The 115,343-nt window shown below is 63.1% G+C and carries 98 protein-coding genes, 1 tRNA gene and 1 pseudogene (1 of these 100 only partly in view); 53 read left to right on the top strand and 47 right to left on the bottom strand.

Annotated elements, in window-relative coordinates:
* Nucleotides 1-294: 294 nt before the first annotated feature.
* Nucleotides 295-627, top strand: a complete 333-nt coding sequence (fliE, locus tag R6258_RS02130) for a flagellar hook-basal body complex protein FliE (RefSeq protein ID WP_318446776.1) — start codon at nucleotides 295-297, stop codon at nucleotides 625-627.
* Nucleotides 628-713: 86 nt separating this feature from the next.
* Here fliE and R6258_RS02125 read toward each other — a convergent pair whose 3' ends face one another.
* The 6 genes from R6258_RS02125 to R6258_RS02100 all read right to left on the bottom strand — a co-directional run bounded on the left by R6258_RS02125 (nucleotide 714) and on the right by R6258_RS02100 (nucleotide 10,516).
* On the bottom strand, nucleotides 714-3,038 hold the full coding sequence (locus R6258_RS02125; protein WP_318446773.1) for an EAL domain-containing protein: 2,325 nt from the start codon (nucleotides 3,036-3,038) through the stop codon (nucleotides 714-716).
* Between the two features lie 95 nt (nucleotides 3,039-3,133).
* On the bottom strand, nucleotides 3,134-3,526 hold the full coding sequence (locus R6258_RS02120; protein ID WP_318446770.1) for a flagellar protein FlaG: 393 nt from the start codon (nucleotides 3,524-3,526) through the stop codon (nucleotides 3,134-3,136).
* A 136-nt stretch (nucleotides 3,527-3,662) separates the two neighbouring features.
* Nucleotides 3,663-4,223 (bottom strand): FlgO family outer membrane protein, encoded by a 561-nt coding sequence (locus R6258_RS02115; protein WP_318446769.1) that lies wholly within the window; start codon nucleotides 4,221-4,223, stop codon nucleotides 3,663-3,665.
* 10 nt (nucleotides 4,224-4,233) lie between these two features.
* Nucleotides 4,234-4,899: a hypothetical protein gene (locus R6258_RS02110; protein WP_318446767.1), complete on the bottom strand. Its 666-nt coding sequence runs from the start codon at nucleotides 4,897-4,899 to the stop codon at nucleotides 4,234-4,236.
* Nucleotides 4,900-5,232: 333 nt separating this feature from the next.
* Entirely contained in the window at nucleotides 5,233-9,474 is a 4,242-nt protein-coding gene (locus R6258_RS02105) for an FkbM family methyltransferase (protein ID WP_318446765.1), read from the bottom strand.
* 178 nt (nucleotides 9,475-9,652) lie between these two features.
* Complete coding sequence (locus tag R6258_RS02100) at nucleotides 9,653-10,516, bottom strand: flagellin (RefSeq protein WP_318446763.1); 864 nt, start codon at nucleotides 10,514-10,516, stop codon at nucleotides 9,653-9,655.
* A 380-nt stretch (nucleotides 10,517-10,896) separates the two neighbouring features.
* Between R6258_RS02100 and R6258_RS02095 the strand changes: the two genes are divergently transcribed.
* Nucleotides 10,897-11,124 carry a DUF2835 family protein gene (locus R6258_RS02095; RefSeq protein ID WP_318446760.1) on the top strand — a complete coding sequence of 76 codons (228 nt, stop codon included), beginning with the start codon at nucleotides 10,897-10,899 and terminating at the stop codon, nucleotides 11,122-11,124.
* A gap of 74 nt (nucleotides 11,125-11,198) precedes the next feature.
* Here the strand turns inward: R6258_RS02095 and R6258_RS02090 are convergent, their stop codons facing one another.
* The 4 genes from R6258_RS02090 to R6258_RS02075 form a co-directional block, all read right to left on the bottom strand.
* Nucleotides 11,199-12,257 carry an asparaginase gene (locus tag R6258_RS02090; protein ID WP_318446758.1) on the bottom strand — a complete coding sequence of 353 codons (1,059 nt, stop codon included), beginning with the start codon at nucleotides 12,255-12,257 and terminating at the stop codon, nucleotides 11,199-11,201.
* A gap of 88 nt (nucleotides 12,258-12,345) precedes the next feature.
* Complete coding sequence (locus R6258_RS02085; RefSeq protein WP_318446755.1) at nucleotides 12,346-13,644, bottom strand: TRAP transporter large permease subunit; 1,299 nt, start codon at nucleotides 13,642-13,644, stop codon at nucleotides 12,346-12,348.
* A 15-nt stretch (nucleotides 13,645-13,659) separates the two neighbouring features.
* Complete coding sequence (locus tag R6258_RS02080) at nucleotides 13,660-14,211, bottom strand: TRAP transporter small permease (RefSeq protein WP_318446753.1); 552 nt, start codon at nucleotides 14,209-14,211, stop codon at nucleotides 13,660-13,662.
* A 96-nt stretch (nucleotides 14,212-14,307) separates the two neighbouring features.
* Nucleotides 14,308-15,333 carry a TRAP transporter substrate-binding protein gene (locus R6258_RS02075; protein ID WP_318446751.1) on the bottom strand — a complete coding sequence of 342 codons (1,026 nt, stop codon included), beginning with the start codon at nucleotides 15,331-15,333 and terminating at the stop codon, nucleotides 14,308-14,310.
* Nucleotides 15,334-15,559: 226 nt separating this feature from the next.
* On the opposite strand from R6258_RS02075, the gene R6258_RS02070 reads away from it, so the two are divergent.
* From R6258_RS02070 to R6258_RS02060, 3 genes are read left to right on the top strand one after another with little or no spacing between them, the layout of a single operon-like run.
* On the top strand, nucleotides 15,560-16,312 hold the full coding sequence (locus R6258_RS02070; RefSeq protein ID WP_318446748.1) for a 5-oxoprolinase subunit PxpA: 753 nt from the start codon (nucleotides 15,560-15,562) through the stop codon (nucleotides 16,310-16,312).
* Nucleotides 16,313-16,370: 58 nt separating this feature from the next.
* Entirely contained in the window at nucleotides 16,371-17,096 is a 726-nt protein-coding gene (gene pxpB, locus R6258_RS02065) for a 5-oxoprolinase subunit PxpB (protein WP_318446746.1), read from the top strand.
* Nucleotides 17,097-17,104: 8 nt separating this feature from the next.
* On the top strand, nucleotides 17,105-18,052 hold the full coding sequence (locus tag R6258_RS02060; RefSeq protein ID WP_412176347.1) for a biotin-dependent carboxyltransferase family protein: 948 nt from the start codon (nucleotides 17,105-17,107) through the stop codon (nucleotides 18,050-18,052).
* On the opposite strand, the gene R6258_RS02055 is transcribed toward R6258_RS02060, so the two are convergent.
* The 4 genes from R6258_RS02055 to R6258_RS02040 form a co-directional block, all read right to left on the bottom strand.
* Complete coding sequence (locus R6258_RS02055; protein WP_318446742.1) at nucleotides 18,036-19,250, bottom strand: MFS transporter; 1,215 nt, start codon at nucleotides 19,248-19,250, stop codon at nucleotides 18,036-18,038. The two genes, R6258_RS02060 and R6258_RS02055, sit on opposite strands and share 17 nt — an antisense overlap.
* 9 nt (nucleotides 19,251-19,259) lie before the next feature.
* Nucleotides 19,260-19,826 (bottom strand): hypothetical protein, encoded by a 567-nt coding sequence (locus R6258_RS02050; protein ID WP_318446740.1) that lies wholly within the window; start codon nucleotides 19,824-19,826, stop codon nucleotides 19,260-19,262.
* 140 nt (nucleotides 19,827-19,966) lie between these two features.
* Complete coding sequence (locus R6258_RS02045; protein WP_318446738.1) at nucleotides 19,967-20,581, bottom strand: CBS domain-containing protein; 615 nt, start codon at nucleotides 20,579-20,581, stop codon at nucleotides 19,967-19,969.
* A gap of 115 nt (nucleotides 20,582-20,696) precedes the next feature.
* Entirely contained in the window at nucleotides 20,697-21,203 is a 507-nt protein-coding gene (locus tag R6258_RS02040) for a hypothetical protein (RefSeq protein ID WP_318446737.1), read from the bottom strand.
* Nucleotides 21,204-21,496: 293 nt separating this feature from the next.
* Here R6258_RS02040 and fliD point away from each other — a divergent pair, with 293 nt between their 5' ends.
* From fliD to R6258_RS01915, 25 genes are all read left to right on the top strand, one after another.
* Nucleotides 21,497-22,858, top strand: coding sequence for a flagellar filament capping protein FliD (fliD, locus tag R6258_RS02035; protein ID WP_318446733.1), 1,362 nt, complete (start codon nucleotides 21,497-21,499; stop codon nucleotides 22,856-22,858).
* A 22-nt stretch (nucleotides 22,859-22,880) separates the two neighbouring features.
* The gene (gene fliS / locus R6258_RS02030) at nucleotides 22,881-23,276 is read left to right on the top strand and encodes a flagellar export chaperone FliS (RefSeq protein WP_318446731.1); all 396 of its coding nucleotides are present in this window, start codon (nucleotides 22,881-22,883) and stop codon (nucleotides 23,274-23,276) included.
* A gap of 6 nt (nucleotides 23,277-23,282) precedes the next feature.
* Nucleotides 23,283-23,648 (top strand): flagellar protein FliT, encoded by a 366-nt coding sequence (gene fliT, locus R6258_RS02025; RefSeq protein ID WP_318446730.1) that lies wholly within the window; start codon nucleotides 23,283-23,285, stop codon nucleotides 23,646-23,648.
* Nucleotides 23,645-24,823, top strand: a complete 1,179-nt coding sequence (locus R6258_RS02020) for a flagellar hook-length control protein FliK (protein ID WP_318446729.1) — start codon at nucleotides 23,645-23,647, stop codon at nucleotides 24,821-24,823. The genes fliT and R6258_RS02020 overlap by 4 nt, the downstream gene beginning before the upstream one ends.
* Entirely contained in the window at nucleotides 24,820-25,116 is a 297-nt protein-coding gene (locus tag R6258_RS02015) for an EscU/YscU/HrcU family type III secretion system export apparatus switch protein (RefSeq protein ID WP_318446727.1), read from the top strand. The genes R6258_RS02020 and R6258_RS02015 overlap by 4 nt, the downstream gene beginning before the upstream one ends.
* A 308-nt stretch (nucleotides 25,117-25,424) precedes the next feature.
* Entirely contained in the window at nucleotides 25,425-25,766 is a 342-nt protein-coding gene (gene flhD / locus R6258_RS02010) for a flagellar transcriptional regulator FlhD (protein ID WP_318446907.1), read from the top strand.
* 3 nt (nucleotides 25,767-25,769) lie between these two features.
* Complete coding sequence (gene flhC / locus R6258_RS02005) at nucleotides 25,770-26,384, top strand: flagellar transcriptional regulator FlhC (protein WP_318446724.1); 615 nt, start codon at nucleotides 25,770-25,772, stop codon at nucleotides 26,382-26,384.
* A 92-nt stretch (nucleotides 26,385-26,476) separates the two neighbouring features.
* On the top strand, nucleotides 26,477-27,349 hold the full coding sequence (gene motA / locus R6258_RS02000) for a flagellar motor stator protein MotA (protein WP_318446721.1): 873 nt from the start codon (nucleotides 26,477-26,479) through the stop codon (nucleotides 27,347-27,349).
* On the top strand, nucleotides 27,346-28,305 hold the full coding sequence (gene motB / locus R6258_RS01995) for a flagellar motor protein MotB (RefSeq protein ID WP_318446719.1): 960 nt from the start codon (nucleotides 27,346-27,348) through the stop codon (nucleotides 28,303-28,305). The genes motA and motB overlap by 4 nt, the downstream gene beginning before the upstream one ends.
* Nucleotides 28,306-28,308: 3 nt before the next feature.
* Nucleotides 28,309-30,414: a chemotaxis protein CheA gene (gene cheA, locus R6258_RS01990; RefSeq protein ID WP_318446718.1), complete on the top strand. Its 2,106-nt coding sequence runs from the start codon at nucleotides 28,309-28,311 to the stop codon at nucleotides 30,412-30,414.
* Entirely contained in the window at nucleotides 30,411-30,923 is a 513-nt protein-coding gene (gene cheW / locus R6258_RS01985) for a chemotaxis protein CheW (protein WP_318446716.1), read from the top strand. Before cheA ends, cheW begins: the two co-directional genes overlap by 4 nt.
* A gap of 371 nt (nucleotides 30,924-31,294) precedes the next feature.
* On the top strand, nucleotides 31,295-32,995 hold the full coding sequence (locus R6258_RS01980; protein ID WP_318446715.1) for a methyl-accepting chemotaxis protein: 1,701 nt from the start codon (nucleotides 31,295-31,297) through the stop codon (nucleotides 32,993-32,995).
* Between the two features lie 66 nt (nucleotides 32,996-33,061).
* Nucleotides 33,062-35,233 carry a methyl-accepting chemotaxis protein gene (locus R6258_RS01975; RefSeq protein WP_318446712.1) on the top strand — a complete coding sequence of 724 codons (2,172 nt, stop codon included), beginning with the start codon at nucleotides 33,062-33,064 and terminating at the stop codon, nucleotides 35,231-35,233.
* Between the two features lie 65 nt (nucleotides 35,234-35,298).
* Nucleotides 35,299-37,470, top strand: coding sequence for a methyl-accepting chemotaxis protein (locus R6258_RS01970; protein ID WP_318446710.1), 2,172 nt, complete (start codon nucleotides 35,299-35,301; stop codon nucleotides 37,468-37,470).
* An 83-nt stretch (nucleotides 37,471-37,553) separates the two neighbouring features.
* Nucleotides 37,554-38,378: a CheR family methyltransferase gene (locus R6258_RS01965; RefSeq protein ID WP_318446904.1), complete on the top strand. Its 825-nt coding sequence runs from the start codon at nucleotides 37,554-37,556 to the stop codon at nucleotides 38,376-38,378.
* Nucleotides 38,379-38,441: 63 nt separating this feature from the next.
* Nucleotides 38,442-39,503 carry a chemotaxis response regulator protein-glutamate methylesterase gene (locus R6258_RS01960; RefSeq protein ID WP_318446706.1) on the top strand — a complete coding sequence of 354 codons (1,062 nt, stop codon included), beginning with the start codon at nucleotides 38,442-38,444 and terminating at the stop codon, nucleotides 39,501-39,503.
* Nucleotides 39,504-39,556: 53 nt separating this feature from the next.
* A complete protein-coding gene (locus R6258_RS01955; protein WP_318446704.1) occupies nucleotides 39,557-41,260 on the top strand; it encodes a methyl-accepting chemotaxis protein in 1,704 nt (567 codons plus the stop codon).
* Nucleotides 41,261-41,295: 35 nt separating this feature from the next.
* Nucleotides 41,296-41,685 (top strand): chemotaxis response regulator CheY, encoded by a 390-nt coding sequence (gene cheY, locus R6258_RS01950; protein ID WP_031383213.1) that lies wholly within the window; start codon nucleotides 41,296-41,298, stop codon nucleotides 41,683-41,685.
* 27 nt (nucleotides 41,686-41,712) lie between these two features.
* Nucleotides 41,713-42,375 carry a protein phosphatase CheZ gene (gene cheZ, locus R6258_RS01945; protein WP_318446701.1) on the top strand — a complete coding sequence of 221 codons (663 nt, stop codon included), beginning with the start codon at nucleotides 41,713-41,715 and terminating at the stop codon, nucleotides 42,373-42,375.
* 188 nt (nucleotides 42,376-42,563) lie between these two features.
* Nucleotides 42,564-43,730 (top strand): flagellar biosynthesis protein FlhB, encoded by a 1,167-nt coding sequence (flhB, locus tag R6258_RS01940; protein ID WP_318446699.1) that lies wholly within the window; start codon nucleotides 42,564-42,566, stop codon nucleotides 43,728-43,730.
* On the top strand, nucleotides 43,727-45,802 hold the full coding sequence (gene flhA / locus R6258_RS01935; protein ID WP_318446697.1) for a flagellar biosynthesis protein FlhA: 2,076 nt from the start codon (nucleotides 43,727-43,729) through the stop codon (nucleotides 45,800-45,802). The genes flhB and flhA overlap by 4 nt, the downstream gene beginning before the upstream one ends.
* Nucleotides 45,802-48,153, top strand: a complete 2,352-nt coding sequence (flhF, locus tag R6258_RS01930; protein WP_318446695.1) for a flagellar biosynthesis protein FlhF — start codon at nucleotides 45,802-45,804, stop codon at nucleotides 48,151-48,153. The genes flhA and flhF overlap by 1 nt, the downstream gene beginning before the upstream one ends.
* A complete protein-coding gene (locus R6258_RS01925; RefSeq protein ID WP_318446693.1) occupies nucleotides 48,150-48,689 on the top strand; it encodes a hypothetical protein in 540 nt (179 codons plus the stop codon). Before flhF ends, R6258_RS01925 begins: the two co-directional genes overlap by 4 nt.
* Entirely contained in the window at nucleotides 48,686-49,132 is a 447-nt protein-coding gene (locus tag R6258_RS01920; protein WP_318446691.1) for a flagellar protein FlhE, read from the top strand. Before R6258_RS01925 ends, R6258_RS01920 begins: the two co-directional genes overlap by 4 nt.
* Before the next feature lie 159 nt (nucleotides 49,133-49,291).
* Complete coding sequence (locus R6258_RS01915) at nucleotides 49,292-49,999, top strand: RNA polymerase sigma factor FliA (RefSeq protein WP_318446689.1); 708 nt, start codon at nucleotides 49,292-49,294, stop codon at nucleotides 49,997-49,999.
* Between the two features lie 20 nt (nucleotides 50,000-50,019).
* Here the strand turns inward: R6258_RS01915 and R6258_RS01910 are convergent, their stop codons facing one another.
* From R6258_RS01910 to R6258_RS01900, 3 genes are read right to left on the bottom strand one after another with little or no spacing between them, the layout of a single operon-like run.
* Nucleotides 50,020-50,643, bottom strand: coding sequence for a membrane integrity-associated transporter subunit PqiC (locus R6258_RS01910; RefSeq protein ID WP_318446687.1), 624 nt, complete (start codon nucleotides 50,641-50,643; stop codon nucleotides 50,020-50,022).
* 29 nt (nucleotides 50,644-50,672) lie between these two features.
* Entirely contained in the window at nucleotides 50,673-52,316 is a 1,644-nt protein-coding gene (pqiB, locus tag R6258_RS01905) for an intermembrane transport protein PqiB (protein ID WP_318446685.1), read from the bottom strand.
* A complete protein-coding gene (locus tag R6258_RS01900) occupies nucleotides 52,309-53,628 on the bottom strand; it encodes a PqiA/YebS family transporter subunit (RefSeq protein ID WP_412176342.1) in 1,320 nt (439 codons plus the stop codon). The genes pqiB and R6258_RS01900 overlap by 8 nt, the downstream gene beginning before the upstream one ends.
* A 240-nt stretch (nucleotides 53,629-53,868) precedes the next feature.
* On the opposite strand from R6258_RS01900, the gene R6258_RS01895 reads away from it, so the two are divergent.
* From R6258_RS01895 to R6258_RS01870, 6 genes are all read left to right on the top strand, one after another.
* Nucleotides 53,869-54,840 carry a calcium/sodium antiporter gene (locus tag R6258_RS01895; protein WP_318446682.1) on the top strand — a complete coding sequence of 324 codons (972 nt, stop codon included), beginning with the start codon at nucleotides 53,869-53,871 and terminating at the stop codon, nucleotides 54,838-54,840.
* A 367-nt stretch (nucleotides 54,841-55,207) separates the two neighbouring features.
* Nucleotides 55,208-56,623: a cytochrome ubiquinol oxidase subunit I gene (locus R6258_RS01890; RefSeq protein ID WP_318446681.1), complete on the top strand. Its 1,416-nt coding sequence runs from the start codon at nucleotides 55,208-55,210 to the stop codon at nucleotides 56,621-56,623.
* A gap of 4 nt (nucleotides 56,624-56,627) precedes the next feature.
* Nucleotides 56,628-57,629 (top strand): cytochrome d ubiquinol oxidase subunit II, encoded by a 1,002-nt coding sequence (gene cydB / locus R6258_RS01885; RefSeq protein WP_318446679.1) that lies wholly within the window; start codon nucleotides 56,628-56,630, stop codon nucleotides 57,627-57,629.
* Nucleotides 57,626-59,383 (top strand): thiol reductant ABC exporter subunit CydD, encoded by a 1,758-nt coding sequence (cydD, locus tag R6258_RS01880; RefSeq protein ID WP_318446677.1) that lies wholly within the window; start codon nucleotides 57,626-57,628, stop codon nucleotides 59,381-59,383. Before cydB ends, cydD begins: the two co-directional genes overlap by 4 nt.
* Nucleotides 59,373-61,079 carry a thiol reductant ABC exporter subunit CydC gene (gene cydC / locus R6258_RS01875; RefSeq protein ID WP_318446675.1) on the top strand — a complete coding sequence of 569 codons (1,707 nt, stop codon included), beginning with the start codon at nucleotides 59,373-59,375 and terminating at the stop codon, nucleotides 61,077-61,079. The genes cydD and cydC overlap by 11 nt, the downstream gene beginning before the upstream one ends.
* A gap of 57 nt (nucleotides 61,080-61,136) precedes the next feature.
* A complete protein-coding gene (locus R6258_RS01870; protein ID WP_318446673.1) occupies nucleotides 61,137-62,129 on the top strand; it encodes an adenosine deaminase in 993 nt (330 codons plus the stop codon).
* Nucleotides 62,130-62,221: 92 nt separating this feature from the next.
* Here R6258_RS01870 and guaD read toward each other — a convergent pair whose 3' ends face one another.
* The 4 genes from guaD to xdhA are packed head-to-tail and all read right to left on the bottom strand — an operon-like array spanning nucleotide 62,222 to nucleotide 68,298.
* Nucleotides 62,222-63,535, bottom strand: coding sequence for a guanine deaminase (guaD, locus tag R6258_RS01865; RefSeq protein ID WP_318446672.1), 1,314 nt, complete (start codon nucleotides 63,533-63,535; stop codon nucleotides 62,222-62,224).
* Nucleotides 63,532-64,398 (bottom strand): xanthine dehydrogenase accessory protein XdhC, encoded by an 867-nt coding sequence (gene xdhC / locus R6258_RS01860; RefSeq protein WP_318446670.1) that lies wholly within the window; start codon nucleotides 64,396-64,398, stop codon nucleotides 63,532-63,534. The genes guaD and xdhC overlap by 4 nt, the downstream gene beginning before the upstream one ends.
* Nucleotides 64,395-66,860, bottom strand: a complete 2,466-nt coding sequence (gene xdhB / locus R6258_RS01855; RefSeq protein WP_318446668.1) for a xanthine dehydrogenase molybdopterin binding subunit — start codon at nucleotides 66,858-66,860, stop codon at nucleotides 64,395-64,397. Before xdhB ends, xdhC begins: the two co-directional genes overlap by 4 nt.
* The gene (gene xdhA, locus R6258_RS01850) at nucleotides 66,844-68,298 is read right to left on the bottom strand and encodes a xanthine dehydrogenase small subunit (RefSeq protein ID WP_318446664.1); all 1,455 of its coding nucleotides are present in this window, start codon (nucleotides 68,296-68,298) and stop codon (nucleotides 66,844-66,846) included. Before xdhA ends, xdhB begins: the two co-directional genes overlap by 17 nt.
* A gap of 226 nt (nucleotides 68,299-68,524) precedes the next feature.
* Between xdhA and R6258_RS01845 the strand changes: the two genes are divergently transcribed.
* Nucleotides 68,525-69,172: a TetR/AcrR family transcriptional regulator gene (locus tag R6258_RS01845; RefSeq protein ID WP_318446662.1), complete on the top strand. Its 648-nt coding sequence runs from the start codon at nucleotides 68,525-68,527 to the stop codon at nucleotides 69,170-69,172.
* A gap of 381 nt (nucleotides 69,173-69,553) precedes the next feature.
* Nucleotides 69,554-69,814: a hypothetical protein gene (locus R6258_RS01840; protein ID WP_318446660.1), complete on the top strand. Its 261-nt coding sequence runs from the start codon at nucleotides 69,554-69,556 to the stop codon at nucleotides 69,812-69,814.
* 79 nt (nucleotides 69,815-69,893) lie between these two features.
* Here R6258_RS01840 and R6258_RS01835 read toward each other — a convergent pair whose 3' ends face one another.
* From R6258_RS01835 to R6258_RS01820, 4 genes are all read right to left on the bottom strand, one after another.
* Nucleotides 69,894-71,189: a cytochrome P450 gene (locus R6258_RS01835; protein WP_318446658.1), complete on the bottom strand. Its 1,296-nt coding sequence runs from the start codon at nucleotides 71,187-71,189 to the stop codon at nucleotides 69,894-69,896.
* A 51-nt stretch (nucleotides 71,190-71,240) separates the two neighbouring features.
* Nucleotides 71,241-73,898 carry a DNA ligase D gene (ligD, locus tag R6258_RS01830; protein ID WP_318446656.1) on the bottom strand — a complete coding sequence of 886 codons (2,658 nt, stop codon included), beginning with the start codon at nucleotides 73,896-73,898 and terminating at the stop codon, nucleotides 71,241-71,243.
* 374 nt (nucleotides 73,899-74,272) lie between these two features.
* Entirely contained in the window at nucleotides 74,273-74,761 is a 489-nt protein-coding gene (locus tag R6258_RS01825) for a cupin domain-containing protein (protein WP_318446654.1), read from the bottom strand.
* 252 nt (nucleotides 74,762-75,013) lie between these two features.
* Complete coding sequence (locus R6258_RS01820; RefSeq protein WP_318446652.1) at nucleotides 75,014-75,997, bottom strand: AraC family transcriptional regulator; 984 nt, start codon at nucleotides 75,995-75,997, stop codon at nucleotides 75,014-75,016.
* A gap of 108 nt (nucleotides 75,998-76,105) precedes the next feature.
* Here R6258_RS01820 and R6258_RS01815 point away from each other — a divergent pair, with 108 nt between their 5' ends.
* Nucleotides 76,106-77,284, top strand: coding sequence for an MFS transporter (locus R6258_RS01815; protein WP_318446650.1), 1,179 nt, complete (start codon nucleotides 76,106-76,108; stop codon nucleotides 77,282-77,284).
* A 6-nt stretch (nucleotides 77,285-77,290) separates the two neighbouring features.
* Here R6258_RS01815 and moaA read toward each other — a convergent pair whose 3' ends face one another.
* From moaA to R6258_RS01770, 9 genes are all read right to left on the bottom strand, one after another.
* Nucleotides 77,291-78,280 (bottom strand): GTP 3',8-cyclase MoaA, encoded by a 990-nt coding sequence (moaA, locus tag R6258_RS01810; protein WP_318446648.1) that lies wholly within the window; start codon nucleotides 78,278-78,280, stop codon nucleotides 77,291-77,293.
* A 123-nt stretch (nucleotides 78,281-78,403) separates the two neighbouring features.
* The gene (gene glp / locus R6258_RS01805; protein WP_318446646.1) at nucleotides 78,404-79,648 is read right to left on the bottom strand and encodes a gephyrin-like molybdotransferase Glp; all 1,245 of its coding nucleotides are present in this window, start codon (nucleotides 79,646-79,648) and stop codon (nucleotides 78,404-78,406) included.
* Complete coding sequence (gene moaB, locus R6258_RS01800; protein ID WP_318446644.1) at nucleotides 79,645-80,250, bottom strand: molybdenum cofactor biosynthesis protein B; 606 nt, start codon at nucleotides 80,248-80,250, stop codon at nucleotides 79,645-79,647. Before moaB ends, glp begins: the two co-directional genes overlap by 4 nt.
* Nucleotides 80,251-80,313: 63 nt before the next feature.
* Nucleotides 80,314-81,129: a peptidylprolyl isomerase gene (locus R6258_RS01795; RefSeq protein WP_318446642.1), complete on the bottom strand. Its 816-nt coding sequence runs from the start codon at nucleotides 81,127-81,129 to the stop codon at nucleotides 80,314-80,316.
* Between the two features lie 67 nt (nucleotides 81,130-81,196).
* Nucleotides 81,197-81,874 (bottom strand): respiratory nitrate reductase subunit gamma, encoded by a 678-nt coding sequence (gene narI / locus R6258_RS01790; protein WP_318446639.1) that lies wholly within the window; start codon nucleotides 81,872-81,874, stop codon nucleotides 81,197-81,199.
* Nucleotides 81,875-81,891: 17 nt separating this feature from the next.
* A complete protein-coding gene (gene narJ, locus R6258_RS01785) occupies nucleotides 81,892-82,629 on the bottom strand; it encodes a nitrate reductase molybdenum cofactor assembly chaperone (RefSeq protein WP_318446637.1) in 738 nt (245 codons plus the stop codon).
* Nucleotides 82,622-84,253 (bottom strand): nitrate reductase subunit beta, encoded by a 1,632-nt coding sequence (gene narH / locus R6258_RS01780; RefSeq protein WP_318446635.1) that lies wholly within the window; start codon nucleotides 84,251-84,253, stop codon nucleotides 82,622-82,624. Before narH ends, narJ begins: the two co-directional genes overlap by 8 nt.
* 422 nt (nucleotides 84,254-84,675) lie before the next feature.
* Entirely contained in the window at nucleotides 84,676-86,091 is a 1,416-nt protein-coding gene (locus tag R6258_RS01775; protein ID WP_318446633.1) for a NarK family nitrate/nitrite MFS transporter, read from the bottom strand.
* A 27-nt stretch (nucleotides 86,092-86,118) separates the two neighbouring features.
* Entirely contained in the window at nucleotides 86,119-87,402 is a 1,284-nt protein-coding gene (locus R6258_RS01770; RefSeq protein ID WP_318446631.1) for a nitrate/nitrite transporter, read from the bottom strand.
* Between the two features lie 239 nt (nucleotides 87,403-87,641).
* Between R6258_RS01770 and R6258_RS01765 the strand changes: the two genes are divergently transcribed.
* Nucleotides 87,642-89,474, top strand: a complete 1,833-nt coding sequence (locus R6258_RS01765; RefSeq protein ID WP_318446629.1) for a type IV pili methyl-accepting chemotaxis transducer N-terminal domain-containing protein — start codon at nucleotides 87,642-87,644, stop codon at nucleotides 89,472-89,474.
* The gene (narL, locus tag R6258_RS01760; protein WP_318446627.1) at nucleotides 89,474-90,112 is read left to right on the top strand and encodes a two-component system response regulator NarL; all 639 of its coding nucleotides are present in this window, start codon (nucleotides 89,474-89,476) and stop codon (nucleotides 90,110-90,112) included. Before R6258_RS01765 ends, narL begins: the two co-directional genes overlap by 1 nt.
* 20 nt (nucleotides 90,113-90,132) lie before the next feature.
* On the opposite strand, the gene R6258_RS01755 is transcribed toward narL, so the two are convergent.
* The 3 genes from R6258_RS01755 to R6258_RS01745 form a co-directional block, all read right to left on the bottom strand.
* Entirely contained in the window at nucleotides 90,133-90,348 is a 216-nt protein-coding gene (locus R6258_RS01755; protein ID WP_318446625.1) for a DUF2945 domain-containing protein, read from the bottom strand.
* A 94-nt stretch (nucleotides 90,349-90,442) separates the two neighbouring features.
* Nucleotides 90,443-90,847: a ribonucleotide reductase subunit alpha gene (locus R6258_RS01750; protein ID WP_318446622.1), complete on the bottom strand. Its 405-nt coding sequence runs from the start codon at nucleotides 90,845-90,847 to the stop codon at nucleotides 90,443-90,445.
* Nucleotides 90,848-90,959: 112 nt separating this feature from the next.
* Nucleotides 90,960-91,277 carry a carboxymuconolactone decarboxylase family protein gene (locus R6258_RS01745; protein ID WP_318446620.1) on the bottom strand — a complete coding sequence of 106 codons (318 nt, stop codon included), beginning with the start codon at nucleotides 91,275-91,277 and terminating at the stop codon, nucleotides 90,960-90,962.
* 374 nt (nucleotides 91,278-91,651) lie between these two features.
* On the opposite strand from R6258_RS01745, the gene R6258_RS01740 reads away from it, so the two are divergent.
* Complete coding sequence (locus R6258_RS01740) at nucleotides 91,652-93,271, top strand: Na+/H+ antiporter (RefSeq protein WP_318446618.1); 1,620 nt, start codon at nucleotides 91,652-91,654, stop codon at nucleotides 93,269-93,271.
* Between the two features lie 84 nt (nucleotides 93,272-93,355).
* On the opposite strand, the gene hmpA is transcribed toward R6258_RS01740, so the two are convergent.
* Together hmpA and R6258_RS01730 are read right to left on the bottom strand one after the other, a co-directional pair.
* The gene (gene hmpA, locus R6258_RS01735) at nucleotides 93,356-94,540 is read right to left on the bottom strand and encodes an NO-inducible flavohemoprotein (protein ID WP_318446617.1); all 1,185 of its coding nucleotides are present in this window, start codon (nucleotides 94,538-94,540) and stop codon (nucleotides 93,356-93,358) included.
* Between the two features lie 183 nt (nucleotides 94,541-94,723).
* Nucleotides 94,724-98,491 (bottom strand): nitrate reductase subunit alpha, encoded by a 3,768-nt coding sequence (locus R6258_RS01730; protein WP_318446615.1) that lies wholly within the window; start codon nucleotides 98,489-98,491, stop codon nucleotides 94,724-94,726.
* A gap of 523 nt (nucleotides 98,492-99,014) precedes the next feature.
* Here R6258_RS01730 and fnr point away from each other — a divergent pair.
* Complete coding sequence (gene fnr / locus R6258_RS01725) at nucleotides 99,015-99,761, top strand: fumarate/nitrate reduction transcriptional regulator Fnr (RefSeq protein ID WP_318446613.1); 747 nt, start codon at nucleotides 99,015-99,017, stop codon at nucleotides 99,759-99,761.
* A gap of 101 nt (nucleotides 99,762-99,862) precedes the next feature.
* Complete coding sequence (locus tag R6258_RS01720) at nucleotides 99,863-101,203, top strand: hypothetical protein (protein WP_318446611.1); 1,341 nt, start codon at nucleotides 99,863-99,865, stop codon at nucleotides 101,201-101,203.
* A 33-nt stretch (nucleotides 101,204-101,236) separates the two neighbouring features.
* On the opposite strand, the gene nirK is transcribed toward R6258_RS01720, so the two are convergent.
* The 3 genes from nirK to ytfE all read right to left on the bottom strand — a co-directional run bounded on the left by nirK (nucleotide 101,237) and on the right by ytfE (nucleotide 103,861).
* Nucleotides 101,237-102,625 carry a copper-containing nitrite reductase gene (nirK, locus tag R6258_RS01715; protein ID WP_318446609.1) on the bottom strand — a complete coding sequence of 463 codons (1,389 nt, stop codon included), beginning with the start codon at nucleotides 102,623-102,625 and terminating at the stop codon, nucleotides 101,237-101,239.
* 137 nt (nucleotides 102,626-102,762) lie between these two features.
* The gene (locus tag R6258_RS01710) at nucleotides 102,763-103,110 is read right to left on the bottom strand and encodes a SirB2 family protein (protein WP_318446900.1); all 348 of its coding nucleotides are present in this window, start codon (nucleotides 103,108-103,110) and stop codon (nucleotides 102,763-102,765) included.
* Nucleotides 103,111-103,144: 34 nt separating this feature from the next.
* Entirely contained in the window at nucleotides 103,145-103,861 is a 717-nt protein-coding gene (ytfE, locus tag R6258_RS01705; RefSeq protein ID WP_318446607.1) for an iron-sulfur cluster repair protein YtfE, read from the bottom strand.
* Between the two features lie 188 nt (nucleotides 103,862-104,049).
* Between ytfE and norR the strand changes: the two genes are divergently transcribed.
* The 5 genes and pseudogenes from norR to R6258_RS01680 all read left to right on the top strand — a co-directional run bounded on the left by norR (nucleotide 104,050) and on the right by R6258_RS01680 (nucleotide 108,827).
* Nucleotides 104,050-105,567: a nitric oxide reductase transcriptional regulator NorR gene (gene norR / locus R6258_RS01700; RefSeq protein ID WP_318446605.1), complete on the top strand. Its 1,518-nt coding sequence runs from the start codon at nucleotides 104,050-104,052 to the stop codon at nucleotides 105,565-105,567.
* 22 nt (nucleotides 105,568-105,589) lie between these two features.
* Nucleotides 105,590-105,988, top strand: a pseudogene (locus tag R6258_RS01695) (ribonucleoside-diphosphate reductase); the annotation flags it as partial.
* 94 nt (nucleotides 105,989-106,082) lie between these two features.
* On the top strand, nucleotides 106,083-106,394 hold the full coding sequence (locus R6258_RS01690; protein WP_318446603.1) for a cytochrome P450: 312 nt from the start codon (nucleotides 106,083-106,085) through the stop codon (nucleotides 106,392-106,394).
* Between the two features lie 248 nt (nucleotides 106,395-106,642).
* The gene (locus tag R6258_RS01685) at nucleotides 106,643-107,350 is read left to right on the top strand and encodes a succinate dehydrogenase iron-sulfur subunit (RefSeq protein WP_318446601.1); all 708 of its coding nucleotides are present in this window, start codon (nucleotides 106,643-106,645) and stop codon (nucleotides 107,348-107,350) included.
* A gap of 277 nt (nucleotides 107,351-107,627) precedes the next feature.
* A complete protein-coding gene (locus R6258_RS01680) occupies nucleotides 107,628-108,827 on the top strand; it encodes an NnrS family protein (RefSeq protein ID WP_318446599.1) in 1,200 nt (399 codons plus the stop codon).
* A gap of 282 nt (nucleotides 108,828-109,109) precedes the next feature.
* Here R6258_RS01680 and R6258_RS01675 read toward each other — a convergent pair whose 3' ends face one another.
* The 3 genes from R6258_RS01675 to R6258_RS01665 form a co-directional block, all read right to left on the bottom strand.
* Nucleotides 109,110-109,583 carry a hypothetical protein gene (locus R6258_RS01675; RefSeq protein ID WP_318446597.1) on the bottom strand — a complete coding sequence of 158 codons (474 nt, stop codon included), beginning with the start codon at nucleotides 109,581-109,583 and terminating at the stop codon, nucleotides 109,110-109,112.
* A 4-nt stretch (nucleotides 109,584-109,587) separates the two neighbouring features.
* On the bottom strand, nucleotides 109,588-110,976 hold the full coding sequence (hemN, locus tag R6258_RS01670) for an oxygen-independent coproporphyrinogen III oxidase (RefSeq protein WP_318446595.1): 1,389 nt from the start codon (nucleotides 110,974-110,976) through the stop codon (nucleotides 109,588-109,590).
* Between the two features lie 177 nt (nucleotides 110,977-111,153).
* A tRNA-Pro gene (locus tag R6258_RS01665) sits at nucleotides 111,154-111,230 on the bottom strand.
* 205 nt (nucleotides 111,231-111,435) lie between these two features.
* Between R6258_RS01665 and R6258_RS01660 the strand changes: the two genes are divergently transcribed.
* On the top strand, nucleotides 111,436-111,801 hold the full coding sequence (locus R6258_RS01660) for a CidA/LrgA family protein (protein WP_318446593.1): 366 nt from the start codon (nucleotides 111,436-111,438) through the stop codon (nucleotides 111,799-111,801).
* A gap of 2 nt (nucleotides 111,802-111,803) precedes the next feature.
* Entirely contained in the window at nucleotides 111,804-112,526 is a 723-nt protein-coding gene (locus tag R6258_RS01655; protein ID WP_318446592.1) for an LrgB family protein, read from the top strand.
* An 11-nt stretch (nucleotides 112,527-112,537) separates the two neighbouring features.
* Here R6258_RS01655 and R6258_RS01650 read toward each other — a convergent pair whose 3' ends face one another.
* Nucleotides 112,538-112,924, bottom strand: a complete 387-nt coding sequence (locus R6258_RS01650) for a hypothetical protein (RefSeq protein ID WP_318446590.1) — start codon at nucleotides 112,922-112,924, stop codon at nucleotides 112,538-112,540.
* Between the two features lie 178 nt (nucleotides 112,925-113,102).
* Complete coding sequence (locus tag R6258_RS01645) at nucleotides 113,103-114,563, bottom strand: DASS family sodium-coupled anion symporter (protein WP_318446589.1); 1,461 nt, start codon at nucleotides 114,561-114,563, stop codon at nucleotides 113,103-113,105.
* A 187-nt stretch (nucleotides 114,564-114,750) separates the two neighbouring features.
* Here R6258_RS01645 and R6258_RS01640 point away from each other — a divergent pair, with 187 nt between their 5' ends.
* A complete protein-coding gene (locus R6258_RS01640) occupies nucleotides 114,751-115,218 on the top strand; it encodes a DUF2489 domain-containing protein (protein ID WP_318446587.1) in 468 nt (155 codons plus the stop codon).
* A 41-nt stretch (nucleotides 115,219-115,259) separates the two neighbouring features.
* Nucleotides 115,260-115,343 carry the 5' end (the start) of an amidohydrolase gene (locus R6258_RS01635; protein ID WP_318446898.1) on the top strand. It continues 1,062 nt past the right edge of the window, so only the first 84 of its 1,146 coding nucleotides appear in the window; its start codon is at nucleotides 115,260-115,262; the stop codon falls past the right edge of the window.

Below are 115,343 nucleotides of genomic sequence, written 5' to 3'. Positions count from 1 at the left end.
GTGTTAGCGTCGGCCCGTGCATATCGGGTCGGTGCAGATAGCATTTTAATATCCGGCTCCAGCATCCATCGATTCCAAGTCCCGGGTTGCGCTTGTCGTGGCGGTCGGTAGGCGATATGCCAGCCGGGCTGGGCGCGTTGTCAAGGGGACGGTCGTGTGATGGAGGCCATTATCCGCAGGTGCTGTCGCCCTAAAGGCAAGAAAAGCCCCATTTTTAAAGCTCATTTGCGGCCATGATCGGCCGCCGCCGATGCTAGGCTTGCCTTCATCCACCAATGGGGCAGGAGAACCGCCATGAGCGCACCCGCCATTCAAGCGGCCTTACAACAGATGCAGAGTCTGGCCAATCAGGCCAGCGCCACCCAGGCCGGCCGCGGCCAGCAGCTGGCGACGTCAGTGGGGCAGGGCGGCTTTGCCGATGCGCTACAGTCGTCGGTTCAGAAAATCAATCAGTTGCAGAAGAAATCCGACGCCAGCTTGAAGGCCTTCCAGGCCGGCGAGCCGGGTGTGGCGCTAAACGACGTGATGGTCGACATGCAGAAGGCCAGCATCGGCTTTCAGATGGGCGTACAAGTACGCAGCCGCCTGGTGACGGCCTACAAGGACATCATGAATATGCAGGTCTAAACGGCGCTGCCGTCGAGTCCATTGCATACTTCCTCCCGACGGATAGCCTGAACGGCGCTTCCTCGGGAGCGCTTGCGTTTCTCGCCTCACTTCCCGTCATACGCCAGTAGATCGCGATCGGGGCGAGCCAGCAGGTAACCCTGGGCGCGATTGCAACCCAGCCGGCGCAGGTAGTCGAGCTGGGCCGGCGTTTCGATGCCTTCGGCGCAGACATTCCGGCCGAACCCGCGGCACAGCGTCAGCAGCGATTCGACGATCGCCCGGTCCTCGGGCGAGCCAGGCAGCCCGGCGATGAACGACTTGTCGATCTTGACGGTATCGAACGGGAACTGCTTGAGATGCGATAGCGACGAGAAGCCGGTACCGAAATCGTCCAGCGCAATGGCGATCGACTGCTTGTGAAGCGCCTCGAGTTGCTGGCCGACCCAGTACGGCGACTGGATCAGTGCCGTTTCGGTGATTTCCAGTTCCAGCGCCGAGGCGGGCAAGCGTCGGCGCTGCAACGCCTCGATCAGGTAGACGGCCAGTTGGGTATCGTCCATCAGTTGAATGGCGCTGATGTTGATGCTGACGAAGAAGTTTGCGGGTAGCCGCTGGCGGTTCGATGCCAAGGTGTCGAGCGCCTGGTCGATGATCCAGCGCCCCACCTCCACCATCAGCCCGCTCTGTTCGAGAATCGGCACGAAGACATCGGGACCGACCCTTGATTGATCGGGCGCCTGCCAGCGCAGCAACGCCTCGGCACCGCACGGCCGGTCGAGCGCCTTGAGCGACCACTGCGGCTGAAAATCGAGGTGAAATTCGCGACGCTCGAAAGCGCCGGCGAGACGCCTCTCGATGGCCTCGTGACGACTGGCTTCGTCGAGCATGCCGCTCAGGTACTGGCGCACGCGGTTGCGCCCATGCTGTTTGGCGCGCACCAGCGCCGCATTGGCACGTCTCAACAGTTCTTCGGGGGCCGTCTGATGGAGGCTATGCGCCGTCAGGCCGACACTGACGGTCAGTTGCAGCCCCTCGATGGCGCGAAAGCGATGGCTCTCGACGGCCTCGCGCAGACGCTCGGCAAGCGGCGGCGCATCACAGGTCTGGGCGAGCGGTACGCTGATGGCGAACTCGTCGCCACCCAACCGGCCCAGTTGAGCCTCGCCATGGGGCGCCAGAAGACTGCTCAAGTGCTGGGCCAGTTCGCAGAGAATGGCATCGGCCTGAGCAGTGCCGTGGGCATCGTTGATTCGCTTGAAACGATCGATGCCTAACACGGCGACCAACTGCACTTTGCACTGATCGGCGGTGTGGTCGCCGCGAGCCAGCGCGCGCAGGAAGCCGGTGCGATTGAGCTGATGGGTGAGGCCGTCGTGATGGGTGATCCATTCGATTTCGCGCTGTGCTTCCAGCGTTTCGCGAAGATCGCGCGCGACGATGATCAATTGGGTCCGTTCGAGACAGTTCGAGGGCGTGCGTTGAATCTGCGCCTGCACCGGCAGCATTTCGCCGTTACGACACGCCAAGCTGGCATTCAGACGCAGCGCACGCTGGCCATCGAGCGCCGCCAAGCGCTCGCCGAGTGCGCTAACCGACAATGAATCATCGAGCGTATCGGGCGAGAGCGCCAGCAACTCGTCGCGTGAATAACCCAGTCGCTCGATGGCGCCCTGGTTGCAATACGTGAAGCGCTGGGTCTGTTCATCGGCGATCAGGATCAGATCGAGAGTGGCGTCCAGCGTGACGCGAAATTTCTCGAGCTGCGCCTGCAGGGCGGTGTCGTCGTGAGCCGGATTCTTGGCGGCGTAGGGCACTTGCCAACAATCCTTGACGCCGAATGACGTGCTTGGCAGCCCGGCATCTCGTTCGCTCTGGTAGGCGCCGAGCGGATGGCCCTGCCTCTCTGCGCGGCGAGCGGAGCGTCGCCCGATCTCGATCGTGGTCAGGCGTGCCAAGCCCTCAAGCGTCTCGCGTTCGCGGGCATCGAATGCACGAGGCGAGTCGCTGACGATGCAGAAGGTGCCCAGCGGCATCCGGTCGGGGCCATAAATGGGCGCGCCGGCATAGAAGCGAATGTAGGGTTCGCCCCGTACGTAAGGATTGTCGGCGAAGCGTGGGTCAGCCTGCGCATCCTCGATCACCACGACCGTATCGGCTTCCAGAACGTAAGTGCAGAAGGCGTGTTCGATGGGTATTTCGCGCAAGCTCAGGCCGCAGGTCGACTTGAACCATTGGCGATGCGCATCGAGCAGGCTGATCCAGGCGATCGGCGCATCGAAGAGGCCACAGGCCAGATGCGTCAGGCCGTCGAAGGGTATCTCGGCGGGCGTGTCGAGCAATCGCGTCGCACGTAGCGCGGCAAGCCGGCGAGGCTCCATGAGCAGGGTCTTGCGCATTCGACGGTTGGAGGCTGCGCGCTGAAGTGTCATCGGTGACCTGTCTCCTTGTCTTCCCTGCTGTCTACGCCTCCGACGCGGGATCTTGCGGGTTGCCTCTCCATCGGCTTATCCCATCGCTGAATGAATCAGGCCTGCAGTTCGATCAAGCGTCCCTGCATCTGGGCGAGGCTTTCGGCAATGCGCAGGACCTCTTCGCTGGGAATTTGGCGAATCACATCGCCGCTTTCCCGATCCACGACGCGTGTCACCACACGGCTATCGTATGACTGCAGATCGAATTCCAGGCCGTAACTGCGCATCACCGCATTGATTCGCTGGAGAGGCTCGACCAGCTCGCTCTGAGTGGTGCCTGGCTCACCCGCCGGGGAAGTCTGCTCGCTTTCTGCAGCGCCGGGTGGCGCCACGATATGGGCAAGGGCACGCTCGAGCCTTTGTTGTGGCGTTATCGCGCCATTGCCTGGTGGGCTAGCCACGCCGGCGGCAGTGCCGGTGACGGGATCGATGGAATAGGAGCTCATGGGCAAGCCTCGCGGTACACGCCGAAGGATTCTTGTTGGTCATTAGCAGGCACGACGAGCGAGCCCACTAATGATCTATCGGCTGAGTGGGGCCGGACTTGAACGTACCCGCAGGGGCGCCGCCAGCGAGAGGCGTTCATTGCCAGCGATTGGGCAGCATCGCGCGGGTATTGCGATCCAGCGGAATCTGCACGCTCGAAGCGCCGAGCACCACGTTGTCGCGGGTACGTACCAGACGCACGTTGACGTAGGCCATGTTCTGGCCTTGGGCGTAGGTGCCCAGCAGGATCGCCTGAGCGTTATGCGAGGCGGAAAGCCGGCGAATGTCCCGCGACAGGATCAGCTCGCCGGTCTGTTCCTCGATGAACAGGCTGTCGCGCATCTTGACCTCGATCAGGGTCAGCCCGGCACGGCTCAGCGACGAAGCGAACATCTCGGATAGCGTGCGGCCGAAGGTCGAAGACTCGCTCAAGTCGTCGATGTTGACGAAGCTCGCCGCAACGACCGGCTTGGCAGGGTCCAACTCGCGGGTGTTGGCAAGCAGGTCGGCAGCGGTTTCGCGCACCAGCGCGAGCATATCGACCGTGGCGTTGCTGGTTACGATGTAGCTGTCGCTACCGTTGGAAGCACAGCCGGCTCCCAGTGCCATGACCGCGGCCAGGGCTATGGGCAGCAGAAAGGATTTGATCGGTTTCATGGTGGCTTCCTTACCAGGCATCGGTCACGGGCAGCAGGCGCGAGGCGTCGTTACGGTAATGGTCGGCGTCGCCGGCATTGATGTAATAAATGTTGGACGACGAATAAAGGATGCGATTGTTCTCGCTGACCTGAGTGGTGATGATCACTTCCTGGGGGCTGACGCTCTCCCAACTGCCGCTGAAGGCATCGACTAGCGCCGCGGCGGGAATCAACGCCAGGGCTGGTTCGCTCCAGTGATTGACTGGCCACGTGGCCACGGCAATGCCGGCACTCAGGGCCGTCCAGGTACCCATCGGCTCACGGATGAAATCACGACCCTTGTGCTCAACGACCTGGACACGGTAGTCGATCTGGGCGGCATTGATCGGGTCGGTGCGCACCAACGCACCGTTCGACACTAGCTGGCTTGTCAGCAGATCGTCGAAGCTGCGGGCGAACGGTGATTCGCCATGTGTGGGATTCAGAAACAGCGAACGACCGCGCAAAGCGCTGCTACGCAGGATGCCGGCAGCCTCGTACTCGGCGAGTACATCCCAATGATGCGCCGCCTGCATCTTCTGCTGCTCGCTGTACGGATAGGTCTTCGCCATCGGCGCCTGAGACGTATTGGCGGCGAAGCAACCGCTTAGCAGCAGCGAGCTGCTCAGGCCGGTGAGAAGGAGTTTGCGTACCATGAAGGGTCCCTGGTTTGGATTTTATCGAGCCGGCTTAGCGCTTTCGGCATGAGGCGCGACCTATTTAGGCAGTACCATGCACACGACACAGCTATATGAACCCTATCGGCCGGTTGGAAGCAAACTTTACCGAGTAACTGGGTGATCAAGCTATAATGTTGAAGCTTGCTTTGTGATAGGGGTTGCATGTGACGTTTTGTAATGGCTGCGCAGATTTCACAAATAGCGGATAATAAGTTGAGCTTAGCATTGGTTTATGTTCGCAGGTTAAAGTAAAAAGGCTCCCATGGGGAGCCTTTGTTTCATACTATTTAGTTTGCTATTACTTCTCTATCATTTGATCGTTTTTTCGAACCTGTAGGTCGCAGTAGCATTAAACCTTTCATAGGGATGGTAGTCGAAATGGCGAAGAAAGTTTTTTATTTTTGCATAGTGGTCATCGGTGCCGGCTTCTATATAAATCACAGGTGATTGGTTTGTTAAAATATTTTTCGCGCCTTCCAAGGCCTTTAATTCCATGCCTTCAATATCCATTTTGATAATGTCTACCTGTCGCCCTTCTTTTTCAATTATCGTGTCTAAGGTTGTTATTTCAATATCTCCATCATGCTCTAAGCTCAATTTTGACATGCCTGTATTTTTCTCATCGTAGTGAGAAATCATGGCCTTGCTTTCTTTGTTGCCTGCACCTGCTTGGAAACATTTTATTTTTTCACTGAGATTGTTGATTGATATATTTTTTATCAGCGTGCTAAATGTTTTTGGGTGGGGCTCCAAACATAGTACGTGATTGGCCTTGCAAAGCAGGCCAAAAAAAACTGCATGATTCCCAATGTTGGCGCCAACATCAAGTATTACGCCTCCAGGCTTGGAAATACGTTGGATATCTAAAAGCATTTTTTCTTCATAAAATGTTTTTTCAGTTCTGATTATTTTTTGTATATGGTCTTGACTGTTAGGTAAGAAAAAGCGTACAGCCTGAGCGCCATAGTAGAAAGTTAAAATATTCATTTGCGTTTGGTCCTCTATAACGTTAAGAGGCCAAGGTTTTCCATATTCTTTAAGTAGAGCGCCTATTTGTTTATCATTGCCACCCTGTTTAATATTTTTGTGCCAGAGTGGTGTAGCGTTATCATGTGGCCATTCAATAAGTTTGTAGTTATGATCGGATAGTTTGGCTTTGCCGCCATTAAGAGAAAACATCCAATAAAGCCAGATGTCGTCGGCATCTGGACAAAGCTTTGTGAATTTTTCACGATTGCTTATGTCTCGATGAAAGATGCCTGGGGGAAATAACACCCCTGCACCACTGGTGGGGAAGATCAAGCCATCAGCTATCTCTTCTTTTCCGATTGTCCAAGTCCAATTGGTATAATTAGTGGGAGCACCTTTTGCATCTAGCTTTATCTTGTGGGCTCGATGTGCAACTACCGTTTTGTAGTTATTATCCCAAGACCTCGTTAGCGACCCTAGCCAGTCTTCGCTATAATAAATATCATCGTCAGCAGTAACGATAAACCAGTCAGAGTGATATTTTAATGTCGGAATTATTTTCTTGTAGGATTTTAGGTTTTCACAAAAACGAATTCTTAACCCAAAATCTTCCAATCTTGTAACTTTTTCAGGTAATAAGTTTTTATCTTCATATGCGATCCATAGCACGAGTTCATCGGGTGTGACGGATTGGCACAGCAGGGTTCTTAAGGTCAGGTGAAGAGTGCTGAATCGGTCTTTATAAGACGTCAATGATACAACAAGCTTGCTGGGCAAGCCATGATTCGGTGACTTTCTTGTTAGGCGACAGTTTTCGTAATATTGGATTGCATCATGTATGTTACGTATTTTCGTGGGGAGTTGAGGTGGGCTTTTTTTGGAGTTTTCGCCTATTGCAGAATAAAGTTCTGCCTTTTTGGCGTCGACATCATAAATTAGCCGATGGGCTACGTCTTTAATTCCATAAAGGGTATGTAGCGCGCAGGCGAGCTTCATTCGTTGACTGTTTGATAACGCAGTGAAGCGCTCGACGGTGGGTATATATATAGCATCTGCGCTAACCAATTCGCTAGCTTGATGATAGTTCCGTAAATCACTCTCCGGCATATGACTATGGTATTCAGCGTTATGCAGCCGATGAAAGCGGAAGCCATGCTCACCGGCCCACTGGGTCAGTGAGCCCAGATTCGTGCGGGCATCATTCTCCGGATTGAATTTGACTCGGGCCTGAATCAATAGCGTCTGGCTCAAGGCTCGTTCGCCATGTTCGAGAATCGTCAGGCTGTCAGGCCCATCATCCAAGACAAGCATGTCGATGCCTTTCAGGCCCTCAATGCTATCCAAGGCAATGCTGGGTATAGTCGTTGTTTCTGCGAGTTCATCATTATCGTCCGATACGATAGGCTGGCCATCGCCTAGGGTAACGCCCGGATAGTATTGGAATTCGCCGCATTGCCCCAAATGGTTCGCTATCGGCAGACTCGCGCTGGGGTCCAGCGTTAGCAAGGCAATATGACCCTCGCCCAATAAGCGTTCCATGGCTTCATGGGTCGCGAGTTGTGCACCATTATCGATTGCCATAATCGGACCATCGAGGTCCCAGTCGATGCCTTCTTCGTGTACTCGCAGGGCGGCGGGTAAGCGATACGATTTGTCTTCATCTTCGAAGCGCGCTGAACCCCCTTTATTGAAGGTAAGTGCAGCCGGGGCCTTGCCTTCGCAATGGCGCTGCCAGATGGCGCGTAATGCTTTATGCAGATGGCGACCGAAGCGTCGATCATCGCACACTGGCGATTGCTGGAGATAAGTACGCAGGGACGCACGAATAACGGCAAGGCTTGGGAGGTCCGTTGCGAGTTCGATCACGCGCTGGCGGTATTCATCCCAATTAGCCACCACAAGTTCTGGCATGCCGGCATTGATCAAATGCGTCGCGCTGTGGCGACCTGCGAAGGTAGGCCCCGGCAGGGTGACTACGGGCACACCCATCAACAGAGCCTCGCAGGTCGTCAAGCCGCCTGAGTAAGGCCAAGGATCCAAGGCGATGTCGACTCGCCGATAGGCTTCGAGTAATTCTTGATGCTTGACCGGGCCTTCCAGTATCAGGCGGTCCGGGGCAATGCCGGCGGCAGCCATGGTGCGGTAAATGCGTTTGCAGACCAGTTCACTAGTGTATTGGGAACCTTTGAGCAGCAAGCGACAGTTCGGCAATTCCTGCATCAACCGTGCCCACTCTTTAAGTACAACGTCGTTGACTTTGGCCGGGTTGTTGAAACAGCCGAGAGTGATGTAGCCATTCTTAATGGACGGCAACGCGGTAACGGCCGGCTTGTAATAAGGCGGCTGGTAGCAAATGTAATCGTCCGGCAAGCGGATCAGCTTTTCAGTATATTCTGCATCGCATCCGGGTGGCGTTTCGATAGCATCGCTAAGGAAGTAATCGAAAGCGGGAATCCCCATGCTACTGATTTGGATGCCGACCCACTTGATAAGTAGTGGGGCCGGGCGCATGGCCATAGTACGTAGCCGGGAGCCGGACCCATGGCCGGCTAGATCGATGAGTATGTCGATTTGGTCATCGCGTATGCGCTCGGCCAATTGGGTGTCGTCAAGATGATAAACCGGTTGCCAGTGGGTAAGGGACTGTCGAATCCGTTGGGTGATGAAATCCTGAGCATCGCTGTCGCTATAGGCGTAGAGCTTAATGTCGCCGGGCAGGGCGGCCAAGGCACTGGTCACCATCCAACCGACGGGGTGCATGCGCAGGCTGGCGGAGACAAGGCCTACTCGAATTGGGCGGCTCCCATCCCTATCGGTTTCCGTTAGCGCCATCGCTGACTCGGGGCCGAAACGCTGCTGCCACGCTTTGGCCAGTTCAAGAACGCGCTCCACCGTAGCATCGGGATCGTAATGCAGGGACATCAATTCATTTGAATAGGCCGAGACGTAATTCGGTGCCAGTTCCTGCGCCTTCGTATAATGAAGTGCGGCATTCTCGAAGTCGGCCATGTCTTTATAATAGTTGCCAAGACTGTTGTGGACCGTCGGCTCGTTGGGTTTCAAGGCATAAAGGCGCTGCAGTTGCTCCCATCCTTCTTGGAATTTAAAACTCAGGGAAAGAATAGCACTTTTCAGCGTTAATATTTCTACAGTGTCATGACCTAGGCGCTCAGCGCTAACAAGATATGGCAGGGCCCTGTCGCCGACGCCAGCCTTGTAAAGCATATTGGCCATTTGGAAATGGTACTTGGGGTTTTCGGCGTCCAGGCTGAGGCAGGTGCGCTGTAACTCGATCGCGCGATCCTGCTCGCCCAGCATGAAACAAGCACGAGCCAGGGCATTGAGTGTTAGCGGGTCGTCGGCACCTAGGCTGCGGGCCGTCTCCAATGCCGATTGAGCCGGAAGAAAGTCTCCGGTCTGGAGTAGGCAACTGCCTAGCACCTTCCAGGCGAAATCGTCTTGGGGGTAGCGTTGCGTTAAGGCCTGGGCTTCGCGCATCGCTTTGGTGACTTTGCCTTTGCGATAGAGGTCGATGACCGATTTCTGAGTGTGGCGGGGGATTTGAGCGCTGGAGTGACCCATGGTGTTACCTGTTGTCCATACGAGAGTGACTTGCCATCAATCGTGTCATAGAGCTAACGGGTCAAAAGCGTTAAATAGGAGCGTTTTTTGTGAGCATACTCCTCCATCGTATGAGAAAAACAAAAAGGCCGGCATCAATGCCGGCCTTGAGTTCATGCTGCCAGAGTTGCGGTGGGGATTAACCCAGCAGAGAGAGTACGCTCTGCGGCAGCTGGTTGGCCTGGGCGAGTACCGATGTGCCGGCCTGCTGCAGAATGCCTGCGCGAGTCATATTGGAGACTTCCTCTGCATAGTCGGCATCTTCGATGCGCGAGCGAGCTGAAGTCAGGTTGGTGGCGGTGGTCTCGATATTGTCGATGGCCGTTTCGAAACGGTTCTGCACCGCACCCAGGTTGCTGCGCTCGTTGTCGACGGAGCTGACCAACGCATCGAGGTCTGCGAGGGACGTGCTGGACATGACGTCAAAGCCCTGAGCATCGACGTTACGGCTTACGCCATTGACAGAAGCAACGTTGTTGGTGCCGGCTGAATCGTATTTGTTCCAGCTAGAAGCGGAACCGACAGAAATATCGATTTGTTCGCCGTCGTTGGCGCCAACCTGGATAGAGAAGGTGCCTGTACCAGACTGCGAGAACAGCGAAGTGCCGTTGAAGGAGGTCTGGCTGGTAACGCGGTCGATCTCTTCCAGGCGCTGGTTGACTTCCTTCTGGATGGAGTCGATGTCAGCGGCTGAGTTGGTGCCGTTCTGAGCCTGTACGGACAGCTCACGAATGCGCTGCAGGTTGTCGTTGATCTGGTCCAGCGAGCCTTCGGCGGTCTGGGCAAGAGAGATACCGTCGTTGGCGTTACGGCTGGCCTGGTTGAGACCAGTGATCTGCGAGCTCATGCGGTTGGCGATGGCCTGGCCGGCGGCATCGTCCTTGGCGCTGTTAATGCGCAGACCGGATGACAGACGCTCCATGGCGGTGGCCTGAGAATCCTGCGCGCGGCTCAGGTTCTGCTGGCCGATAAGAGCGGTGATGTTGGTATTGATTACGGACATTTGGTGTTTCCTTTTTCTTTAGGGGCTCGAGCGGTGAGCCGGGATTCCGGTCTTTCCACCGCAACGGCACCGTGGCCGTTACCCTGTTTATCGACGCTACCGGCATTTGCTTTAGGACTATCTGCAAATTTTTTACTGAGATAGCGACATCGTGGGCGGTAGGGCACATGTCCGGCTGCTGAAGCCTCACTCAGAGGCCCAGCGGCTACCGCTGCCGTGAAGGTTATCGGCGGACCTATTCAGTGCTTGAATCGAAAGATGGGGGTGTGATCACGGGGTAGCTCCGCGCTTCTCGCCAGTCTTCACGGGCTTTGCTAGGCTCCGCATACTGCCGCTCTGTGCTGCTCTCCTTAAGCACTGCGCTGACCGAACCGTAAGCCATGCCCAGTATCGATGTGGTGATCGACCTTTCCGCCGAGCAATGCCTAGCGCACTATGCGGGCGGTGCTCAGCATGTATACGCCCGCAGCCGGGACGGACGGCGGGTGGTCTTCCCCGCCCAGGCGTTGCGACGCATAGTCGGCCGCGATGGTGTGCATGGCCTTTATCGTCTGACGTTCACGGACACGGGCAAGTTCGAGTCACTGATCGCCTTGTCGGCGCAGTGAGCATTTTCGCTAATGAATTCGATCCCACGAAGCCGCTGCGGTGAGTCGGTCAGCTCAACGCTCACTGGGCTCTGTCAGCGCTCGCCGACCAGCGGCGTGAGAAATCGCTGCCGGCGTTCGGTGTCGCTCAGTGGCTGGGCGAGCAAGTGAACGAGTTTGGTGATGGACGCCTCCGGTGTCATGGCGTCGGCAGGCAGCACGCCGGCGTCGATCAGCCCCCGGCCGGCGGCATAGGTATCCATGGATACCGGTCCGTGCGGGCACTGGCTGATGGCGGCGATCAGCTTGCCTTCACCGCTGGCCTGGGCGAGCAGGCCGGTCAGCGCCGGATCGTCGGGAATATTGCCGCTCCCCCAGACTTCAAGCAACGCGCCTTGAACGCGATCGTCGAGCAGCCAGGCTTCCAGCAGGCGCGTCGAAAGCCCGGGCCAGAGCGCGATACGCACCACGGGCGACTCCTCGAAGGCCGAATAGTCGGCGAGTTCGAAGCGCGGCAGACCCCGCTGCTGTGCGTCCAGACCGCGGGTGGGATAGAGCACGGGCTGGCCGTCGACGAGTTCACCGAGTAGCGGATAGTTGGGACTGGCGAAGCCGTCGAAATCGTGGGTATCCCACTTGCGGGTACGTGCCCCGCGCATCAGCTTGCCGGCAAAGCACACGGCGACTTCCTGAAAGTCCTGGCAGACGGCGAAGCGCAGCGCCGCTTCGATATTGCCCGGCGCGTCGCTGCCAGCGGTTTCCAGGGGTAACTGCGCGCCCGTTACTACTACCGGACGGTCGATGCCCTGCAGTTGATAGGCCAGGCTCGACGCTGTCCAAGCCAACGTGTCGGTGCCGTGGAGCACCACGAAGCCGCTATAGCGTGGCGCACTCGCTTCCACCGCTGAATAGCCGTCGATGATATCCCGCGCCAGGCGCTGCCAGTCGGCGGGGGTAGCGGCACTCGAGTCGATCGGCTCGGCGTACTGCAGCACATCGAAGGTGGGTAGCGATGCCTGGCGAGCCGGAGGCAACGCGGCAAATGCCTGGTGCAGGCGGGTCTCGATGTCATGCCCGGGAACGAGGCCGCGTGGGCTTTCCTGCATGCCCAAGGTGCCGCCCGTGTAGATGATCAGAATGGATGCGTCGTGCATTGCAATACAGCCTTGAGAAGTGCTCGGTCGGTGCCGATTCTATCATCGCCTTTAACTGGAGTTGGCAAACGTGTAGGCATCCCGCCCCTTACCGTCCGCTCATCGCCTGCGGTAGGTAGGTGGCGATGGCCGGGAAGATCGTGATCAGCGCGACACCGAGCGCCATCAAGAAGAAAAACGGCAGCGCGGCGCGGGCGATGCTGAGAATGTTCTTGCCGGTCATGCCCTGCAGCACGAACAGGTTGAAGCCGACCGGTGGCGTGATCTGCGACATCTCGACGACGATCACCAGGTAGATGCCGAACCAGATCAGGTCGATGCCGGCGGCCTCGACCATCGGCAGCAAAACCGAAGTGGTCAGCACCACCAGTGAAATGCCGTCGAGGAAACAGCCGAGCACGATGAAGAATAGCGTCAGTGCGGACAGTAGCATGTAGGGCGAGAGGTTCTGCGCGGCGATCCAGGATGCCAGATCGCTTGGCAGGCCGGTGAAGCCCATTGCCGCGGTGAGAAACGACGCTCCGGCGAGAATGAAGGCGATCATCGTGGCGGTACGCACCGTGCCCAGGGTGGCCTCGACGAACGTCGCCCAAGGCATCTGGCCCTGTACGCGCGCGAGTACCAGCGAGAGCATGACGCCTACTGCGGCGGCTTCGGTGGGCGAGGCCAGGCCGGCATAGATCGAGCCGATGACGCCGACGATCAACGCCAGCATGGGGATCAGGCGCCGCGAGCGGCGGAGCTTCTCGCCCAAAGTGGTAGGCGCTTCGGCGGCCGGGATGCGTTCGGGAAAGCGCCACGCCCAGAGCATAAGGTAGCCCGCAAACAACGTGATCAGCATTACACCGGGCAGGATACCGGCAATGAACAGGCGGGCGATCGATTGATCGGTGGCCACGGCGTAGACGATCAGGATAATCGATGGCGGAATCAGCAAGCCGAGCGTTGCCGAGCCGGCCAGGGTGCCGATCACCAGGCGCTCGTCGTAGCCGCGACGGGTCAGCTCGGGGAGCGACATCTTGCCCATGGTCGCACAGGTTGCCGCCGACGAGCCCGAGACCGCGGCGAATAGCCCGCAGCCCACTACATTGGTGTGCAGCAGCCGGCCGGGAATACGCGTCATCCACGGCGCCAGGCCGTTGAACATGTCCTCGGCGAGTCGCGAGCGAAACAGGATCTCGCCCATCCAGATGAACATCGGTAGCGCGGTCAGTTCCCAGCTGTAGCTAGCGCTCCAGATATCCGAGGCCATCACGTCGCCGGCGGGGATCGAGGTGAATTGGCTGATGCCCAGCCAGCCCAGCGCCATCAACGAGAAGGCGACCCAGACGCCGCTGCCCAGCAGCACGATCAGGGCGATCAGCAGTACCATCACGAGCGTCAGCATGGGCGGGTGTCCCTATCATTCATGGCCGCGGTCATCGATGCGAAACGCCGATGGGCGGGTGACCGCGGTGTGTGCGGTGCTTAGCCAGGCCTCGAGCAACGCCAGCGTGAGCAGCGCGATGCCTACCAGCATGGCGCTCTGTGGGATCCACAGCGGCACCGGCACCATGCCGTAGGAAACCTCGCCGAAGGCGATGCTGTCCTGCACCAGCACGATGACGTACCAGCCCCAATAGAGGCACAGCGCGAGGGCGACGGTCAGGCACCAGAGCTCTACGAAGACGCGTACACGGGGTGGCAGTTGCCCGGTCACCAGGGTGACACGGATATGCCCGCCGTGAACGTAGGTGTAGGCAAGCCCCAGGAAGCTGGCGCCGACCAGCAGAAAGCCGGAAACCTCCGAGAGTCCGGGAATCGACAGGCTGAGCCCACCAATGCCGAGCGCCGCGAGCAGCTTGTCGAGCAGGCGGCCGATCACCTGAAAGGCGATCATCGTGCCGATCACGCCCAAGCAGAGCGCCGCGGCGTAGCCGCCCAGGGTATAGAGCCGGGTCAGTCGAAAGCGCATGAAGTCACTCTTCAGACAAAGCGTAAACGTAGGCGCGAGCGAGGCGTCGGCCACCCCGGCGCGTCTAGCAGTAGCCGCGACGGGGTGACTATCCCGCTATTGCTGCATTTGCCGGTAGCGCTCGAGGATCTGCGCGCCCTGCTCACCGGCGCGGTCCTTCCATTCCTGCGCCATGGTCTCGCCGACGTCCTGCAGCGTGGCGGCCAATTCCTCGCTGGGCTCGCTGACGGTGATGCCGTTGTCGCGCAGCACCTGAAGGGCTTTGTCGGTTTCTTCGCGACTCATCTGCCAGCCGCGGGTCTCGGCGGCTTTGGCGGCGTCGAGTACCGCCTGCTGGGTGGCCTCGTCGAGCCGCGAGAAGGCCTTGTCGCTGACGATCACCATGTTCTTGGGTAGCCACAGTTGGGCGTGATTGAAATGGCTGAGGTAATCCCAGGCCTTGGTGTCGGCGCCGGTCGCCGGCGAGGTGACCATGGCATCGACGCGCCCGGTACTGAAGGCGGTGGGAATGTCCGGCACCTCGATCTGGGTGGGCACGGCGCCGACCAACTGAGCGAGACGCTCGCTGGATTTGTTGTAGGCACGCATCTTGAGGTTCTTGAGATCGTCGGCGGTCTCGACCTTTTCCTGGGTATAGATGCCCTGAGGTGGCCACGGTACCGCAAACAGCAGGCGCAGTTGCTGCTTGGCCAGCTCGTCGGCGATGATCTCGCGCGAAGCCTCCCAGAGCGTTTGGGCATCTTCATAGCTCGACGCCAGATAGGGCACCGAATCGACTTCGAAGATCGGGTTCTCGTTGGCCAGCCGCGACATGATCAGCTCGCCGATGGGCACGATGCCTCGACGCACCGAGTTCTTGATTTCCGGATGTTCGATCAGCGAGCCGTTGGGGTGCACGGTGATGTCGAGTTCGCCATCGGTTCGCTCGCGGACATCATCGGCGAACTCGCGAATGTTGACGGTATGAAAGGTCCGATCGCCGTAGGGCGTGGGCATGTCCCATTCGGTGGCTGCCTGGGCGTTGCCGGCCAGGCCCAGCGTGGTCGTCGCGGCGGCAATCAGACCCGCGAGGGCAAGCGGGGCGGGGGCAAGGAAAGTCTGCAGGGAGAGTCTGACTGTCATGTGGGCGTCCTATTGTCGATTGTTGTGCACTACGGAGTCTGCCACGTGAATTCGATCGATTGTTGAACCGGTTCCTGCGATGAGTCTGAATGAGCATAGTCGCTTGTCGTGCCGTACGGCGTGCTAGCGAATTCTGCGGCCAGTCAACGCAATGTCAGCCGACATTCGTATTTTGCCAATCGGTTATCGATAATATGAAGATGCCATTCGCTAGGGGAGGTTTGCCATGCCAGCGCTGCGACTCAATGCCGATATGGGCGAAAGCTACGGTGCCTGGACGATGGGCGCCGACGATCAGGTCATGCCCTATGTCGATCTGGCCAACGTCGCCTGCGGCTTCCATGCCTCGGACCCCGATGTGATGCGCCGCACGGTCAGGTTGGCGGTGGCCAATCACGTTGCGGTGGGCGCGCATCCGGCTTATCCGGACCTGCAGGGCTTCGGTCGTCGTTCGCTGGCTTGCTCGCCTGCGGAGATCGAGAACCTGATGCTCTACCAACTGGGAGCGCTGGCGGCTATCTGCCGGGCCGAGGGTACGCGGTTGCACTACGTCAAACCCCACGGCGCGCTCTATAACGACATGATGCGCGACGAGGCTCGGCTGGAAGCGGTGCTGCGCGGCGTGGCGGCCTTTGATCCAGGCTTGCCGGTGATGGTGATGGCGACTCGCGACCCCGAGCCCGCCAAGGCACTGGCCGAGCCGCTGGGCGTTACGCTGTGGTTCGAGGCGTTCGCCGATCGTGCCTACGATGACCAGGGGCGGCTGGTGTCGCGCCGCGAATCGGGCGCGGTGCATCACGACCCCGGAACGATCGTCGACCAGGCGCTGCGCATCGCGCGGGGTCAGCCGCTGACTGCCAGCGACGGCAGCGAGCTGGTGCTCGAGGCGCAGACGCTGTGCGTGCACGGCGACAATCCCGAGTCGATCGCCGCCGTGCGGGCGATTCGCGATGCGCTCGGCGAGCGCGAGCCGCTATGAGGGGCGGGCAGCTATGGGCGAAGCTATGCCGAGTACGAGCTATGACCGAGTACGGGCTATGACAGAGCGCTTGCCACGACTGGAGTCGGCCGGCCTGGATGCCTGGTTGGTGCGCCTGTTCGATACCATCGACGAAACCAACATGCCCTGGATTACGGCGTTGATGGACGCCTGCGAAAGGGCGTTCGGTACGGCGCTGATCGATCTGGTGCCGTCCTACACCAGCGTGCTGGTGCATTACGATGTAATGCGCCTGGATTCCGGTGAGGCGCGCGATGACTTGGGACGTATTCTCGCCGAGCTGGTGCCCGACGACGACAACGCAAGCGGTGAGATCAAGGAACTGCCGGTATGGTACGACGAGTCGGTCGGTCCCGAGCTTGCCCGCCTGCAAGCGGCGAGTGGATTGAGTCGCGAGGGGATCATCGCCGCGCATAGCGGGCCGGAATACCGGGTCTTTGCCCTGGGCTTCGCGCCCGGTTTCGCGTTCATGGGCCGGCTCGCCGATGAACTGGTATTGCCGCGGCTGGAAACGCCGCGTCAACGCGTGCCGGCCGGTAGCGTGGGGGTCGCCAATCGGCAGACCTCGGCCTATCCACGCATCTCGCCGGGTGGCTGGAACCTGATCGGGCGTACCGCGGCGCGCTTGTTCGACCGTGAGCGCGAGGGCTTCAGCCTGTTGCGGGTCGGCGATCGGGTGCGCTTCGTCGCCGTCGATCGCGACGAATTCGAACGCCTGGGCGGCGATACTTCGCCGCTCGAAGTACGGGATGCAAAGCCCTGATGAGCGAGATGACGGCACTGCGCGTCGAGCGCGCCGGCCCGCTGGCGCTGTTGCAGGATGCCGGGCGGTTCGGCGTGCGTCGGCTGGGTGTGACCCAGGGTGGGCCGCTCGATTTGCACGGCTGGGCCTGGGCCAACGCCCTGCTGGGCAATCCCTGGGGCACACCGGCGCTGGAGATCGCCCTGGGCGGCGGGCTGACCCTGGTCGCCGAGAGCGACACCACGCTGGCGCTGGCCGGCGCCGATCTGTCGGCGACGCTCGATGACGAACCGCTGGCGCCGTGGCAGAGTTTTTCGGTACGCGCCGGTCAACGCCTGGCATTTGCCGCGCCGAAGGCGGGGTTGCGCGCCTATCTGGCCGCGCCGGGCGGTTTCCAGGCCGAGCCGGTACTGGGCAGCGTGGCGAGCGTGGTGCGTGAGGAACTTGGCGGGTTCGACGGCTACGGGCGTACGCTCGAGGTAGGCGACCGTCTAGGCTTCTTCGCCGATTCGCGCGCCTTGAAAGAGCTGCCCCTCGAGCAACGTCCCGATTACACGCGCACGCCGCAGCTGGCGTTGATCCCCGGTGCGCAGATCAATGAGTTCAGCGGTGTGAGTCTGTATCGCGCCTTCAACCAGGACTGGTTGGTCGATGAACGCGCCGACCGCATGGGTGTAAGACTTATCGGCACGCCACTGGACTGCGCGCTCGACAGCATGATTTCGGAAGGGATCGCGCTGGGCGCGGTGCAGGTGCCGCCCGATGGCCAGCCGATCGTGTTGCTCAATGACCGGCAGACCATCGGCGGTTACCCTCGCCTGGGGGCATTGACGCCGCTGGCCTGCGCGCGGCTGGCGCAGTGCGCGCCGGGGCAGTCGATCCGTTTCGTCGCGCAATCCTTGGGGCGGGCGCAGCGGGAGCACCGCCGCTTTATGGCCGGCTTCGAGAACGGCTCGCCGTTCAGCCACACCGGGTGATCAGCCGCCCCTGGTCGTCGATGGCCAACTGGCGCTGGCGCCCGGCGAGCAGAGCGCAGAGCGCCGCCGCGCCGATGAAGCCCATCAACACGAACGTCAGCAGGCTCATGCTGTCGCTGAACTCGATCAGAATGCCGACCAGCAGCGGGCCGGTGGCGGCGATGCTGTAGCCGATGCCCTGGGCCATGCTGGAGAGCTGCCCGGCCAGCTGGGAATTGGCGCTGCGCAGCACGATCAGTGTCAACGCCATGCTGAAACTGCCCCCCTGGCCGAGCCCGAGCAACATTGCCCCCCACCAGCGCCATGCCAGCGGCGCCTGCAGAAGAATCACCACACCCGCCGCGGTAAGCGCCAGCAATGCCAGGATCGTCGGACGTTGATCGCGGCCCAGGCGCGCCAGCCAGGGGGCGCCGAGTGCGGTGACCAACTGGGCGATTACCGAAGCGGCGAGCAGCCAGCCGGCAGCGGCTTCGTCCATGCCGCGACGCTGCAACAGGGTGGGTAGCCAGCCGAAGACGATATAGGCCAATGCCGACTGACTGCCCATGTAGCCGGTGACCTGCCAGGCGAGCGCTTGCCGGGTGACGCGCAGTGAAGGGCCTCGGCGGGGCAGTGCTGAATGCGTCGGCTGGGGATGCGGCATGCGTAGCCGCCAGGCCAGCAGCGCCGCGAAGGCCAGCGCGGCCCAACTGCCCAGCGCCAACTGCCAGCTGCCGAGCAGCTCGGCCAATGGCACGCTGAAACCGGCGCCCAGCGCGCCGCCCAGACACAACGCCATGGTATAGACGCCGGTCACCAGATCGGCCCCTTGGGCGAGTTCGCGCTTGACCAAGGCCGGCAATAGCGTACCGGCGATGCCGATCGCCGCGCCGACCGCCAGCGTGCCCAGATACAATGGTACTGGGTGAGCGTTGGCACGCAGGACCAGCGCCCCGCCAAGCAGCAGTAGCGCGAGGCTGAGGGTACGCTCGGCGCCCAGCAGACGCGTCAGCCAGGGCGCCAACGGTGCGAACAGGCCCAGGCAAAGCACCGGCAGGGTGGTGAGCACGCCGATCGACAATCCCGACAGGCCCAGATCCTGCTGGATTCGCACCAGCATCGGCGCCATCGATGACAATGCCGGGCGCAGATTGAGCGCGACCAGGATCATCAACCCGAGAAAGGGCATCAGCCCTCGCCAGGCGATTCTTTGAGGCATGGCCGTTCCTTAGCGTGAGCGGTCGTCGTGGCGGTTGGGCACCGTCGCATCGTCCTGATGTGCAGTCTCGCGCGATTCGAGCGAAAAAAAGGGGGCTTGTAGTGGCTGTGGCGCTCCCGTCTTGGCACGTATCTCGCTGACATCTTCGCTGCTGACCAGGCAGGGATGACCGTCGACCTGGCTGGGTTGGGCGACCAAACGGCCTTCGTGAAGCCAGCAGCGCTGTGGCGTCCAGGCGATCTGCCAGTGGCGGCCGCGCCAGTTGGCGTCGCGATCACTGTAGAGCTGGAAGTCGTCCTGGGGTATCAGCGCGGCGAATTGTCCGGCGTTGAGCAATGCACCGTTTTCCTTCATGCGTACGGCGCCCTGAAAGTTACCGTCACGCAGCCGCTTCAACAGCTGTGGAGCGCTGCCTTTGGCTTCGACGGCGGCTTCACCACACAGGTGCAATAGTGTTGCATCGACTTGCTTGATAACCCAGATCTTTTGCCATGTCTTGTGTCGGCGTTTCAGCCAATTGCCAAAACCCACGGGCAGTTCCCATATCGGTTGCACATGCCAAGTCGCATCGTGCATGAATAACGGTACGGACCGAGTAGCTCTCTCGGTCCGGCGTTTGTCAGGGATTCTCGCGCGCTTACGCGTCTTATTAGCGAAACGTCATTCTACTCGGCTTTGGTGGCTTTGCCACTGCCTGGTCTTGAAATGCACGGACATTACAGCTCGTGTCCCAGGATCACCTTGCAGATGGTGGAAAAGTTGCGCGCTTCGGGCGGGCGGTCGAGGGTAATGCCCAGTGCACGGCCGACATCGGCTGCCGAGATCAAGCCGCGCACGCATTGGCCGCCCTGACCGTCGTTTTCGGTAACCAGCAAGTGCTGATCGCCAAAGGCCTTGAGGGCCTCGACCAGTTCGCCGACGGTGATACGCTCCAATTGGGCAAGCGGCAGTCCGTGAAGTTCCTGGCGTGGAGTTTGAACCATTTCGACCGTCACGTCGGGGCGATCGACCTGATGTTGTTGCATCGCCATGGTCACCCGCCGACCACCGATCAACTCACGAGCGGTGACCACGCCGGTCAGATTGTTACTGGTATCGATCACGAACAGCAGACGCACGCCGCCCTGTTTCATCAGGTCCAGCGCATGGGATATCGAACTCGAAGCACTGATCGTGAAGGCGCCGGTCTGCGAGAAGTCGGTCAGCAGGGCGCGGGCCGGGCTATCGACATCGAGACTGGTGACTGCCGTGGGACGGCGTATGCTGACTTTCTTATCGAGGGGTTCCAGGTTCAATATCGGGCCGGCAAGGTGTGATGATGCGATAGTCATGGTCTGGCTCCTTATTTGAGCGACGTTCATGTGAGCCTTGGAAAGGCACCCGGGGCGATGAAAAAGCTCAAGTTCTGGCCCGCGGTGCCGATTGGCTCAAGGTTGCTTCCTAGAGCTACTTCATATACTTGGCCAGATCGCCACGCACGCTGTCCAGGAAGGTCACGAAGTGCGTGTCGTGCTGGTCGTCATGCCGATCGATGCGACAACCTAGCGTCATGTCGCGCTGGACCAGGATCTCGTCGAATATTTCCAGGGTGATCTTGTTCGGCGAGTGTTGCGCGGGATCGACGAAGCCGGCCTCGAGAGTAAAGCCTTCCAGGAGCGTGGCGCGAACGCGGGTCGTCCCACCTTCGGCGAGCACCCGGCGCACGAACAGCCAGCCTTCGCATGCCAGTGCCGTGCCGTCTTCTCGTTGGCGACGAAACAGCGTGCGATAGCAGGCGCCTTCCTGGGCGCCCTTGTCGGCCATGCTGCGATAACCCTGCGTTACCCGGGACGCCATCGCGCCCGAGTCGGCTAGCTTGCGCAAGGCCGCCGCATGTTCGCGCTCCAGTTGATCCTGACGCTGAAAACGCTGCCAGCGGCGGTAGTCGGCGATAGTAGAGGTCGCGTCGTCCATCGGGTGTCCTTGGCTATGGTTGACTTGGGGCGAAATCGGCTTCACGGGGCAGCGCGGTTGCCGTTTCTTGCCGGTTGTTCCTGGCCGGTGGCAGGCAGAGCAAGCAGGTGATCATGATGAACCAGCTCGTAAGCCATGGCCAGCCGGAAGGATCCGACTGCTACATAGCGAACAGACCCTAAAGTCCCGGCGTGGTTCGCCGATACTTCGAATAGATTGCCGAAAACCTGCCTTTTCGATGCGTCGCAAGACGCGAGCGGCTGGTTAAATGGCGCAGACTTCAGGGGACTACCATGGCGAGCATTTCTTCACTGGGTATCGGTTCGGGTTTGGATCTCAACGGCCTGCTTGATCAGCTCGAGTCCGCAGAGCGGCAGAAGCTATCGCCGATCGTCGCCCAGCAGTCCAGTTACAAGGCCAAGATTTCCGCCTTCGGAAAGATCGAATCGGCGTTGGATAGCTTCCAGCAGGCCGCGGCCAAGCTGACCAAGGCGGAAACATTTCAAGCCGTCACTAGTAAGGTCAGCGGTAGTGAGGGACTGACAGCGACGACGGATGCTACCGCTGTGCCCGGTACTTATCAGGTGGCGGTCGACAAGTTGGCGCAAGCCCATTCCGTGGCCGGTGGGGGAGTTGCAAGCAAGAGCGAGTCGCTAGGTTCGGGTACGCTTGATATTTCCCTGGATTCGGGTGAGTCGATGAGTATCGACTTGAGCGATAGCTCGCTCGAGGATATCCGAGACGCCATAAACACCGAAAACAAGGGTGTATCCGCCTCCATCATCAATGATGGCTCTACAAACGGTTATCGCCTGGTATTGACGTCGCAGAAAACCGGACAGTCATCGAACATGACGGTTGGTCTCAGTAATGTCACTGGAGACGCTGGTTTGACTACGGCGCTGACGACCACCGAACAGGTGGCCGCTCAGGATGCCTCGCTAACGGTCAATAATATAACCATTACCAGCGCTTCGAATCAGATCGAAGAAGCCATCCAGGGCGTTACATTGGATCTGACTCAGGAAAGTGTCGGTGCCAGTTCGACGGTCACGGTCTCCCGCGATGAAGAAACGATCCAGGGTGACATACAAGCCTTTGTCGACGCCTATAACGCTTTGCAAACGACGATCGACTCAGCCACCGCCTATAACGGCGAAGGCTCGGCTTCCGGTCATTTGATAGGCGACAACCGAGTCAGGACCATCGAAAGCCGGCTTCGCCAGACCGTCATGGATGTTGGAGGTGGAAACGATTTCAATAGGCTCGCTGATATCGGGATCAACCTGACGAGCGACGGTAAGCTCGAAGTCGATAGCGATAAGCTTGGACAGGTGGTGAGCGATAACCCCAATGGAGTCAAGCAGTTCTTTGCCGGTGTTGCAGAGGAAGGCGGCCTGGCTAGCAAGCTGGACGAATCCTTGTCGGCAATGCTGGAAGATCAGGGGCTTGTGGGGCGCGCGATCACAGGTTTCGAGGATCGCATCGATGCGTTGGGCGAGCGCTATACGCGTACCGAAGAGAGCATCAATAATACTGTCGAGCGCTACCGCAAGCAGTTTGCTCAGATGGATGCCATGGTGTCGCAGATGAACTCCACCATGAGTTATTTGGGCCAGCAGTTCGAAGCCATGAATGCGCAGTTGTCGCAATAAAGTGGACAGGGACAAGAAAACGATGAGTACTATGCGCGGAGCAAGTGCCTATGCCCGAGTGGGTGTAGAAACTGGCGTCATGTCGGCTAGCCCGCACCAGTTGATCGTATTGCTGTTCGACGGGGCCCAGGCGTCGCTGCGAGCGGCAAGATTGCATTTGCAACAAGGTAATATGGCCGAGAAGGGCAAGGCGCTTTCCAAGGCGATTGACATTGTCAACAATGGTCTGGCGGCGTCGCTGGATCATGACAAGGGCGGCGAGATTGCCGGTCGACTGGCGTCGCTCTACGACTATGTGGTGCGCTTGCTATTGCAGGCCAACTTGCATAACGATTTACAGCGAATCGATGAAGCCGCACGGCTGCTCGACGATATCGGCACTGCCTGGCGCGAAATAGCGCCTGCAGTAAGGAGCTAGGGACGCATGACGGCGGCAAGAGACGTAATCGCGGAATACGAGCAATTGTTGTTGCGTTCGACGCAGATGCTTGGGTTGGCACGCGAAGGCGACTGGGCGCGTCTGGTTGAGGAGGAGTCGGCCTATGTCGTGGCCGTGGAGACCCTCAAGCACTACGAGGCCGATGGCTCGCTCGACGCTATGGGAATGTCGCGCAAGTCGGAGCTGCTCGAGCGGATCCTCGAGCAGGACGTGGAGACACGCCGCCGGCTCGAAGCGCGCCGTGAGGAACTCAGCGAATTGATTGGCAGCAATCGCCGCCAGTTCAATGCCAACCGTGCCTATCGTGCAGGCAGTGCCACGGCGGTGCCGATCGGCCAAGGGCGTAAGTGAGCGGCGTCGTCACGCCGCTTATTGATACTCTGCTCCATCAGGTGCTGGGTAAGCGTAGTGACGTGCCCAGCAATCTGAATGTTCTCGAGCCGGTAAAGCCGATGACACCCGGCAGCGCCCTACAGGCGTTGAAGAGCGACTCGCGGCTGGAATCCGGTCGCGCCGGCTCTACCCTATTGCAGCCCGGCTTTAAGGAAGGGGAGTCCTCGACGCCGCGGCAGTTGCCCGCAGCTCCCTCATCCACTGCGACGCACTTCAGTCCTGCAGCGCGCACCATCGCCGATATCCTGGTCAAATTCCCTGCGCCGCCTTCGGTCATTTCACCGGCAACGCCGCTACTGGCCAAGCCGGATGTCGCCAACGTGCCGTTGGTGGCGGCAGGCCTGCAAAACAGCATCGAAGGTAGTGGCTTGTTCTATGAATCGCATCTTGCCCGCTGGTTTCGTGGCGAGCTTCCACGCGCCATTCTGATGCGCGAGCCGCAGATGCGGGTACAGCTGCAGAGAGGTGTCCTACCGGGAGGGAGCGAGCGCACGTCACGGGGCGACATGTCAGCCTTGGCGCAAGCGCGCCTGATGCCAATGACGGCCCCGCGGGGCGAGGGGCAAGCGCCCGCGCCCCTGGCGCCGCCAGCGACAAGCGCGGTTGGAGGTAGAGGGGCAAGCGGTGCGGCGGACGAAGCAATGCGTATGACGGCCGACGCCGGTTTGGCCCGTGACGTGGCGGACAATATGCGCCCCCATGAATCCGCCGATGACGCGCTTCAGCGCGTGGTACGCCACCAGCTCGAGCTGTTGGTAACGCCAACCTTGCGCTGGGAAGGCGATGTCTGGGCGGGGCTGTTCATGGCGCTGACGCTACAGCTGCCGGCTGGTCTGCAGGAACGCGATGCCCAAGGCGAGCAGGGCGGTGAGGATGAGCTGCCCTGGCATAGCCGAATCAGCCTGCGGCTCGCCAACCTGGGTGAGCTCGACGTTCAATTGCAGCTGTACAACCGTTCTTTGACGTTGGCCATTCATACCGATCAGGCGGCTTCCATGGCTGCCTTGAAGCGTTCTCAAGCGACTTTCGAAGAGCGCCTGTACCAGTGTGGCTTCGAGAGTGTGCGGGTCAGTGTCCTGCCTGGAGCGAGCGACTCCACCGGTGCCGTAAGTGCCGAGGGGCCCTTGTCATGAGCCACAGGCGAGATGCCGATGGTCGCCGTCAGGCCGTGGCGCTGGCTTACCGGGACGGGGACCAGGCGCCGCATGTCATCGCCAAGGGCTATGGCGAGCTGGCGGAGCGCATCGTTGCCGAAGCCAGCCGCCAGGGTATCTTCGTGCATGATGCGCCAGAGCTGGTCGGTCTGCTTATGCAGATCGACCTCGATGAGCGCATCCCGCCGATGCTCTATCAAGTCATCGCCGAGTTGCTGGTCTGGGTCTATGAACTCGATCAGGATGTCGCAGAACCGCGACGGCTTCGTTGAAAGCGTTACACGATTTCAACGAAGCGCTACGTCGAGACGCTTTTTGTATCTTCCTTATCCCAAATAAATCGCATTTACCCGCCAAATCGCTTGCTAGAGCAAGTAGTTAACATTCGGTTACTTAAGTAATTACTTACGCTGCTTACAGGCTTAAGTTTCTACTCACAGATGTTGAAGTTCGTCATAAAAACGCCTCACAATATGTTTACGATAAATGACGAATCGGACGGCATGTCCGAACCGATTCGATAAAAAGTCGGTGGCCTAGCCCCATCGGCACTACGCAACGCAGGGAATGTATTATGACGATGCCGATCGACAGCCTCCTGAGCGACATTCAGGACACCAACCTCTCTTACTTGCTGCTTGTCCAGCGACTGCTCAACGAGGACCGGGCCACCGCCATGTTCCGGCTCAAGCTCGACGAGCCGATGGCCGATCTGCTGGCCTCGCTGTCGGTCAAGCAGCTTAGTCAGCTTGCACGCTCCAACCAGCTGCTGTGTCGGCTGTGCTTCGACGAGCCCGAACAGCTCACCCGTCTCATCGAGGATCCGCGCGACCAAGGATTGGGTCAGATCCATGCTGCTCTGCTGATGGCGTCGTCATCGCGGCAGCAGGGTGTCCCCCCCGTTCGCATGAGCCGGAGGTGAGTCATGGCTGACAAGAGCCTGGTTACAGAGATGCATCAGGTGCAGATGGCCATCGAGTTGATCGAACTCGGCGCTCGCCTGCAAGTACTGGAAACCGAGACCGACCTGAGTCGTGCCCGACTGATCAAATTGTATAAAGAAGTTCGCGGCATGTCGCCGCCCAAGGGCATGCTGCCGTTTTCCACCGACTGGTTTATTACCTGGTTGCCGAATATTCATTCATCGCTATTCTTTAATATATACCAGCGCTTGATTGAAGATCACGACTGCGAGCGCATGGGCGCTTTCGTGCGCGCTTTCCGCCTCTACCTCGAACAGCTCTCCCTGGAAAACGCCGAACCGGTACTCGGCCTGACCCGTGCCTGGACATTGGTGCGCTTCTTCGAAAGCGATCTGCTCGAATTGTGCGAGTGCACCAGTTGCGAGGCGAATTTCGTCGTGCATGCGCATACGCCTGCACAATCGTTTGTCTGTGGTATCTGTCAGCCGCCGTCGCGCGCCGGCAAGACGCGCAAGCGCCGTGAAGCGGCTAGCCACGCCATGGCCAGGCAGTCAGACAGGCTGACCATAACGGCGCTGGTCGAGCTCGAAGACGCAGCCGATAGACGAAGCGCCTGACAGCGGATTTTCTCGCCATCCGTTCAAGCTACCGGGGCCTCTGCCGATAATAGGTTAGAGGCCCCGGTTCTTTTCAGGCGAAGGAAGTTAATGTGTTAATCCCCCTTGGTTATCTTATTGTTGTTGGCTCCGTATTCGGTGGCTACTTGCTGCTGGGCGGACACCTGGGTGCACTGTACCAGCCGGCCGAAATCCTCATGATCGCCGGCGCCGCCGCGGGGGCCTTCGTGGCTGCCAACAACGGCAAGGCGATCAAGGCGACCCTGCGAACTTTCTCGAAGCTCAAGCGCACCAATAAGTACAACAAGGCCATGTACATGGAGTTGCTGGCCTTGCAGTACAAGCTGCTCTCCAAGGCGCGTCGCGACGGTATGCTGGCCATCGAGCGCGATATCGACGATCCCCAGAACAGTGCCTTGTTCGGTGAATACCCCAAACTGCTCAGCGATCCCATGCTTATGGCTTTTCTGACCGATTACCTGCGCTTGATGGTCAGCGGCAACATGGACCCGTTCGAGATCGATGCGCTCATGGAGCACGAGATCGAAACCTTCCAGCACGAGGCGGAGATTCCTTCGCATGCCCTGCATGCGGTGGGGGACGGCCTGCCGGCGTTCGGTATCGTCGCCGCGGTCATGGGCGTGGTGCATGCGCTGGGCTCCGCCGATCAGGGCGCTGCCGAGATGGGTATCCTGATCGCCCACGCGCTGGTCGGCACCTTCCTGGGCATCCTGCTGGCCTATGGCTTCGTCAACCCGGTGGCCGGGCGGATCCTGCATCAGGTCACCGAGGCGGTGAAGATGTTGCAGTGTATCCGCGTCACGCTGATGGCGAGTCTCAACGGCTATGCACCGCAGTTGGCGGTCGAGTTCGGACGCAAGGCGCTGTTCACCGCCGAGCGGCCGACCTTCACTGAACTGGAAGATCATGTTCGCTCGACCAAGAGCTCCGTGGGTGGCCCATGAGCGATCATCGCCCGATTATCGTCAAGCGCAAGAAAGCAGCGCGGCAGCGCCATCATGGGGGCAACTGGAAGATCGCCTATGCCGACTTCATGACCGCCCTGATGGCACTGTTCCTGGTGCTATGGATTCTTTCCACGGCGAGTGCGGATGAACTCAAGAGCATCGCCGAGTATTTTCGCACGCCCCTGCCGGTGGCAATGGCGGGGGGCGACAAGTCGACGGCCAGTACCAGCGCCATTCCCGGCGGCGGCCCCGACCCGACGCACAGCGACGGCGAACGCCAGCGCATCGACGAGCGGGTTCAGACTCGCCCAAGCGACGAGCAACGCCGTCTGCTGGGGTTGGAGCGGCGTATCGAATCGGTGATCCAGAGTAAGCCGCAGTTGCGCGACCTGCGCTCGCAGCTGCGCATGGAGCTGACTCCCGAGGGGCTGCGCATCCAGATAGTCGATACCGAGAAGCGGCCGATGTTCAAGCTGGGCAGCGATCAGGTGGAGGACTACATGCACGATATCCTGCAGGCGATCGCCCCGGTGCTCAACGAGCTGCCCAACCGCATCAGTCTTAGCGGGCACACCGACAGCTTGCCGTATTACGGCGGCGAGCAAGGCTACAGCAACTGGGAGTTGTCCGCCGATCGCGCCAATGCTTCTCGGCGCGAACTGGTAGCGGGCGGCCTGGACGCCGGCAAGCTATTGCGGGTGGCCGGCATGGGATCGCGGGTGCCATTGAACGCGGTAGACACCACGGATCCGATCAATCGGCGCATCAGCATCGTGGTGCTCGATCGCAAGACCGCCAATGCCATCGAATTCCAGAGCGGCGCTCCCGCTGCGTCGCTACCCAGTACCGGGGAATCCATTCTGCCCGAAGCGCTGAATGTCGAGCCCGCCTTGAACCCGGCGTTGCCTGTCGCTGAACAAGCGTCCAATGCCCCCTTGACCCGAGTGGATTAGAGCATGGATATCACTGATTTCTATGACACCTTTTTCGAAGAGGCCGAGGAGCTCCTGAGCGATATGGAGCGCCACCTCCTGGATTTGGATGTCGATGACCCGGACCCGGAACTGCTCAACGCGATCTTCCGCGCCGCGCATTCCATCAAGGGTGGGGCGGGAACCTTCGGCTTCGTCGTGCTGCAGGAAACCACCCATATCCTCGAGAACCTGCTTGACCATACCCGGCGGGGCGAACTGACCCTGCGTCGGGACATCGTCGATACCTTTCTGGAAGCGAAGGATATGTTGCATGAACAGATGGACGCCTATCGCAACGGCGCCGAGCCCGACCCGGTGGCCTTCGAGCGTATCTGCAATACGCTGAAGCAACTGGCACTCGACGAGCTGGGCAAGTCGATGGGCGAGCCCACCGGGCAAGCCGCAGCGGCGCCGAAGCCCGCACCAAAACCCGAGCCGGCCGCTGAAACCGCCAGCGCCGAAGAGACGCCTGTGGACGCCGGCGAGGGCGATGTGCTGCGTGTCTCGTTGATCGAGGTCGGCGAAAAGGATCGACAGCTGTTGGTCGAGGAGCTCGGTCAGCTGGGGGAGATCCTCTCACAACAGGGCGACGACAAGCGCTACGAGGTCGAGCTGACCGCCAGCATCAGCGCCGAGGACATCGAGGCGGTGATGTGTTTCATCGTCGAGCCCGAACAGCTGGCCATCGAACGTGTCGCCAAGTCGGCTTCCAGCGAGGCGGTGGGCACGCAGGCTTCAGCGCAGCCCGAGCCGGCCGTACAGGCCGTCGCCAAGCAGCCCGAGGAAAAACCGACGGCAGAAACTCCGGCCGCCAAGCCCGCCAAACCGGCCGAAAGCAAGGTGCCCGCGGCCAAGAACAAGGCCAGCGAATCGAGCTCCATCCGTGTTCCGGTCGACAAGGTCGACCAGATCATCAACCTGGTCGGTGAGCTGATCATCACCCAGGCGATGCTCGATCAGACCGCCAGTGAAATCGATGGCGTGACGCATAGCTCTCTGCACAATGGGCTCAATCTACTGCAGCGCAACGCCCGTGACCTGCAGGAAGCGGTCATGTCGATTCGCATGATGCCCATGGATTATGTGTTCAGTCGTTTCCCGCGGCTGGTGCGCGACCTTGCCGCCAAGCTCGGCAAGGACATCGAGCTGATCACCGAAGGCAAATCCACCGAACTCGACAAGAGCCTGATCGAGCGCATCATCGACCCGCTCACGCACCTGGTGCGCAACAGCCTCGATCACGGCATCGAAATGCCGGATGCCCGTGAGGCAGCGGGCAAGCCGCGCGGCGGTAAGTTGACGCTCTCGGCACAGCATCAGGGTGGCAATATCCTGATCGAAGTCATCGATGATGGCGCCGGGCTGTCGCGTAAGAAGATCCTTGCCAAGGCGGAAAAGAACGGCATCGCCGTCTCCGACAGCATGAGCGACGACGACGTCTGGCAGTTGATCTTCGCGCCGGGATTCTCGACCGCCGAACAGGTCAGCGACGTTTCCGGACGTGGCGTGGGCATGGACGTGGTCAAGCGAAACATCCAGGCGATGGGTGGGCATGTCGAGATCATGTCGCGCGAAGGCCATGGCACCACGACGCGTATCGTGCTGCCGCTGACCCTGGCGATCCTCGACGGCATGTCGATCAAGGTCGGCGGCGAAGTCTTCATCCTGCCGCTGGGTGCGGTGCTCGAATCGCTGCAGCCATCACGCGATGAACTCTACTCGATGGCCGGCGACGATCTGCTGCTCAAGGTGCGCGATGAGTACCTGCCGGTGATCGCCTTGCATCACGTGCTCGACGTGGCCGAGGCGCGTACCGACATCACCGAAAGCATCGTGGTGATCGTGCAGGGCGAGGGGCGCCGTTATGCTCTGGTCGTCGACGACCTGGTTGGCCAACAGCAGGTCGTGGTCAAGAATCTGGAAACCAATTACCGCAAGGTGCCGGGGATTTCCGCGGCGACCATTCTCGGCGATGGCAGCGTCGCGTTGATCCTGGACATCGCCGATCTCCACCGTCTCAGCCGGCGCAAGAGCACACCGCGCTCTGCCGTCACCAACACGCCTATCCAAGAGGTGATTCCGTCATGACCACCGTTACCCAAACAGTCTCGCCGACCGACAAGGCGCAGAACGCTGACGCCCATAGCCGCGAATTCCTGGTTTTCTCGCTGGGCAGCGAAGAATACGCCGTGGACATTCTCAAGGTTCAGGAAATCCGCGGTTACGAGAACGTCACGCGTATCGCCAACGCCCCCGATTTCATCAAGGGTGTAACCAACCTGCGTGGTGTGATCGTGCCGATCGTCGACCTGCGCATCAAGTTCCACCTCGATAACGTCGAGTACGGCGGCCAGACCGTGGTCATCGTGGTCAATGTCGGCGAGCGCATCGTCGGCATCGTGGTCGACGGCGTTTCCGACGTCATGACCCTGACTCCCGAACAGATCAAGCCGGCCCCCGAGTTCGGCGTGACGCTCTCCTCGGATTACCTGAGCGGGCTCGGCAGCCTCGAAGATCGCATGCTGGTGCTGGTCGATATCGACAAGCTGCTCACCAGCGAAGAAATGGCACTGGTCGATACCGTCAAGACCAAGTAAGCAGCCTTCGGTTGCCTCGGGGCCAGTGATCGTCGGCGAAAGCCTGGCTCATCGGGACTATGAAGTGCCTATGCTTGCTGGCTTCAGCCCCCGTTCGCTATAAGCGACGGGGGCTTTTCCTTGAATGGTGCGCGCTATCATAGCTAGTGCCAACGCTCAGCCCCCCCGCCGATACGCAATAACCCGCCCGTACTATCAAGGATCTGCCGCGCCTGCCGATAGCTTTCTATACGAAGGTCTGTCGGTGGGCGCGGTGTCGATCAGCCTGCTCACCCATACAAGAAGACGCTGGCGCCGGCCGAGTGCCGGCCAAGTCTCAACGTTGCCATTCAAGTCGATCGCTTGATTAAAACGACGGAAACAGAGGAACCATGAAGCTACTCGATAACATGACCGTCAAGGTCAGCTGGCTGCTTGTACTGGTGGTATTCAGCACACTGCTGGTCGGCGTCAGTGCACTGGGCTGGTACGCCGTGCAGTACAGTCAGCAGGCCCTGGGCACGCTCAATCGTGTCAATGTCGAGCAGCAGGCGACGCTCAACCAGGTCAACAGTCAACTACTCAACCTGCGCCTGACGATACAGAACGAGTACGCGCGGATGACCGGTTCGACCTGGGGATCGCAGGCTTCTCAGCTCGAGTCGCTGCCGACCAGGCTCGACGAGGTGCGCGACACCTTCGCCACCTTCAAGGCCATCCCGGTCCAGCCCGAGCATCGGGCGCTGGTCGAAAAGATTGAGACCGATTTCCACGCCCTGGTCGACAAGGCGCTGGCACCGCAAGTGGCGGCCCTGACCGACATGGATCTCGCCGCCTACAGTGAGTTCGCCGGTCCCCTGCAGGAACTCAGTAATGTTTTCTATGACAGCGCCGTGGCCTTTTTCGGGACCGCAGAAGCCGAAGGCCGCTCGCTCTATGGTGAGTTCCACAGCATGGCGATGGCCCTGAAAATTGCCATTGGCGTGGCGCTGGGCGCTGCGCTCGTGATGATCCTGGGCGTGTTGTGGGGCATCACCAAGAACGTGATTCGCCCGCTGGAGCGTATCGTCGATCATTTCGAGCGCATGGCCGAGGGCGACTTGTCCGCACCGATCGAACGCTGCGGCGACAACGAGATCGGCAAGCTGTTCTCGGCCCTGGCGCGCATGCAGGACGGCCTGTCGCGCACCGTCGGCAACGTGCGGCGTAGCAGCCAGTCGATCTACCGCGACTCGCAGAGCATCGCCAACGGCAACAATGACCTGTCGGCACGTACCGAACAGCAGGCCGCGTCGCTGGCCGAGACCGCGTCGAGCATGGAGCAGTTGACCTCGACCGTCGATCAGAATGCCGACAATGCACGTCAGGCAAGCCAGCTTGCCGAGAGCGCCTCACGGACCGCCGAGCGCGGTGGCAGCGTGGTCGGCCAGGTGGTCGACACCATGCGCGATATCAGCAGCAGCTCGCACAAGGTCGTCGACATCATCGATGTGATCGATTCGATCGCCTTCCAGACCAACATCCTGGCGCTCAACGCCTCGGTCGAGGCGGCGCGTGCCGGCGAGCAGGGGCGTGGCTTCGCGGTGGTCGCCGATGAAGTGCGCAACCTGGCCAGCCGTAGCGCCAGCGCCGCCAAGGAGATTCGCGGGCTGATCGAGGATTCGGTGTCGCGGGTCGATACCGGCTCCCAACTGGTCGATCAGGCCGGCAACACCATGAGCGATATCGTGACCGCCGTGCAGCGCGTCAACGACATCATGGAAGAGATTGCTGCGGCCTCGCAGGAACAGAGCAATGGCATCGGCCAGACCAATCAGGCGATCAGCCAGATGGATCAGGTCACCCAGCAGAATGCCTCGCTGGTGCAGGAATCGGCGCTCGCCGCCACGACCCTCGCCCAGGAGGCCGAACGGCTACGCGAATCCGTGGCCCAGTTCCAGCTCGCCCAGGATCAGGCCAGCCTCGAATCCGCTCCCCAGCCCGGCCGCACGCCAATCACGGCAGCCGCGAGCCAGGCCGCCTTGCCGGCGCGTCGTCAGGGCGCGTCAGTGCCCGCAGTCAAGGGCGAGGAACTCGACTGGGAGTCGTTCTGAGAGCCTGGAGCAATAACGATAAGCGGCCTCGTATGCCGCAATAACAAACCTAAAAGGGAAGTACGCATGCGCAACAATCAGCCCGTCAGCCAACGCGAATACGTGCTCGACGACGAGCACTATCTGATCTCGCGAACCGATCTCAAGGGTCGCATTACCTATGCCAACCCGGCCTTCGTCGAGGTCAGCGGCTTTACCCGCGATGAACTGATCGGTGCACCGCACAACCTGGTGCGCCACCCGGACATGCCCGAAGCGGCGTTTGCCAATCTCTGGCAGACGCTCGAGGCCGGCGAGTCCTGGGAAGGGCTGGTCAAGAATCGACGCAAGGACGGTGACTATTACTGGGTCAATGCCAGTGTCACTCCGATCTACGAGCACGGCGAGCTGCAGGGGTATGCCTCGGTGCGCGTCAAGGCCGAGCCCGAGGCCTGCGCCTACGCCGAACGGATCTATGCTCAGTTGCGTGCCGGCAAGAGTGGGGGCGTCAAGCTGGTACGCGGCCAGTTTGTAAGGCGTGGTCTGTGGGGACGGCTGAAGCGCATCCAGTTGCGCTCGTTGCAGGGGCGCATGGCCAGCATCGTCGTACTGGCATTGCTGCTGCTGGCGGCGAGTGGTGGGCTGGGCCTGTATGGCGTCGACAAGGCGGGCGAACGTACGCAATTGCTGCAGCGGGATGGGCTCGAGGATGTCGCGCGGCTGCAGCAGATCGATCAGCTCACGACCCATGGGTATCAGCTGCTCTCCAATACCGACCGCATGGCCCTGATGGAGGCGCGCCAGGAATACGCCAACAAGCTCGAACAGATCACCACTCGTGTCGAGACTCTCTGGGCCGAGTTCACGGCGCGTGACGTCAATGCCACCGAGCAGGCCACCGCCTTCGGCGATCTGCTCGACAGCTACCTGCAGCAGGGGCTGATGGAGATGGTGACGGCGTTCAGCGGCGCGGAGGCATTCGATGCCTTCGTGGCGCTGCGCGACAACCTCGAAAGCCTGCAGGCTCAGGGCGGCGAGCTGTCGACGAAGGTGAACGCGCTGATTCAGTCGAAGCAGGCCGCCGCCCTCGAGATTGCCCAGCAGGCCCAGGCCGAAAGGCGCGGCATGCTGCTCTTCCAGGGAGCGTTGCTCGCAGCAGGCATGTTGCTGCTGGTGATCATGGGCGCGCTGAGCGTGCGGGCGATCCGTCGTCCGCTCAAGGAGTCGATGCAGTTCACCCAGCAGATTTCCGCCGGCAACCTCGGCGCCACTCTGCCGGAAAAGCGTAGCGGCGAGATGGGTCGTCTGATGGGTGCGCTGGACATCATGCGCAGGAGTCTGGCGAGCATCGTTAAGGACGTCGATCGCAGCGTGGGCATCGTGCGCCCGGCCTCGCGGGACATCGCCGACGGCAACGAGGACCTGTCGTCGCGCACCGAGCAGCAGGCCGCGTCGCTGCAGGAAACCGCCTCGAGCATGGAACAGATGACCGCCACGGTGAAGCAGAACGCCTCCAACGCCCGCGAGGCCAGCGGCCTGTCGAGCAACGCCGCGAGTTCGGTGCGCGAGAGCGGCGAGGTGATGGGCGACGTGGTCGACACCATGGGCCGGATCACCGACAGCTCGCGCAAGGTCTCCGAGATCATCGAGGTGATCGACTCGATCGCCTTCCAGACCAACATCCTGGCGCTCAATGCCTCGGTCGAGGCGGCGCGTGCCGGCGAGCAGGGCCGCGGCTTCGCGGTGGTCGCCAGCGAAGTGCGCAATCTCGCCGGACGCAGCGCCGACGCCGCCCGCGAGATTCGCGCGCTGATCGACGGCTCCGCCCAGGAGATCGACAGCGGCGCGGCGCTGGTCAAGCGCGCCGAGAGTTCGATCGAGAGCGTGGTCGGCGCGGTGCTCAAGGTCAACGACATCATGGGCGAGATCGCCTCGGCCTCCGACGAGCAGACCGGCGGCATCGACCAGATCAACCAAGCGATCGCCCAGATGGACGAGGTAACCCAGCAGAACGCCGAGCGTGTGCAGAGTTCGGCACGCGCGGCGCAAAGCCTCGATGAGCAAGTGAGCAAGCTAGCCGATGCGGTGGCGGTATTGCGCCTGGCGGGTAGTGGCAAGGAGAGCGTCGATCGGGCGACCCGTTTCAAGGCGGCACAGGCGCGCCGTCAGGTCGGCCAGTCGACGCTGTCCGCGCCGGCTGCTTCCAAGCAGCATACGTCACCCACCGTCAATGATCAGCAGGAATGGGCGGCCTTCTAGGCAAGGCGATAACAATAATCGGCTCGCCCCGACGGTAACAACACTTAGCAGGGAATATCCAGACCATGCGCAACAACGAACCCGTAACCCAACGTGAATACGTGCTCGACGACGAGCACTATCTGATCTCGCGGACCGATCTCAAGGGGCGTATCACCTATGTAAATCCGGCCTTCGTCGAGGTCAGCGGCTTCACCCGGGAGGAGCTGATCGGCTCGCCCCATAACATGGTGCGTCATCCGGACATGCCCGCAGCCGCCTTCGCCAACCTCTGGGAAACGCTGGAAGCCGGCGAATCCTGGCAGGGACTGATCAAGAACCGGCGCAAGGATGGCGATCATTACTGGGTTCGTGCCAACGTCACTCCGATCTACGAGGCGGGCGAGGTTCAGGGGTACGCCTCGGTGCGCATCAAGCCCGAGCCCGAGGCCTGCGCCTACGCCGAGCGGATCTATGCGCAGCTGCGTGCCGGCAAGGTCCGCGGCGTCAAGCTGGTGCGTGGGCAGATCGTGCGCCGTGGGGTGATCGGCTGGCTGAGCCGGGTACGCTTGCGTTCGTTGCAGGGGCGTATGGCGACGATGATCGCGCTGTCGATGCTGCTGCTGGCCTCCAGTGGCGCGCTGGGTCTCTATGGTTTGCAGACCGAGGCGGCGCGACTCGATGCGGTCAACAACAATGGCCTCAAGGACGTCGCCCGGTTGCAGAAAGTCGATCAGTTGATGAACCGCGGTCGGTCGATGCTGGCCGATCCGGTAGGCAACCCGATGGCCGGTGGCTACGAGGAGGCGATCGCCAAGGTCGAGTCAATGGCGGCGGAGCTTCGCACCGTGTGGGGCAACTACATGGCCCGTGAAATCAACCATACGGAAGAGGCGGCGGCTTTCTCCGAAGGACTCGAGAACTACATCGAGGCGGGGTTGCTGGCCACCACCCAGAGTCTGGCGAATGACGAATCCTATCAGGCTTTCGTCGCCTTCAACGATGTGCTCGAACCGGAAGGCGAGCGCCTGAGCGGTATCATCAGTGGCCTGGTCTCGGCCAAGCAGGAGACGGCCCAGGCGCTGGTCGAGCAGGCTCGGGACACCAAGAACCAGATCATTACCGCCCAGGTGATCCTGGGCCTGGTGGGGGTGTTGCTGCTGATCGTCATGGGGGGCATGAGCATGCGGGCGATACGCCGTCCGCTCAATGAATCCAAGCGTTTCACCCTGCAGATTTCCGCCGGCAACCTGGCGGCGACCATGCCCAGTAACCGCAACGACGAGATCGGCGAGCTGATGTCCTCGCTGAACATCATGCGCTTGAGCCTGGCGAGCATCGTCAAGGACGTCAATTACAGCGTGGGCATCGTGCGCCCGGCCTCGCGGGACATCGCCGACGGCAACGAGGACCTGTCGTCGCGCACCGAGCAGCAGGCCGCGTCGCTGCAGGAAACCGCCTCGAGCATGGAACAGATGACCGCCACGGTGAAGCAGAACGCCTCCAACGCCCGCGAGGCCAGCGGCCTGTCGAGCAACGCCGCGAGTTCGGTGCGCGAGAGCGGCGAGGTGATGGGCGACGTGGTCGACACCATGGGCCGGATCACCGACAGCTCGCGCAAGGTCTCCGAGATCATCGAGGTGATCGACTCGATCGCCTTCCAGACCAACATCCTGGCGCTCAATGCCTCGGTCGAGGCGGCGCGTGCCGGCGAGCAGGGCCGCGGCTTCGCGGTGGTCGCCAGCGAAGTGCGCAATCTCGCCGGACGCAGCGCCGACGCCGCCCGCGAGATTCGCGCGCTGATCGACGGCTCCGCCCAGGAGATCGACAGCGGCGCGGCGCTGGTCAAGCGCGCCGAGAGTTCGATCGAGAGCGTGGTCGGCGCGGTGCTCAAGGTCAACGACATCATGGGCGAGATCGCCTCGGCCTCCGACGAGCAGACCGGCGGCATCGACCAGATCAACCAAGCGATCGCCCAGATGGACGAGGTAACCCAGCAGAACGCCGAGCGTGTGCAGAGTTCGGCACGCGCGGCTCAGAGTCTCGATGCACAGGTCGCTCGCCTGGCCGACGCCGTGGCGGTATTGCGTCTGGCGGGTAGCGGCAAGGAGAGCGTCGATCGGGCGACCCGTTTCAAGGCGGCCGAACGCCGTCGCGAACTCAGCCATGCGACTTCGGAAACCGCTGCGTCGTCAGCGAAGCCGGCAAAGGCTCCAGCGCGAGTCGCCGGCAGTGAATCCGAATGGGAGGCCTTTTGAACACCCGAGTGGACTATTCCGACAAGTTGGGTGCCATCCTCACGGGGGGCGCCACGGGCGCTTCCCTGGAGCGCGATCTGACCATGACCGATACGGACTTCGATCGCGTGCGCAAGCTGATCTACCAGCGTGCCGGCATCGTATTGGCGGAGCACAAGCGCGAGATGGTCTACAGCCGCCTCGCGCGGCGCTTGCGCCATCACAAGTTGACGCTGTTCTCGGAGTACCTGGCCCGGCTCGAGCGCCAGGCCGACTCCAAGGAGTGGGAGGCTTTCACCAATGCGCTGACCACCAACCTGACGGCATTCTTTCGCGAGGCGCATCATTTTCCGCTGCTCGCCAACCATGTGGCGGCCAGCACGGCGCCGGTGCGTATCTGGTGCGCGGCGGCGTCGACCGGCGAGGAACCGTATTCCATCGCCATGACGCTGCACGAGACGTTGGGGGCGCGTGCCCGCGAGGCGCGCATCATCGCCACCGACATCGATACCGAGGCGCTGGCCAAGGCCCGTGAGGCGGTCTATCCCCTCGAGCAGGTGCTCAAGCTGAGCGAGACGCGGCGCAAGCAGTTCTTCCTGCGCGGCGGCGGCGCTCGCGCCGGCCTGGCGCGGATACGCCCCGAACTGACCGCCATGGTCGAGCTGCGCCAGCTCAACCTGTTGGCCCAGAACTGGAGCCTGGATGGCGGCTTCGATGCAATTTTCTGTCGCAACATCATGATCTATTTCGACAAGCAGACCCAGGCGAAAATACTCGAGCGCTTCGTGCCGCTGCTCAAGCCCAACGGACTGCTGTTCGCCGGCCATTCAGAGAATTTTTCCTACATCAGCCAGGCGTTCCGCCTGCGCGGCCAGACCGTCTACGAGTTGGCCTCGCAACCCTCAAGTCGCCCATCGGCGAGCCGATAACATCAAGACTATCGTAATCTCCCGAGCGGTGAGCCCGCTCGGGGGAAGGAAAGGAGAGAGCCCTTGAGCGCCTCTAAGATCAAGGTACTTTGTGTCGATGACTCGGCGCTGATCCGTGACCTGATGAGCGAGATCATCAACTCGCAATCGGACATGGAGGTCGTGGCGACGGCGCCCGACCCGCTGGTGGCACGTGACCTGATCAAACGCACCAATCCCGACGTGCTGACGCTGGACGTCGAGATGCCGCGCATGGATGGACTCGACTTCCTCGAGCGCCTGATGCGTCTGCGTCCGATGCCGGTATTGATGGTGTCGTCGCTCACTCAGGCGGGCTCGGAGATCACCCTGCGGGCGCTGGAACTTGGAGCAGTGGATTTCGTCTCCAAGCCGCAACTGGGCATCCGCAGCGGCATGCTCGACTACAGCGAGATGATCGCCGACAAGATTCGCGCTGCCGCCCGCTCGCGTCCGCGCGCCGCGCGCCGCAAGGAAGACGCGCCTGCCGAGCCGATCAAGGCGCCGTTCATTTCCAGCGAGAAGCTGATCATCATCGGCGCCTCGACCGGCGGTACCGAGGCGATCCGCCATGTCCTCGAGCCGCTGCCGGCCAACACCCCGGCGATCCTGATCACCCAGCACATGCCCGGCGGCTTTACGAAATCCTTCGCCGAGCGCCTCGACCGGCTGTGCCGCATCACCGTCAAGGAAGCCGAGGACGGCGAACGGGTGCTGCCCGGCCACGCCTATATCGCCCCTGGCGATCGCCACCTCAAGCTGGCGCGCAGCGGCGCCAACTATGTCGTGGCCCTCGACGACGGCGAGCCGGTCAATCGTCACCGCCCCTCGGTGGACGTGCTGTTCAAGTCGGCTGCCAAGAACGCCGGGCGCAATGCAATCGGCGTGATCCTCACCGGCATGGGCAAGGACGGTGCCGTGGGGCTGCTGGAAATGCGCAAGGCCGGCGCGCATACGCTGGCCCAGAACGAAGCGAGCTGCGTGGTTTACGGTATGCCCCGCGAAGCGGTCGCGGTGGGCGGGGCCGTCGAGGTCATCGATCTGGAGCAGATGGCGAGCAAGATCATGCAGCAGGTGGCGTCCTCGGGACGTGCCCAACGCGTCTGACGCCGAGCGCAGCAACCTGCAACGACAATAACGCCGAGAACTAAGAGAGAGCCATGAAACGTCTGTTCGCCAACCTGTCCATAAGTTCGCTGTTGAGTATCGCCGTGGTGGTTTTCGGCATCCTGATCCTGGTCATCGCCGCGCTGGGATACCGGACCGACCGCATCAGCGAACAGTCGATCGGCACGCTCAACCGGATCAACGTCTCACAGCTCAACGAAATCGGCCGTGCCGAATCGCTGATGCTCTACAGCCGCATGCGCACCAACGATGTCGTCTCCGAGCGCATGATGGGCCGTTTCGCCGAGGCCAAGGGCTTTCTCGGCGAGGCCAGGGGCTATCTCGACCGCGCGCGGGGGCGTTTCGCCAACTTCCAGGCGGTGCCCAAGACCGAAGCCGGAAAGCCGTATACCGTACCGCTCGAAGCCAACATGTCGGCACTGTTCGACAACCTCGACCAGCAGATGGTCGCGCTCGAACAGCTCGATATGGGGACCTTCGATGCGCTCAAGGCGGAAGAAAGCACCATCAGTGCGGCTTTCGACCGGTCGATGACCGAGTTCGTCCATTACGCCGGCGAGCGTGGCAACCAGATCATCGGCAATTATCACGCCGAGACACGGCGCAGCGAACTGATCGGCCTGGGTGTGGTGGTCTTTGCGCTGTTATTGCTCGCCGCGCTGCGCCTGGGCCTGGCGCGTCTGGTGGTCGGGCCGCTGCGCGAGGCGGTCGAGCACTTCCAGCGCATCGCCCAGGCGGATCTCTCCCACGAGATCCAATCGACGACGCGCAACGAGATCGGCAAGCTGTTCGCGGCGATGCGCGACATGCAGCAGGGACTGTCGAAGACCGTACGCACGGTACGTGACAGCAGTGGTTCGATCCATCTGGGCACCCGCGAGATCGTCGGTGGCAATACCGACCTGTCCTCGCGCACCGATCAGCAGGCGGCCTCGATCGCCGAGACTGCGGCGAGCATGGAAGAGTTGACCGCCACCGTTAAGCAGAACGCCGACAATGCGCGGCAGGCCAGTACGCTGGCCAACGAGGCGTCGTCGACGGCCGGCCGCGGCGGCGAGGTGGTCGACCAGGTGATCACCACCATGCAGGGGATTTCCGCAAGTTCCAAGCAGATCGCCGATATTACCGGGGTGATCGACTCGATCGCCTTCCAGACCAACATCCTGGCGCTCAATGCCTCGGTCGAGGCGGCACGTGCCGGCGAGCAGGGTCGCGGCTTCGCGGTGGTCGCCGGTGAAGTGCGCAACCTGGCGAGCCGCTCCGCGTCGGCGGCGAAGGAGATCCGCGAACTGATCGACGGCTCGGTCACCCAGGTCAAGCAGGGCTCGACGCTGGTCGAGGAAGCCGGCACCACCATGCGCGACGTCGTCTCTGCGGTGCGCCGGGTGACCGACATCATGGACGAGATCTCGGCGGCCTCGCAGGAACAGAGCGATGGCATCAGCCAGGTCGGGACCGCCGTCTCGCAGATGGACGAGGTCACGCAGCAGAACGCGGCGCTGGTTCAACAGGCCGCGGCAGCCGCCGCCTCGCTGGAAGAGCAGGCCGACCGGCTGGAGCAGGCGGTGGCGCTGTTCCAACTGGCCGACGACCCTCGATCGACCCAAGGCGTCGCTACCGCCACGCCGGCGCTGCCGCCGGCTAGTGCCGCGGCGCCCAATCCGACGCGAACCGCCCGCCGTCCCGCCAAGCCCGAGCCGCTGCTCGAGGGCGAGGGCGACTGGGAAGAATTCTGACAACGCTTTTCAACCGATTGAAACGAGGAAGCAAGATGGCCGACAAGAACATGAGCATTTTGGTGGTGGACGACTTTCCCACCATGCGTCGCATCGTCCGTAGTCTGCTCAAGGAACTGGGCTACACCAACGTCGAGGAGGCCGAGGACGGTCAGGACGCGCTGGGTAAGCTGCGCGCCGGCGGTTTCGAATTCGTGGTCTCCGACTGGAACATGCCCAATCTGGACGGCCTCGAGATGCTCAAGCAGATCCGTGCCGACGATGCGCTCAAGTCGCTGCCGGTACTGATGGTGACGGCCGAGGCAAAGAAGGAAAACATCATTGCCGCGGCTCAGGCAGGCGCCAACGGTTATGTCGTCAAGCCCTTCACCGCGGCCACGCTGGAAGAAAAGCTCAACAAGATTTTCGAAAAGCTGGGCAAATAAGATCAATTTCGTGGAGGAGGGCAAGAAATGAGCGTTCAAGCGCAGCATGCCGGCACTCAGCAGGGTGAGGACCTGGTCCAGCGGATCGGGCAGGTGACGCGCATGCTGCGAGACAGCATGCGGGAACTGGGACTGGACAAAGAGATCGAGAAGGCCGCCGAGGCGATCCCCGACGCGCGTGACCGATTGAGTTACGTGGCCTCGATGACCGAACAGGCGGCCGAGCGGGCACTCAATGCGATCGACCGCGCGCAGCCGATCCAGGATGCGTTGGAAAGCCGTGCCGAGGAACTCGACGCTCGCTGGGGGCAGTGGTTTGCCGAGCCAAAGGAGCTCGACGAGGCCAAGGAGCTGGTGACCGACACCCGAGCCTACCTGAGCGCGGTACCCACGCAGACTCGCGCGACCAACGCCGAGCTGCTCGAGATCATGATGGCCCAGGACTTTCAGGACCTGACCGGCCAGGTGATCAAGCGCATGATGGACATGATCAAGGAGATCGAGAACCAGCTCGTTCAGGTATTGCTGGACAACGTGCCCGACAGCCAGGACCGCCAGGAGTTGCGCAAGAACTTGGTCAACGAGCGTGAATCCTCGCTACTCAACGGGCCGCAGATCAAGCCCGAGGGCGCCGACGTGGTCAGCGACCAGGGCCAGGTCGACGACCTGCTGGACTCGCTGGGCTTCTGATCTCTCCAGGCGGCGGACGGCGGATGCCGGCGCTGCCTTGGGTAACCCTCCCGCACTCTTGCGTTTCCTTGCGCGCGACAATCGTGGATTAACGCCCGATTCGTCGCGCTTTTTGCGTGTTTGTTGACCGCCGGCCCCGCGCAGAATAAGCCTCGTTCGAATTTTGCCGAGAACTCGGCGCGGGGACCATGGCCGACAACAGCAGCGACGAGGAAAAGACCGAAGACCCCACGCCACGGCGCCTGGAAAAGGCACGGGAGGAGGGGCAGGTCGCACGCTCGCGCGAACTTTCCACTTTCCTGATGCTGCTCGGCGGCGTCATCGGCCTGTGGACGATGGGCGGCATGCTCTACGACCAGTTGGGTCTGGTCATGGAGCAATCGTTCCTTTTCGACCGTGGCATCCTCTTCGACAGTGCGCGGATGATGGCCCACGTCTGGACGCTCGGCAGCACCACGCTGTTCACACTGATTCCGCTGTTTCTGCTGCTGACGGTCATCGCGCTCGCAGCCCCGGGGTTGCTCGGCGGCTGGCTGATTTCGGGCAAGTCGCTGCAACCCAAGTTTTCCAAGCTCAACCCCGCCAAGGGTTTGAAGAAAATGGTCTCGTCACAGGCGCTGGCCGAACTGGCCAAGGCGATCGCCAAGTCGCTGCTCACCGGTAGCGTGGCGTTCGTCTTCCTGTGGTACAAGCGCAACGAATTCCTGGGGCTGATGAACCAGCCGATCCAGCAGGCGCTCTATCACGCCATGCAGCTGGCGGCGATGTGCTGCGGGCTGATCGTGCTGTCGCTGGTGGTGGTGATCATGATCGACGTGCCTTACCAGTTGTGGAGTCACAACAAGCAGCTGCGCATGACCAAGGACGAGATCAAGAAGGAACACAAGGAATCCGAGGGCGACCCGCAGGTCAAGGGCCGCATTCGCCAGCAGCAGCAGGCCATGGCACGCGGGCGCATGATGAGCAAGGTGCCCGAAGCCGACGTGATCGTCACCAATCCCACGCATTATGCGGTCGCGCTGAGTTATCGCGACAGCGAGATGGGCGCTCCGCGGGTCGTCGCCAAGGGCGCCGATGCGGTGGCCGCGCGTATTCGCGAGATCGGCGACGAGAATCGGATCCCGCGCCTGGAAGCCCCGCCGCTGGCGCGGGCGCTGTACCGACACGTCGATCTCGACCGGGAAATTCCGGCCGATCTGTACACGGCAGTCGCCGAAGTACTGGCGTGGGCGTTTCGCCTTCGCCAGGTGCGCCAGGAAGGGGGCGACATGCCCGAACCGCCGCGCGATATCCAAGTACCCGTTGACATGGCGGACAGCCCCAACGATGCCTCTTCCCACGAGGAAACGCGATGAACCTGATGAATACCCTGGGCCAGAACTGGCTGGGCAACGTCCCCATGAAGCTGCTGGCCGGGCCGGTGCTGATCATCATGATCCTGTCGATGATGATCCTGCCGCTGCCGCCGTTCGCCCTGGATATGTTCTTCACCTTCAACATAGCGTTGTCGATCATGGTGCTGCTGGTCAGCATGTTCACCAGCAAGCCACTTGATTTCGCGGCCTTTCCGGCGGTGCTGCTGTTCACCACGCTGTTGCGGTTGTCGCTCAACGTCGCCTCGACGCGGGTGGTGCTGATGGAGGGCAATTCGGGGGGCGATGCGGCGGGCAAGGTTATCGAGGCCTTCGGCGAGTTCCTGATCGGCGGCAATTTCGCGGTGGGGCTGGTGGTGTTCCTGATCCTGGTGATCATCAACTTCATGGTCATCACCAAGGGTGCCGGTCGTATCGCCGAGGTCGGCGCGCGTTTCACCCTCGATTCCATGCCCGGCAAGCAGATGGCCATCGATGCCGACCTCAACGCCGGTCTGATCGGCGAGGAAGACGCCAAGAAACGGCGCGGCGAGGTCGCCCAGGAAGCCGATTTCTACGGCTCGATGGACGGTGCCAGCAAGTTCGTGCGCGGTGACGCCGTGGCCGGTTTGATCATCATGGTCGTCAACCTGATCGGCGGGCTGCTGATCGGCATGCTGCAGCATGACATGGGCTTCGCCAACGCCGCGCGGACCTATACCTTGCTGACCATCGGCGACGGCCTGGTCGCGCAGATCCCGGCGCTGGTGATCTCGACCGCGGCGGGCGTCACCGTCTCAAGGGTCAACACCGAGCAGGATGTCGGCCAGCAGATGATGGGCCAGCTGTTCAGCAATCCGCACGTGCTGATCCTGTCGGCGTGCGTGATGGGCCTGCTGGGTCTGGTTCCGGGCATGCCCAACTTCGTATTCCTGCTGTTCAGCGTGGCGCTCGGCGGCCTGGCCTGGTGGATGATTCGCCATCGTGAGAACAAACTCGCCGAGGAGGTCGTCAACAAGCAACCGGTCACGACACCCGAAGTGCCCGAAGCCAGTTGGGACGATGTTCAACTGGTCGATACCCTGGGCCTCGAGGTCGGTCATCGGCTGATCCCGCTGGTCGACCATCGCCAGGATGGCGAACTGCTGGGACGGATCAAGAGTGTGCGCAAGAAGTTCGCCCAGGAAGTCGGCTTCCTGCCGCCGGTGGTGCATATCCGCGACAACCTGGAGCTCGGCCCCAACCATTACGTGATTACTCTCAAGGGCGTCGAGGTCGGGCGCGCCGAGGCGTATCCCGGTAAGTGGCTGGCGATCGATCCGGGGCAGGTTTCCGGCCATCTCGAGGGTGCGGCGACCGAGGATCCGGCGTTCGGCCTGCCGGCGGTATGGATCGATGGCAGTCAGCGTGAACAGGCCCAGATCTATGGCTATACCGTGGTCGATGCCGGTACGGTGGTGGCGACCCATCTCAATCATCTGCTGCACGAGCACTCCGGCGACATGCTGGGACGCCACGAGACTCAGCAGTTGCTCGACAAGCTGGGCGAGGACAACAAGGCGCTGGTCGAGGACGTGGTGCCCAAGCTGGTGTCGCTGACCATCCTGCAACGGCTGTTGCAGAACCTGCTCGAAGAGGAGGTCTCGATTCGCGACATGCGCACCATCCTCGATACCCTGGCCGAGCACGCCACCGCGCAAAGCGATGTCCACGACCTGACCTCGGTGGTGCGTATGGCATTGGGACGGGCGATCACCCAACAGTGGTTCCCGGGTAACAGCGAATTGCATGTGATTGGCCTGGATGCCAACTTGGAGCAGGTGCTCAGCCAGGCGATGAACGGCGGCGGGGCGATCGAGCCCGGACTGGCCGACACGCTGATGAAGCAGACCGAAGCCGGGTTGGCCCGTCAGGAAGCGCTGGGCGAGCCGACCGTGCTGGTCGTGACGCCGTCGCTGCGCCCGTTGCTGGCGCGCTTCCTGCGTCGCCGCCTGCGCCATCTGGTGGTGATGTCGCAGGCCGAGATTCCGGATGACCGTACGATTCGAGTAACGACGCTGGTCGGAGGCCGTTGATGAGCGTTAGACGTTTTATAGGCGCCAATAGCCGCGACGCGATGCGCCAGGTGCGCGCCGCGTTGGGTGAAGACGCCCTGATCCTGGCCAATCGCCGTGTCGATGCCGGGGTCGAGATCCTGGCCCTGGCGGAAGAGCCCGGGTCCGCGGACGCACTGCCCATCGAACGGCAAAGCGCGCCCCGTGAACCGCAGGCCGGCGCGGCACGCAGCGCCGCGCGGGCCTATGCCCCTCAGTCTCAGCCCGTCCAGCCGCCACCCGCGCCGCCGCCTTCGTTGTCGCCCGCCACGCCCCCGCCAACCGCGGGCGGTCAGGGCGGCGAACAGCAAGGCGACTTCGCTGCCTTCAGCGCACGCCTGCTCGGCGAAATGCAGGATCTGCGCTCGATGCTGGTCGATCAGCAGGCCCGCCTGGAACCCGCGACGAGCGAAGAGGACAACCGTCACCGGCTCAACCGCCAGTTGCAGAATGCCGGTTTCGGCAATGCGTTGGCTCGCGAGCTGCTCGATGCGTTGCCCGGCGAGCTGGTCCATGGCGATCCTGCCCAGGCCGCCGCCTGGTTGCAGCGCCAACTCAGCGGGCGCCTCGAGGTGCTCGAGGACGAAGCCGGTCTGCTCGATCAGGGCGGCGTGTTCGCGCTGCTCGGCCCCACCGGCATCGGCAAGACCACCACCACCGCCAAGCTCGCCGCACGCTACGTCATGCGCCACGGCGCCGGTGGGGTCGCGCTGATCACCACCGACAGCTATCGCATCGGCGCCCACGAGCAGTTGCGCATCTATGCCCGGCTGCTGGGTGCCGAGGTCCATGCGCTGGCCAACGACGCGCCGCTCGGCGAGTTGCTGGCGCAACTCGAGGACAAGCGCCTGGTGATCATCGACACCGTCGGCATGAGCCAGCGCGACCAGCGCCTGGTCGGCCAGGTGGCGATGCTCGGCGAATCGACGCAGGGTGCGCCACGACCGGTCCGTCGACTGCTGTTGCTCAACGCCGCCAGTCACGGCGAGACCCTCGACGAGGTGGTGGAAACCTATCAGCGGGCCTCGCTCGCCGCGGGCGCGCCGCTCTACGGGGCGATCCTGACCAAGGTCGACGAGGCCCCGCGGCTCGGCGCGGTGCTCGATATCGCCATCCGTCACGGATTGCGCCTGCATTACGTCTCGCAGGGTCAGCAGGTGCCCGAGGATTTGCAGCTTGCCGACAGCCAGGCGTTGATCGACCAGGCTCTGGCGGTGGGCGACGATTCGGCTTTCAGCGGCGACCCGCTCGAGTGGCAGCAATCCACATCGCCCCAACGCTGGAAGGCCTTGTCGCGCGGCCTGTTCGGTCAGGGGCGCAACCTGGCGACGATTTTCGCCCGCCTGCGCGAGCGGATCGGCGGCTTCGCCCAGCTCGAATCGGCCTGGCCCTGGCTGGGCTACCCCCTGCAGGCCCAGCAGCAACAATTGCCGCGCCTGCAGGCGGCCTGGCGCGGCGATGGCGCCGAAGGCGAGGCGTTTGGCGCCGAGTCGGCCCATGGCCTGCTGTGGCCGCGTGGAGCCGCGGTCAAGGGCACCGACTGGTACTTGCCGGCCGTGCCGCTCAACAGCGAAGGGCTGGCGCAGACACTGCCCTGGGCGACGCATCATCAGCCCCCCGGCGAGGCGGAGAAGCTTCGCTACGCCGCGCAGCGGCTGGCGCTGCGCGAGCATTGGCTGCCGCGTTGCCCGCCGGCGGCTCTGCGCCATGAACTCGACGCGGCAGGAGTGCGCTGGGTAGCCATGGCGCAGCCCAATACCCGGGTCAGCGTCGACGGCGTGCGTCACAAGCTGGCATCGCTGCAGGTCCACGCCACGACCGACGAGAGCCGGACATTCCGTTACCGTGGACGCAATGCCCGGCTGCAGAGCGCCCGGCTGGCCGTGTCGCTCGATTCGCCGGACTCGCTGACGGCCTGGTTCGTCACCCTGACCGACCTGGATACCGGGCGCTTGCTGGGGCGACGCTACTGGCTGACATCGTCGGCCGATGCCGCGAGCAGTCTCGCGGCCTTTGCCGCCCAGTTGGCCCATGAAGAGCTGCCGCTGCTGGCGCGTCGCGCCTGGCAGTGGCTGGCGCCGTCGCAGGCGATGCGCGTGGATGACGAGCTGCGCGTGTGGCTCGCCACCGCATTGGCCTCGCTGGCGATTCGACTCGATCAGGAACAGGCCGATTGGGCGGTGGACGTCCGCGGCCAGTTGCTGAACATGCTCGGCAGCGGTCGCAAGCGCAGCGCCCAGGCGCTGCTCGAGGCGCTGTGGTATCTGTTCACCGCCCGTGACGCCTTCCTGCTGGCGAGTGGCCAGTTGCTGGATGACAGGAATCAGCCGTGAGTCAGATCGATCAAGCGGCCGGCTTGCGGCGTTGGGCGCAGGCCGAACTCGGCGATCAGGCCGAGCCTGGGGACGCGACCACGTCGCCAGCGGCCGAAGCGCGGACCGCCGCGTCGCGGGTATTGATGGTCGTTGGTCTGGCAGGTGGCGAAAACGCCGTGGTGCAACCGGTGCACGACGCTCTGCAGCGTTGGCACGCCCAGGGGCAACGCTGGGTCGGCGCCCCCGAAGCCTGGCGGTTGGTGCCGATCAGTGTCGAGAGCCCGCACCTTTCGATATTGCTGAGCCAGCAGGCACACTGGGCGCTATGGGTAGGCGACGATGGTGATGGCTTTCGTCGCGCCTATCGCACGCTCAAGCGCCTCGCCCAGCGTGGTGGCCCCAAGCGCTTGCTGCTGGTGCACCCGCCGTTTGCCTCGCGGGCCGGCCTGCTGAGCAATCTCCAGCAGGCCGCGGCCGAGTTTCTGGGCTTCGAGCTCTGGATAGTCCCGCAGCCGCGGCGGCCGCGGCGGCTCCCGCCCGAGGAGCAACGTTGAACGTTCGCTCCGCGCCGTGGCGCGGCCTGCTGCGATTTTCGGGCGTCGCGCTGACGAGCCTGGGGATAGCGAGTGCGTTCGCTCCGGTCGCCAGGGCCGGGGCGGCCGGTAGCTGGGTCGGCGAGGCGCCGAGCGTCAGGCTGTTCACGCCGGGGCGCGAGGTCGCTTCGCAACCGATTCAAGCTCCTGCGGCGCCGGCGGATGGCGAGATCACTTCGATTAGTTGGCGGTTTACCTCGCCGCCGGGCACGGCACGCCTGGAAGCCCGGTTATGCCATCCGCAGCGCTGCCTGCGACTGATCACGCCTCGCGGGCAAAGCGAGGCCCTGGCCGGGCTGACCGCCTCGGGGCCCTTCGTGGTGCGTTTTCGCCTGCCTGAATCGGCGCGTTCCTCGGCGCCGCTGCGGGTCGAAGGCCTGCAATTGATCGTCAACTACAGATAAGCGAAAAGCCGGGCGCTGAGGCAAAGAGCCTCGCTAAAAGCTTGAATAACCTTTCACGAAGCGAGGTATTCATCGCTTGGTGAGGGACGGCTCGGAGTAATAATTCCATTATCGGCAGCCGTCCCGTGCTGCCTCGGTCACACAGGTCCCAGACGCGGAATGTATACGGCACAAGGTAAAATCGATCAGCATGCTTTGCTCGACCAGTATCTGCCTGTGGTCAGGCGCCAGGCGCTGGCGCTGCAGGTAAGGCTGCCGGCCAGTGTTGATCTCGATGACTTGATCCAGGCCGGTATGGTCGGCTTGCTCGATGCTCTGGGACGCTATAACGCTGACCAGGGGGCGAGCTTCACCACCTACGCCAGCCAGCGCATACGCGGATCGATGATCGATGAGCTGCGCAGCCGCGACTGGGTGCCGCGTAGCGTGCGGCGTAACGCTCGCGAGATCGACGAGGCTATCCGTCGCCTCGAACAACAGCTCGGACGTCCCGCCGACGAGCGCGAAATTGCCGACTATCTGTCGCTGAGTCTCAGTGAATACCATCAGCGGCTGGCCGATACCAACGGTGGCCATCTGCTCGGCTTCGAAGATCTGGTCGAGGAGGGTGGCGAGCCGGAGGCGGGCGAATCGTCGCCGAAGTCGCCTTTCGATGCGCTGGCCAGTGGCGAGCAGCGCGCGCGTCTGGTCGCGGCCATCGACAAGCTGCCGGAACGCGAGAAGCTGCTGCTGGGGCTGTATTACCAGGAAGAGCTCAACCTCAAGGAGATCGGCGCGGTACTCGGCGTCAGCGAGTCGCGGGTCTGCCAGTTGCACAGCCAGGCCGTGGCCCGGCTGCGTGGCCAGCTGGCTTCCGAAGACGAGTGACGGTCGCCTCTGGGCCGCCGCTAATCGCCTGCGCCCGCCGCGCGCAGTCGGCGAATTTGCGCGGCGAAGCCCGCCGCGACCTTGTCCCAGCTTGCCCCCAGCGCACGCACCAGCGCCGGGTAACCATCCTCCGCGAGCGGGGTACTGGCCGAGAAGCCGCGCTCGAGCAGTAGATCGCCCTTTGCCCCTCGCAGTTGCCAGTAACCGCTGGCCATGCCCACGCCTTCGTAGTGCCCCTGAAACTGCTCGACGTAGACCCGCAGATGCATGGCTTCGGGCGGATTGCCGCCCATGAGGATGTGGGTGTCGGGAAGTTCGGTGGCGAGCCGCTGACGCAGGCCGCGACTGAGCTGCTGGCCGAGCGCCTCGGCCCATTGATGGTTGCTGGCCTGGCGCAGGCGAATCGCGTCGGGTTGCAGCACGATGCCCGGTTCGTCGAGATAGCCGGCTACGCTCACCTGATCGATGACCAGGCTATAGTCCGCCATTGTTGCCATATCGCTGGACGTAACCACGCCGGACGCGGCGCCATTCGCCGGTGACGGCAGGGTATAGCGTTCGGTGGTCGGCGAGCCCGCGCAGCCCGCCAGGGCAACCAGGGCAAGTAGTGCGCCAGCCATCAGCGTCCTGCGTTGTCGTGTCATATCTTTCCTCCTTGACCTGGCCTTCGGATTCAGCGCTTCGGTGCCTGCGGTACCGGATCAGGCCCCGGACTGCGATCGAAGATCAGCGCGTTGGGGTTCTCGCCGAGCGTTTCGGCCAAAGGCTGCAACTGGCGTACCAGCTTCTCGATGCTCTGCAGCGTACCGTTGAGTTCACGGTAGGCCGGCGAATCGGGCGAAAGACCCTCGAGTGTGCGCTGCAACTGTTCCAGCGACTCGTTGATATTGCCGGGTATTTCGCGCGTCGCCGGATCGTTGAGCATGGCCCTGAGCGATTGGGCACTCGCGCGGACTTCCTCGAGCGTCGCCTGCGAGGTGGCCATGGTGCGATCGAGCTTGTCGAGGATCGGCTCGACCTGCAGTTCGTTTAGCTTGTCGAGCAGGTTGGAGACCTTCTGCTCGATCTGGGCGAAGCCGCCCGAGGTGGTCGGGAATACGGTACGCTCCTCGAAGGTTTCCGGAGTGTATTCGCCGGCCAGCTCCTTGTTGAAATTGAGGTCGACGAACAGGGCCCCGGTTAGCAGGTTACCGGCCTTAAGCGAGGCGCGCAGGCCATAGTCGAACATTTTCGTGAAACGTTGCTTCCATTCCTCGAGATTCACCGGCTGGTCGTCAAGGGTCAGGCGCTGCGGTTCGATGCGGATCAACACCGGGATCGCGAAGCGCTGACGCGTGTTCGGCTGCGGCGCCGTGAAACGCCAAGGCACGCTGACCACCGTACCGACACGCACCCCACGGTATTCGACCGGCGAGCCCTTCGACAGGCCGCGTACGGTGTCGTCGACCAGCAGCACGTATTCGAGATTGCGATTGTAGGTGCCCTGCAGGGCGTCTTCCTCATTGGCATAGAGCGTATAGGTACTGTCCGGTGCGGCCTTGGCTCCCGGAGGAATGTCCTCGGGGATGCCGAAGGTCACGCCGCCGCCGACCACGGCTTCCAGCGATTCGAGCTGGACGCTGACGCCCTCGGAATTGAGCTTGACGTTGATGCCCGAGGCCGACCAGAAGCGGGTGGCCTCGGTGATCAGCACATCGTAGGGCGATTCGATGAACAGGCGATGGTGCATTTCCCGATCCTGCGGATCGAACGAGGCATCCTCGACACGACCCACGGTGAAGCCCTGGTAGGTGACCGGATCGCCGACCCGCAGCGAACTGCCCAACTGGCTGACCAGATTGATGCGCACACCCTTGGCGCCGGGCGGCGCGACCGGTGGCTGCTCGAGGACTGTGAAGTGGTATTGCGGTTCCTCGCTCTGGCCGGGTTGCAACTGGATATAGGCCCCGGACAGCACGGTGTTCAGGCCGCTGATGCCCTCGCGCCCGATACGCGGCTTGACCACCCAGAAACGGCTGCCGGTATTGAGCATGCGCTCGGCATCCTCGCTCATGCGGGCGGTAACCACGGTATGCGAGAGATCCTCCGATAGGCGTACGCTCTCGACCCGGCCGACCTCGACGTTGCGCGTCTTGATCAGCGTCTTGCCGGCTTCGATGCCTTCCGCTGTGGGCATCTCCAGGGTGATCTCGGGGCCTCGCCGGCTGACGTTGTCATAGACCAGCCACAGACCGATCAGTACCGCCACCAGCGGTACGATCCAGATTGGGGAGATGCGCGACTGTGCATGACGTTGGGCGCGATGCGCTTCAGGCATGTGGGGATTCCTTGGCGGGAACGGGCGGCTGCCACAGCAGGCGCGGATCGAAAGTGAGGGCGGCGAGCATGGTGAGCACCACGACCGAGGCGAAAGCCAGTGCGGCCGGTCCCGGAGTGACCGACATTAAGGTGCCGGCGCGGATCAGGGCGACCAGGATTGCTACCACGAAGACGTCGACCATCGACCAGCGGCCGATGAATTCGGTCAGCCTGTAGAGCCGGGTCCGCACGGTGCGGTGATAGCCGCCGCTACGGCGCACGGCGATGCACAGCCAGCCGAGCGCGAGCAATTTGCCGACCGGCACCAGAATGCTGGCGACGAAGATGACCGTGGCGACCGGATAGGAGCCCATCTGCCAGAGCTGGATAACACCACCGATGATCGTCGATGGGTTGTCTTCACCGAGATGGGTGGTGGTCATGATCGGATAGATATTGGCCGGCAGATACATGATCGTCGCCGCGACGAGCAGCGCCCAGGTACGCTGCAGGCTCCGCGGCTGTCGCGCATGCAACGCTTCGCCACAGCGGCGGCAGCGTCCGTGCCCGTTGGCATCCAGCGCGTTGACCAGGCCGCAGGTCTGGCAACCGGCCAGGCCCTGCTCGGCGGCCGGGGCTCCGGTGCGACTGTGTTCGGGCGCGAGCGGTTCGCCGGCCAGCGAGAACCACATCCAATCGTTGTCGATCGATTGCGTGGTCAGCAACAGCAGGATGGCAAACAGGCAGAAGGCCCAGAACGAGACGCCCAGACTGACTTCGGCGAGCCCGGCAACTTTGATCAGGCTGACCAGCGCGCCGATGATGAACACGTCGGCCATCATCCATGGATGCAGATGGCTCAGTGAGCGTGCGATGCCGCGGCTGAAGGGCAGCGGCTCGCGGCTCAGCAGGCCGACCTGCAGCCAGGCGACGCAGCCGAGATAGAGGGCCGGCAGCACGGCGACGCTCAGCGCCACGCAGATCGCTACCAATGGTTGGTCGTAGCCGGCCAGGCTGCGTACGGTCTGGGCCAGTTCGATGCGATTGCTGATACCGCTGACTTCGAAACTGATGAAGGGGAAGGACAACGCGACGATCAGCGCGACCAGCGCCGCTAGCGAAAGCGCCAGGCTGCGCTGAGCCGGACGGTTGTGACGCAGGGCGAGAACATGCCCACAGCGCGGACAGTCCGCCTTCTGCCCCGGGCTCAGCGGCGGCAGCGCCACCAGCCAGTCGCACTCGTGGCAAGCACGCAGCCGGCGCCGGCTCTGGCGTGGTGAGCTGGTTTCGGTGTCCGGCAGCGTATCGGGCGGTTGCAAGTCGGCGGTCACCGCATCAGCGTCCTGTGGCGATTAGTATTCTCATCCATGCGCACCAGTGTAACCGCTTAGTGTCTGCGGTCGAACAGCGTTCATCGCTTGCCGCCTTGAAGTAGTGCGGCTCGGCATGAGCAGGGCGCCCCCTGCAGGGAACCGGGCCGGGCGCTGGTCCTGTTGGGACAACTCGGGCATCATGCCGCCGAGCGTCCACGGGTGCCGGGGGCAATCATACGATCACTAATGGAGGCGAGCTTGTTACTTGCAATCGGGGCTGTCGTTCTGGGGTTGGTATTGCTGGTATGGAGTGCCGATCGTTTCGTCGACGGCGCGGCCGCCACGGCGGGGCATCTGGGCCTGCCGTCGCTGTTGATCGGTATTCTGGTGATCGGTTTCGGCACCTCGGCCCCCGAGATGATGGTCTCGACGCTCGCTGCCTGGCAGGGCAATCCGGGGCTGGCGCTGGGTAATGCCTACGGCTCGAACATTACCAATATCGGGCTGATTCTCGGTCTCGTGGCGCTGCTCAGTCCGCTGACGGTGCATTCGCAGGTCATTCGGCAGGAGTTGCCGCTGCTGGGCGTCATCACCTTGATTTCCGGTTGGCTGCTGCTCAACGCCCAGGTTTCGCGCCTCGATGGCCTGCTGCTGCTGATCCTGCTGATCCTGTTCATGGGATTCAGTATCTGGCGCGCCCGGAGTGCTTCCAGCGATGCCCTGGGGGTGGGCACCGAGGCCTCGCTTGCAGAGCATCCCATGACGCTGCGAACCGGTATCCTCTGGACGCTCGTGGGCCTGGTGGTATTGATCGTCAGTTCGCGGCTACTGGTCTGGGGGGCGGTGCAGATCGCCCAGGCGTTCGGCGTCAGCGATCTGGTCATCGGTCTGACGGTGGTCGCGGTGGGTACCTCGCTCCCCGAGCTGGCCTCCTCGATCAGCGCGTTGCGCAAGAACGAGCACGACCTGGTGCTGGGCAACGTGGTGGGCTCCAATCTGTTCAATACGCTGGCCGTAGTGGGACTGGCCGGCGTGATCACGCCGATCGACGCCGAGCGCGCGGTAATACTGCGTGACTGGCCGGTGATGGCGGTGCTGACGCTTGCGGTGTTGATCTTCGGCATCGGCTGGCGCCAGCGCCAGGGGCGGATCAATCGCTTCGAGGGCGGCGCGCTGCTGCTCGTCTACCTGGCCTACAACGCTTATCTGATTAGTAGCGAAATGGTCTGATCAATCGGGGCGACACCAGCCTTCCCGCCAGCCACTCCTTGCGCCGGGCCCTGCGGGCTTCAACTTCGCATCGGAACGAATCGGCGCAGGCGCTTGCGCGTTTGGCCGATTCCAGACAAATCGCCGCGTTCTTGATCTGCGGCAACTGGACGCGCCCGGTAAGACTTAAGTCGGCCTCTCGGCGGGCGTATCATGAAGTCGCTCCAGAGATGATTGGCGGTTTCCGAGGCTCGCAATGAATGTCTGGTTGGCTAACCTGTGGTGAGTCGCAGCAATGCGCGGCGACCGGCTGCAAGGTTGGGTTAATGGGGATCGCGGCGATGCCGCATCGACGACGGTCCTGACTTCGGATGGATTAGGAGTAGACATGGAACTTGATCCGGTCATCCTGTCGCGATTGCAATTCGCGTTTGTCGTAACCTTTCATGCCATCTTCCCGGTCTTCACGATCGGCCTGGCATCCTACCTGGCGCTGCTCTACGGCCTGCTGGTCAAGACCGGCAACCCGGCTTGGGAGCGATTGGCGGAGTTCTGGACCAAGGTCTTCGCGGTGGTGTTCGGCATGGGAGTGGTATCGGGCATCGTCATGGCCTTCCAGTTCGGCACCAACTGGAGCAACTTCTCCCAGGCGGCCTCGAACTTCATAGGTCCCATGCTCAGCTACGAGGTGGTCACGGCGTTCTTCCTCGAGGCCGGCTTTCTCGGCGTGCTGCTGTTCGGGCGCGAGCGCGTATCGCCCAAGGTGCATCTGTTCGCGGCGATCATGGTCGCCCTGGGTACCCTCATCTCATCGTTCTGGATCCTCGCGGCCAATAGCTGGATGCAGACTCCCGCCGGTTACGAGATGCGCGAAGGCATGGTCCATGTGACGTCCTGGGTCGAGGCGATCTTCAATCCATCGTTCCCGTATCGCTTCCTGCACATGGTGCTGGCATCGTTTCTGACCGGCGGCTTCGTGGTCTGCGGGGTCAGCGCCTGGTATCTGCTGCGCGGCCATGACGTCGAGGCCAATCGCAAGGCGCTGTCGATGTCGCTGTGGCTGTTGCTGTTCGCGACCCCGGCCCAGGCGATCATCGGTGACTTCCACGGCACCAACACGCTCGAGCATCAGCCGAGCAAGATCGCGGCCATCGAAGGCATCTGGCATACCGAGTCGTCGGTGCCGCTGTTGCTGTTTGCCATTCCGGACCAGGCCAACCAGACCAATCACTTCGCGGTGGGCGTTCCCAATCTGGCGAGCCTGATCCTCACCCACGACCCGCATGGCGAGCTACCGGGGCTCAACGAGATCCCCCGCGACCAGCAGCCGCCGGTGTGGATCACCTTCTACTCGTTTCGCATCATGGTCGGGCTGGGCGTGTTGATGATCGCCTTCGCCGTAGCCGGCCTGCTGCTGCGTCGTGGCGGTCGGGTCTACCACAACCGCTTCTTCCTGCAGGGGCTGCGCTTGATGGCCGTCTCGCCGTTCATCGCCGTGACCGCCGGCTGGTTCGTCACCGAGACGGGGCGTGCTCCCTGGCTGATCTATGGGGTGATGACCCAGGCCGAGGCGGTGACGCCGTCGCTCACCGGCTGGATGGCGCTGACCACCCTGATCGGCTACATCCTCGTTTATGCCGTGGTGTTCGTCGCCGGTATCTATTATCTGGGCCGGGTGATCCGTCAGGGCATGGTCGAGGGCGACATACAGGACGTGACCCGCGCCATGCGCCCGATGTCGGCTTCCCACGTGCCGTTCGACGACGGCCAGTATCAAGACCCCAACGCCGCCTCCAGGAGCTGAAACCATGGGAACTATCGATCTCTCGTTGATCTGGGCCGCGATCATCGCCTTCGGCATCATCATGTACGTGCTGATGGACGGTTTCGACCTGGGCGTGGGCCTGCTCTTTCCGTTCGCCCCGGACGAAGAGGCGCGCGACGTGATGATGAATTCCGTAGCGCCGATTTGGGACGGCAACGAGACCTGGCTGGTGCTCGGTGGCGCGGGGTTGGTCGGCGCTTTTCCGCTGGTCTATACGATCCTGCTGCCGGCGCTCTACCTCGGCGTATTCCTGATGCTGGCGGGATTGATCTTCCGTGGCATCGCCTTCGAGTTCCGCTTCAAGGCGCGTAGCTCCAAGAAGTGGTGGAACGCCGCTTTCGCCGGCGGTTCGGCGGTCGCCACCTTCGCCCAGGGAGCGGTAGTAGGCGCCTACATCCAGGGCTTCGAGACCCAGAATCGGGTCTACACCGGTGGTGCCTTCGATTGGCTGACGCCGTTCTCGGTGCTCACCGGCCTGGGGATGCTGGCCGGTTTCGCGCTGCTCGGCGCGACCTGGGTGGCAATGAAGACCGAAGGTCACATCCAGCGCTGGGCGCGTGGCCTGGTCGTCAAGCTGCTGCTGGCGGTGCTCGCGGTATTCGTGGTGGTCAGCCTGTGGACGCCCTTCATCAACGCCGATGTCTGGGCGCGCTGGTTCAACCACCTGGAGATCATCTGGCTGCTGCCGGCGCTGGCGCTGGGCTGCGCGGCGCTGATCTGGTGGGGCGTCAAGCACGAGCGCGACATCCTGCCGTTCGTGACCACCATGGGGCTGTTCATCTTCACCTACCTGGGGCTGCTGGTGAGTCGCTGGCCGTATGTCGTGCCGCCGAATTACACCCTGTGGGACGCAGCCTCGGCTCCTGAGTCGCAGCTGTTCCTGCTGGTCGGGGTGCTGTTCGTAATCCCGATCATCCTGGGCTATACCGCCTGGTCCTACTGGGTCTTCCGCGGCAAGGTGCGGGTCGGCGAAGGTTATCATTGAGCGTACAAGCGGACATTGAACGCTCCGGCGGGCGGCGCGGCGCGCTGGACCCACAGCTCACCAACCGGCGCTGGCTTCGCGAACTGTCGGGTGGCGTCCGTGGCTGGCTGGGTCTGGCGGGTGCCGCAGGTATCCTGGCGGGGCTCTGTACGGTGGTGCAGATGGGCCTGCTGGCCTGGGCGATCGATCAACTGGTGACCAGTGCTACGGCGCCGGCGGCGCTGTGGCCGGCGTTTTCTGGCCTGGTCGGCGTGCTGGTGCTGCGAGCCGTGGCGCAATGGGTTCAGGAGCGCGCCGGCGCCGAGGCCAGCCTGCGAATCCGCGCCCGGGTGCGCGGCGAGCTGCTCGATCATCTCGCCGCGCTGGGCCCGGTACGGCTCGGCGATCGTCATTCGGCGGGGCTCGGCCAGCAACTGGTCGAGCAGGTCGAGGCGCTGGATGGTTACTTCGCGCGCTTTCTGCCACAGATGCGCCTGACGACGATCCTGCCGCCGGTGATCCTGGCGGTGGTGGCTTCGCTCGACTGGCTGGCGGCACTGCTGCTGCTACTGGCGGCGCCCTTGATTCCGCTGTTCATGGCACTGGTGGGAATGGGCGCCGAGCGTCTCAACCGCGAGCAGTTCGTCGCCGTGACCCGGCTGGCGGGGCACTTTCTCGACCGGGTGCGCGGGGTGACCACGCTGCAACTGTTCAACCGTACCGCCGACAGCATCAATGAAGTGCACGCCGCCGCCGACGATTATCGTCGGCGTAGCCTGCGCACGCTGCGCCTGGCGTTTCTGTCGTCGGCGGTGCTCGAGTTCTTCGCCTCGGTGGCGATCGCCATGGTGGCGATCTACATCGGCTTCGGTCTGCTCGGCTACATCGCATTCGGCCCCGCCGATGCGCTGACCCTGTTCAGCGGCCTGTTCGTACTGCTGTTGGCGCCGGAGTTCTTCCAGCCGCTGCGCACGCTGTCGCAGCATTATCACGATCGCGCCGCCGCGCTGGGAGCCGCCGACGGCCTGCTCGAGCTGCTCAAGGAGCCGCTACCCGAGGGCCACGACCACGGTGCAGGAACCTCTACCGAGCCGCGTGACGCCGCAGAAGGCCGCGGCGCGCATATCGCATTGCGCGGGGTAACGATCGCTCATCCCGGCCGTGGCCGGGTGCTGGGGCCGATCGATCTCGAGATTGCCCCCGGCGAGTGCGTCGCGCTGGTCGGACCGTCGGGCAGCGGCAAATCGAGCCTGCTGCAGTTGCTGGCCGGCTTCATCGATGCCGAAGACGGCGAGGTGACGATCGATCGGGCGTCGTTCGGCGGGGCGGACAGTATCGCCTGGATGGACCAGCGAGCGTGGCTCATCCAGGGCACGTTGGCCGACAACCTGCGCTTGGCCGCCCCCCAGGCCAGCGATGCCGAGCTATGGGCGGCCATCCGGCGCGCCGGGCTGGGCGAGCTGGTCGATGCCTTGCCGCTGGGCCTGGCAACGCCGCTCGGCGAGCGCGGCTACGGCTTTTCCGGCGGCCAGGGCCAGCGCCTGGCGCTGGCTCGGGTGTTTCTCTCGCGCGCACCATTGGTGCTGCTCGATGAGCCCACGGCGAGCCTCGACAGCGAGACCCAGGGGCTGGTCATCGAAGGCCTGCGCGAGCTGATGGCGAGCGGCGCCACGGTGGTCGTCGCGACCCATCAGCAGGCGCTGATGAGCATGGCCGGGCGGCGTATCGAACTGACCCACCAGGCCCGGCGACGGGAGATCGGTCATGACGCCTAGCTCTGAACCCTCGCTGCGCGACGATTTCGCCCCCTGGTTGCGGCGCCTGGGCCGGCGTCGCTGGCGATTGGGCGCCGGTGCGCTGCTGATGGCGCTGACCGTCGCTGCGGGTATCGGTCTGCTGGCGCTGTCGGGCTGGTTCATCACCGCCACGGCGGTGACCGGTGTACTGCTCGCCGCCGGGGCTGCGGCCACGCTGGACGTCTACGTACCGGGGGCTGGCATCCGTCTATTCGCGGTGACCCGCACGGTGGCGCGCTACTGCGAACGGCTCTACAACCACGACACCGTGCTGCGGGTCCTGGCCGAACTGCGCGCCGGGATGTTCTCGGTTCTCACCCGGCTCGACGGGCGAACGCTATCGCAACTGCGCGCCTCGGAGTGGCTCAATCGGCTCACCGCCGACATCGATACTCTCGATGGACTCTATCTGCGCCTGCTGGCGCCGCCGTTGGTGGCGGCATTGGCGATCGGCGGGGTCGGGGCGCTACTGGCCTGTTTCGTGCCGGGCATCGCGCTGGCAGTAATGATCCCGCTGGGCGCGCTGTGGCTATGGCTGGTGGTCGGTCAGGCGTGGCTCGGCATGGCCCCGGCGCGGCGTCGGGTGGCCAGTCAGGACCGTCTGCGCGGGCGGGTCATCGAGCAGATCCAGGGATTGTCCGAACTGCGCTGCTACGGCACGTTGGCCAGTCACCGCCAAGCGTTGATCGATGAGCAAACGACGCTTTACGCCGATCAGCGCCGGCTCGCCAGTCGCCAGGCGCTGGGCAACGCACTGGCCAATCTGGTGGTCGGCCTGTGCGTGGTACTGGCATTGTGGCTGGCGGCGCACGCCGAGGTCGCCGGGCGCATCAGCGGCGCGGTGATGGTGATGATGCCGCTGGCGGTATTGGCGCTCAACGAGGCACTGGGCGGCTTGCCCCAGGCATTCACCCAACTGGGTGCGACCCGCGCCGCGGCACGCCGCCTCAACGAGTTGGCGGGTCGACAGAGTGCCTTGCGCGAAGCCGAAGCGCCGTTCGATGCGCCGGCCGGCACGCCGGCAGTCGCGCTTGATGCGGTTAGCGTGCGCTACCCCGGCGCGCTCGCCTTGGCACTGGATGCACTGACGCTGCGCCTCGATCCCGGCGAGCGGTTGGCCGTGCTGGGCGCATCGGGCGCCGGCAAGTCGACGCTCGGTCAACTGCTGGTCCGGCAGATCGACCCTTCGGCGGGCAGGATAACGCTCAATGGTGTCGATCTACGCGACATGCCGTTGAGCGCGTTGCGCGCCCGAACCGGTTACCTGACCCAGCACAGCGAGCTGTTCCAGGCCAGCCTGGCGGACAACCTGCGCCTGGCCGACCCCGACGCGAACGAGGCGGCCCTATGGCGCGCACTCGACGTCGTCGATCTGGCCGATTGGGCGCAAGCGTTGCCCGAGGGGCTGGATACCTGGGTCGGGGAGTCGGGTCGCCAGGTCTCGGGGGGCCAGGCACGGCGCATTGCGCTGGCGCGCGTGCTGCTCAAGGAGCCCGAGCTGGTGGTCCTCGATGAGCCTTTCAGCGGCCTCGATGCCTCGACGGCGGCGCGCATCGCCGAACGTCTGGATCGCTGGCTGGAGGGGCGCAGCGTGGTATTTCTGGCGCACGCCGACGAAGGCCTTCCGGGCACTACCAAGGCCATCGAACTGATCGCCGGGCGAGCTAGCGAATGACTTTGCGCAAACGGTCAACTCGGGCAAGATAAGCAAACAACGTTTCGGGAGTTCGCTATGCGCGATTGGTTGAAATCCCTGCCCAAGGCCGAGTTGCACCTGCATATCGAGGGGTCGCTGGAGCCCGAGCTGATGTTCGAGCTGGCCGAGCGCAATGGCGTGTCGCTGGCCTACGAGTCGGTCGAGGCGGTACGCGATGCCTACGCCTTCGACGATCTTCAGTCGTTTCTCGATCTGTACTATCAAGGCATGGCGGTATTGCGCAGCGTCGACGATTTCGACGACCTGGCGATGGCCTATTTCCGCCGTGCCCACGCCGAGGGCGTGGTGCATGTCGAACTCTCCTTCGACCCTCAGGCGCACCTGCTGCGCGGAGTGAGTCTGGCGACCCAGATCGAGGGCCTGCGCCGGGCGATGCGCCGCGCCGCCCGTGAACTCGATTTGTCGACCGCGCTGATCATGAGCTTTCTACGCGACCGGCCGGCGGAGGAGGCCATGCAGGTGCTCGAGCAGGCCAATGCCTATCTCGAGCTGATCGACGCGGTGGGGCTCGACAGCGCCGAGAGCGGCAATCCGCCCGGCCAGTTCGCCGAGGTCTTCGCCCGCGCCCGCGACCTGGGCCTGGCGCGGGTCGCCCACGCCGGCGAAGAGGGCCCGGCGAGCTACATCCGCGAAGCGCTGGATAGCCTCGATGTCGGGCGCATCGATCACGGCGTGCGCTGCCTCGAAGACCCCGAACTGGTCGCGCGACTGCGCGAGGCGCAGCTCCCGCTGACCGTCTGTCCGCTGTCCAACGTGCGCCTCAAGGTGGTCGATGGGATGACCGATCACCCACTGCCGGCGCTGCTCGATGCCGGGCTCAAGCTGACCGTCAATTCCGACGATCCAGCGTATTTCGGCGGTGGCGTGCTCGACAACTATCTGGCCTGCCACGAGGCGTTCGGCTGGGACGCAACGGTGTTCAAGGCACTGGCGCGCAATGCCGTCGAAGTGGCGTACATGGACGACGCGCGGCGCCTCGACCTGCTGGCCCGCATCGACGCGCTCTAAATCGAGCGGTCACGCTCACGCTGCGACCCATGAAGCGACAGGCCCGCCAATCGGCGGGCCTGTTTCGTGATGGCACTTGACCGGCGGGTGCCTCATGCCTCGCGTTGATGCACGCAACGGCCGTTGGCCCAGGTGGCGTGCACGGCGCGGTCGTCGCCGAGAATCATCAGCGCGAAAAGCCGCTCGGCCAACGTTTCGGTGCGTGCGGTGCGTCGCGAGAGCAGCGGCGTTGCACGCGGGTCGAGGACCACCAGGTCCGCTTCGGCGCCTTCGCGCAAACGCCCGATATGCTCATCGAGATGCAGGGCGCGGGCGTTGCCCAGCGTCAGCCGGTAGAACCCCTGCCAGGCGGTGAGCGGCTGATCGAGCAACTGGCCGACCTGGTAGGCGGCCTTGAGCGTGGCGAAGCCCGAAAGGTCGGTACCGGCACCCACGTCGCTGGCCAGCGAAACCGCCAGCCCGGCCTCGCGGCAGGCGTGGCGGTCGAACAGCCCGCTGCCCAGATACAGGTTCGAGGTGGGACAGAAGGCCACGTTGGCGCCCGCCGCGGCGAGGCGACGGCGTTCGTCCATCGACAGGTGGATGCCGTGGGCGAAGGTGCTGCGCGGGCCGACCAGGCCGTGACGCTCGTAGACGTCGAGATAGTCGTGGGCCTCGGGAAACAGTTCGGCGACCCAGTCGACCTCGCCGCGATTCTCGGACAGATGGGTCTGCAGGTAGATGTCCGGCGCGTTGCGCAGCACGCCGCCGACGGCATCGAGTTGTTCGCGACTCGAGGTCGGCGCGAAGCGCGGCGTCAGCGAATAGCTCAGCCGATCCCTGCCATGCCAGTCGGCGATCAGCCGCTCGCTGTCGGCGATACCGCCCTGGGCGGTGTCGGTGAGCGCCTGTGGCGCATGACGATCCATCAGCACCTTGCCGGCGAGCATGCGCAGGCCGCGACGCCTGGCCGCTGTAAAGAAGCTGTCCACCGAGCCGGGGTGCGAGGTGCAGAACACCTGGGCGGTGGTGGTGCCGACGCGCAGCGTCTCGTCGAGGAAGGCCTCGGCGACATGCTCGGCGTGGGCGCGCTCGGCGAAGCGGCATTCCTCGGGGAAGGTATATTCGTTCAGCCAGTCGAGCAGTTGCCGGCCGTAGGAGGCCATGATGTCGAGCTGCACGTAGTGCACGTGGCTGTCGATGAAGCCCGGCATCATCAGCTTGTCGCGGTAGTCGACCGGCTCGATGTCGGCGGGCAGGCGCGGGGCGATCTCGGCATAGGCGCCGACCGCGCGGATCCGACCGTCTTCCAGCCACAGTGCGCCATCCTCGATGTGCAGCACGCTGCCGGCGGCCGGTGTGTCGCCCTCGCCGGGGTCGTCGTTGAAGCTCAGCAGGGGGCCGCGCAGGACACGGGCATTGCTCATGAAGGGTCTCCAGGGGGAGTGAAAGAATGAACGCTGACGGCGAACGTTTCGCGCAGGCGCTGCGGATCGATACCACGCCGCTCGCGCTTGACGTGCGCCGGCGCGAGCGTCATCAGTTCGGCGGTCGTGGCGAGGGCGATCTCGTAGGGGCGCTTGCCCTGCACCCCGGGGATGCCGATCGGGCAGCGCACCCGGGCCAGGGCGCCGGCGTCGTGGCCGGCCGCGACCAGCCGGCTGCGAAAGCTCGTCCACTTGCTGCGCGAGCCGATCAGGCCGATAGAGGCACAATCGCCCCGGGTAAGCAGCGCGTCGATCAGCGCGCGATCCTCGCCATGGTCATGGGTCATTACCAGGACGTGGGCATTCGCCGGTAGTACCGCAACGTCAGCCGCCGGATCAGTGCTGCGACGACATGCCAGCCGAGCTTGTGCGGCCGCCCAGTCGGGAAAGGCGGCGTCGCGGCTGTCGAACCACAGTACGCGCCAGGGCAGCGGGGCGATCAGCCGCACCAGGGCCTGGCCGACATGCCCCGCACCGAATACCGCGACCGTCATTCCGGTGCCGGCGAAGACCTCGATCAGCACATGCACGTAACCGCCGCAGCACTGTCCCGAGCGTGCGCCCAGCGCGAAGGCCTCGAGCCGAGGGCCACCGGCCGGCTCGCCGCGCAGCGCCTGGCGGGCGGCATCGATCACCTGGTATTCGAAGCTGCCGCCGCCCAGGGTGTCGTGAACGGCGTCGGCGGTGATCACCATCTTGGCGCCGGGTTCGCGCGGCGTGGAGCCAGCCGCGCCGACCACGCTGGCCAACGCATGGGGCTCGCCGGCCTGTTGCAGGCGATGCAGCGCCTCGTGCCAGCTCATGACCCCGAATCGCTCCCGGCCGGACCGCTCCCGGCCGGACCGCTCCCGGCCGGACCGCCCTCCGCACGAAGCAGCGCTTGCGCCGCCATCAGTACGCGTTCCGGGGTGGCCGGCGTGTCCAGGCGCGGCGACTGGCGGTAATCGCTCAAGCTGGACAGCGCATCGCGCAGCGCCGACCACACCGAGATGCCGAGCATGAACGGCGGCTCGCCGACCGCCTTGGAGCGGTAGATGCTGGCCTGCGAATTGGGATGGCCCTCGAGCAGCTTGACGTTGAACACCGGCGGCAGGTCGCCGTAGGTGGGGATCTTGTAGGTCGCCGGGCCGTCACTGAGCAGGCGGCCCTTGGCATCCCACTTGAGTTCCTCGCTGGTCAGCCAGCCCATCGCCTGGATGAAACCGCCCTCGACCTGGCCGATATCGATCGCCGGGTTCAACGAATCGCCGACGTCGTGAAGGATGTCGACGCGCTCGACCCGGTACTCGCCGGACAGCGTATCGAGACTGACCTCGGCGACCGCGGCGCCGTAGGCGAAGTAGTAGAAGGGCCGGCCGCTGCCGGTATCGCGGTCGTAATGGATCAAGGGCGTCGAATAGAAGCCGTTGGCCGACAGCGAGATGCGCGACAGATAGGCGGCCTGGACCAGCTCGCCCCAATCGATGCGGCGCTCGTTCTCGCCACTGCCTGCGATCAGCTCGCCGCCCTCCAGGCGCAGGCCTTCACGATCGATCTGATAATGTTCGGCGGCGAACTCGAACAGCCGCTCGCGAATCCGACTCGCCGCGTCGCGGGCGGCCATGCCGTTGAGATCGGCGCCGCTCGAGGCGGCGGTGGGCGAGGTATTGGGTACCTTGTCGGTGCGTGTGGCGGTGATCCGCACGCGTTCGATATCGAGGCCCAGCTCGCGGGCCACCACCTGGCAGATCTTGGTATGCAGGCCCTGGCCCATCTCGGTGCCGCCATGATTGATCATCACGCTGCCGTCGGTGTACACGTGCAGCAGCGCGCCGGCCTGATTGAGGTGCTTGGCGGTGAACGAGATGCCGAACTTCACCGGGGTCAGCGCCAGGCCCTTCTTGACGATCGGGCTGGCGGTGTTGTGTTCGCGGATCGACTGGCGGCGTGCCCAGTAGTCGCTGCTGACTTCGAGACGCTCGACGATCTCGCGGAGCAGCGGATGCTGGTCGACCTGCTGGCCGTAATGGGTGACGTCGCGTCCGGCGCGGTAGAAGTTGCGCTTGCGCACGGTGAGCGGGTCCTCGCCGAGATGACGGGCGATGTCGTCCATCGCCGCCTCGATGATCATCATCCCCTGCGGGCCGCCGAAACCTCGGAAGGCGGTGTTCGAGGCGGTATGGGTGCGCGCGCGATGGCCGGTGACCCGAGCTGCGCCCAGCGAGTAGGCGTTGTCGGCGTGGAACATCGCGCGATCGACGATCGCCTCGGAGAGATCCGGCGAATAGCCGCAGTCGCCGATCACGGTGATCTCGCCGCCGGCCAGCACGCCCTCATCGTCGAAGCCCAGCCGGTAGCGATTGTGGAACGGATGGCGTTTGCCGGTGGCTCGCGTGTCCTCGGCGCGCGGCAGGCGCAGCCGTGCGGCGCGGCCGGTGCGCCGGGCGATCAGCGCGGCGATGCACGCCCACGGCGAGGCCTGGGTCTCCTTGCCGCCGAAGCCGCCGCCCATGCGCCGGGTTTCCACCGTCACGGCGTGAAAGGGCACGTCGAGCACTTCGGCGACCAGCTTCTGGGTCTCGCTGGGGTGCTGATTCGAGGTGTAGACGACGACCCCTTCGTCCTCGCTGGGCGTGACCAGGCAGGCCTGGCCCTCCAGGTAGAAATGTTCCTGGCCGCCGACGAACTGCTCGCCCTCCAGGACATGCACGGCATCGCTCAACGCCTGCTGCCAGTCGCCGCGTTGCTGAACGTGAGTGGGGCGCACCACGTCGCCGCGCTCGGCGGCTTTGAGCGGGTCGAGACTGGCCGGCAATTCGTCGATCTCGACGATCGCGGCCTTGACCGCCAGCCGCGCCGCCTTGTGGCTGGTCGCGGCGACGGCGAACAGGGTCTGCCCGACATAACTGATCTCGTCGTCGACGAACAGCGGGTCGCCGGGAAATACCGGGCCGATATCGGTATGTCCGGGGACGTCGACCACGGTAATCACGTCGACCACCCCCGGGGCGCGCTTGACCGCCTCGAGATCGAGCCGGGTCAGGCGGCCGTGGGCCACCGGCGAGAAGCCCAGTGCGATATGCAGGGCATCCGCGGGAGCCGGCAGGTCGTCGATATAGGCGGCGCGCCCGGTGACATGCTTGATGGCGCTTTCGTGTCGGTGCGAGTCGGCCGCCGACGTGCTCGGCTGCGGATCGCGGGCCAACGGGCCGTCGCCCTTGTTGCGCGCGCGCTGCTCCTCGCGGGCGCGTTGCGAGGGCCGAGAAACATCAGTGAGCGTACGCATCGAGAGACACCTCCGCGGTGGTGGAATCGAGGCCCAGCCGCAGGCGTTCGAGCAGGTTGGCGGCAACCGTCAGGCGGTATTCGCTCGAGCCGCGCACATCGCTGAGCGGCTGGAAATCGTCGCGCAGCGCGGCCTTGGCGGCGGCGAATGCGGCGGCGGTCGGCGCCTGACCCTCCAGCGCCGCTTCGGCGGACGCCGCGCGGCGGGGAATCGCCGCCATACCGCCGAAGGCCAAATGCACGTCGTGCAGTAGGCCATCCTCCAGGCGCCAGGCGAACGCGGCGAGCACCGCGGAAATGTCATCCTCGCGGCGCTTGGCGATCTTCCAGACCTTGAGCTTCTGGGGCTCGCTCCGACGCGGCAGAAGGATCGCGCGCAGGAATTCGCCGTCGTTCAGTGCCGTCCGCTTGTAGTCGAGGAAGAACTCGGCGATTGGTAGCTCGCGCGGGCCTTGGGGGCCGTCGAGGACGAGCCGGGCATCGAGCGCCAGCAGTACCGGCGGGGTGTCGCCGATCGGCGAGGCGTTGGCGATGTTGCCGCCCAGCGTGGCGCGGTTACGGATCTGCATCGACGCGAAGCGATGCATGAGATGAGCGAAGGCCGGGAAATGCTCGACGAGCAACGGTTCGAGGCGCGCGTAGGTCACCGCGGCGCCGATCCACCAGCCCTCGGCGGTCTCCTCGATGCGCTGGAGTTCGGCGACTCGGCGCAGGTCGATGAGATCGTCGAGCGGTTTGAGTTGCTGGGTCGCCTCGAGCCACAGGTCGGTGGCGCCGGCGACCAGCCGCGCCTCGGGGCGTTGGCGGCGCAGGTCGCGCAGCGCATCCAGCGTGGCCGGCACCTCGTAATGCCCCGGTGCCGGCGAGCGCTGGGTCGCATCGTGGGCGAGGGCGGCCACATTGCCGGCCAGCGTCGGGTCCTCGGCCCAGCTCGGATGCGTGTCGGGATACTCATTCATGCGCAGCGCCGCATCGCGGATCGGCCGGTAGCCGGTGCAGCGGCACAGGTTGCCGCCGAGCGCCGCTTCCAGACGTTCCGGGGTCAGCGGCGCCGGGGCGCGGCGCTGGGACTCGTGGAGGGTGAACAGTGACATGACGATGCCGGGGGTGCAGAAGCCGCACTGGCTGGCGTGATAATCGACCATCGCCGCCTGAACGGGATGCAGGGCATCGCCGCGAGCCAGACCCTCGACGGTCGCCAGGTGGCAGCCGTTGAGCTGATGGGCGGGAACGATGCAGGCATTGGCGCTGTGATAGACCAGTTCGCCATTGGCGTCGGGCTCGCCGATCGCCACGGTGCAGGCACCGCAATCGCCCGAGGCGCAGCCCTCCTTGGTGCCGGTCTGCCCCAGCGGGCCGCGCAGCAGTTCGAGTAGGCTGGTGTCGGCACTGACATCGGCGCACCGCTGACGCCGGCCATTGAGATAGAAGTCGATCATCGCAATGCTCGTTGTTGTCGCTATTCGAACCGGGGATCAACCGGCAATAACTGGATTGACCGATCGGTCAGCTTTTAGCGTGGCGCATTCCCATGGCTTCTGCAAGAGACGGTGCAAGAGACATGCCGACTTTGCCAACGCGCGTTCTACGGGGCGGTGCGACGAGCGTTGAGTCGCGGGTCCAGCTAGGGCAAGCTTGCCACTCCCATGCAGGCAGAGCACTCCGATGACGACAACCTCCACGCCCGAGATCACGCCTGCCCGGCGGCGTAATCAATCGCTCATCCTCGAAGCGGCGGAGCAAGTGTTCGCGCGGCATGGCTATCGGGGGGCGAGCATCCAGGCGATCGCCGAGGCGGCCGGGCTGCCCAAATCCAACGTGCTCTACTACGCCGGTAGCAAGCGCGAATTATACGTGGCCCTGCTCGAGCGCATGATGAATCGCTGGAACGCCATGCTCGACGATATCAGCGTCGACGACGACCCCGCCGAAGTCATCGAGGCCTTCATCCGCAGCAAGATGGCGTTGACGCGCAGCCATCCGCAAGGATCGCGGCTATTCGCCGCCGAGATTCTGCAGGGCGCGCCGTTCCTGCAGGAGTACCTGCGTGGTGAATTGCGCGACTGGGTCGAATCCCGCGCGCGAGTCTTCAAGCAATGGGCGGCGCGGGGTCTGATGGATGCGGTCGATCCCGTCTGGCTGATCTTCCTGATCTGGTCGGCGACTCAGCACTACGCCGACTTCGAGGCGCAGGTGCTGGGAATTACCGACCGCACGGCATTGGCTGGCGAGGATTACCAGGCGATCACCGACTTTTTGTGCCGAGTCATCCTCAAGGGTTGCGGCATCGTTTCGCAGCGCCTATCCGAATGACGCGCGACAGCGGCCAGTTTCGCGGCGTGTCGCCGGCCCGCTCGAAGCGCAAGTTACAGCCTCGAAAATAACTGATATAAGTATTGTACAATACTTGTACGTCGCGGCATGCTGGGCTATGCTTTAGCGGTGTTCAACGCTCCCTGCTGTCCCGTTCGAACACTCTTCAACCGGTCCCGCTCTGCGCGACCGGTTTTTTGATGCCGCTCGGTTGGCACGGCTCGCGAGACGCGGGTGGTCGCTCGTCGCGGAGCCCGGCGTTGGACCTGGAAAAACCCGCCATCACGCAGCGCGGGATAACGCAGGTTAATCCATCCCACTCGGGGATGGTGATAGCTTGGGAAGGTCGAATCGACGTCAACCAACAGGCAGGAAGCCATCATGTTGAATCGCTCACGGAATGTAATCTGTCCCACATGCCAATCCGTCAATAGCTGGGAAGGCGACCCGGCCCCGGATGAAGCCCTTCATTGTCATCAATGCCATGAATTCATCAATACCCACCAGCGTTACGTCGAGGGCCTGGTCAAGGGCGAGGTGGCGCGAATCATGGCGCGTTACGCCGATCCCGACTCGTGCTATCAATTGTCGCTATTGAAGCGCGTGCTCGCCGATCAGCCATCGGTCGGCGCTCGCCTCTGAGTCATTCGATCTCCAGGTCTGTACAGCTGCTTCAAGGACCCGGCCGGGATCGGCCGGGCCCCTGGCGCATCATCGCTCGCTAGCTCTCCTGAATTTCTCCCGTTGCCTGGCCCGCTTGGCCGTACGGCAGCGCCTCGACCTGGTCGATCACGAAACGACTCTCGGGAATAATCGGCATTCGCGACCAGTCGATGTCCAGTGCCTGGGGCGGCACGCGGTAGCGCATCCGGGTGAGTAGTTGCTCGATCGCCACCTTGATCAGCGACTGCGTGAACCATTCCCCGGGACAGCGATGATTGGTGTCGTGTTCGCCGCCCCCCTGAGGAATGAAGTTGTACGCATTGGCCGTCTCGCGAATGAACCTGTCGGGCTGAAACGTTGTCGGATCCTGCCAGCTGCGCGGGTCGCGATTGGTGCCGAACAGATCGAGCAGGACGCGGGTGCCGCGCGTGAACTGATAGCCTTGCCAAGTGAAATCGTCGCGGACTCTTGCGGCGACGAACGGAAAGAATCCGTAGTAGCGACGCACCTCCTCAACGAAGGAATCGAGCAGGGAGGCGTCGCTTTGCAGCGGTTGTCGCCACTGGGGATGTTCATGCAGCGCCAGGGCGGCGAAGGTCACATAGCGGGCGATGGCCACGGTGGGGCGTATCAGGTTGAGCACTTCCACGGCCGCGGTCTGCGTGTCGAGCAGTTGTCCATCGGCATCCTGATGCCAGCAAACCCGTGACAACGCACGTTCCTTGTCGACCGCGAGTCGCCCCGCCCGGATCCGTTCGACGAGATCGCCGACCCACGCTTCGCTGCAGATACGGGCACGTCGCGCCCGCCAATAGCGCCAACCGATGCCGCCTCCGCCGCCCCCATCGATCATCGCCGCGATATCGGCGCACCGCTTGGCGATTTCCGCCTCGTACAGCGGAAGGTCGGCCCACCGACAGGCGGCGCGAAGATGGATCTCCTGAACGGCGTGCAGCAGCACGACACGCTCCCGGCGTTGCCAGGAGTCGATGGCGGTTAGCCACTCTTCGCTGGCCAATTCGGCCAGTTCCCGGATATTCGTGGCGCTCATCAGCGACATGAACAGCTGCTTGCGAATGCGGTGGGCTTCGCCATCCAGGCCTTGCACGCCGCCTTCGCCAAACAGCGTCTTCTTGAGCATGCCCGGTGCGGCGCCTTCGCGAGTGAAGCGGGACTGGTCGTAGAAGAGTCGTGCCGCCGCTTCGCCGTGCAGGCACAGCGTCGGTTCGAGCAGTAGCCGGGTCTGGAAGATGTCGCTCTGGTGTCGCTGGCAGCGCCGGGGAATGAAATGGTTGCCTTCGCGTAATAGCGACAGCGAGCTGTCCAGCTTGCCGTCCTTGGGGATCGTCGCCATGTTTCGCACTCCTTGCGAATGGCTGTCGGGGCCGTTCGCTTTGCTGTCGAGCTAGTCGAGGCCCACGGCTCGACGCATCTTGGCGGTGATCGCTCGCCGGGAGTCGTCGAAACCCGCCCAGGGGTCCTCGCGCAACGAGGCGAGCCGCCGCGGCAGATTGCTGACGGTATAGCGGTCGGGTTTCAGCTTGGCGTCGAGTTCGTCCCAGCGGACCGGGGCGCACACCGTGGCGCCTTCGCGGGCACGCACGGTGTAGGAGGCCACTGCGGTGGCGCCTCGTCCGTTGCGCAGATAATCGATGAAGATACGCCCCTCGCGCTGTGACTTCGACATGTTGGTGGTCAGACGCTTGGGATCGGCCTTGGCCTCCTGCTGGGCAAGCGCCTTGGCGAATGCCTTGGCGTCGTCCCATTCGAGCCCGGGCTCGATGGGAACGACCAGGTGTAGCCCCTTGCCGCCGGTGACCCGCACGAAGCTTTCGAGGCCCAGCGAAGCAAGACGCTCGCGCAGCGACCGGGCGACACGGATGATTTCCGGCCACGACACGCCGGGGGCCGGATCGAGGTCGAAGACCAGATTGTCGGGCCTTTCGAGATCGCCGACGCGACTGCCCCAGGGGTGGATCTCCAGCGCGCCGGCCTGCACCAACGCGATCAGGTCCGCGGCCGATTCCACGTAGAGATACTCGGACGTGCCCTTTTTCTCTTCTATATCGATGCGCGGCACGCTGTCGGGAATGGCGACGCGGGGATGCTTCTGGAAGAAGCACTCTCCATCGCGGCCCTCCGGACAGCGCATCAGCGCGAGAGGGCGCCTGGCGAGATGCGGCATGACCCAGTCCTGGATCTCCTCGTAGTAGCGCGCCAGGCCGAGCTTGGTCAGGCCCTGTTCCGGGTAGAGCACCCTGTCGGCGTGGGTCAGGCGCACGCCGAGCACCTGCGTCGTCTGCCCGCTGCGCGACGAGCTGGAACCGCTGTTCCGTTGGCCCCGCGAGGCGGCGGCCTTGCTTTCACCACTCTCATCGGAGCCAGACGTCTTGCCGGAGCGCGGCGGCGTTGTCGATTCATCCGTGTCGGAAGCCATGCGGATCTCCTCGGGATTGCGGTCTTCGCGCAGGCCGCGAAAGGCCGGATGGCGCAGCAGGCCATCGCGGGTGCGCTCGGCGAATTCGACTTCGATGACCTGCTCGGGGCGTACCCAATGCACCCCGCGGCTGTTGGGCACCGATCCCGCGAAGGGCGATTCTGACGTCTCGAGGTCGCGCAGCGTGGCACTCAGCGTCTCGAGCAGTCGCTTGTTGAAACCGGTACCCACGCGACCGGCGTAGACCAGCCGGTTCTGGTCGTCGAAGACGCCCATCAGCAGCGCGCCGAAGCCGCTACGCGAACCGCCCGGCTCGGTGTAGCCGCCGATCACGAACTCCTCGTGGTTGGCGCACTTCACCTTGAGCCACTGCTTGCTGCGCGTGCTCCGGTAATGACTCGAGGCCCGCTTGCTGATGATGCCTTCCAGCCCCAGCCGGCAGGCGTGTTCGTAGAAGGTCTCGCCCTGGGCGTCGATATGATCGGAATAGCGGATATGTCCGCCATTGTCGAAGCCGGCCGCCTCGAGCAACTCGGCCAGGGCTCGCTTGCGCTCGCTGAGCGCGACACCTGTCAGGTCGTAGCCATCGAGATGCAGCAGGTCGAAGGCCTGGTAGGTCAGTCTGCGGGTATCTCCGGCGCTTAGGGCCTCCTGCAGGCGCCTGAAGCTGCTGACGCCGTCGCGGTGCAGGGCGACGATCTCGCCGTCGAGCAGCGCCTGTTCGACGGGCAGTTGCTGCATGCGTCGGGCGAACTCGGGGAAGCGGTGGGTCCAGTCCTTGTTGTTGCGGGTGATCAGCCTAACCTCGCCATGGTCGAAGCGGACCATGATGCGATAGCCATCGAACTTGACCTCGTGAATCCAGTCCGTGCCCTGGGGGACGCGATCGACAAGCGTCGCCAATTGCGGGTTGGCCTCCTTGGGCAGGGCCTGGCGGCGCGCGCCCTTCAATTCCCCCACGCGCTGGGACGGGGCGGGAGTGTGCTCGCGATCGTCACTGTCGTTCCCGCTGCGCCTGTCATCCTGGCTGCGCTCGTCGCTCGCCTTTGCCTGCCAGATGTTGTCGACGTCCTCGGCGATCTGGCTCATGGTGCGACCGCTGGCGACACTGCGATCCTGGTCGTCGATCTCCAGCGCCTGGTCGTGCGCATCCTCATCGTCATGGCGCTTGATCAATAGCCAGTTCTTGTCGCTCTTCTGCTTGCCGCCGGCCATCCGCGTCAGCGTCCAGGCACCACGCAGCTTTTCCCCGTCGAGGGTGAAGTCGATACGGTTCTTGTTGCGCTTGCCGGTCGGCTGCCAGCGGCCGCGATCCCACAGCATGACCGTGCCGCCGCCATAGGACTTTTTCGGGATGACGCCTTCGAAGTCGCCGTAATCCAGGGGATGGTCCTCGACCTCGACGGCCAGACGCTTTTCGCCGGGCTCGAGGCTGGGACCCTTGGGCAGTGCCCAGCTCTTGAGCACGCCGTCCTGTTCGAGGCGCAGGTCGAAGTGGTCGTGGCTGGCGGCGTGCTTGTGCATTACGTAGCGCTCGCCGCTCGACGAATCGGCGCTATCGTCGCCGGCCGGCTCGCGGGTCTTGCGGAAATCGCGCTTGCGGCGATACTCCTCGAGTTTCGCCATGATTCTCGTCCTTGATGAGTCGCTAACGAAAGAGGGTCTTACCAGAGCCTAGCAGCCTATTTGACTTAACGCTGAACCGCCGCGGATGGCCGCGCTGTGCGGTCACCGGCCTGCATCCATGTGCGGCGGTGCCCAGGCCGAAGGGCTCTGCAAGGGCTGCCGGCGACCTCGAGCTCATTGTGGTGCGCGAAGGCGCGAAGGCGAATGTTGCAATCACTGAGCGGGGCGATGGCCAGGCACCGTCGCGGGAACTCGCCGTGTCCGGCTGCAGGGCCAGCGACAGGGTGACGATGGGAAAGAAGGTCTCGTCGGCTTGGCGGTTGGTGATCCATAGACCGCCCCTGACGGCACTCCCTTAGTCCACGAACCTGCGCTCAACGCGCATAGTGCGACCCATCCTTGCGCGCAAAGCGCCATTGGCCGCTTGGGTCCTTGACCGCGCACAGATCGTCGTCGGGGTAGGTGACGGTATCGTTCGGCGTACGGTCCCCCACTTCCAGATAGACCACGTCTTCGTCCGTGGCGTTGACCAGATGATGGCCATCCGCCGTGGCGTGCCTGAAGCCGGCGCACATCCCCGGTTTGAGCGGCGTCTCGCCGCGATCGGTGATCAGCGTGGGATGCCCGGAGAGGATATAGATGAATTCGTCCTGAAGGGCATGCGCGTGGCGCAGCGCGGACATCGCTCCGGGCGCCAGGCGAACCAGATTCACGCCGAAGTTCTCGAGACCGAACGCATCCCCCAACTGGCGTTTGATCCGACCGGCCATGCGAGACGCGTAGGGTTCCGGATAGTTCGACGGCTTGGACCGGGGGGAGATATCTTCAGCGTCGATGGCCACGGGAAAACGAGATGCTGTCATATGCGCTCCATTCGTTGGATTTCGTTTCGAGGCTGCGCATCGGCGAGATTAGCACTCGGCGTGTCTTGTAGCTTTGAGTGATCCACCGGCGAAAGGCGAAACAGGGCCTTGGCCAAGCCTGAAAGCGACTGTCAGCCAGCCTTGGGCGCGCCAGTGCCCAGGGCTCGTACGCTCGCCGCAAATAGATCTTCGTAGCTGATAATGAGACTGGCGTCGTCTACCTGCTTCCCCGGCTGGCGACATCGAACCCTGTCAGGTGATGACCGGAGCCGTGCTCCGTTCTGCCTGAGCCGCGGCACGTACCGCACCGGGGGGATGTCCCATGATGCGCTTGAAGGCGCGGCTGAAGGCGGCCTGGGAGCCGTAGCCCAGTCGCAGGGCGACGGTCTCGATCGGCATGCGGTCGCGCCCTATCCACTGCATGGCCAGGCGCATTCGCAGCTCGGTCACGTAGCGATGCGGGGTCATGCCGGTGACCGTCAGGAAGCGCTCGGCGAAGACCGAACGCGAACTGCCCATCTCCCCGGCGAGCTCGGCCACCGTCCAATGACGGCCCGGATCGCGATGCAGAGCGCTGATGACGCGGCCCAGTCGCGGATCGCGCAGAGCCTCGACCCAACCGGTCGCATCGCCACAACCGCACTCTACCCAGCCGCGTACGATATAGGCCGCTATCACGTCGGCGAGCCGTGCCAGGATCCCGGCAAATCCCGCGCGCTCCGTACGTGCTTCGCGCTCCATCGCTTCGAGCATGGGCAGGATTTCGGGGTGGCGCTCGAGCAGCGTACCGACTCGCATCACTTCCGGCATCAGGGCCACGAGGGGGTGCATGCTGCCGAGGTCGAATTCCAGGCAGGCGCTGAAGAATACGGCGCGGGTCGTCGGGCAGCTTTCCTCGGGGCACGCCTTGATCGAGCTGACCGCCTCGCAAAGCGTAGCGCTCTCATAGTCGGCGATATCGTGGCTGGGCTGATTCGGCGCCGAGAGCAGTTCGTGTCCGCCACCGCGTGGCAGGAGTAAGGCGTCGCCTCCTTCAAGTGCATGCAGTGTTCCGTCCGGACTGCGCAGGAAGGCGGGGCCCTTGGCGATGAAGTGAAACTGCGCCCAGCCCTTTTCGCTACCGAAACGTAGGCCGTAGGGGGCGATCACCTGGATGCGGCGATAACGGATGCCGCGCAGTCGCATGCCCAGCAGCAGCTCACTGACCCGGTCGTCGGGCAGCGAGGCGGGTGACATAGGTGACGATTCGGACGAATGATCAATCATTCGAGAGTATTTAGCATGGGTCGTCCGGCATGTCTATTTTATTCTGCAGCGCAACAACCCTCCTGTAGGACATGCCAAATGAACGAACTGACACAACGGGCCGAACCCGCCTGGGCGGCGGTAATCTCGGTGACACTCGGCGTATTCGGCCTGGTCACGGCGGAATTCTTGCCCGCCAGCCTGCTCACTCCAATGGCGGCGGATCTGGGCATCACGGAAGGCATGGCGGGCCAGGCGGTGACCGCGACCGCGGCGATCGCCCTGGTAACGAGCCTACTGATCACGGCGGCAATGCGGCGCATCGACCGACGCTCCGTGCTGCTGGCCTTCTCTGTTCTGCTGGTCGCTTCCAATCTCTTGGTTGCGTTGGCGCCCAACCTGCCGGTGCTGCTGATAGGGCGCGTGCTGCTCGGCGTGGCGCTGGGCGGGTTCTGGACCATGTCGGTCGCGACGATCATGCGTCTGGTGCCCGAAGAATCGGTGCCGCGCGCGCTGTCGATCATGTTCAGCGGCGTTTCCGTGGCGACCATCGCCGCGGCTCCGTTGGGCAGCTTCTTTGGCGATCTCATCGGCTGGCGCAACGTCTTCCTGACGGCGTCACTGCTGGGCCTGCTGGCCCTCGTAGTGCAGTACGCCACTTTGCCGCGCATGGCGCCGAGTGGTGTGACGCGCCTGCGCACGTTGTTCGATGTGCTGATGCGTCCACGAGTCGGCTTGGGCATGCTCGCGGCGGGTCTGGTCTTCACCGGCCACTTCGCCTTCTTCACCTATATTCGCCCCTTTCTCGAAACCGTGACCGGCGTCGGAGTGAACGGCATCGCCGCCATTCTGCTCGGCTTCGGGATTGCCAACTTCATGGGCAACTTCCTTGCTGGCGCCTTGATCGAGCGCAGCCTGCGCCTGACGCTATTGATGGCTCCGTTGCTGATGGGCGCGCTGGGACTGAGCCTCGCGGGCCAGGGCGGTATAGCCATTCTCGATGGCGCCCTGGTCGCCATCTGGGGGCTGGCCTTCGGCGCCATTCCGGTGGCTTGGTCCACCTGGCTCTCGCGCACGGTGCCGGACGAGGCAGAAAGTGCGGGTGGGTTGCTGGTGGCGGCGATTCAACTCGCTATCGCCACCGGTGCGGCCGTGGGTGGCCTGATCGTCGACGTCAGCGGCGTCACCTGGGTCTTCGTCGCTAGCGGAGGCATGCTGCTTCTGGCGGCACTGGTGATTGCCACGGGTGTGCAGGCGCGAGTAGCGGCCACGGCCTGACTTCGATCATCCTCCCGTCATGTTCATGAAGCGCACTACCTGCACGTCGCCGTCGGTGGTGAAATGGTGGCGCTCGGGCTTGAGGCGCATGGCATCGACGATCGCCGCCTTGAGGCGTGCGCTGTCGCCGGGGTGGCGGCGCATCACGCCGCGCAGATCCATGGAGTGCTCGTTGCCCAGGCACAGCAACAGGCGGCCCTCGGCGGTGACCCGCACCCGATTGCAGGCGCCGCAAAAGTTGTGACTGTGCGGGGAAATGAAGCCGACCCGCGTGTCGCTATCGGCCATGCGGTAATAGCGTGACGGGCCCAGGGTGTTTTCGGTAGAGGGCAGCAGCGCATGGTGGCGCTCGATGAGGGCACGTACATCGTCGCTCGAACAGAAGGTCGCGGCACGATCATGCTCGGTGACCTGGCCGAGCGGCATCTCCTCGATGAAGCTGACGTCGAGTCGCTCGCGACGGGCGAACTCGACCAGAGCCGGCACCTCGTCGTCGTTGCGGCCCTTGAGGATCACCGCGTTGAGCTTGATGCGCGTGAAGCCGGCCTCTCGCGCGGCACGCAGGCCGTCGATCACCCGACCGAGGTCGCCAGTGCGAGTCAAGGCGCGAAAACGCGTCGGGTCCAGGGTGTCGAGGCTGACGTTGAGGCGTGTCAGCCCGCCGCGGCGCAGCGCCTCGGCATGCCTGGCCAGCCCGCTGCCGTTGGTGGTCATGGCGAAGTCGCGCAGGCCGGGCAGGGCGCCGATGGATTCGACCAGGTCGGCGATGCCGTGGCGGACCAGCGGCTCGCCGCCAGTCAGGCGGATCTTGTCCACCCCTAGTTCGACGAAGGCACGCGACAGCGCGGTGAGCTCCTCCAGCGTCAGCACCTGGGCGCGGGGCAGGAAGGTCATGTCCTCCCCCATGCAGTATACGCAGCGAAAGTCGCAGCGATCGGTCACGGACAGTCGCAGGTAGCGGATGCGACGGCCGAAACCATCCACGAGCATGTTCATGAATCACCTTGGATAAGTGCTTGTGCCTGCAGAGGCAGGCGGGCAATGGTGCGTTCTATGTCGTCGCAGGCCCGGATGATGGCCTCAGCGCTATAGCGCCGGCCGCGCCGCTTGGCGAAGGCGTCAGATGGCGAATTGTGCAACGGGCAGGAACGCATAGTCGTTTCCTTCCAACACGGGTGTATTGCCGGGCACCATGAGGTAACCGTGAGCCTGACAGGCCGCTCCGAGCATGGCCGAGCCCTGGCCGCCGGCCAACCGGACCACCGGGGCAAGCTCCGAAGGGTCGAGCACCACACGCAGCAGCTCGCGACGGCCCTGCGTGGCGCGGCGGCTGAAGCCCGCCTTGACCGGAAACTGCTGCAACGCACGCGGGCGGCGGCCCTGGCAGGCCTGCACGAAGACCTGCCCCAGCGCGTGCCAGGTCACCAGCGAGGCGACCGGATTGCCGGGCAGGCCGAGCAGCGGCACGTCGCCACCCGCCCGGTGCAGGTAGCCGAAGGCGAAGGGCTTGCCGGGTTTCATCGCCACGCCGTGGAAGACTAGCTCGCCGAGTTCGGCCAGCAGCGGACGCACGTGGTCCTCCTCGCCGGCCGAGACGCCGCCGGTACAGACCACCACATCGGCACGGTCGCGCGCCTGGCAGAGGGCATCACGCAGGCCGGCGGCGGTATCGGCAACGATGCCCAGATCGATGACGCTACAGTCTTGCTGTTGAAGCAGGGCGCTGAGCATGACGCGGTTGCTGTTGTAGAGCTGGCCCGGCGCGAGGGGCGTACCCGGCTCGATCAGCTCATCGCCGGTGGAGATCAGCGCCACCTTGAGAGAGACGAAGACCTCGATCTCGACGATACCCTGGCTGGCCAGCAGCGCCAGGGCGGGCGCGTCGAGGCGCTGGCCGGCGGGCAGCAGCGATGCGCCTTCGATGTATTCCTCGCCGCGCCGACGGATATTGGCGCCGGATCGCACGTCTCCCTGCACATGTACGCGGCCCAGGTCGTCGATGTGGCAACGCTCCTGTGGCACCACGCAGTCGGCGCCGGCGGGGATCGGCGCGCCGGTGAAGATGCGTGCGCAGCCGCCTTCGCCGAGCTGGGCCGGGGCGCAGCCCGCCGGGATGCGCTGAATGACCGGCAGGCCGTCAGGACTGACCTCGAGATCGGCAATACGCAGGGCGTAGCCATCCATGGCACTGTTGTCCTCGCCGGGCATGGCCAGGCGAGCAACCACCGGTGCGGCGAGGATACGCCCCAAGGCAGTATCGAGCGGGCAGGGCTCGCTGGTGGTCAGGGGACGGGCGGCGGCCAGCAGGCGCCGCCGGGCCTCGTCGAGGTCGAGCAGCCCCGGGGTAAGGGTGTCGCAGCTCATGCGCTTCTCCCCGCGAGGGCGGGGGTTCCCGGCGCCGCGTTGGCTACCGGGGCGGCGGGTTGACGGCTGGCGCAGGGCGACATGTCGGGTCGCACCATGGCCACGAAGTTGCAGGGCCGGGTATGGACGTTGAGCTGCGAGGCGAGGATGCCGTCCCAGGCCGTGGCGCAGGCCTTGGGTGAACCCGGCAGGGCGAATACCAGGGTGCGATTGGCCACGCCGCCGACGGCCCGCGACTGGATCGTCGAGGCGCCGATGGCGGCCTGCGAGATCTGCCGGAACAATTCGCCGAAACCATCGATGGTCTTGTCGAGCAGCGGCGCGAGCGCCTCGGGGGTGGTATCGCGCGATGTGAAGCCGGTGCCGCCGTTGACCAGCACGGCATGAATGCCATCACGGGCGATCCATTCTGAAACAATGGCGCGGACGCGGTAGATGTCGTCGGGCACGATTCGCCGGTCGCCCAGCCAGTGACCGGCATCGATGAGGCGTGCGCAGAGCAGGTCGCCGCTGCCGTCCTGATCGAAACCGCGGGTATCCGAGACCGTCAGCACTGCGATATTGAGCGGCACGAAGGGCGCATCGGCAGAAACGTGGGCCATGAAATCCTCCTCGACCACCCGCGGGGTGGCGGCAATGTGAAAATGGAACGCACCTGTAGTGGTTTACTGCATCAGTGCACCGGCGTTTTCATCATCCAGTGACACGCCGCTCACGGCCAGGCGCGCTTCAAGGGCCAGCAGGTAGTGGCGCAGGGCGCGGCGTGTGGCCTGTTCGCGCAGGGTATGGCGCACGCGCTCGGCGGCTTCGGCGTAGGACAGGATGCGTCCGCCCTCACGGTGGTCGAGGCTCACCACGTGCCAGCCATAGCGCGAGGCCAGCGGACGGTCGTGGAGCCCTTCGGGCAGGCGCTGCAGGGCGCGGTCCAGCTCGGCAACGGTCTGGCCTGGCGCCAGCCAGCCCAACTCACCGCCATCATCCTTCGACGGGCAAGCGGAGTGGCGCTGGGCGAACTCGACGAAACGCTCGGGCTGAGTCTGTAGCTCGGCGACGAGTGCCTGGCCCAGGCGGTACTGGCTGTCCCGGGCCACGGCGTCATCCGGAGCGGCGGCAAGCAGGATATGGCGTACCGACAGGTGCAGCGGCTCGCTGAAACGCTCGGCGTTGGCCTCGAAGTAGCGCCGGCAATGGTCCTCGTCGGGCTCGGGAACTTCCAGTTCCGCGTCCAGCAGCGCGGCCAGTGCTGCCTCTTCGCCGTCCTCGATGTCCCAGCCCAACTCGCTGCAGCGCTGGCGCAGCAATTCGCGTACCACCAAGGCGCGTGCCGCCTCGAGCTGTGCTTCCTCCACGGAGTCGGCCTGGTGGTACTGCATTTCCCGGGCGATGTCCTCGGCTGGGATGTTCACAACGCCCACCCAGACCGGCGGGATCGCCATGGTCTGTGCGTTGGCGGGCAGGGTTTCGAGCGGAATCAGTTGCATCTTGATCAATCCTCAACAGTGAAACTGGGTCTGCTCGGCCAGCATTGCCTGGCCGAGCAGGGCAGTTTCAGGCCCGGCGACGGACAATTTGGTAACGCCGACCGACATAACCCAGCGGCGCGCTCCACACATGCACCAGGCGGGTGAACGGGAACACCAGTACGATGGTCAGCCCGAGCAGGATGTGCAGCTTGTAGATCAGGCCCATTTCGGCCAGGTGCTCGGCGGCGCCGCCCTTGAAGAACACGATGGACTGCGCCCACTCGGCCAGTTCCAGCATCGCGCCGCCGTCCAGATGACCCATCGCCGGGATGATGGTCAGCAGGCCCAGCGATACCTGGGCGACCAGCAGCGCCAGGATGACGATGTCGGCGCGGCTGGAAGTGGCGCGAACGCGCGCATTGGTCAGGCGACGATGTAGCAGCATGGCGCCGCCGGCCAGGCACATCAGCCCGGCAATACCGCCGACGACGATGGCGATGACCTGCTTGGTGCCGGCGCTGATGAACGGGGCATACACCCAGTGCGGAGTGAGCAGGCCGACCAGATGGCCGAAGAAGATCACCAGGATACCGATATGGAACAGGTTGCTGGCCAGGCGCATCTGGCGCTTGGAAAGCATCTGGCTGGAACCGGTCTTCCAGGTGTACTGGCCATGGTCGAAGCGCAGCAGGGCGCCGGCCAGAAAAATGGTTCCGGCCACATAGGGGTACAGGCCGAACAGCAATTCATTGAGATAGTTCATGACGGCAGGCTCCTGATTTAGTGGCCCGGGGCGGCGTTGACGGTGGATGGAACGATGCGGATCGGCACGTCCGCCTGGAACTGGCGCTTGAGTTCAGCCTGTCGCCGGCCGGTGGCTGACTGCAGTGCGCAGTCCTCGTCGGAGGTGGCGTTGAAGCGCACGGCTTCTTCCTCCCACACCGCGTCGAGGGCGGCGGGGGTGTCGTCGCGCGCCTCCTTCTTGACCGCCTCGGCGTGCTCGTCGATGGCGGTATCGGCACCCACCATGGCCAGCAGCGCGGTGGGTATCAGGGCATAGTCGGACTCGCGCTCGCACAGGCGGGCGGCGAGCAGGGCCAGGATATGGGCAATGTCGCTTAACTGCTGGGCGATATCGGCCTCGTCGCGGGTCGACAGGTATTCGAGGAACACCGGCAGGAAGTCCGGCAATTCGCGGGCGCTGAGTTCGAAGCCGGCCTGGCGGTACTGATCGAGCAGGTCGACCATCGCCTGGCCGCGGTCGCGGGATTCGCCATGGACATGCTCGAACAGTAGCAGTGAGGTGGCGCGGCCCTTGTCGAACAGCGCCACGTAGTCGGCCTGCAGGTCGAGCAGCTCGGCAGCACCGATGCGTCCGATCCAGCCATGCAGCGCGGCGCGCTGCGGGTGGCTCAAGTGGTCCTCGTTGGCGACGATGGCCTGCATTTCTAGGGCGGCCTGCTGCAGCTCCCGGGTGGGATAGTCGAGCAGGCGGGCAAGGACGATCAGGCTACGCATTGGATTCTTCCTCCGGCGCGGGACGTTTCGGGGCCGGTGTCGGCGTGTAATGGTTGACGGCGACAGCCGTTGCCGGGGCCGCGTGGTCGTGGTCGTCGCGATGGGTCTGCGGCTTGACCAGCGTGGCGGTGTGCTTGCGTGCGCCGAACAGACTCGCGTCGCTGTCGCCGCCATGGCAGCCATTGCCGAACGAGAAGCCGCAGCCGCCGCGCTCGGGGAAGGCCTCGCGGGCCTGCTCGCGATGGCTTGTCGGAATCACGAAGCGATCCTCGTAGTTGGCGATGGCCAGGTAGCGGTACATCTCCTCGACCTGGGCCTCAGACAGCCCCACGGCGTCGAGCACCCCATCGGCGCGGCGCCCTTCGACCTGCTGGGCGCGCTTGTAGACGCGCATCGCCATCAAGCGCTTGAGGGCCAGCACCACGGGCGCCTCCTCGCCGGCGGTGAGCAGGTTGGCGAGATAGCGCACCGGGATGCGCAGCGACTCGATATCGGGCAGCACGCCGTCGCTTTCGATGTGGCCGGCATCAAAGGCGGACTGGATCGGCGAGAGCGGCGGTACGTACCACACCATCGGCAGAGTGCGGTATTCCGGGTGCAGCGGCAGCGCCAGGCCCCAGTCCATGGCCAGCTTGTAGACCGGCGAGGCCTGGGCGGCCTTGATCACGTTGTCGGTAATGCCGTCGCGCTTGGCCTGGGCGATCACTTCCGGATCGAAGGGGTCGAGGAAGATCTCGCGCTGGCGGTGGTACAGGTCGCGCTCGTCAGGGGAGGAGGCCACTTCCTGGATGCGGTCGGCGTCGTAGAGCAATACGCCCAGGTAGCGGATACGGCCCACGCAGGTCTCGGAGCAGACCGTTGGCATGCCGGACTCGATGCGCGGATAACAGAAGATGCACTTCTCGGACTTGCCGGTCTTCCAGTTGTAATAGATCTTCTTGTACGGGCAGCCCGAGATGCACATGCGCCAGCCGCGGCACTTGTCCTGGTCGATCAGCACGATGCCGTCTTCCTCGCGCTTGTAGATCGCGCCGGACGGGCAGGAGGCCACGCACGTCGGGTTGAGGCAGTGCTCGCACAACCGGGGCAGGTACATCATGAAGGTGTTCTCGAACTGGCCGTAGATATCGGCCTGGACCGTCTCGAAGTTCTTGTCCTTACGGCGTTTGGAAAACTCGGTGCCGAGGATCTCCTCCCAGTTGGGGCCCCATTCGATCTTGTTCATGCGCTGACCGGTGATGGCGCTGCGCGGGCGCGCCACTGGCTGATGCTGGCCTTCGCCGGCCTTGTGCAGGTGCTGGTAGTCGAAATCGAACGGCTCGTAATAGTCGTCGATCTCGGGCAGGTCGGGGTTGGCGAACAGCTTGGCCAGCACGCGATAACGCCCGCCGATGCGCGGCTGGATGGAACCATTCTTGTTGCGCAGCCAGCCGCCTTTCCATTTCTGCTGATTTTCCCATTCCTTGGGGTAGCCGACGCCGGGCTTGGTTTCGACGTTGTTGAACCAGGCGTACTCGACGCCCTCGCGGCTGGTCCAGACGTTCTTGCAGGTCACCGAGCAGGTGTGACAGCCGATACACTTGTCGAGGTTGAGGACCATGCCCACTTGTGAGCGAATTTTCATATCACGGTCTCCGGGGTAATTGTGTCTTCAACCAGTCGGCAGCGGTGCGTCAGGGCCAGGCGGTGTCGCCGGTTCAGGCCGCTGCACGATGTCTCCCTTGACCCGTTGAAGCGTCGTTTCGCTGGCCACTTTGGGGCTTTTGTCGGGGCGGCTTTTTGACTCGAATCAAGTCGCCGGCCGCGGCGTTCGGCGTCGAAGCACCGGGTACTCCCTTGGGGGTAGAAGCCATCTTCTGTTCAAGTAGTTGTTTATACTGGCTATTCACAAGAAACCTATGTATTAGGGAGTAGTCGTTGAGCCAGGGGGGCTCTTTGGGGGTAGGGCCTGAAAGCCGCCAGAGCGCGCGATCGTCAGCAATGAAAAGAGCCGGCGGATGCCGGCTCTCTTGCTCGTCGTGAGGGACAGACCAATCGGACGTTGAATCAGCATGGCGCCTCGGCATTCTTGCGGGCGTAGTACCACCAGGTCATCGCGATGCAGCTGACGTAGAAGGCCACGAAGACCAACAGGGCGCCTTCGACGCTACCGGTCAGGGCGATCGAGGTGCCGTAGCTCTTGGGTATGAAGAAGCCGCCATAGCCGCCGATCGCGGAGGTGAAACCGAGTACCGCGCCGGCCTCCTTGGCGGCCTGCTTGGCCGCCTGTTCGCGAGCCTGCGGATCGTCGCCGGCCTGGCGCTGATGCTGGGTCATGAAAATCACCGGGATCATGCGGAACGTGGAGCCGTTGCCGATGCCGGAAAGCGCGAACAGCACCATGAACATGGCCAGAAAGCCCCAGAAGTTGCCGGTGCTTTCGGCGCTGGGCAGGAAATAGATGACCCCGAACACCGCCAAGGCCATGCCGGCGAAGGCCCCTAGCGTGACCGTGGCGCCGCCCAGCTTGTCGGAGATCCAGCCGCCGACCGGACGCAGCAGGGCGCCGACCAGCGGGCCGAGGAAGGCATACTGCATGGCGTTGGCGGCGGGGAACTGGGTGGAAATCAGCATCGGGAAGCCGGCGGAGAAGCCGATGAACGAACCGAAGGTGCCCACGTAGAGCCAGCACATCAGCCAGTTGTGCTTGCGCCTGAAGATGATCGCCTGTTCCTGGAAGGATGCCTTGGCGTCGGCGATATCGTTCATGCCGAACCAGGCGGCGACGGCGGTCAGCAGGATGAACGGCACCCAGATGAAGCCGGCATTCTGCAGCCAGATCGGCTGGGAGGCGCCGTCCTTGGCCAGCATCAGCGGTTCGCCGCCCAGGCCACCGAACACGCCGGCGGTGATCACCAGCGGCACCACGAACTGCACCACCGACACCCCCAGGTTGCCCAGCCCGGCATTCAGGCCCAGGGCGGTGCCCTTTTCGTCCTTGGGGAAGAAGTAGTTGATGTTGGCCATGCTGGAGGCGAAGTTGCCGCCGCCGAAGCCGCACAGGAACGCCAGTACCATCATGATCCAGTAGGGCGTGTCGGGCGACTGGGTGGCGAAGCCGATGCCCACCGCGGGGATCGCCAGCGAGAAGGTGGAGATCGCCGTCCAGCGCCGGCCGCCGAAGATCGGCACCATGAACGAATAGAAGATGCGCAGCGTGGCCCCCGACAGGGCCGGCAGCGAGGCCAGCAGGAACAGCTCGTTGGTGGTGTAGCTGAAGCCGACGCGCGGCAGATTGACGACGACCACGCTCCACACCATCCACACGGCGAACGACAGCAGCAGGGCGGGAATCGAGATCCACAGGTTGCGATTGGCGATGGGCTTGCCGACGCTCGACCAGAAACCCTTGTCCTCAGGTCGCCAGTCGGCCAGGATCGGCCCCGTTCTGGAGCTTGCGCCTACGGGGTGATTGATGCTCATGATATGTCCTCCTGAGCGAAGTAAAGGTTAGCGGTGGGAGATGGGGACGGCGTTTCGTGCCGGTTTGGGACCGGACGCGGAGCGCGCGAAGTAGTCGCTGCGGCGTACTTCGGCGAAGTACATCCACAGCAGGGATATGCAGGTGACGCCGTAGAGCAGCATGAAGATGCTGCTGTTGATGCCGGTGACGTCGAGCAGCACTCCGAACATCACCGGCAGCAGGAAGCCGCCGAGTCCGCCGAACAGGCCGACGATACCGGAAACCACGCCGATGTCGTCAGGAAAGTCGCTGGCGATATACTTGAATACCGAGGCCTTGCCGAAGCCCCAGGCAATTCCCACCACGAACAGCAGCGCGGTGAATATCCATACGTTCAGGCCAAGGGCGAACTCGCGGGAGCCGTTGACGGTCTGCACGGTCATGTCAGTTTTCGGATAGGAAAGCAGGAACAGGCAGATCCACGCGGTCCACATCACCCACCAGGTCACCGAGTGCGCGCCGAACCGGTCGGAGAGCCAGCCACCGAGAGCCCGGATCATGCCGGAGGGCAGGATAAACACCGTGGCGATCAGCGCGGCGGTCTGGATCGACAGGCCGTACTCGCCGATGTAGTACTTGGTCAGCCACAGCGACAGCGCCACATAGCCGCCGAAGACGACCGAGTAGTACTGGCAGTAGCGCCACACGCGAGCATCCTTGAGGGGGGCAAGCTGCTGTCTTACCGATACGCTGGCGCTCATCTGATGGGACTTGTCGGTAAAGGTAAACAGCCAGAAGACCATCGCCATGATCAGTATGGCGACGGCGTAGACACGCGGCACCATCTGCCAGCCGAAGGCGATCACCAGGCTCGGGGCGACAAACTTGGTGATCGCCGCGCCGGCGTTACCGGCACCGAAGATGCCCATGGCGAAGCCTTGGCGTTCCTTGCTGAACCAGCGCGCGATATAGGAAATGCCTACCGCGAAGGAGCCACCGGCCAAGCCGACGAACAGCCCCAAAACCAGGAAATGCCAATAGGCGGTTGCCGCCGAGATCATCCAGATCGGTATCACCGTGCTCAACATCAGCACGGTGAAAACGATGCGTCCGCCGAAGCGGTCGGTGAGCATGCCCAGCGGTAGACGGCTCAATGCCCCCGTGAGCACGGGTGTCGACGCCAGAAGCCCGAACTGGGTTTCCGTCAGGCCCAGTTCGGCCTTGATGGGAATGCCGATAATGGCGAACATCACCCACACGGCGAAGCATAGGGTGAATGCCGTCGTGCTCAGGGTGAGCACGGATAACTGTTTGACTTGTTGGCTTGCCATCGCGAGCCCTCCCGGTTGAACCTGAGGCAACCATAGGCACGATGCAGCTGGTCGAGATTGACTGGAATCAAGTGAACTCGCGAGGCGGGCGGGGTAGGTTAGCGTGGCTACTCCTTAAGAGGTAGTCAGGGGTTTTCATGCATCATATTGTTTTATAATAAATTTCAATAGGAACAGGACGGCATTGGGGCCCGTGGAAGCAACAGCGAGGCATTGGTGATAGTCCTGTAGGAGCGTGCATGTCCCAGTCCATTACCCGCTCGCTGATCTTCAGGGCCGGCCTCACCATGGCGGGGATCGTCATCCTCGCCCTGACCAGCATGCTCGGGTCGATCTTGATCGCCGAAACCTCAAGTGGCGACGCCGCGGCCATCAACAAAGCCGGTGCACTGCGCATGCAGGCCTACCGGTTATTGAGTACGCGTCTGCAGGAGCCGGTGGGTAACGCTGCGCTGCGCCAACAGCTCGAGCGTTTCGATGCCAGTCTGACAAGCCCGGTCATTGCCTCGTTGATTCCCGATGATCCACGCCACCCGCTGGCCGACCGTTATGCCGCCGTGACCGAGATGTGGCAGGGCATGCTGCGCCCGGCCCTGCTGACCGGCGAGCAACGCCCGCCGCCGGCATTGAACGCTCAGGTCGGCAAGTTCGTCAGCGAAGTCGATAGCCTGGTCGGCCAGTTGCAACAGGAAGCCGAGTCGCGCGTCCAGATGCTGCGCCTGTTTCAGGGCATCGTGCTGTTTCTGACCCTGATTCTGGTGTTCGTGGCGATGTACAAGCTGATCTCCGATATCGTGCCGCCACTGCGCGAGTTGTTCCATGTGATCAACCGGGTACGCCATGGCGACTTCGAGGGGCGCGTGGATTATGCAGGCAACGACGAACTGGGTCTGATCTCGCATACCATCAATCAGATGAACGAGAGCTTGTCGCACATGTATGCGGAGCTCGAGCAGCGGGTGGAAGCCAAGACGGCCGAGCTCAAGCGCAGCAATGAGTCGTTGCGGCTGCTCTACCAGGCTGCTCGTCAGCTCAATAGTTCGACCCCGGGCAGCGAGGACTTCCGCGACGTGCTCGAGCATCTGGAAAAGGTCACCGGCCTTGGCCCGATCACCTTGTGTCTGTCGCAGGACGATGCCGAGCGTGCCTATCAGCGCATTTCCACCCAACTGGGCGATCGCCCCGATTTCTGCCAGGCTCCGGATTGCGGACCTTGTCTGAGCGGTGAGCGGGTGCCGGCGCAAGTTCGTCCGGTGGTGGTCAGCGAGTCCGACCGTCGCTATGGCGTGCTGTTGATGCGGTACCCGAAAGGCACTCCGCCGCTACGCTGGCAGATGGATCTGGTCGAGACCGTGGCGGGGCTGATCGCGACGACCCTGTCACTGGGCCAGATCAACGACGAGCAGCGTCGCCTGGCGTTGATGGATGAGCGAGCGGTGATCGCTCGCGAACTCCACGATTCACTGGCCCAGTCGCTCTCCTACCTGAAGATCCAGGTGGTGCGTCTGCAGCAGGTCATCCGCCTTCAGCGGCCAGCGGCCGAGCAGGAGGCGATCATCGACGAGTTGCGCGAAGGTCTCAGCTCGGCCTACCGCCAGCTACGCGAACTGCTCAACACCTTCCGTTTGAAGATGACCGAACCAGGCCTCGAGGCGGCGCTCAACGAGACGGTGCGCGAGTTCGCCCAGCGCAGCAAGCTCAAGGTCTTGCTCGAATACGAATTGCGGCATTGTCCGTTGACCCCCAATGAGGAGATCCACGTGCTGCAGATCGTGCGCGAGGCGCTGTCCAACGTGGTTCACCACGCCCAGGCCGAAAACTGTGACATCCACCTGCAGACTACCGAGTCCGGTCAGGTCAGGGTATGCATCCGTGACGATGGGGTGGGCCTGGCCGAGCAGCATGCGCGGCCGAACCATTACGGCACCACGATCATGAGTGAGCGTGCGGCTGGCCTGGGCGGCACGCTCGACATGCATAATCGCGCCGGGGGCGGAGCCGAAGTTGAGTTATGTTTCACGCCGCAGGTCACTGCCGGGAGCGAATCGGTTACCTTGCTGGGAGGCACCTGATGAGTACACGCATCCTGATCGTCGACGATCATCCGTTGTTCCGGCGCGGCGTGCGCCAACTGGTCGAGATGGACCCGGACATGGTCATCGCCGGTGAAGCGTCCAACGGTGTCGAAGCCGTGGAGATGGCGGGTCAGCTCGATCTCGATCTGATCCTGTTGGACATGAACATGGCCAAGATGGATGGGCTAGATGCACTGCGCCAGATGCGCAGCAACGGCATTGATACGCGCATCGTCATGCTCACGGTCTCGGATGCCGACGACGATGTAGTCGCTGCGCTACGTGCCGGGGCCGACGGTTACCTGCTCAAGGATATGGAACCCGAGGATCTGCTGGAGCGCATCAAGGAGGCCGCTGAAGGCAAGCTGGTGATCAGCCCGCAGCTCGCCGCGATACTCGCCGGCATCGTCAGTGGTGGCCGCGCCGCTCACGCCGATGCGCTGTCCTCGCTGACCTCGCGCGAACTGGATATCCTGCGCACGCTGGCCCGCGGCATGAGCAACAAGATGATCGCGCGCCGGCTCGACATCACCGAGGGCACGGTGAAGGTTCACGTCAAGAACCTGCTCAAGAAGCTAGGCCTGCGTTCGCGGGTCGAGGCGGCGGTATGGGCGGTCAACCAGGGGGTGTCGTAACAGCCGGGTCCCCGTGTCGGTCAGTCGTCGATCTTGCTTAGTGTCGAGTCCTTGTGCATGGCGATATGATCCGTCTTGTCGCTCTCGATCTCGTATTGCGGCTCATCCTCGCTGGCGCGACGCTTGTGTCCCTTGTATTCGGTATCGCGGGTATGGACGCGGATTATCCGACCGCTGACATAACCCGCTTCCGAGTTCCAACGGACGTGATCGCCTACCTTGAAACGTTTTGCCATGTAATCCTTCCAGCCATGAATTGATGAAGTTCCGTATCCAGCGTAGACCTTGCGAGCGCATGTATTGATTTTACGTCGGCAGCATGTCGCCGCGTTACTGAATGTCGACCGCGTTTCCTTGGCGATCGAACGCCAGGAAGTTACCGATGCTGCCCATCTGCAAGGCTTCGACCATACGCTGCAGGGGGCGTTCGGCTTCTTCGCTGGTCGGCGGATTCACGCCGTCGCCGGCCAATGCGGCGACGAAGAGGAGATCCCAGGCTACGCCGGTGCGTTGGGATTCCTCGATCAGCGACTCCATGTCGCTCAATTCATCCAACGTCTTGTCGACGCAAAGGGCCGGTGTCAATACGCCGCCCTCGCCCTGCTCGAAGTGCTCGCGCTGCTGTGCATCGGGGTTGTCGGGCAGTTCTGCCTTGGCGAATACGAACAGCAGGCGCTGTGGAACGGGCTGACGGTGGGCTTCGGCGAGAAGTTCGGCGTAGTTGGCGATGGCCATGTCGATTACCTCGGAAAATGATGATTGCGCGCGAGCCCAGTTTCGGCATGGCGCTCGAAGCAGTGCGCGCCCGGTCGTGGGTCACGACCGGGTACGCCAAGGCTCGGTTGGACTACTTCGGATCGGTGATGTCCTCGATCCAGGTCAGTGCCGCCACGGCCTGGGGAAACCCCAGCGTAGGTATGGAGAGAAGGGCGACCTGCTTGATCGCCTCGGGAGCAATCGACTCGTCCAGGGCGCGGCGTACATGGGAGTGCACCGCGCCTTCGGAGCCCGCGCCAATCGCCAGGGCCAGTTTGACGAGCCGGCTCGACGACTTGTCCAGCGGGCCGGCCTCGGCACAGGCCTTGCCCAGGTCGGCGTAGGCCTTCCAGATTTCCGGATGGCGCTTGGCGACGTCGCCTGCGCCTGAAGGTAGTTGTTCAGCCATGGGGGCTCCTGTCTTGTCATTGATAGCCGCTAGTTGCGACCTGCGTGGCTAGCCTTCGAGGCTCTCCAGCATAACGTTTGTCTTTCGCGGCACGAAACTACTTACGGACCGATAAGACCCGGCTCCATGGGTGAGAATGACTGAAATCAAGGTCGGTCGAATCTGCACGCATGCGCGGCTAACCAGAGCCTTTTATGGGAGTAAGCTAAGCGGCAATTCTCCTGCGTGCCGCTCTGATGCGGTGTCGGGAGCACCAGTCAGCGGCGCCGAACGAGCAACCGCTCGGGTAATTGCCGAGCCATTACAGAACGCGACATGACAGCCGATAGCGACTGGTGAAACTTCCTAAGAGATCTATCCGGCCCGACCACCCCATGGACATACTCAATCTCGTCTTTCTGCTCACCCTGACCGTTGGCGCCAGCCGCATTCTCGCCAACATCATTCCGCTGCCTCTGCCCATTCTGCAGATCCTGCTGGGCAGCCTGCTGGCCCTGCCGCCGTTCGGCATGGAGATCGAGCTGGACCCCGAGATTTTCATGATGCTGTTCATTCCGCCGCTGCTGTTCTACGACGGCTGGAAGATCCCCAAGAAGGAATTCACCGAGCACGGCGGGCAGATCGCCGCCATGTCGCTGCTGCTGGTGCTGATCACGGTGGCGGCGGTCGGCTACTTCATCCATTGGCTGATCCCGTCGATCCCGCTGGCCGCCAGCTTTGCTCTGGCCGCGATCCTGTCGCCCACCGATGCCCTGTCGGTGATCGCCATCGCCCAGGGCCGGCTGCCGCGTCACATGTCTCATCAGCTGGAAGGCGAGGCGATGATGAACGACGCCACCGGCCTGGTGTCGTTCAAGATCGCCATGGCCGCGGTCATCACCGGCAGCTTCTCGCTGGTGTCGGTATCCGGCGAGTTTTTGGTGGTGGCGCTGGGCGGGCTGCTGATCGGTGGGGCGCTGAGCTGGACGGTGGGCAAGATCAAGCAGTGGATGACCGCGCGTGATCTCTACGACCCGGCGACCTATGTGGTCACCATCCTGCTGCTGCCGTTCGCGGCGTTCTTTCTCGCCGAGCATGCGGGCATGTCGGGGATCCTCTCGGCGGTGGCCGCCGGCATGGTGCAGAGCCGCGTCGACATGCTGCCGGTGAAGACCAGCACGCGCATTCTCAACCGCAGCATCTGGGAGATGCTCGACTTCAGCTTCAACGGCCTGGTGTTCCTGCTGCTCGGGCTACAGTTCCCCGGCATCGTCGAGCGCGTGTGGGAGGCCTCAGCCACCCAGAGCTACGACATGGGTACGCTGGTGGTCTATGCGCTGGTGATCATGGCGCTGCTGCTGATGATCCGCTTCGCCTTCATCTACGCCTACCACTGGAGCGAGACTCGCCTGCTCAAGCGGCGCGCAAAGGGTGGTCAGAGTCAGCCGCTGCTGCTGACCACCGCGCTGAGTTCGGTAGCGGGGGTCCGCGGTGCGATCACCCTGGCGGGCATCCTCTCGGTACCGCTGTTCATCGACGGGACGCCGTTTCCAGGGCGCGACCTGATGATCTTTCTGTCCGCCGCGGTGATCATCCTCTCGCTGCTGATCGGCGCGCTGGGCATTCCCTACTTCCTGCGATACCTGTCGCTCAACGACCTGGACGAGCATGAGCGCGAGTTGCTCAAGGCCCGCCAGAGCGCTTCCCAGGCGGCCGTCAGTTGGCTGGAGGAGTGGTTGAAGGCTCAGTCGAATGAGGATATCGAATCGAAAGGCTCGGTCACGGCCCGGATCATCGATTCCTATCGGCAGGAAATGCAGGCGATGGCCATGGAGCGCGAGGATCGAGCCAACGAAGCGGTGCAGCGCTATGTTCTGGAAACGAATCTGCGCATGCAGGCGATCCAGGTCCAGCGCAAGGAACTCTACCGGTTGCGCAAGCGACGCCATATCGACGAGCAGATGTTGCAGACCCTGATTCGCGAGCTGGATTACGAAGAAGCCGCTCTGCAGTAAGTCAACAAAGCAGTGAGCAAAAAAGCCGATCGCCATGGCGACCGGCTTTGTTCATCCCGGCTGATGAGGGATGAGGATTCAGATTCAGGCGGCGTGCAGCGGCCGTGACGGTCCGAAGTGTTCAAAGTGACGCCGCTCGGCGGGTACGCCGAGTGCTTTCAGCGCCTCGTCGACCGCCGTCATGAATCCCTGCGGACCGACGAAATAACATTCGGGCGAATCGTCGGGCAGGTAGCGCTCCAGCAGCTCACGGTTGACGCGGCCGATATGGTCGGCTCGGTCATCCTGCTCGCCGCGTTCATAGAACGTCACCGAGGTCAGGGAGCCTGGATAGCCTTTCTGGGCCAACCTGTCCAGTTCATCGGCGAAGGCATGATGCTCGCGCTCCTGAGCCGCGTGGAGATAGACGACTTGGCGCCCCTGTTCGAGTGCGCGGCAGGCCATGGGTAACATGGGCGTCTGGCCGACGCCGCCGCTGATCAGCATCACCGGGGCGGTGGTCTCGTCGAGTATCAACTGTCCCGCGGGCTGGAGCAGCTCAAGCTCATCGCCGACATTCAGCTCGTCGTGGAAATATTGGCTGACCCGGCCGCCGGGCTCACGCTTTATCGAGATGCGGTAGCTTTTCCCGTTGGGGAAGCCGGACAGGCTGTAATGGCGATGTACCGTTTCGCCATCAATGGTGAGTTTGACGCCGACGAACTGACCGGGCTGGAAATCAGCTACCGCTCCGCCGTCGACCGGCTCGAGAATGAACGAGCGAATTACCGCGCTCTCCTGACGGGTCTCGGCAATTCGGAATTGCCGCGTGCCCCGCCAACCGCCGGGACGCTCGGCAAATTCCTGATAACTGGCTTCCTCCAGTTCGATCAGCAGCGTCGCCAGTTCCTGGTAAAGAGCACCCCAGGCATCGGCCACCTCGGCCGTGACCGCATCGCCCAGGACCTCGCCGATGGCCGCCATCAGGCACTCCCCGACGATCGGGTATTGGTCGGGTCGTATCCCCAGCGACACGTGCTTGCTGACCACCGTGGCGAGTGTCGTCCTGACCTTTTCGGGTTCCTTACGTAGTTGCACGTAGGCCAGGACGGCGCTGGCGAGCACCCTGGGTTGCCCGCCATCTGCCTGGTGGGCCTGATTGAACAAGGAGGTGACCTCGGGATAGCGCTCGAACATCAGCGGATAGAATCGCTGAGTGATGGCGTCGAGGTGTTCCGCCACGACCGGTGCAGTCGCTTCGATGATTCGTTCCTGTTCGGATGTCAACATACACTCCTCTCAAGCTCACGGACCCCTGGTGACTATCGAATAGCCCAGGGAAATAGCTCGTCGATTAGATGAGGGCAGTCGAAATAGTTACTGCCGTCAAGCAGGGGTTAAGCCTGCGCTGGATGCGAATCGCCCTGCATGGAGCAGGGCGATTCGCCGTTGTGTTGCTGCAAGCGGAGCCGGTTAGCTTTTCACCTGCTCCTGCACGCTGTCGTTGCCTTCTCCGTCCAGCCAGTCGACATGGTGCATCTTGCGCACGATGACGAATTCGTCACGGTTGGAGCCCACGGTCCCGTAGTAGTTGAAGCTATAGGACAACTGGGCGTAGCCACCGATCATGTGGGTCGGCTTCGGGCACACGCGGGTCACGGAGTTGTGGATACCGCCGCGCGTACCTGTCACCTCGGAGCCGGGCACGTTCACGATGCGCTCCTGGGCGTGGTACATCATCGCCATGCCGTTCTTGACCCGCTGGCTGACCACCGCGCGGGCGGCGACCGCACCGTTGGCGTTGTACAGCTCGATCCAGTCGTTGTCCTCCACACCGATGGATCGCGCGTCGTCCTCGGACAGCCAGACGATGGGGCCACCGCGCGACAGCGTCAGCATCAGCAGGTTATCGCTATAGGTGGAGTGGATGCCCCACTTCTGGTGCGGGGTGATCCAGTTCAGCGCGATCTCCGGGTTGCCGTTGCTCTTGCGCTCCGTGAGGCCGGTCATCGCCTTGGTGTTGATCGGCGGACGGTAGACCAGCAGGCTCTCGCCGAAGGCGCGCATCCAGGCGTGATCCTGGTAGAACTGCTGACGGCCGGTCACGGTGCGCCACGGAATCAGCTCGTGGACGTTGGTGTAACCCGCGTTGTACGACACGTGCTCGTCCTCGAGACCCGACCAGGTGGGGCTGGAGATGATCTTGCGCGGCTGCGCGACGATGTCGCGGAAGCGGATCTTCTCCTCGTGCTTGGGCAGCGCCAGGTGGGCGTGCTCGCGGCCGGTGATCTTGGACAGCGCCTCCCAGGCCTTGACCGCCACGTTGCCGTTGGTCTCGGGAGCCAGCGTCAGGATCATCTCGGCGGCGTCGATCGCCGTCTCGATCTTCGGGCGACCGGCGGCCGGGCCCTCGCTCTTGCGCTGGTTGAGCTTGCCGAGCAGTTCGACCTCGGACTGGGTCTGCCAGCTGATGCCCTTGCCGCCGTTGCCCAGGGTATCGAGCAGCGGGCCGACCGAGGTGAAGCGCTCATAGGTCGCCGGGTAGTCACGCTTCACCGCGATCAGGTGCGGCATGGTCTTGCCGGGGATCGGCTCGCACTCGCCTTTCTTCCAGTCCTTGACCTCGGCCTGGGCCAGCTCGGCCGGGGTGTCGTGCTGCATGGGCAGGGTAACGATATCGGTCTCCTGGCCCAGGTGGCCGACGCACACCTTGGAAAAGGCCTTGGCGATGCCCTTGTAGATATCCCAGTCGCTGCGCGCTTCCCAGGCCGGATCGGTGGCCGCGGTCAGCGGGTGGATGAACGGGTGCATGTCCGAGGTATTGAGATCGTCCTTCTCGTACCAGGTCGCCGTCGGCAATACCACGTCGGAGTACAGGCAGGTGGTGGACATGCGGAAGTCCAGCGTCACCAGCAGATCGACCTTGCCTTCCGGGGCGTCCTCGCGCCAGGTGACTTCCTCGGGCAGTGCGCCGCCCATGTCGCCCAGGTCCTTACCCTGCAGGCCGTGCTTGGTACCCAGCAGATACTTGAGCATGTACTCGTGGCCCTTGCCGGAGCTGCCGAGCAGGTTGGAGCGCCACACGAACAGGTTGCGCGGGAAGTTCTGCGGGCTATCCGGATCCTCAGCGGCGAAGCGCAGGTTGCCGCTCTTGAGCTGGGCGACCACGTAGTCGGCCGGGTCGACGCCTGCCACACGGGCGGCCTCGGCGAGCTGCAGCGGGTTGGTGTCGAGCTGCGGCGCGGAGGGCAGCCAGCCCATGCGCTCGGCGCGCACGTTGAGGTCGATCAGGCTACCGGAGAAGTCTTCGCGGCGCGCCATGGGCGAGAGCAGCTCGCTGACTTCGAGTTTCTCGTAGCGCCACTGGCTGGAGTGGTTATAGAAGAACGAGGTGCCGTTCATGTGGCGCGGCGGACGCTGCCAGTCGAGGCCGAAGGCCAGCGGGGTCCAACCGGTCTGAGGGCGCAGCTTCTCCTGGCCCACGTAGTGCGCCCAGCCGCCGCCGCTCTGACCGATACAGCCGCACAGGATCAGCATGTTGATCAGGCCGCGGTAGTTCATGTCCATGTGGTACCAGTGGTTCATACCGGCACCGACGATGATCATCGAACGGCCATGGGTCTTGTCGGCAGTGTCGGCGAATTCGCGGGCCAGGCGAATGGCCTGGGCGGCGGGCACGCCGGTGATCCGTTCCTGCCAGGCCGGCGTATACGGACGCACCTGGTCGTAGGCCGTTGCGCCGTCGTCCTCGCCTTCGGCGCCCAGGCCACGGTCGATGCCATAGTTGGCGACCATCAGGTCGAACACGGTCACCGCCAGCACTTCGCGACCGTCGGCCAGCGTCAGGTGCTTGGCCGGCAGGTTGTGGTAGAGCACGTCGTTACCGGCGACATGATCGAAATGCTCATGCGCGATGCCGCCGAAATAGGGGAAGCCGACCTTGGCGACACTGTCGTGGCTCTCGGCCAGCGACAGCTGCAGGGACACTTCGTTGCCTTCGGCGTCGAGCGGCTCGAGATTCCAGCGGCCTTCGCCGTCTTCCTGTTCACCCCAGCGGAAACCGATGGAGCCGCGCGGCACCACCAGGCGGTTGCTGGTTTCGTCCCAGGCGACGGTCTTCCACTCGGGGTTGTTGTCCTGGCCCAGGTTGGCGTCGAAGTCACTGGCGCGCAGTTGCCTGCCGGGGGCGAAGCTACCGTCCTCGCGGGTTTCCAGCTCGACCAGGAACGGCATGTCGGTGTAGCGACGCACGTAGTCGGTGAAATAGGCGCTGGGCTTGGCGAGGTGGAACTCCTTGAGGATCACGTGACCCATGGCCATGGCCAGTGCCGCGTCGGTGCCCTGCTTGGGGCTCAGCCACTCGTCGCACAGCTTGGCGACCTCGGCGTAGTCCGGGGTGATGGCCACGGTCTTGGTGCCCTTGTAGCGCACCTCGGTGAAGAAGTGGGCATCGGGCGTGCGCGTCTGCGGGACGTTGGAGCCCCAGGCGATGATGTAGTTCGAGTTGTACCAGTCGGCGGATTCCGGCACGTCGGTCTGTTCGCCCCAGGTCATCGGCGAGGCCGGCGGCAGGTCGCAGTACCAGTCGTAGAACGACAGGCACACCCCACCGATCAGCGACAGGTAACGCGCGCCGGCGGCGTAGGAAACCATCGACATCGCCGGAATCGGCGAGAAGCCGATAATGCGATCGGGGCCATACTGCTTGGCGGTGTAGACATTGGACGCCGCGATCAATGTCTCCAGTTCGTCCCACTCGGCGCGTACGAAGCCGCCCATGCCACGGGCTTTCTTGTACTGCGCGGTCTTGTCGGGATCCTCGACGATGGCAGCCCAGGCCAGCACCGGATCGACATACTGGGCCAGCGCCTCGCGCCAAAGCTTGATCAGGCGCTTGCGCACCAGCGGGTACTTGAGGCGGTTGGCGCTGTACAGATACCAGGAATAGCTGGCGCCACGCGGGCAGCCGCGCGGTTCGTGGTTGGGCAGGTCGGGGCGGGTGCGCGGATAGTCGGTCTGCTGGGTTTCCCAGGTGACCAGGCCGTTCTTGACGTAGATCTTCCAACTGCACGAGCCGGTGCAGTTCACCCCATGGGTGGAACGCACGATCTTGTCATGCTGCCAGCGCGCGCGGTAACCGTCTTCCCAGTCGCGGGATTCGCTACGGGTTTCGCCATGGCCGTCGGCAAAGGCCTCGCGGGTCTTGCCCAGATACTGCAGTCGGTCGAGAAAATGGCTCATTGTGTCTTGCCTCGATGGATTCCGGTCATGAGTCGGGGAGTCGTTGGCTCGGTCATGTCGCCGGAGCCAGGGGGCATAGGCGTGTCAGCGGGCTTGCCATGGCGAACCTCCCATGCTTGAACTGAGGTCACCATAAGGAGATCGCGGCGGGAGAATTTTGATTTCAGTCAAGTTGCGCGGTAGCGCCCGAGGCGCCGGGTAGGTCGGCTACCCCTTAAGGGGTAACGGAGTATTTTTGCATAGCTTATTGTTTTAAAGCGTATTTCCGTGCCTTGGTGAGGACGGTAGAGGATTTTTAGCGTGGGGTGGAGCATTCGGGGTAGGTCGACGGCACGCTGTCCCTGGCCGTTGTTTCAGGGCAGACGGCGCCCGGTGAAAGCACTACGAAGCCCGACAAATCCCTAAGCGTTACCTCGCAATAGCGGCCGGACTACCCACTTAGGGATATCGGGGCCGAGGGATGGATTGGGTAACATTGAGTTCGTTGATGTTGCGGAACGCCCCCGCAGGAAGGAGTAACGCCATGACCCGTATTGCCATGCTGAGCGAATCACGCGACAGCTGTCACAATTGCCGCCTGCGCACGCTGTGTCTACCCGACAACCTGCCGAAAGAAGACATCGCCAAGCTGGAAGGGATCGTGCAGCGTCGCAAGCCGGTATCGCGGGGCGCGTATCTTTTCCAGGCGGGGCAACGTTTCCACTCGATCTATGCGGTGCGCACCGGCGCCGTGAAGACCTCGACGCTCATGGCCAATGGTGAGGAGCATATCTCGGGCTTCCATTTGCCGGGCGAAGTCATCGGGCTCGACGCCATCGTCGCCCACGATCATCCTTCGACCGCCGTCGCGCTGGAAACCGCCAGTGTCTGCGAGATCCCCTATGCCGAGTTGGAGAGCCTGGGCGATCGCACACCTGCGCTGCAGCATCAGTTGATGCGCATCATGAGTCGTGAACTGCTCATCGAGCAGGGCACCAACCATCTGTTGACGCGCCGCTCCGCCGAACAGCGTCTGGCGGTGGTGCTAATCAATTTCTCCGAGCGCTTCGCCAGTCGCGGCCTATCAGCGCTGCGCTTTCGCTTGCCGATGTCGCGCCTCGATCTCGGCAACTACCTGGCCCTGGTGCCCGAGACCATGAGCCGCACCTTCCGCCGCCTGGAGGAGCAGGGCCTGGTCAGCATCGCCGGCAAGGAGATCGAGATCATCGATATCTATGCCATGAAGGCGCTGGCGTTCGGTGCAGAAAGTGCGCAGACGGCCCGAGCCTGAATCGCAGCGAGGTGCGTCGAACGGCGGCGTGACTTCGGTCAAGCGGGGCATCCGGGACGCACGCTAGAGTGGGTCAGGACGCTCACCACCTAGGTGACTGTATGACCCGCGATATCGATCTTGCGCTTCTCTACAAGTATGACCAGCCGGCGTCGGATTACGGAACCTTTCCTGCCGTGGTTCGCTTTTCCAAAACGCTTGGCGCGGACAGCTACCGGCTGGCGGCACTGAGCAGCAACGAAGATCCGATCCCCAAGCCATTGACGGCCTATGTGCACATGCCTTCCTGGCCGTGCCGCGACAGCGGGGAAACAGCCCGCTACCTGGATTGTCTCAAGCGTGAAATAGCTCTTCAGGGGGCCTTGTTCGATGCCGACCGTCGCATCGGACGGCTCGTGCTGGTCGGGAATAGGGCTAGCCATCTGGGCGACGATCAGTTGGCCGACGTGCTGGACGAACTGCACCATTATTTCGGGCTGGAGCCCAGGCGGGACGCCTCGCTGTGCTTCGAGCCATCTCGCCTGTCGACGCAACGCCTGGCCGCCCTTGGCTTCAACCGGCTCACCGTCGGCGCCGCGGATCTCGGGGTGGCGTCAGGACTGACCCATCGACCACAGCCGAGCACGAATCAGGACTGGCTGAACGAGTGGACAGCCGCTCGCCGCGCCTGCCTGCGTCCGTTCGCTATCGACCTTACGCTGGAGCTGGCAGGAGCAACGGAGTCCGGTTTCTCGGCGCTGCTTGAAAGCCTGGTACACCTACGTCCGGAGCGCCTTACGTTGCGCCGTGATGGCGAACACGGTGGGTTGGGGCTCTCTTACGCCTCGACTACAGGCCAAGAAGTAAGTGCGCCCGAGCGTAGAGTGACCTTGACTCGCCTCGTTCAAGGCCTGGAGCGACTCGTGCCCGCGGGTTACGTGCACCTCGGCATGGGGCACTTTGCGCTTTCGAGCGATACACTGGCCGCCGCTCAACGCCATGGGTGGCTGCGGCGCTGCTTGCAGGGTTATGACGCGCGGGGCGATAGCGACTGTATCGGGCTGGGAGCCGGAGCAATCAGTCTCGTCGCCGATGGCTATTACCAGAATGCCCGGCAATCAAGAGACTATTGTGCCCGCCTGGAGAGCGGTAAGTTGGCCATTCGCCGAGGCTATGAGCTGAGCGCCGACGACAGGCTGAGGCGGGACGTCATCCGCCATCTAATGGGCAGCGGCGGCGTTATTTACGAGGCCATAGAAAAACGCCACCGGATCGTCTTTGGCAATTATTTTGCCCCCGAGATGCTGGCCCTTCAGGCCATGGCGAACGATGGCCTGGTGAACGTTCGGCGCGACTCGATTGGATTGACGCAAGTGGGGCGGCTGCTGATGAATCGTATCGCCATGATCTTCGATGGCGCTTTCAACCAGCTCCAACCGCGTCGGCTCCAGATGATCCGATAGTTGCAATAGTCTACGCAAGAGCGCTCGAGAAGGTCAAAGATTCCTCTTGTGTAAGGCCTGGAAAATTTCTGGATCCTTTTCGCCCTCCACAGTAAGGTATCCCACGAGGCCTTTCTCGACACGTGCCAGCGCGTGGTCCACCAGCATATACCTGCCAGGGTAGTCGACCTTGAATTCGACCATGGTGGCGCCGCCCGGGGCGACGGTGGTGGTCTGCACATCGGTCAATGGCGGGCTGGTCAGTGAAGCCTGGTTATAGACCCTATCGAAAATCTCGCCAATGACATGGAAGCTCGAGGTCGCATTGGGGCCGCCGACGCCGAAGTAGATGCGGACGGTGTCGCCGACGTTGACTTGCATCTTGTGGATCTTCGTCAAGGCGTCCACCGAGCCATTGAATACGAAATAGTCGGGGTTTTCGGCAAGAAGCTTGTCGACCGATTGTGCCTGAAGACCTTTGCTGTCCCGTTGGTGCTGAGTATAGAGTTCACCCTGCATGACGTAGAATTCCTTGTCTACCGATGGCAAACCACCCTCGGGCTCGACGAGAATCATGCCGTACATGCCATTGGAAATATGCTGAGCGACCATCGGCGTGGCGCAGTGATAGACATACAGCCCCGGCTTGAGGGCCTTGAAGGTGAAGCTCTTGGATTGGCCCGGGGCGACTTGCGTGACTGTACCGCCACCGCCGGGACCCGTGGCGGCATGCAGATCGATCGAGTGAACATTGTCGCTGCTGTCGGCGTTTTTCAGCTTGACGGTTACCTTATCGCCGACCCGAACGCGCAGCAGGGGGCCGGGCACCTTGCCGTTGAAGGTCCAGTACTTATAGCTTGAACCGTCGGCAAGCCGGCCGACGACCTCGCTGGTTTCCAGATTCAGGGTGACATGCCGTGGCAAGCGAGTGCCGACAGGTTGTCCCACAGCAGCGGGATTCTGCGAGATGCTAGCTGCGTCGTTGCGGTCTTTTTCCCGGGCTTCACCAACGATAAAGCGACCGACCATACCGGCGGCCTTGTGCCCAGGAAGCGAGCAGTAGTATTCGAAAGTCCCGTTCTTTCCGGCCTTGAAAATGACCGTGGTTGCCGCGCCCTTGGCGTTGACATTTTCCGATTCGGCATCAAATTCGGGTAACACGATGTCGTGGACCGCCCCATCTCCATTGATAAGATTGATTTGCACGATGGCGCCTTCCGGAGCGCTCAAGTCAGGATTGATCCGTCCCTTGATGGCCCCGGTGTCACCGATGAATACTAATTGGTCGGCAGTGATTGAAGTGCGCAATGTGTAGCTTACGTCAGGCTTGACATCGCCGGGAATCGCCTTGTCTAATTGAGCCGAAACGCCTGTCTGGCAGGCTAGGACAATAACGAAAAAAACAAGGGTGGCGATCAAACGACGGTGAACGTTATACGACAAGATTGTTATCCTCGATGGGGTGGGAATCGTGTGCCCAAGGTAGCATTTCAGGGTGCGGCTTTGGTTGATTCGTATCAAGACCGACCCTCAAAGATCGTGGCCAACGTCGCATAGCCGGCCAGCGCAATATCGACCGATCATCGACTCTGCATTAACCAGGAAAGCGGGTGGTGATTCATGGCCGCACCGGCGATATACACGAAGATGGCGATCGCGCGCAGTGACGATATGGCGCGGATCGTGGGCGTCCTGCCGCGCTTGGCGGCCAGCGTGCCGATGACGCTGTAGGCGACCAGGCCGACCAGTTTGGCTGCCAGCCAGGGGTGCTGCATGGGCCAGGCGCGCAGCATGACCATCAAGGTGACCCCCGCTGCCAGTAACACCGTATCGACCAGATGCGGCCCTACCTTCACCCAGCGCCGTTGCAGGCGGGGCGACTCGTGAACCGACCACCAGACACGCAGGCTGAACATTGCCAGGCTCAGGCCGGCGACCGGTCAATGTTGCGTTCGATCGTGTTTAGGGCGACTCGTCGATGGCCGGCGAAACGGCTGCCGCCTCGCCGACAGGGCCCTGGTTGGCGGTGGCCCGCTCGAACAGCACGTTGTTCTCCAGGTGGACGTGCTGCATCAGGTCCTCGCGAAATTCGTAGAGCCCCGCATACAGCGCGCGCCAGGTGGTGCAGGCGCCCTTGGGTATATGAATGTCGTGGGAGAGCGCCATCAATCGGGCCAGCGCTTCGCCGTGCTCGTCATGCTCGAAACGCATCACGGCGATCGGTCCGTGCGCGTTGTGGGCAAGGCCGCGCTTGAGCATCGGGAACAGGATCATTTCCTCCTTCTGCATGTGGCTTTCCAGTTCCTGATGCATGCTTTCGAGGTGGTCGGCCAGGCCGGCGGGGCAAGTGCCGCGCTCGCCGTGGACATGCTCGACGCGCCGTGCCAGGCGGATGAGCTCGGGCAGTTGCTGGCGATGCACGGCGTGATAGCGGGTCAGGATATGTTCGATCAGTTCGCTGTCGCTGGCGGTCTGCCAGTCGCGCTCGCCGGACTGGCTGGCCGGCAGCGCTTCCAGCGCGGCGACGAGCCGGGCCAGGTCGACATCGCGACCGGCCAGCGCATCGCGCAACGTGACGCGCCCGCCACAGCAGAAATCGATACCGTAATCGTGAAATACCCGGGTGGCGCCGGACAGTTGGCGGGCCAGCTGGCCGAGAGGTTGGTCGAGAAGGGTCATGGTGCTGTCCTTTTTATCAAGCGTGTGCCCTTCTAATGCAGCTTGTATGCCAACCCTTAAGTCATTGATTGGCAGAGGTTTCGATTGACTCCGGTCAATTCTACCCGGAGCTGTAAGGGTAATAATGACCTCGCTTCGGTGGTTTTTACCCGCCGACGCTTTGCCCATTAACCGCCAGGAGCCTTGCCATGCTCGAAGATGTCGTGCTTGCCGATCTCACTGCCGAACTGCCCAGCGCGGTGCGTCTGCAACGTCTAGTCAGGACCCTGCGTGAATACTTTCATTGCGGCGCCGTGGGGTTGCTGCGCCTCGATGACGGTGCGCTGTGTCCGGTTGCGGTCGACGGGCTGGCCCGCGAGGCGCTGGGACGACGCTTCGTGGTGGCCCAGCACCCGCGGCTGGCAGCGATTCTCGCTCGCCGCGAGACGGTGGCCTTCCCGCCTGATTCGAGCCTGCCCGACCCCTATGACGGACTGGTCGACAATCAGGTCGGCGCACCGCTGGCGGTACACGATTGCATGGGCATCAGCCTGCATGTCGAGGGTAGCCTGTGGGGAGTGCTGACCCTGGATGCACTCACCCCAGGCACTTTCGATGAGCGCGCCCAGGACGACCTGCAGCGCTTCACCCTGCTGGTCGAGGCGGCGGTGCGCGTGACCCGCCTGGAGCAGGACATGCGCCGCCTGCGGCTGTCGCGCAGTGCTGACGCAGGGGATCTCGTCGAACGCCAGGAGGGCGAGATCATCGGCCAGAGCTCGCTCATCCGTCAGTTGCTGGACGAGCTCGAGGTGGTCGCCGATTCCGAACTGCCAGTGTTGCTGACCGGCGAGACCGGCGTCGGCAAGGAGCTGTTCGCGCGTCATCTGCATCAGCGCTCGCGGCGCCGCCGGCGCCCGATGATCCAGGTCAATTGCGCGGCGCTGCCCGAATCGCTGGCGGAGAGCGAACTATTCGGCCATGTGAAGGGGGCCTTCTCGGGGGCCGGAAGCGCCCGTGCCGGGCGCTTCGAAGCGGCCGACGGCGGTACGCTGTTTCTGGACGAGGTCGGCGAACTGCCGTTGGCCATCCAGGCCAAGCTGCTACGTACCCTGCAGAACGGTGAAATCCAGCGCCTGGGTGAGGACACGCCGCGTCACGTCGATGTGCGGGTGATCGCCGCCACCAACCGCAACCTGCACGACAGCGTGCGCGCCGGGCACTTTCGCGCCGATCTTTACCATCGACTCTCGGTCTACCCGGCGCCGATCCCGCCGCTACGCCAACGACGCAGCGACGTGCTGGTGCTGGCCGGGCATTTCCTCGAGCTCAACCGCGCCCGCCTGGGCGTACGCAGCCTGCGCCTGTCGCCCGTCGCCGAGAACGTACTGTGCGGCTACGACTGGCCGGGCAACGTGCGCGAACTCGAACATGTCATCAGCCGGGCGGCGATCAAGGCGCTCAGCCAGGGCGCGCGGCGCGAAGACATCGTCACGCTCGAGCCCGAGCTGCTCGATCTGCCGCTGGCCGCCGCGCAGCCGATTGCGTCCGCGGAGCCGTTCCAGGATGCACCGGTCGAGGCGCTGCACTACAGCGTGGCGCGTACCCAGCGTCAGGTCATTCACCGGGCACTCGAACGCGCCGGCGGCAACTGGTCGGCGGCGGCGCGCCTGCTCGAGGTCGACTCGAGCAACCTACACAAGCTGGCGCGCCGGCTGGGCATCAAGTAGGGGACGCTCGGCAAAGCAGGGCATGAAGCAGGCGGTGGCCGACCTGCGCAAGGTGGCCCGGGACAAGGGGCTGGTGCGCTGTGGCATGAACCGCTGGGGCAAACCGATGTTCCACGATTCCGAGGTGGCGGCGATCGCCTGGTCGATCCAGCAGATCCTCTGTCGGCGCGGTTTCCTCGATATCGACGGTCTCCAGGTGCCGGTCGACGAACTGGTGCGTCGTTACGCCCATCGCATGACCCACGGTCACCCCTGGCAGCCGCCGGCCCACGAGGCGGACGTAGCCAAGGGGACGGCACCACCTGCACAGATAGGGGACGCCGCCGCTGCGGCCGGCCATTGTCCCGAGTGTCGCAGCGAACCGGTGATGATGGACGGCTGCTCGACCTGTACCGGTTGCGGCTGGTCCAAATGCGGCTGAGCGGCCGCGGCCGAGCGAGAGTCGATGGCGGGGCATGCGCTGCATGCCCTTGCCCTGATTCAAGTCAAGGCTCCTTGGGGCGCGCTCTGGTCAGATGAGGTCTTTACCCGCCTGGCTGTTGCCCGCCGCCATCGACGAGATCCTGCGCATCGATGCGCCGCTGATGTCCAACCGGCGCGTCACCACCTGCCCGGTGGAGATCGGTGGGCGGCGCATCGAGGCAGGGCAGCGTTTAATCCTGCTATGGGGCTCGGCCAACCGTGACGAGGCGGTATTCGGCGATCCGGAGGAATTCCGCCTCGATCGCGACCCGAGCCTCAACCTGCTCTACGGTGCCGGTATCCATGTCTGCCCGGGGCGCCACTGGCGCGCATGGAACTGCAACTGTTCATGCAGGCGCTGCTAGATCGCACCCGCACGTTTTCCGACGTGACGGACAAGCCGGCCATCCGGGCTCGCTTCCCGGCCGGTGGATATACGAAGGCCTGGGTGCTGATAGGGCGCTGAGCGGTCAGTCTTTCTGGAGCTGGTTTTTACAGACAGTAAGTCAGCCCGTGACGGCCCGGCGCAGATCGGTCAGGAGTAGCCGCGTGGTGCGCTGATACAGGCGCTATCTCCTGGCTCCGTGCTTCACCCCTAACTGTGAGGGATGTCATGTTCACTGTTCGCCTTTACCGCTATAACCCCGAGACCGACACGGCCCCCTACATGGAGGACTTCGAAGTCGGGGACGAGCTACGCAACAGGATGGTGCTCGAGGTCCTGGAGAGACTGAAGACCGCTCATCCCGACCTGGTCTATCGCCGCTCCTGTCGCGAAGGCGTGTGCGGCTCCGACGGGATGAACATCAACGGAAAGAATGGGCTGGCCTGCATCACATCGGTGGCCGAAGCGCTGGGCAAGGGGAATACCCTGATCCTCAGGCCGCTGCCCGGCATGCCGGTCATCCGCGACCTGGTCGTCGACCAGACCCTGTTCTTCAAGCAGTTCGAGAAGATTCGGCCCTATCTCATCAACGACAGTATGCCAGGGACAATGGAGCGCCTGCAGAGCCCCGAGGATCGCGACCGGCTCGACGGCCTGTATGAATGCATACTGTGCGCCTGCTGTTCTTCGCAGTGCCCTTCCTGGTGGTGGAATCCGGAGAAGTTCATCGGACCGGCGGGGCTCATACAGGCCTATCGCTTCCTGAACGACAGCCGCGATACGGCGACCAGCGAGCGTCTGGCCGAACTGGAAGATCCTTTCAGCGTCTTCCGCTGTCGCCAGATCGGCAACTGCAGATGGGTCTGTCCCAAGGGATTGAACCCGATGAAGGCCATCGGTCGTATCCGGGAAATGCTGCTGAAGGAGAGCGTCTGAAGCGCGCTTTCGAGATGTCTTGCCTAACCACTTGCGGGCAGGGTTCATTTTACCCGACCAGGTGCTATTCACCCGATCATAGTCGGGTTACTTTTACCCTTATTGAAATAATCCTACTGTATTTCAATGCTTTGATGGTTGGCATGAGTAATGCACTACATGATGCGTAGCAACCTAAAGCCACGCTCCGATCGGCACTGCATGTTCGAAGCCTGAACCACGAAGACCTTATTGCCTGGTGCCGCCAATGCCGACCAATTCAACTGAGAGTGCTGACATGAGCCATACGCTCAATCGCCGTGCAAACCATGTACCCGTGTTGCTCGCCTTTGCGTTTCGGCCGTTCTTCCTGCTCACCGCATTCTATGCGGCCGCCCTGGTAGCGGCCTGGGTCGCCTTCCTGTTCGGTGGGCTGCCCCTGCCACTGGGCGTGAATCCATCCCAGTGGCATGCGCACGAGTTGCTCTTCGGCATGGTGCCGGCGGCCATCGCGGGGTTCTTGCTCACCGCGATGTGCAATTGGACAGGCGCATCGCCGCTGCACGGCGGCGGCCTGCTGGCACTGGTCCTGCTGTGGCTGGCCGGGCGGGTAGTGATGTGGTTGTCGGGTTGGTTGCCGCTGTGGCTGGTCGCGGCAGTCGATCTGGTCTTTCTGCCGGTAATGGCGGCCTATGTCGCGCGAGTGCTGCTGCGCCACGGCAACTACCGCAATCTGGTGCTGGTTGTATTGCTTGCCTTGCTCACCGGAGCCAACCTGCTGATGCATCTGGGCTTCAGCGGACTCTGGCCCAGCGGAGGGCGGCTGGGTGAAGTCCTGGCGCTGGATCTGATTGCCGTGATCATGGTCGTGATCGGCGGCCGGATCACGCCGGCATTCACAGCCAACTGGCTGCGCATGCAGGGCAGGGACCCCGCTCAGGTCAGACGCTCGGAGGCGCTGGATCGCGCAGCCTTCTGGGGCACGCTGGTGATGATGCCGGCCGACCTGACGATGACCCTTCCGGTACTGGCTAGCGCCATGGCCCTGTTCGCTGCGCTCATCAACGCATGGCGCCTCTATTCCTGGCGAGGCTGGAAGGCCTCGCAAGAGCCGCTGGTGTGGATACTGCACCTTGCCCTGAGCTGGGTTGTCGTTGCGCTGGTGCTCAAGGCGATGACGCCTTGGCTGGAACTGCCGCCCGGGGTCTGGATGCATGCGATGGGCGCCGGAGCGGGAGGTACTTTGATCCTTGGCGTGATGACCCGCGTGGCGATGGGCCACACCGGACGGCCGATGCAGCTGCCGCGTCTGGCGATATGGATCTACGTCGCCATTATTGCTGCCGGGCTGGCGCGCGTGGTCGCGGCGTTCATACCGCAACTGACCTATTCCGCATTGATTGGCTCGGCGCTGGCCTGGGTCGTCGCCTTCATGCTTTTCGTGCTTGTCTACTGGCCAATCCTGAGCCGGCCGCGCGCCGACGGGCGTCCCGGCTGAATGAACGCACCGGGGCTGGCGAGAAACCATGGCTGTCAGCGAGGTAGCTTTATGAAAAAGAGCAGAATCATTCCAGCTATCCCAACTGTCGAGCCTATACGTTGGCCGGATGAAGATGAATGCCCGCTGGTAGGCGGAGCAGGTGACGCATGTGGTGAAGAGCCGTGTGTCTGCCTACTCTCGGAAGCCGGGATATTGGGTGCACTGGCCAGGGATTTCTACGCTGTGTTTCGCGCCTGACCGACTCGGTGAGGATAATCGCTGTGCCGGGGATTGATGCTTTCAGATCCAGAACCAGCCGTGGCTACCGGCGACGGCCCCGGCCACCGTGACCAAGCTGATGGCGAGCAGGAACCAATGTAGCCCTTGAAGGAGTCGAAACGTGGATTGTGGGGCGCGCTTGCTGCGCTCGTCGAACCAGTGGTGCAGAAACAACGGTTCGAGCACGAACAGCATAAGGGTGAAAATCAGCCATACCGCAATCATCGCGTGGATCCACCAGAACTCGACCAGCATCAGGCGTTGCCAGCCGAGTACATGCAGCATGTAGAAGCCGCTGAGCCCTGCCAGTAGCGTGGTGATTCGTGATTGCCAGGCGAAGCGTGTCTCGACCTTCTCGAAGAATTCCACGCGTTCGGCCTCGTTCTTGAAACGTCTGACCGCCGGTAGCAGCACGGTGGTCACCATGGCTACGCCGCCGATCCACAGCACGATGGCCAGCACATGTACGACCCGGGCCAGAAAGAAGTGCTCCATGGTGTCATACCGTCCGCGAGAAGAGGCCACGCTGGCCATCGCCCAGGTAGGCGTCGAAGGCCATGGTAACGCTGCGCAGCATCAACTGACCCTGAGGCAGCAGCATTACAGTGCCATTCTCAATTGTCACCAGGCCATCGGCTACATGACCGGCAAGCTTATCCAGCGACTCGGCGAAATAGTGGGTGAAGTCGATGTCGTAGTGGCGCTCGAAATACGCCATGTCGATGTGACCATGGCACATCAGGGCCATGATCACGTCACGGCGCAGGCGATCGTCATCGTGGAGCCGGTAGCCGCGCTTGACCGCCAGGCAGCCGGCATCGAGGCGGGCATAATACTGGGAAAGCTCCTTGGCGTTCTGGCTGTAACTATCGGCCACCTTGCCGATGGCCGATACGCCGAGACCGATCAGATCGCAGTCGGCATGCGTGGAGTAGCCCTGGAAGTTGCGTTGCAGCGTGCCGTTCTCTCGAGCCAGCGCCAGTTCATCGTCAGGCAGCGCGAAGTGATCCATGCCGATGTACACGTAGCCCGCCGCGGACAGGCGTTGGATGGTCAGTTCGAGCAGTTCTAGCTTGCGCTCGGGTGGCGGCATATGTTCGGGGCGGATTAGGCGCTGGGACTTGAACATGCTGGGCAGGTGCGCGTAGCTGTAAGCGGCGATGCGATCCGGGCGAATATTGATGACCTTATTCAGCGTAGCGTCGAAGCTCTCCACGGTCTGCAGCGGCAGGCCATAGATCAGGTCGACGTTGACCGAGTCGAATTCGGCCTCGCGGGCTGCCTTGACTAGGCCACGTACCTGGAATTCGCTCTGGATGCGATTGACCGAGGCCTGCACGTGCGGGTCGAAATCCTGCACCCCGAAACTCAGCCGATTGAAGCCTATCCGACGCAACTCATCAATGCGGTCGGGCGTTACCGTTCGCGGATCGACTTCCACGGAAAACTCATGCGCGCCGCGGGTATCGAAGCGAAACGCTTGGCGCAAGGTACCCACCAGTTCGGCAAGCTGCTCGTTGGTGAAGTAGGTCGGCGTGCCGCCACCCAGATGCAGCTGGGTCAGCCGTCGGCCGGCATCGAACAGCGCTGCCTGCATCGCGATCTCGCGCTTGAGATAGTCGAGATACTCTGCGGCCTTCTCGGTCTTCTGGGTGATGATCTTATTGCAGGCGCAGTAGTAGCAGAGACTCTTGCAGAACGGAATATGCACGTACACCGACAAGGGCTTGGGCAGCGAATCGGTATTGCTGATCTGCGTGGCCTGTCGATAGTCATCCAGGGCAAAGGCTTCGTGGAACTGCGGCGCAGTCGGGTAGGAGGTGTAACGAGGCCCCGGGAAGTCGTATTTGCTGACCAAGGCACGATCGAAGGCCTGCGTTTGGCTCATGAGTCTGCCGTCCGAAAGGAATTATGCGCGCACTATACGAGGTCCTATCGTCACCGAAGTTGCTTTCGATCATTTTCAATTCGATCGGCGGGCATCTCTTATCAAGGTCCCTAAACAGCACAAACAAGCAACAAAAAAACGCCACCGGATAATCCGTAGTGGCGTTTTCGATAATGCTGGTCGGAGCGACAGGATTCGAACCTGCGACCTCTGCAACCCCATTGCAGCGCGCTACCAAGCTGCGCCACGCTCCGACTGTCGTCTTGCTGTGGGTAGGGAGCCAGCATTTGCCGAGTGCCCTGCCCAAGGACGAGGCATATAGTAGCGATTTTTCCATCAAATGCAAGCAGGAATTGCGCTTTCCTTTCAATCGCTTGTCTTCGACGGAGCGCACTGCGGCAGTTGGCGTGTGCCGTCCGTTGTATAATTTAGACACACGCGAAGCTCGGGGGAGAGAAGATGCCATTGATTGTAGGAATGAGCGTTCTGCTGGGCTGCCAATTCATCGGTGAATTGCTTGTACGAGCGCTGGCGGCGCCGGTTCCCGGACCGGTGCTGGGAATGGTCGTGCTCCTGGTCGGCTTGATGATCAACGGGCGAGTACCCAGCGCACTGCGCATGGCTGGCGAAGGCTTGCTGCGCTATTTGACGTTGCTGTTCGTGCCGGCCGGAGTGGGGCTCATGACGCACTTCGGCCTGATTCGCGAAGAACTCGGCGTACTGGCCGTGACCCTGGTGGCTTCCACGGCCCTGACACTGGCAGTCACCGCCAAGCTGCTCGACTGGCTGGCGCACCGCCATCTGCGCGGAAGAAGGGAGTCGTAACGATGGCGGACTTCGAGCGCTTATGGGTCTATCTATCCGGCAACCCGCTGGTATCGCTGTTGGCTACGCTGGTGGCGTTCTATCTCGCCACGCACATCAACCGCTGGGCGCGCCACTCGCCGCTCGTGCACCCGGTGCTGGTCGCCATCGCTTTGCTGATCGTGTTCCTGATGCTGACGGGCATCGACTATGCCAGTTATTTCGAGGGCGCCCAGTTCATCCATTTCCTGTTGGGCCCGGCGACGGTGGCGTTAGCGATACCGCTTTTCGACCATCGCGAGCGGGTGCGACGGTTATTGTTGCCGATTCTGCTCGCCTGCGTGGCGGGTATCTTTACCGCTGTCGGGTCGACGCTGGGCATTGCCATGCTGCTGGGCGCGCAGCGCGAGACGTTGTTGTCGCTGGCGCCGCGTTCGGTGACATCGCCGATCGCCATGGGGATCGCCGAGCAGGTGGGAGGCATACCCTCGTTGGCGGCGGGATTGGTGCTGCTGACGGGCTCGATCGGCTGTGTGCTGGGGCCATGGTTATTCCGCTGGCTGAAGATCGAGGACCCCAGCGTACGAGGCTTTACCATGGGGCTGGCGGCCCATGGCTTCGGCACGGCCCAGAGTTTTACGTCTTTCGGTGCCATGGCCGGCGCCTTTGCCGGGCTGGCGATGGGACTGACGGGGATGCTAACCGCCTTTCTGCTGCCGCTAATCGTCAAACTATTCGGGCTTTGAAGGCCACCTACTCAGATTTCGTCCCAGATCTGTTCGCGAAAGTCATGCGATAGTTCGCTGACGCGGCGGAGTCGGGCGTATGCGGCCTCGCTGATCTCGTTCACCGTGCGGTGATAGCAGTGCATCAATTGCTCTGGGCTCTGATCGTTTACCCCAGGAAAACCGCAGCGACTCAGGCGCTCACTAGCCTGTACCGTGAGCTTGATGAACTCGGCTTCTTGATGGGCGAAGTCTGCGCTTGCATCGAGCCAGGCTAGTTGGAGGCGCAGAAGGCGAGACTGGGTGTCCAACCATTGCTGCAGCCACCAATAAGGCCGTGGCATGGTCAGGGGCGAGGGCACTGACGGGTCATCGTCGCTGAATAGAACGGCCACGCTGGAAAGAGGGGACACACTCATGGCAGGCCTCCTTGAGCACAAGCACTCCTGAGTATAGTTTCGAGCTCAAGCCTGACCCGGCAAATTGGCGGTAAAAATTGTGATGTTTTGTCTCCGGCAATCCACAGTCGAAAGTGAGCCGGAGGAGGGGCTGTGCGGAGCAGGCTGCCGGCACGAGGCCGGCAGCCCTGTGGAGCAATTACCAGAAGGTATTGACCACGAAGTAAGCCACCAATGTGACGACGACCGTGCCGGCGATATTGAGGGCGAAGCCGGCGCGGATCATCGACTGGATCTTCATGTGACCGGTGGCGAACACGATAGCGTTGGGGGGCGTGGCCACGGGCATCATGAATGCGCAGCTGGCGGCGATGGCCGCGGGAACCGTGATCAACAGCGGCGAGACGTCCAGCGACATCGCCAGGGCGCCGAGCAAAGGCAGGAAGGCCGCTGCCGTGGCGGTGTTGGAGGTCACTTCGGTGAGGAAGATGATGATCAACACCACCATGGCCACCAGGCCGATCAGCGGCAGCACCTCGAACATCGAGAGCTGGTTGGCGATCCATTCGGCGAGTCCCGAACTCTTGATCACTCCGGCCAATGCCAAGCCGCCACCGAACAGCAGCAGCACGCCCCAGGGCAGTTCCTTGGCCTGATCCCAGTCGAGCAGTTTAACCCCGCGCTGGGTGCCACTCGGCAGCAGGAACAGCAGCAGACCAGCGGCGATGGCAATCGTCGTGTCGGATACCCAGTCCAGCCCCAGGTTATTGATCAGCGGGCGGAGGATCCAGGCCAGCGCAGCCAGCAGGAAAATGATCCCGACACGCCGTTCGGCCGTGGAGAATCCACCCAGTTCTTCGAGTTGTTGCGCGACCAGGTTCTTGCTGTCTTCGCCGGCATCCAGTGCGAAGCCGCCGCGGGTCAGCCATAGCCAGGCGAGTATCAGCATGATGATGCTCACCGGCAGCCCGACGACCATCCACTGGGCGAAGCCGATGTCGATATTGCGATCGTTGGAGAGATAGGCCGCCAGCAGGGCATTGGGCGGCGTGCCGATCAAGGTGGCGATGCCACCGATGCTTGCCGCGTAGGCGATCGCCAGCAGCAGCGCCGTGGCGTAGCGGTTGAGCTCCTGGGGATCCTTGTCGCCGAGCAGGCTGATCACCGACATGCCGATCGGCAGCATCATGATGCTGGTCGCGGTGTTCGAGACCCACATGCTCAAAAAGCCGGTGGCGAGCATGAAGCCGGCAATCTGACGGCGCGGTTGATAGCCGACGTACTTGAGCACGTTGAGGGCGATGCGCCGATGCAGGTCCCAGCGCTGCATGCCCAGCCCGATCAGGAAACCGCCGAGGAACAGGAAGATGATCGGATTGGCATAACTCGATGCGGTGGGCTTGAGTTCGTCGATGCCCAGAGCCGGTACCAGGACCAGCGGTATCAAAGCGGTGGCGGGTATCGGTATCGCCTCGGTCGACCACCAGGTTGCCATCAGCAGTGCCAGTCCGGCGCAGTGCCAGGCAGTGATCGGCATCTCTCCGGGGGCCGGAACGACCAGCACCAGCGCGAGCCAGAAGAAGCCTAGCCAGAGCCCGATGCGCGCGGCGCTAGAAGGCCGGGAGTGGGGTTCACGGGTGTCTTCGGTGTCATCTCGCACGTCATGCCTCCTTGCGGTTTTTCCGGTGTGGCTCCTTGCTGCACAGGCTAGCCTGCTCTGCGCGTGGGCGACAGGCCGGCCGGGACGCATTATACGGCGCACGAGGCCGAATTATCAGTTGCTGTTGGGTCCATCAAGGACGCCACGTATACTGCGCGCAACGATGACCGGGGCGGGCGAGGCATAGATGAATCAATCGATAGGCTGGGTACTGCTAGGAATCGCGCTAATCGCGATTCTGGGGCTTGCCGGATACGCCTGGCGTCTCTGGCAGGAGGTGCGCCGGCGAGAGCGGTTTCGTGCTGAAGAGGTGCGGCGTGCCAATGAAAACTGTCTGGAAAGTCTCGATATCATTGCGCGGGCAATGAAGGCCGAGCAGGTCGATCTGACCGAAGGCAGCCTGCGCTGCAAGGTACTGCTCGAGATCATCGACCCCCGTCTGCTCGAGCGCGAATCCCTGCAAGTGTTCGATGAAGTACATCGGCGCACTGCGCATCTGCATACCCACACCGCCCGTCAGGCGTTGTCGCCGCGTGAACGGATGAGCGAGGATCGCGAGCGGCTGGCGCTGGAGGATGAGTTGCGTCAGCGTATTCTCGCGGCGGCAGGCGCGGTCGATGACTTCGTGCGAGGCTGGCCGGCCAGCCTGCACTGAACCTGCCTTCTTCAATGCGAACGAACGATGGAGCCATCGTGATGCCCCCGTCCCTGCTCGATACGCCACTCGCCGATCTTCGCCACGCCCTGCATGTTTCGCCCGAGCTTTCCGGCGACGAAACC

It is taken from the genome of Halomonas sp. HP20-15 (assembly GCF_033446685.1).
In the GTDB taxonomy this organism is placed as follows: domain Bacteria; phylum Pseudomonadota; class Gammaproteobacteria; order Pseudomonadales; family Halomonadaceae; genus Modicisalibacter.
The sequence above is the reverse complement of the archived record's forward strand: the minus strand, read 5'-3'. Positions and strand labels throughout refer to the sequence as shown.

Excerpts from the sequence above, each read along its gene's own strand:
- fliE (WP_318446776.1), top strand. The coding sequence starts at position 295 with ATGAGCGCACCCGCCATTCAAGCGGCCTTACAACAGATGCAGAGTCTG.
- R6258_RS02125 (WP_318446773.1), bottom strand. The coding sequence starts at position 3,038 with ATGACACTTCAGCGCGCAGCCTCCAACCGTCGAATGCGCAAGACCCTG.
- R6258_RS02120 (WP_318446770.1), bottom strand. The coding sequence starts at position 3,526 with ATGAGCTCCTATTCCATCGATCCCGTCACCGGCACTGCCGCCGGCGTG.
- R6258_RS02115 (WP_318446769.1), bottom strand. The coding sequence starts at position 4,223 with ATGAAACCGATCAAATCCTTTCTGCTGCCCATAGCCCTGGCCGCGGTC.
- R6258_RS02110 (WP_318446767.1), bottom strand. The coding sequence starts at position 4,899 with ATGGTACGCAAACTCCTTCTCACCGGCCTGAGCAGCTCGCTGCTGCTA.
- R6258_RS02105 (WP_318446765.1), bottom strand. The coding sequence starts at position 9,474 with ATGGGTCACTCCAGCGCTCAAATCCCCCGCCACACTCAGAAATCGGTC.
- R6258_RS02100 (WP_318446763.1), bottom strand. The coding sequence starts at position 10,516 with ATGTCCGTAATCAATACCAACATCACCGCTCTTATCGGCCAGCAGAAC.
- R6258_RS02095 (WP_318446760.1), top strand. The coding sequence starts at position 10,897 with ATGCCCAGTATCGATGTGGTGATCGACCTTTCCGCCGAGCAATGCCTA.
- R6258_RS02090 (WP_318446758.1), bottom strand. The coding sequence starts at position 12,257 with ATGCACGACGCATCCATTCTGATCATCTACACGGGCGGCACCTTGGGC.
- R6258_RS02085 (WP_318446755.1), bottom strand. The coding sequence starts at position 13,644 with ATGCTGACGCTCGTGATGGTACTGCTGATCGCCCTGATCGTGCTGCTG.
- R6258_RS02080 (WP_318446753.1), bottom strand. The coding sequence starts at position 14,211 with ATGCGCTTTCGACTGACCCGGCTCTATACCCTGGGCGGCTACGCCGCG.
- R6258_RS02075 (WP_318446751.1), bottom strand. The coding sequence starts at position 15,333 with ATGACAGTCAGACTCTCCCTGCAGACTTTCCTTGCCCCCGCCCCGCTT.
- R6258_RS02070 (WP_318446748.1), top strand. The coding sequence starts at position 15,560 with ATGCCAGCGCTGCGACTCAATGCCGATATGGGCGAAAGCTACGGTGCC.
- pxpB (WP_318446746.1), top strand. The coding sequence starts at position 16,371 with ATGACAGAGCGCTTGCCACGACTGGAGTCGGCCGGCCTGGATGCCTGG.
- R6258_RS02060 (WP_412176347.1), top strand. The coding sequence starts at position 17,105 with ATGACGGCACTGCGCGTCGAGCGCGCCGGCCCGCTGGCGCTGTTGCAG.
- R6258_RS02055 (WP_318446742.1), bottom strand. The coding sequence starts at position 19,250 with ATGCCTCAAAGAATCGCCTGGCGAGGGCTGATGCCCTTTCTCGGGTTG.
- R6258_RS02050 (WP_318446740.1), bottom strand. The coding sequence starts at position 19,826 with ATGCACGATGCGACTTGGCATGTGCAACCGATATGGGAACTGCCCGTG.
- R6258_RS02045 (WP_318446738.1), bottom strand. The coding sequence starts at position 20,581 with ATGACTATCGCATCATCACACCTTGCCGGCCCGATATTGAACCTGGAA.
- R6258_RS02040 (WP_318446737.1), bottom strand. The coding sequence starts at position 21,203 with ATGGACGACGCGACCTCTACTATCGCCGACTACCGCCGCTGGCAGCGT.
- fliD (WP_318446733.1), top strand. The coding sequence starts at position 21,497 with ATGGCGAGCATTTCTTCACTGGGTATCGGTTCGGGTTTGGATCTCAAC.
- fliS (WP_318446731.1), top strand. The coding sequence starts at position 22,881 with ATGAGTACTATGCGCGGAGCAAGTGCCTATGCCCGAGTGGGTGTAGAA.
- fliT (WP_318446730.1), top strand. The coding sequence starts at position 23,283 with ATGACGGCGGCAAGAGACGTAATCGCGGAATACGAGCAATTGTTGTTG.
- R6258_RS02015 (WP_318446727.1), top strand. The coding sequence starts at position 24,820 with ATGAGCCACAGGCGAGATGCCGATGGTCGCCGTCAGGCCGTGGCGCTG.
- flhD (WP_318446907.1), top strand. The coding sequence starts at position 25,425 with ATGCCGATCGACAGCCTCCTGAGCGACATTCAGGACACCAACCTCTCT.
- flhC (WP_318446724.1), top strand. The coding sequence starts at position 25,770 with ATGGCTGACAAGAGCCTGGTTACAGAGATGCATCAGGTGCAGATGGCC.
- motB (WP_318446719.1), top strand. The coding sequence starts at position 27,346 with ATGAGCGATCATCGCCCGATTATCGTCAAGCGCAAGAAAGCAGCGCGG.
- cheA (WP_318446718.1), top strand. The coding sequence starts at position 28,309 with ATGGATATCACTGATTTCTATGACACCTTTTTCGAAGAGGCCGAGGAG.
- cheW (WP_318446716.1), top strand. The coding sequence starts at position 30,411 with ATGACCACCGTTACCCAAACAGTCTCGCCGACCGACAAGGCGCAGAAC.
- R6258_RS01980 (WP_318446715.1), top strand. The coding sequence starts at position 31,295 with ATGAAGCTACTCGATAACATGACCGTCAAGGTCAGCTGGCTGCTTGTA.
- R6258_RS01975 (WP_318446712.1), top strand. The coding sequence starts at position 33,062 with ATGCGCAACAATCAGCCCGTCAGCCAACGCGAATACGTGCTCGACGAC.
- R6258_RS01970 (WP_318446710.1), top strand. The coding sequence starts at position 35,299 with ATGCGCAACAACGAACCCGTAACCCAACGTGAATACGTGCTCGACGAC.
- R6258_RS01965 (WP_318446904.1), top strand. The coding sequence starts at position 37,554 with ATGACCGATACGGACTTCGATCGCGTGCGCAAGCTGATCTACCAGCGT.
- R6258_RS01955 (WP_318446704.1), top strand. The coding sequence starts at position 39,557 with ATGAAACGTCTGTTCGCCAACCTGTCCATAAGTTCGCTGTTGAGTATC.
- cheY (WP_031383213.1), top strand. The coding sequence starts at position 41,296 with ATGGCCGACAAGAACATGAGCATTTTGGTGGTGGACGACTTTCCCACC.
- cheZ (WP_318446701.1), top strand. The coding sequence starts at position 41,713 with ATGAGCGTTCAAGCGCAGCATGCCGGCACTCAGCAGGGTGAGGACCTG.
- flhB (WP_318446699.1), top strand. The coding sequence starts at position 42,564 with ATGGCCGACAACAGCAGCGACGAGGAAAAGACCGAAGACCCCACGCCA.
- flhA (WP_318446697.1), top strand. The coding sequence starts at position 43,727 with ATGAACCTGATGAATACCCTGGGCCAGAACTGGCTGGGCAACGTCCCC.
- flhF (WP_318446695.1), top strand. The coding sequence starts at position 45,802 with ATGAGCGTTAGACGTTTTATAGGCGCCAATAGCCGCGACGCGATGCGC.
- R6258_RS01915 (WP_318446689.1), top strand. The coding sequence starts at position 49,292 with ATGTATACGGCACAAGGTAAAATCGATCAGCATGCTTTGCTCGACCAG.
- R6258_RS01910 (WP_318446687.1), bottom strand. The coding sequence starts at position 50,643 with ATGACACGACAACGCAGGACGCTGATGGCTGGCGCACTACTTGCCCTG.
- pqiB (WP_318446685.1), bottom strand. The coding sequence starts at position 52,316 with ATGCCTGAAGCGCATCGCGCCCAACGTCATGCACAGTCGCGCATCTCC.
- R6258_RS01890 (WP_318446681.1), top strand. The coding sequence starts at position 55,208 with ATGGAACTTGATCCGGTCATCCTGTCGCGATTGCAATTCGCGTTTGTC.
- cydB (WP_318446679.1), top strand. The coding sequence starts at position 56,628 with ATGGGAACTATCGATCTCTCGTTGATCTGGGCCGCGATCATCGCCTTC.
- cydC (WP_318446675.1), top strand. The coding sequence starts at position 59,373 with ATGACGCCTAGCTCTGAACCCTCGCTGCGCGACGATTTCGCCCCCTGG.
- R6258_RS01870 (WP_318446673.1), top strand. The coding sequence starts at position 61,137 with ATGCGCGATTGGTTGAAATCCCTGCCCAAGGCCGAGTTGCACCTGCAT.
- guaD (WP_318446672.1), bottom strand. The coding sequence starts at position 63,535 with ATGAGCAATGCCCGTGTCCTGCGCGGCCCCCTGCTGAGCTTCAACGAC.
- xdhC (WP_318446670.1), bottom strand. The coding sequence starts at position 64,398 with ATGAGCTGGCACGAGGCGCTGCATCGCCTGCAACAGGCCGGCGAGCCC.
- xdhB (WP_318446668.1), bottom strand. The coding sequence starts at position 66,860 with ATGCGTACGCTCACTGATGTTTCTCGGCCCTCGCAACGCGCCCGCGAG.
- xdhA (WP_318446664.1), bottom strand. The coding sequence starts at position 68,298 with ATGATCGACTTCTATCTCAATGGCCGGCGTCAGCGGTGCGCCGATGTC.
- R6258_RS01845 (WP_318446662.1), top strand. The coding sequence starts at position 68,525 with ATGACGACAACCTCCACGCCCGAGATCACGCCTGCCCGGCGGCGTAAT.
- R6258_RS01840 (WP_318446660.1), top strand. The coding sequence starts at position 69,554 with ATGTTGAATCGCTCACGGAATGTAATCTGTCCCACATGCCAATCCGTC.
- R6258_RS01835 (WP_318446658.1), bottom strand. The coding sequence starts at position 71,189 with ATGGCGACGATCCCCAAGGACGGCAAGCTGGACAGCTCGCTGTCGCTA.
- ligD (WP_318446656.1), bottom strand. The coding sequence starts at position 73,898 with ATGGCGAAACTCGAGGAGTATCGCCGCAAGCGCGATTTCCGCAAGACC.
- R6258_RS01825 (WP_318446654.1), bottom strand. The coding sequence starts at position 74,761 with ATGACAGCATCTCGTTTTCCCGTGGCCATCGACGCTGAAGATATCTCC.
- R6258_RS01820 (WP_318446652.1), bottom strand. The coding sequence starts at position 75,997 with ATGTCACCCGCCTCGCTGCCCGACGACCGGGTCAGTGAGCTGCTGCTG.
- R6258_RS01815 (WP_318446650.1), top strand. The coding sequence starts at position 76,106 with ATGAACGAACTGACACAACGGGCCGAACCCGCCTGGGCGGCGGTAATC.
- moaA (WP_318446648.1), bottom strand. The coding sequence starts at position 78,280 with ATGAACATGCTCGTGGATGGTTTCGGCCGTCGCATCCGCTACCTGCGA.
- glp (WP_318446646.1), bottom strand. The coding sequence starts at position 79,648 with ATGAGCTGCGACACCCTTACCCCGGGGCTGCTCGACCTCGACGAGGCC.
- moaB (WP_318446644.1), bottom strand. The coding sequence starts at position 80,250 with ATGGCCCACGTTTCTGCCGATGCGCCCTTCGTGCCGCTCAATATCGCA.
- R6258_RS01795 (WP_318446642.1), bottom strand. The coding sequence starts at position 81,129 with ATGCAACTGATTCCGCTCGAAACCCTGCCCGCCAACGCACAGACCATG.
- narI (WP_318446639.1), bottom strand. The coding sequence starts at position 81,874 with ATGAACTATCTCAATGAATTGCTGTTCGGCCTGTACCCCTATGTGGCC.
- narJ (WP_318446637.1), bottom strand. The coding sequence starts at position 82,629 with ATGCGTAGCCTGATCGTCCTTGCCCGCCTGCTCGACTATCCCACCCGG.
- narH (WP_318446635.1), bottom strand. The coding sequence starts at position 84,253 with ATGAAAATTCGCTCACAAGTGGGCATGGTCCTCAACCTCGACAAGTGT.
- R6258_RS01775 (WP_318446633.1), bottom strand. The coding sequence starts at position 86,091 with ATGAGCATCAATCACCCCGTAGGCGCAAGCTCCAGAACGGGGCCGATC.
- R6258_RS01770 (WP_318446631.1), bottom strand. The coding sequence starts at position 87,402 with ATGGCAAGCCAACAAGTCAAACAGTTATCCGTGCTCACCCTGAGCACG.
- R6258_RS01765 (WP_318446629.1), top strand. The coding sequence starts at position 87,642 with ATGTCCCAGTCCATTACCCGCTCGCTGATCTTCAGGGCCGGCCTCACC.
- narL (WP_318446627.1), top strand. The coding sequence starts at position 89,474 with ATGAGTACACGCATCCTGATCGTCGACGATCATCCGTTGTTCCGGCGC.
- R6258_RS01755 (WP_318446625.1), bottom strand. The coding sequence starts at position 90,348 with ATGGCAAAACGTTTCAAGGTAGGCGATCACGTCCGTTGGAACTCGGAA.
- R6258_RS01750 (WP_318446622.1), bottom strand. The coding sequence starts at position 90,847 with ATGGCCATCGCCAACTACGCCGAACTTCTCGCCGAAGCCCACCGTCAG.
- R6258_RS01745 (WP_318446620.1), bottom strand. The coding sequence starts at position 91,277 with ATGGCTGAACAACTACCTTCAGGCGCAGGCGACGTCGCCAAGCGCCAT.
- R6258_RS01740 (WP_318446618.1), top strand. The coding sequence starts at position 91,652 with ATGGACATACTCAATCTCGTCTTTCTGCTCACCCTGACCGTTGGCGCC.
- hmpA (WP_318446617.1), bottom strand. The coding sequence starts at position 94,540 with ATGTTGACATCCGAACAGGAACGAATCATCGAAGCGACTGCACCGGTC.
- R6258_RS01730 (WP_318446615.1), bottom strand. The coding sequence starts at position 98,491 with ATGAGCCATTTTCTCGACCGACTGCAGTATCTGGGCAAGACCCGCGAG.
- fnr (WP_318446613.1), top strand. The coding sequence starts at position 99,015 with ATGACCCGTATTGCCATGCTGAGCGAATCACGCGACAGCTGTCACAAT.
- R6258_RS01720 (WP_318446611.1), top strand. The coding sequence starts at position 99,863 with ATGACCCGCGATATCGATCTTGCGCTTCTCTACAAGTATGACCAGCCG.
- ytfE (WP_318446607.1), bottom strand. The coding sequence starts at position 103,861 with ATGACCCTTCTCGACCAACCTCTCGGCCAGCTGGCCCGCCAACTGTCC.
- norR (WP_318446605.1), top strand. The coding sequence starts at position 104,050 with ATGCTCGAAGATGTCGTGCTTGCCGATCTCACTGCCGAACTGCCCAGC.
- R6258_RS01690 (WP_318446603.1), top strand. The coding sequence starts at position 106,083 with ATGAGGTCTTTACCCGCCTGGCTGTTGCCCGCCGCCATCGACGAGATC.
- R6258_RS01685 (WP_318446601.1), top strand. The coding sequence starts at position 106,643 with ATGTTCACTGTTCGCCTTTACCGCTATAACCCCGAGACCGACACGGCC.
- R6258_RS01680 (WP_318446599.1), top strand. The coding sequence starts at position 107,628 with ATGAGCCATACGCTCAATCGCCGTGCAAACCATGTACCCGTGTTGCTC.
- R6258_RS01675 (WP_318446597.1), bottom strand. The coding sequence starts at position 109,583 with ATGGAGCACTTCTTTCTGGCCCGGGTCGTACATGTGCTGGCCATCGTG.
- hemN (WP_318446595.1), bottom strand. The coding sequence starts at position 110,976 with ATGAGCCAAACGCAGGCCTTCGATCGTGCCTTGGTCAGCAAATACGAC.
- R6258_RS01660 (WP_318446593.1), top strand. The coding sequence starts at position 111,436 with ATGCCATTGATTGTAGGAATGAGCGTTCTGCTGGGCTGCCAATTCATC.
- R6258_RS01655 (WP_318446592.1), top strand. The coding sequence starts at position 111,804 with ATGGCGGACTTCGAGCGCTTATGGGTCTATCTATCCGGCAACCCGCTG.
- R6258_RS01650 (WP_318446590.1), bottom strand. The coding sequence starts at position 112,924 with ATGAGTGTGTCCCCTCTTTCCAGCGTGGCCGTTCTATTCAGCGACGAT.
- R6258_RS01640 (WP_318446587.1), top strand. The coding sequence starts at position 114,751 with ATGAATCAATCGATAGGCTGGGTACTGCTAGGAATCGCGCTAATCGCG.